We start from the raw sequence: 114932 nt of genomic DNA on the forward strand, positions 1-114932 counted from the left end.
CCTCTTCGGCGGTCGCGGTCGCGGGCAGAACGGTGACCTTGCAGCCGGCATCGGCGAGCAGGCGCAGGATGTTGCGCTTTACGCCGTAGTCGAGCGCGACCACATGATGCTGCGGCTCGGTCTGGCGGCCGTAGCCCTCGCCGAGTTCCCAGGGCGTCTCGTCCCAGGTGAAGCTCTGTCCGCTCGTCACCATCGGCACGAGATCCATGCCGACCAGGCCCGGCCAGGCCGCGGCCTCGCGCTTCAGCGCCTCGAGGTCGAAATTGCCGTCGGGCGCATGCGCGATCACCGCATTGGGCATGCCCTTCTCGCGGATCAGCGCGGTCAGCGCGCGCGTGTCGATGCCGGAAAGACCGATGATGCCGCGCGCCTTCAGCCACTGGTCGAGGTCGCGGGCGGCGCGCCAGTTCGACGGATCGGTGATCGAGGCCTTGAGCACGCAGCCGCGCACGCCCGACGCGGCGGCCATCGAGACGGTCTCGATGTCCTCGTCGTTGACGCCGACATTGCCGACATGCGGGAAGGTGAAGGTGATGATCTGGCCGGCGTAGGAGGGATCGGTCAGGATCTCCTGATAGCCGGTGATCGCGGTGTTGAAGCAGACCTCGCCGACAGCCTGGCCGGTTGCGCCGAGGCCGTGGCCGGGGATGACCGTGCCGTCGGCGAGCACGAGGAGGGCCGTGGGTTTCGGTTCGGCCCAGGCGTCGGCGTTCAGCGTCGTGTCGGTCATCGTCTCAATCCCTAAAGGCCGTTCCCGTTCCGGGCGCACAGGTGTACGCGAGCGCGGCGGCCAGCATCCGCATTCGGCTTCGCAGCCATCGGCCCGAGCGCGAGGAGGTCGCGCGGGTTCGAGGGGCTCTGGCGTGCGGAAGCGTGGCGGCGCGGCATCGTCCGGCGCGGCGCGGACCCTAGTCGCGGCGACTGTCCGCGTCAACCGCGGCCGGCGCGGGGAGGCGCGCATGCGCACGAGGCTCGCGGGCGTCGTCGGCGGTGGATGCTTTGCCTGACGGCGCTGGACCGGCGCGCGCCGATCGGCTACCGGCTCCGGTCACGGCTCCCCATATGGGGACGCGAGACAGCCGCCGGGGCGACCGGCGGCAGACCCGTCAGGAGGACGAGATGCGCGACCAATTGAGCGACGCCCTGAAGACCGCGATGAAATCCGGCGACAAGAAGCGCGTGTCGACGATCCGGATGATCACCTCGACCATCAAGGACAAGGACATCGCGGCGCGCGACACCGGCAAGCCGCTCGGCGATGCCGAGATCGTCGAGGTGCTCGCCAAGATGGTGAAGTCGCGCGAGGATGCCGCCAAGCAGTTCGAGGATGGCGGCCGGCCGGAACTCGCGGCCGGCGAGCGCGAGGAGATCGCGATCATCCGCGAATTCCTGCCGGCGCAGATGGACGAGGCGGACGCCGAGGCGGCGGTCAAGGCAGTGGTCGCCGAGATCGGCGCGACCTCGGTCAAGGACATGGGCCGCGTCATGGCCGCGCTCAAGGAGCGCTACGCCGGCCGCATGGATTTCGGCCGGATCAGCGGCGTGGTGAAGGCCGCGCTCGGCTGAGTCGGGTGGCCGAGAGACGAGGCGCCGCGGCAGAGGGTCGTTCCGCCGCGGTCTTCTTCTAAGGGGAGCGCGTGCGGCTCTCGGCGGATCCTTACTGGACCTTCGAGGGCTGCAGCTTGCCGCCCGCGATCTCCTCGAACCGGTAGCCCGCCACCGGCGACTGCCGCTGGAGGCCGTAAGGCATCCGGGTGCAGATCCCGCTGGCGACCTTGATATACTCGTCCGTCTCCGCCGCGCCGGAGTTGCGCTCATAGCGGATCCAGCGCTTCTCGGCGCCGTCGTAGAACTTGATCGATACTGCTTGATTATTGCCGGCCGCTTCGCAAGCGACGCCATCCTGACCCCAGCGCCGATCGTAGATCTTGGTGTAATTCTTGTCGCTCTGCCCCTGCCAGACGGCATAGACCTTGCCGAGCGACGGGCCGCCGGCCCAAGCCGCCGTCGGAAGGCTCGCCAGCGCGACGGCGGTGGCCACGAAAGACACGATCTTCAAATTCATGGTCTTCATCCTCTCATAGCAAATGTCGGCGGCGCCTCACTCCCGGCCATCGACGGCACAAAAGCCTGATGGGCCTATCTGACGGGGAGGTGACGCAGCGACACTTTTCTTCTACAAGACGTTTGCCTCGTCAACCGCCACAAATGTGAATTCCGGGCAGGCGCGGCGAGCCGCACCGTGCAAGACGCACCGAGTGTGCCTATACTCCCTCCCCATGAAATTCCCTCCCGCCATCCTCGACGAGATTCGTGCGCGCCTTCCGGTATCCGAGGTGGTCGGGCGGCGGGTGAAACTGCGTCGGCAGGGGCGGGAATTCGCCGGGCTGTCGCCGTTCAATCCGGAGAAGACGCCGTCCTTCTTCGTCAATGATCAGAAAGGCTTCTACCACTGCTTCTCGTCCGGCAAGCACGGCGACGTGTTCCGGTTCCTGATGGAGACCGAGGGCCTAAGCTTCCCCGAAGCGGTTGAGCGCCTCGCCTCGGAAGTGGGCGTCGCGCTGCCGAAGCCCGATGCGCGCGAGGAGCGGCGCGAGCGCGAGCGGGCGAGCCTCGCCGATGTCTGCGAAATGGCCGCGCGCTTCTATGAAGAGGCGCTGCGGCTCTCCGGCGGCGACGAGGCGCGGCGCTATGTGGTCAAGCGCGCGCTCCGGCCCGAGACGCTCAAGGAATTCCGCATGGGCTTCGCGCCGGCCGAGCGCGACGCGCTGAAGCGGCACCTGATCGGCAAGGGCGTCGATGAGGAGGCGATGATCGCGGCCGGGCTCCTGATCAAGCCCGACGACGGCCGGCCGACCTACGACCGATTCCGCAATCGCCTGATGATCCCGATCCAGGACGATCGCGGCCGGGTGGTCGCCTTCGGTGGTCGCGCGCTGTCGCCCGACGACAAGCCGAAGTATCTGAACTCGCCGGAAACCGAGCTTTTCCACAAGGGGCTCATGCTCTTCAACGGTCACCGCGCCCGCGCGGCGGCCTATGAAGAGGGCGCGGTCGTCGTGGTCGAGGGTTATCTCGACGCGATCGCGGTCTTTCAGGCCGGTGTCAGGGCGGTGGTCGCGACACTCGGTACCGCCTTCACCGAGGATCATATCCAGCGGCTCTGGAAGCTTGCGCCCGAGCCGGTCATCTGTTTCGACGGCGATCGCGCCGGCATCGGCGCCGCGCATCGGGCGATCGACCGCATCCTGCCGCAGCTGAAGAGCGGCTACTCGTTCAATTTCGCCTTCCTGCCGGACGGCAAGGATCCGGACGAGCTGGTCCAGTCCGGCGGCAAGGACGCGTTCCTCGCCGAGATCGGCAGGGCGCAGCCGCTCGCCGACGTGCTGTGGGACCGCGAGACGGTCGGCACCTCGATCGACACGCCGGAGCGCAAGGCGGCGCTCGAAAAGCGTTTTGAGGATCTGACCGGCGAGATCAAGGACGCGCGCGTCCAGAAGAGTTATCGGCTGCGCTACCGGCTGCGGCTGTCGAACCTTTTCTGGCAGTCCGAACGCGGCGAGCGCGGTGGCTGGCGCGGCGGCCGCGGCGCCGGCGACCAGCCGCGGCCGGTTCCCGGCTCGACCGACGTCAGCCTGCCTGAACGTCTGGGCGAACTCGTCGGCATCGAGCGCATCGTGCTCGGGCTCATGGTCGAGTTTCCGGAGCTGTTCGAAGCCGCGATCGAGCGCACCATCGGCATCGACATGGGGCTCGAGCCGCACGAGGCGTTCAAGCGCGAACTCTACCGGATCGCGACCGAGTTCGACGACCTCTCGGTCTCGACCTTCTATTCCGGCATCGACCAGCGGTTCTTCTTCCTGCTCAAGGAGATCCACGGCGACGAGCTCGCCGATGGCGACCGGCGCGTCGTGGTGCATCGCGGGCACCGGCTGCGCGAGCGGCTGCCGATCCTGCGCTTCCATCCGCCGGTCACCTATGTCGAGGCGCTGCTCTGGCACTTCCTCGACCGGATTGAGCTGCGCCACATGGAGAGCGATCTCGAACACGCATTCTCGCAGGTCGGCGCGGACTGCACGCTCGAGGACGAGGCGCGCATCCTCGGCCTGTCGCGTGAGATCGGGCGGCGGCGCGAGGAGTTCGCGCGCCGCGAGCAGGAACTGGCCGAAGAGGCCAAGCTGATCCGCGCCGCTTTCGGCTCCGGTACCGCGCCGGGCACGCCGCTCCTGACCCACCAGCGCTGAGGTCGGAGCCGGCCCCCGGAGCCACGCCGGTTCCGAGCCTGCGCCGCGTCCATGGGCGCGAACGGCTCTGCGCCAATTTACTTACAAATACTTCCGCAACGTCATTTTGCCGTTCGGCCGGGGTTTCCGCGCTCGGGCCCGGCCGTTGGTCGCGCCGTCGTGCGAAAAATCAGTGGATCACGACGAAATCATACCGAAACGCGCTTCGAATCCCGCGGGACAACCATCAAAAGTGTAACCGAATCGGTAGGTTAGCATATGAACATTTTTTGACCATTTTTCGTGGCCAGCGTCCCGGCACTTCAAGGAGAGCCGAATGCAGGCACCCATCCGGATGGCGAATGACAGGGAGGCGGTAGCGATGAATCGTAAGACGAGCGCGCGTAATGCATCCCAAGTTGTCGATAAGTCTTCCGGCGGCGTGTTTACTGGCTTCGGTTATGCTCTGATCTTCATGATCGTAGGTTTTGGCCTCGGGTCTACCGCCGCCGCGGCCGAGGCGCCGACTGCCGAGCCTGTGCTGACGGTGTCGGCGACCGGCGAGGTCGAGGTGGTTCCCGACCGTCTGATCGTCTCGCTCGGCGTGCAGACCGATGCGGCGTCCGCGGCCGAGGCGATGGGCGGCAACGCCCGCCAGACCGCCGCTCTGATCGAGACGCTGCGCGCCGCCGGCATCGAGCGCAAGGACATCGCCACCTCGCGGCTGTCGCTCTATCCGATCTCCAACACCCGCAAGGCCAACGAGCCACCGGCGATCGTCGGCTATTCGGCGACGAATGCGCTGACCGTCCGGCTGGCGTCGGTCGACATGGCCGGCCCGCTGCTCGACAAGCTGGTCCAGAAGGGCGCCAACACCATCCAGAACATCACCTTCGATATTTCCGACCGCGACCGCCGCCTCGACGAGGCGCGCAAGGGCGCGGTCGAAGCAGCCAAGCGGCGGGCCAAGGTGCTCGCCGATGCGGCCGGCGTCACGCTCGGGCCGATCCTGTCGATCACCGAAGGATCCGCGCCGACCTTCATGCCGCGCCCGATGCTGGGCGTCGCTAAGGCGATGCCGGCGCCCGTGCCGATCGAGGCCGGCGCCGAGCGGATCACGGCCGAGGTGACGATCACCTGGCGGATCGCGGCGGGCGCAACGCCGTAGACGACAACGACATAACCAGAGCTTCGGGTCGCGGCGCGTGATGCGCCGGGGCCGGAGAGCGGTCGCGTGCCCGCGAGAGGCCACGCGCCGTGCCGGGGAGCCGGCGACGAGGAAGCCGGCCGCGAAACGGATCGATCCGTTTCCAGGGAACCAAGGGCCGGGTTTCACACGAGAGGAGCGACGCCGAGAGCCTTCGCGAGAGGCTGCGTCTGGAATTGGACGGAGAGACGTTGAATGCAGCATACAATTGAAGCCGCGCGACAGACGCGGCTGCCGATGCCGGGGTTCCGGCACGTGCGTGCGACGGCCCTGGCCTTCGGCCTCGTCGCGACCGGCACGGGCCCGGCGCTTGCCGATGCCGCCAAGACGGCGACCGGCGGCGCGGTCGGGGTGGCATCCTTCTACGGCCGGGAGCACCATGGCGGCCCGACCGCTTCCGGCGAGCGCTTCGACATGCGCGCCATGACCGCCGCCCATCGCACGGCGCCGCTGGGCTCCAAGCTCAAGGTCACCAACCTCCGGAACGGCCGCACCGTGGTCGTCCGCGTCAACGATCGCGGGCCCTTCGTCCGCGGCCGGATCATCGATGTCTCGCGCGGCGCGGCAGAGGCCCTCGGCTTCGTCGGCGCCGGTCTCACCAAGGTGAGCATCCAGGTCGCCTCGCGCGACGAGTAAGCCTATTCCGGGCCGAAGCCGGCGCGACCGCGGGTCGGTCGCAAACGTCTCGATCCCAAGAAGAAGGGCCACCGGATCGTCCGGTGGCCCTCGTCGTTTGGGACAGGCTGTGGGGCGCGCGAGCCGTCAGGCGGCGCGGACCGTCGCGAGGAACCGCGCGACCTCCTGGCTCATCTGGTCGGAGAGCTTGGTCAGCTCCGAGGCTGCGCCGAGCACCTGCGTGGAGGCATGGCTCGCTTCGTAGGCCGCCGTCGTGACGCCGGTGATGTTCTGCGACACCTCCGCCGTGCCGAGCGAGGCCTGCTGGACGTTGGTGGCGATCTCCGAGGTGGCGGCGCCCTGGCCGTCGACCGCTTCGGCGATGCTCGCGGCGATCGAGTTCATCTGCTCGATCGTACGGGCGATGCCGGCGATGGCGCGAGCGGCATCCTGAGTGGCGCCTTGGATCGCGCCGACCTGGGTGCCGATCTCGGCGGTCGCCTTGGCGGTCTGGTCGGCGAGCTGCTTCACTTCCGCCGCGACGACCGCGAAGCCCTTGCCGGCTTCGCCGGCGCGCGCCGCCTCGATCGTGGCGTTGAGGGCGAGCAGGTTCGTCTTGCCGGCGATCTCGTTGATGAGCCCGACGATCGAACCGATCCGGTCGGCGGCGGTGGCGAGGCCGTTGACCCGCTCGGTCGTGCCGTTCGCCTCGTCGACCGCCTTGGCGGCGATCTGCGCCGACTGCTCGACCTGCCGGCCGATCTCACGGACCGACGACGACAGTTCCTCGGTCGCGGAGGCGACGGAGGCGACATTCGCCGAGGCTTCTTCCGACGCGGCGGCGACAGCGTTCGACTGCTGGGTCGTCTGCTCGGCACTGGCCGACAGCGTCTGGGCCGAACTCTGCAGCTGGGTGGCCGCGGCCGCGACCCGGCCGACCACGCCGCCGACGGCGCGATCGAAGGCATCGGCGAGTTCGTGCATCTCCCGGCGGCGCGTCTCGGCGGTCGCGCGGTCGATATCGGCCTGGCGTCGGCGCATGGCCTCGCCCTCGTTCATGTTGATCTTGAAGGTCTCCATGGCCCGGCCGAGCGCGCCGATTTCGTCGGCGCGCGTCGCATAGGGTACCTCGATGGCGAGATCGCCGTTGGCGAGTGCCATCATGCGATCGGTGATCACGGTCAGCGGCGAGGTCACGCGCCGATCCACGAACCAGATCGCAGCGACGCTGCCGAGCAGCGTGACGAGCAGGCCGACGGCGCCGGCGATCAGTTCGAGCGTCTTGGACCGTTCGACGCCATCGATGTGCTCGCGGGCGATTTCGAGCGCGGCTTCCGAAACCGCCACGAACAGCGACAGGCGCGGAACCGAGAAGTTGCTCCACTGCGCGGCGGTCATGTCCGGCTTCTGGCCGGCGGCCAGCGCCTGGAGCAGCTTGGTCTGGCGGCCGAGCGCGTCGTCGACGAGATAGTCGGTCTTCACGCGCTCGTATTTTTCCTTGAAGCGATCCGGCAGCGCGACGCCCTGCATCATGTCGGCCATCGCGTCCCAGGACTGCCGGATGCGTCCGACCGAGACGGCGTAGTTGAACGGTGTCTCCGGGGCGATCTGGCCGGCCTGCAGGCCGTTCGACAGGAACACCGAGGCGTCGCCGGCGGCGCTGCGGGCGTCCCAGGCGATCTCCTTCAGGTCGAACAGGCGGTCGACATAGGCGTCGTTGAGGCGGACCAACTGGTTGAAGCGGGTCGAGAGCTCGGCCAACTGCTCGATCAGCGCGTTGGTCTCCTTGAAGTAGGTCTCGGCAATCCCGGCCGGCCGCTCGGCCTTCGGCTTGAACATCGCGGCCTGCGTCTCCTCATGGAGCTTGGCGAGCCGGTTCACGGAGGCTTCGAAGCGGGTGACGACGGCCTCGCGATCGGCGAAATCGACAGCGGCGAGCGCCGTGACGGCGCGGCGCAGCGCCGGCATCTCGGCCTTGCGTGCCGCCTCGACCTGCTGGTTCATGGTCGTCGCGGCCTTGTCGGCGATCAGTTCACGGTTGGAGTTGGACCGATCGACCCGCAGATTGTGCATCGCGGTGAACATCGCACTCGAAACGTCGGCGACCGCAGCGGTCTGCCTGATCACCTGCAGGTGCGCCCACGTCTGCCAGACCCCGACCACCAGCAGTACCACGAGCGCAGTCGACAGAACCGAAATGACTGCCTTCAAAAGAAAGTTCACTGTGAACTTGTTCATCTTCGATGTTCCCCCATCCGGTGGGCCCATCAGACCCGAGGGCAATTTCAAATCGGTAAAAAAAGCCGGCGTGCCGCGGGTCTTCGATAAATACTTTTCAGAGTTTCGTCTGGGGTGGTAGGTCCGAGGATTGCCAGAAAATACATGACGTCGCGGAATGCCTGTCTTGTCGTCTGGAGTTGCTGTCGAGCGCGTAAGTCAAACTGGGTTGCTGCGCTTCTCGTCTGAAATTACAATGTGCAGCTCACGGCTGTGCGAGCGTGGTGGTGAAGCGCTGTTCGGATACCGTTCGCCCGCCGGCCTGGACTGTGAAGACGGCGGTGTAGCGTCCGGCCGCGAAACCGCCGGGCGGAGCCTGAAGGCCGGTCGCGATCATCGAGACCGCGCGTGGCTTGCCGAGCGGCTGCGTGGCTGCGCGCGCGACGGGCTTGCCGTCGGGGCCGAATATGACGAGCCCCAGGGCGTCGCCGGCGCGCAAGCCGATGACACGGACATAGGCCGCGAGGGCCGACGAGGCGGTGGTCGGCGCGGCGTTGTCATAGACGCCCTGCTCGATCTCGCGATCGACGATGCCGCGATCGGCGAAGCCGGCATTGAGCACGAAGCGATCGCGATAGGGCAGCACGGCGGCGACGGCCGGCGCCCAGAGCGGCGAGGCGCTGCCGCAGGTATCGAGCGGGCTGTCCGCCGCGAAAGGATCGACGACGCGGCCGTCATGGCGCACGGTCAGATGCAGGTGCGGGAAGGCGGTCTGGCCCGACAGGCCGACCCGGCCGAGCTGTTGCCCGACGACCACCTTGTCGCCGGGCTTCACCGCGATCGAGCCCAGCGCCATATGGCAGTACTGCGTCGACCAGCCGTCCGCGTGGGCGATGACGACGCCGTTGCCGCATTCCCGGCCCTTGATCGCGGCGCCGGCTTCGAGCCCGACATCCGGTACTTCGTCGCGTGTGCCGATCACCGTTCCCGGCAGGGCGGCGCGCACGGCCACGCCGCGGCGCATGGCGGCGAGCGAACGGATCCGGAAATCGATGCCGTCGTGGCCGTCGTAGGTCATCGCGCCGCACATGTGATCGCGCCAGCCGTGGCCGGGATCGTGATCGACATAGTTCTGCACGACGCAGTCGATGCCCGGCCGACAATCGAGCGGCAGGCCGAGCTTCGGCCGCTCCGCCGCCGCCGCGCCGCCAGCGATCAGGCCGCCGACGAATGCGACGAGCGCCCGCACGGCGCCGCGGCGCAGGCCGGCGGGCCCCATCAGCGGAAATCCTCGGGCGGCGGCGTCAGCGCGACCGTCATGGTGAAACGGCGGCTCTCGTCGGGGGCGAGCGTCACGGCGCCGGGCTTGTCGCCGAGTTCGCCGGTGAAGCCGACGCGGTCGGCGTGGCCGTGCCAGGGCTCGATGCAGAGATAGGGCGCGCCCGGCTTGGTCCAGACGCCGAGCTGCACCATGTCTGGAAAGCCGATGTCGAGCACCGGCGCGCCGGGGGCGCCATAGACAAGGCGGCGGCTGGCGAGATCGTCCCAGATCAGCGCGTCGGCGGTGAACAGGTCGTCGGCGAGCGCGAGGTCGCGGCCTGTGACCGGGGTGGCGCGCGGCGCATCGACGATGAGGCCGCCCGTGTCGAGCGCCAGCAGGTCGGCCGGCTCGGGCGCCGCGAAGCGGATCTTGTGATCGCCGCGCGCCTTGCCGAAGGGCAGCGGCCAGCGGAACGCCGGATGCCAGCCGAAACAGGCCGGCATCGGCGCTTTGCCGCGATTGCCGAGATCGGCGGTCATGGTCAGTTGTGCGCCGTCGAGCGCAAAGCCGACGTCGAGCCGGAAATCGAACGGATAGACCGCGCGCGTCGCGTCATCCGCCTCGAGCCGGAACACCGCGCGGCCCGCCTCGTGTTCGACGAGCGCAAACGTCTTGCGGCGCGCGAAACCGTGCTTCGGCAGCGTGTAGGTGCGGTCGCCGAGGCGATAGGTATCGCCCGCGACCGCGCCGACGATCGGAAACAGGATCGGCGCGCGGCCGGTCCAGAAGGCCGGATCGCCGTCCCAGAGCAGCCCCTCTCCCGCGGTGGTCTTGAGGCTCTGCAATTCGGCGCCGAGCGGCGCGATGGTCGCGACGAGCGCGTCGGAGCGGATCGTGACGGGCGTGTCGATGGAGGTGGGGGCGGACGTGGAGGTGGGGGCGCCGGCGGGCGTGCTCATGTGGTCACCTTGGGCGGGATCGGCCGGGGACGGCCGTCGTCGTCGATGGCGACGAAGGTGAAGGTCGCGACCGTGACCTTTTCGCGGTGATTGGTCATGAACCGGCGCGCCCAGGCCTCGATATGGATCTTCATCGAGGTGCGGCCGACATGTTCGACGCTGGTATAGACGCAGAGCACGTCGCCGACCTTGACCGGCCGGATGAAGGTCATGGCGTCGACCGCGATGGTGACGACGCGCCCCTGCGCGCGCTCGACCCCGGCGATGCCGCCGGCCTGGTCCATCTGGCTCAGCACCCAGCCGCCGAAGATATCGCCATTGGCATTGGTATCGCTCGGCATGGCGATGGTGCGCACGGTCAGATCGCCGCGCGGGGATTCGGTCTCGGGTTCGGTCAGACGGGGCATGGGGGTGAAACGCTCTCCGGGCACGAGTCGGACGGCACAGCTCGCGGCACTGTGCCCCGGATCGGGGGAGGCTGTCGACGGGGCTCACCAGCCGCCGAAGAGGATCTTCAGCAGTTGCCGCACCGGGTCGATGCTCGAGCCGATTTGCGCAACGTTGGCCGAGCGCTGCAGGAAGGCGTCCCAGAAGCCGGCCTCCTGCGCCAGGATCCGCTTCTCCAGCGTGGGCGGGGCGAGCCGGTCTTCGGGCGCGACGAAGATGTCCTTGTCGCTCGAAGCGCGGGTGGCGCCGATCGACTGGATCTGCTGGTCGCGTCGCTCGACGGCTTCGGCGAGGTCCTGGGTTACCGCGCCGTCTTTCGCCGCCTCCTGGATGGCGGCCGACGTGGCGCGGCTCGCTTTCAGGAAGGCCGGGTCGCGAATGAGATTCGGATCGATCGGCGCATCCCTGTAGAGGCGGTCACGCTCCGCATCGAGCGGGAAGTGCTGCCGCATCAGGGCGTGGTTTTCGCAGAGCCGATCGAGCGATTTGGCGAGGCCGCCGGTGCACCAGATCCCGTCGGTGTCGTCCTTCTGCTCGGCCTCGATGATTGCGATCTGGTCGTTGAGCAGGCCGAGCGACGGTGTGAGCCCGCGTTTCTCGATCTCTCCAGCATACTCGTCGAGCGCAGCGATCACCATCGGCGCGGCGTTCTTCTTCATCGCGAGCCCCACCCTCAAGGTGCGGATCAGCGCAAGCTGGCGACCGGGCAGTGCATAGAGGTCGTCCGAGGGGACTTCTGCGTCGAAGACCGGGTTGCGGTCGATGTCCATGCGCCCCTCGGCGTCGACCACCGGGCGCGGGCTGGCCGCCTCCGCCAGGGCACGGCGAGTGGCGGCATAATCGATCGGACCGGGGGGCGCGAGCGCGGCGCGGATGCGGGCTTCGGCGTCGGCGTCGGTCAGTCCGACCAGATTGACGTAGACGACCTGCTTCGACAGCGCGTTGAGGCCGGTCGGATGGATCAGGAGCGGGATGATCGCGCGGTTCGCGCCGCCGGGATCACGGGCGTAGAAATGCGCCCATTCGGCCTGGCAGTGATCCGAGGCCTCATAGTTCGGCGACAGCACCGCGATCATGCGGTCGCAGAGGCCGAGCCCGCGCTGCATCTCGCGGACGAAATTCGATCCCGGCGGCATGTCGTTGAACTGGGCGAACAGACTGTAGCCGGCGGCGCGGGCGACGGAGGCGATGCGTCTGGCGGTGGCTTCGTCCTTGGTGGAATAGCTAAGGAAAAAGTCGCGACGGTCGGCGGAGGGTGTCGGGCCGCGTTTCTCCGCCTCGATCAGTCGCTTCAACTCCGCGTTGACCGCCTTCGGGCCACGCTCCCAAAACTCCTCCGGCAACGTGACCCTGGCAAGGGAGATCGCTTCGCTCTCGGCGAGCCGGCCTTCGAGCAGGGCGTCGTACCACTCGGTCCAGACGTCCCAGTCTTCGTTCGCGGCGAGGAGGGTACGTTTCATATCTCGCCAGAAATTGAAAAATGGTGCGGAGGCGGCGATTGGCCATAATGGACTAGCGATTAGATCCTTGGCTGACATGCCATTTTGCAGAAGTCCTGAATCTCTATCGATATACATGAATTGATCTAAAATTAGATCGGATATGTATTTATCTTTATATTTAATTTCGTTTAAGATGTTGATGTGATCGATGATGGCATGGGCCATATTCGGAGATGTTATCAGTCGGGCCGCTGTACGTAATGCTACGGCAGAGACTGCCGCGAAGATGGCCGGGCCTGTGGCATCGACGGCGAGTTTGGCGGCCTCCGTGGCGTCATTCGCAGCTTCGGATGCCACTATGGCTTCTTCGACAGGATAGAGCGCAAGGTCTATGTGCCTGCCCCGGCTTGCGGGGGGTGTTTGACGGGCGCGTTTGTTTGCGGTCTCAGCGGCTCTCAATGCTGCAAGAGCGCGGTCCTTGGCTAACCGGGCCTCATTGGAGGCTGCAGAGGCGGCAGTCGCCGCCTCTGCCGCCGCTTTGTTGCTGGGGGCGACAGCGATAGTAACCGCGTTTGCACAAGAGGGATATTGGGCCGCTACCAGCACCGCAGCGGCGCCACGCAAGAGCGGCAGAACGACCTCGCGACGCCATTCATCATCGCCGGCCGACAGAAGCGGCGCTAACCGCAGACCTGAACGAATCGCAATTGCGAGAGCGTCTTCGCGAGGACGCTTAGCAAGCCAAATCGTGAGATCTTTGCCTTCTTGGAATTGCGGCATCGGTGACATTGCTCCGTCTAAGCGGAAGGTCGCTAATCGCTGGTTCTAATTCAATCAAAATTTGTAGCCACGCGAAGTGCGTTGTTCTGGAATTTAGCTCCGCGAGGCAGGTCAACACAAAAATACGCGTCAGAGCGCCGCACCGGCCAGCCGGCCCTGCCATTTAGCCATCACTCCCCCACCCCGACCCCCAAATCCCCCAACCGCACCCCGAACACCTCGCCGCCCTCGAACCCCGGCACGACCATCGCCTCCGGGCCGATCGCCGCGATCTCGCGATACCCCTCCGGCCCCGGCTCGCGGTGCACATGCGTCGTCAGCGTCACCGCGTCGACGACCCAGAGTTCGCGGATGCCGAAGCTCGCGTAGATCGGGGCTTTGCGGCCGAGGTCGAAGCCGAGGGAGGAATGGCCGATCTCGACCACCAGCAGCGCGGTGGTGCCGGTCAGGCCCGCGATGCCGGTCGAGCGGGCGAAGACGAGGAGGTCCGGCTCGAGATACGTGTCCGCGGACAGACGAAACGTCGGTTCGGACAGGATTTCCAGCGTGTCCGGGGCGACGCGGCTCCAGTGCCGGAAGAGGCGCGCTTCGATCAGCGTGTGGCGATTACCCTTCGGCGACATCTCGACCAGATCTCCCCCGATCAGCTCGATCCGATCGTCCTCGTGCAGAAGGCCGAGTTCCACCATGCGTTCGACCTCCGCGACCGTGAAGGCACGGCGCGGCAGGTCGTCGGCGGAGAGGAGCGCATGGGTGTTCATGGTCCAAAAGATAGCACGCGAGGCCCCGAATGCTACGGGTCGACGGGGGCCTCAAAGCCTCGGGGCCGGGCGCTTCGGCGGTTGCGCGGCGGCGCCGAACCCGTGCCGGAGCGATATCGCGATGGCTTCTGATCGGCGGTCGGTCCGGCGAGCGGTCCCGCGGCCCGGAGCGGGGGGTACGGTTTTGGGGTACGATTCCGGTGGCGCAGCTCTGGCGACGCGGTTCTGCGCCACTCCGAGGCGGGCCGCTTCCGGCGAGGGCGCGATCGGCGCGCCCGCGGCCGGAGCGGATCAGTCGAAGACCTTGCCGCGACGCTCGTCGATGATCTGGCGGCCCTTCTGAAAGATCATCTGCACGGCGGTCTCCTTGTCGGGGAAACGGTCGACGCGGATGAAACGATGCTCGCGCATTTCGCCGTTCTCCTCGCGCGAGATCACGCCGCAGACCTGCCACTCGCGGCCTTCCTTGATCGGCGTCGCGGTGACGAGGAACTCGCGATATTCCTCGGTCTCGAGCTTTTCCGGCGCCGCCGGCGCGGACGGGCCGAGGCCGAACAGCTTCTTCAGGAACGACATGGACGACGAACTCCGGGTCGGGTCAGGGGCGATCAGGTCTTGGGACGATCCCGTTTCGGGGCCGGGCGGGCCGCGACCGGCCGGCGCGCATGTCGGCGCCGCGGCGGGCCGATCCTCGGCGGCGGCCGCACGGGCGTCAAGCCGTCGAGGTGCCGGGGGCGGCTGGCGCGGCATTGCGGGCGCTGATCGATGGGACGGCGCCGGGCCGCGGCAAGGGCCTATGTCGGGGCTTTGCGAGCCTCCCGGCCGGCTCGTCCCGTGTCGATCCGCCATGCCGAGCGCGGCCTTGACGACCGGGACAGGGTCGGGCAGCGTTTCGGCGCGCCGTGACCGGCGCCCCAGCCTGCGATATCGGGAGCCTGCGATATCGGGAGCCTGCGATATCGGGAGCCTGCGATATCAGGTAACGCACGCCCATCGGTTCTCGCCGGTCCAATGCATCGAGGCGCCCGGTCTCGCGAGGCCGTTTCCGTCGAGGCGTTCTTCGAGGATTTGACCTCTCATGATGTCCCGGCCATCCAATTCCGTGCCGCGTGCTTGGCGTCGCAAGCTGCCGTATCGCTATGCCGCGATCGTCATGCCGTTCGTGCTGTCGATCATCATGACCTTCGTCGTGTCCGGCGTCTCGACATGGAAAAGCCTCGGCTTCTCGGCCGAGGCGCTCGCCGTCTGGCCGCAGGCCTGGGGCCTGTCCTGGCTCGTCGCCTTCCCGACGCTGATCGCCGTGCTCCCGGTGGTGCGCCGCGTTATCGGCCTGCTGGTCGAAGCGCCGGGGCGCTGAGGCCGGGCGAGGCGAAACGACGGGCGGCTTTCGCCGTCCGTCGCGGATCGCAGGGTGTGGCGGGATCGTGGGCAGGCCTTACGCCGCGCGGCGCCGGTGGCGGCCTTCGCGGACTTCCTCGATGATCTTGTTGCTGAAATCCTCGAGATCGCCCGGATTGCGCGAGGTGACGACGCCGTTGTCGGTGACGACCGAGGCGTCTTCCCAGCGCGCGCCGGCGTTGATCACGTCGGTCTTGATCGAGCTGTAGGAGGTCATGCGCCGGCCCTGGACCAGTCCGGCCTCGATCAGCAGCCACGGCGCATGGCACACGGCCGCGACGGTCTTGCCGGCCGCGTAGAAGGCCTTGATCAGCGCGATCGCTTGCGGGTTCACGCGCAGGAGGTCCGGATTGATCTGGCCGCCGGGCAGGACGATCGCGTCGTAGTCGCCCTCGCGCGCCTCGGCGAGCGGCTTGTCGACCGGCACCGGCCGGCCCCAGTCCTTGTGATCCCAACCCTTGATCTCGCCCGTTTTCGGCGAGGCGACGTCAACCGCGGCACCGGCGTCCCGCAGCCGGTCGCGCGGCACTTCGAGCTCGGATTGCTCGAAGCCGTTGGTGGCCAGAATGAGAATACGCTTGCCGTCGAGCTGTCCCGGCATATCGGTCTCCATCGGTTGGTTGGGGTCCTGGGAGAACGGGCGGGGCGGGGTGAGGTTCCGGAGTTCGCCGGGTCGTGACGACGGCCGATCAAAGCGAAACGGCGGGCCTTGCGGGCCCGCCGTTCGATGTCGGTCGGTTTCGGCGCGATCGGCTCAATTGTCGAGGAACGAGCGCAGCTTGCGCGACCGGCTCGGATGCTTGAGCTTGCGGAGCGCCTTCGCCTCGATCTGGCGGATGCGTTCGCGGGTGACCGAGAACTGCTGGCCGACCTCTTCGAGCGTGTGGTCGGTGTTCATGCCGATGCCGAAGCGCATGCGCAGCACGCGCTCTTCGCGCGGGGTCAGCGAGGCCAGTACGCGGGTGGTGGTCTCGCGGAGGTTCGACTGGATCGCGGCGTCGATCGGCAGGATCGCGTTCTTGTCCTCGATGAAGTCGCCGAGGTGCGAATCCTCCTCGTCGCCGATCGGGGTTTCGAGGCTGATCGGCTCCTTCGCGATCTTCAGGACCTTGCGGACCTTTTCGAGCGGCATGCCGAGCTTCTCGGCCAGCTCCTCCGGGGTCGGCTCGCGGCCGATCTCGTGCAGCATCTGGCGCGAGGTGCGGACGATCTTGTTGATCGTCTCGATCATGTGCACCGGAATGCGGATCGTGCGGGCCTGATCGGCGATCGAGCGGGTGATCGCCTGCCGGATCCACCAGGTCGCGTAGGTCGAGAACTTGTAGCCGCGGCGGTACTCGAACTTGTCGACCGCCTTCATCAGGCCGATGTTGCCTTCCTGGATCAGGTCCAGGAACTGCAGGCCGCGGTTGGTGTACTTCTTGGCGATCGAGATGACGAGACGCAGGTTCGCCTCGACCATTTCCTTCTTCGCCTGCCGCGCCTCGCGCTCGCCCTTCTGCACCATGTGGACGATGCGGCGGAACTCGGTGATCTCGAGACCGGTCTCGGACGCCAGCGTGTGAATCTGGTTCCGGATCTCCTTGATCATCTCGCCTTCGTTCTTGACGAAGTCGCGCCAGCCGCGCGTGCCGAGATTGGCGACGCGGCGCAGCCAGTGCGGGTCGAGCTCGGAGTTGTGGTAGTTCTTGAGGAAGTCCTCGCGGCCGACGCCATACGACTCCGCCAGACGCAGCAGCCGGCCTTCCGAGCCGATCAGGCGCTTGTTGATGTCGTAGAGCTGCTCGACCAGGGCGTCGATACGCGCCTGGTTGAGCGACAAGCTCTTCACCTCGGCGACGACGTCTTCCTTGAGCTTCTTGTGGCGACGCTCCTGCGACGGCGACAGGGTCTCGTTCTTCAGCCGGCCTTCGACGAGCTGCTCCTGCAGGCGGCGCAGCTTCTTGTACTCATCGGCGATGCGGTCGAAGGTCTCGACCACCTTCGGCTTCAGTTCGGCCTCCATGGCGGACAACGAGACGTTGCCCTCCATGTCGTCTTCCATGTCCTCGGCCTGCTCGCCCTCGGGCAGGTCACCCTCGGCGGCCTCGGACGGCTCGGCCTCGTCGACCGGCACCATCGGCGGGCCGCCGGCGTTCTTGCCGTCCGGGCCGGCGTAGGTCGCCTCGAGATCGATGATGTCGCGGAGGAGGATCTTCCCCTCATTGAGCTCGTCGCGCCAGATGATGATGGCCTGGAAGGTCAGCGGGCTCTCGCAGAGGCCCGCGATCATCGCCTCGCGGCCGGCCTCGATGCGCTTGGCGATCGCGATCTCGCCCTCGCGCGACAGGAGCTCGACCGAGCCCATCTCGCGCAGGTACATGCGCACCGGATCGTCGGTGCGGTCGGCCGGCTCGCGGGCGGCCTTGGTCAGCGCCGGCGCGGACGAGGTCGCCTCGACCAGATCGCCGCCTTCGACCTCTTCCTCGTCGCCGCCGCCGGCGCCGCTCTGGGCCTTGGCGCCGCCTTCTTCCTGATCCTCGGCCTCGTCGGTCTCGACGACGTTGATGCCCATCTCGTTGAGCATCGCCAGAATGTCTTCGATCTGCTCGGAGGTGACCTCTTCGGAAGGCAGCACCTCGTTCAGCTCGTCATAGGTGACGAAGCCGCGCTTCTTGGCGAGCTTGATCATCCGCTTGACGGCGGCATCGGACAGATCGAGCAGCGGACCGTCCTGGGTCTCGGGGGCCTGAGCTTCGGTTTCTTCCTGCTCGGCAGCCTTCGTCGCCATGGATCGTGTTCTCCTCGCCGGTGCGTCCCCCTGGCGGGACCGGCGTCACAAAGTCGAATGACCGGGCAGCGCGCCCTCCCGGTCGTCATGGATCATCGGATCGGGGGCGCCGGCGCTCGGGCACACCCAGTCGTGATCTCGCTTGATACCAGTCGTGCCTTAAGTCCCGCTTAACCCTGCGGCTCGAGCGACGATCATGCGATCGACGCCGTTCGCGGGCGGGCGAACGGCGCGTTGCATGATGGAAGCACTGGCGGGAACGTCGGGCGCATCGATTGTCGGGGCAGGCGGCAAAGGCTCTTTATCCCCAGGTGTCCCGTTCCGGCACGGTCTTCCAGAGGATGGTTATGTAGCGGGCGAATCGGATTCCGCAAGTGTGATTCGAGCGACGGTCCAAGCGCCAAGCCCGCGTTGTCCACAGCCGCGGGTGTGGGCGCACCCCAAAGGGCCGCCGGGCGGCGCGGCCGAGCGGGGTTCCGCCGTCGATCCGTGCCCGGCATGCGTGTGGCGCGCGCGCACTCGCTTGTCGCCTTACGCGACGCGTGTTACGCACCCGACCGTCGGCCCGGCGTCATCGGTGGGCCGGTCCCTCGGCCGCAGCCGTCGGTCGGGCCCGTAGCTCAACGGTTAGAGCTGGCCGCTCATAACGGTCTGGTTGCTGGTTCGAATCCGGCCGGGCCCACCATCGACCATCCTTCATCGAGATCACCGCGCATCTCCGGCAAGAAACGCTGCGGAAACGCCATGCTTTCACGAATGGCCGCCGTGACTCTCGGTCCGACGCTGCGTAAATAGGCGTGCCCGACTTTTCACGTTCGGGTGAATGCGTCGTTTCTTGAAACTCATTCGCGAAAGAGGTCTTCGATGTCCAGTTCCGACGGTCAGGACAACACGCCCGGGTTCGGCGGGTCGTTCGACGCCTATGGCTCGTCCGGCGCGACCGGCGGCGATACGTTCACCGAGACGACGTCGACGTCGTGGTTCGAGCGGATCGGCAATTCGCTGAAGGCGCTGCTGATCGCGCCGATCGTGATCCTGATCGGCATCGTGCTGCTCGGCTGGAACGAGGGCCGGGCGGTCGGCACCGCCCGGTCGCTGACCGAAGGCGCCGGCGTGGTCGTATCGATCGCCGCTGCGCCGGTCGATCCGGTCAACGAGGGCAAGCTCGTCCATGTGATGGGGCCGCTCGCCGTCACCGGCAAGCTTCGGGACGCCAATTTCGGCGTCGCGGCGGACGGTTTGCGGCTCGTGCGCAAGGTCGAAGCCTTCCAGTGGAAGGAGAGCTCGCATTCCGAGACGCGCAAGAAGCTCGGCGGCGGCGAGGAGACCATCACCACCTATTCCTACGCGACCGACTGGACCGATACGCCGGTCGACGGCGCCTCGTTCAAGCAGCCGAACGGCCATCGCAACCCGCCGGTACCGGTCGCCTCGCAGACCTTCCAGGCCCAGAAGGTGCAACTCGGCGATTTCACGCTGACGCCCGCGCAGGCGGGCAGCTTCGGCAAGCCGGTCGCGCGGCCGGTCCAGCCGGGTGAGCTCGCGGCGGTCAAGGCGGCGGCCGGCGGCGGCGCCGCGCAGGCGCAGATCCTCGACGGCCGGGTCTATTTCGGCGCCGATCCGGCGCGGCCGAAGGTCGGCGACTTCCGGATCTCCTACGAGCTGGTGCCGGCGGGCGATGCGACCGTGGTCGCGCGCCAGACGGGCAAGGGCTTCACCGGCTATGCGACCAGCAACGGCCGCACGATCGAGATCCTGCACGACGGCCAGGTGCCGGCGGCGCAGGTCTTCAAGGAGGCGCAGCAGGAGAATTCGATCCTGACCTGGATCCTGCGGCTCGTCGGTATGGTCGTGCTGTTCGTGGGCTTCTCGATGCTGGTCGGCCCGTTGTCGGTAATCGCCGACATCGTGCCGTTCATCGGCAGCATCGTCGGCGGCATCGGCGGCTTCTTCGCCTTTGGTGCCGCGCTGTTCGTCGGCTCGATCACGATCGCGATCGCCTGGTTCGCGGTCCGGCCGCTCATGTCGATCGGCCTGATCGTCGCCGGCGTCGCCGCGGTGGTGCTGTTCCGCAAGCTCGCCGGCTCTCGCCGTCCGGCTGCCGGACCGGCGTCGGTGAAGGCCTGAGCTTTGTAAAGGGCCGAGCCCCGACTTGCCCCGTCGGCGGCCGCGTCGCCGCCGGCAGTCTCTCCACTGTCATTTCGAGGTTTTCGATTGATGCGTTCAGCTCGTCTCGCCGCGGCGGCGCTCGCCGTCGCGATGCTCGGTCTCTCCGCCGCTCACGCCCAGCAGGGGGCCGAGGCGGTGCCGCCGAAATATTCCGTGGTCGTCACGCTGTCGGCGAAGGCCGCGGCCAAGATGACCGCGACCAAGGAACAGACGGTCGTCGACGTGACCTATTCGGGCGACCCCAACGCGGCAGGCAAGAAGAAGGTCACCGAGTTCGGCATCCTGCTCGGCGAGGAGCAGGTGAAGCTCGGTCCGACCGGCGGCACGGTCGCCTTCGTCGGCAAGGGCTTCAAGCCGGCCGAGGTGAAGTTCATCAAGCCGGGTTCCGCCAAGGTGCTGGTCAACGTCTTTTCGGCGCGGCTCGGCAACGAGGACAACCTGCTCGACTGCGGCCTGTTCGAGGGCAGCTTCGCGGAGGCGGCGGCCAAGCCGGTCGCGATCGCCTGCAAGCTGATCGGCGAGCCGTGACCGCCGTCTCGGCGGTCTGACCAAAGCCCGCAAACGCAAAGGGCCGGCCCCTCGGGGCCGGCCCTTGTTGTTCGATGTCATTCGATCTCGTCCGATCGGACGATGATCACTTCTTCTTCGCCTTGACCGGGGCGACCACGGCGGCGCCGCACTTCGAGGCCGGGGCCTTCGAGTGGTTGATGATGATGCCGATCACCGGCAGCAGGCCGGCGGTCCAGGCCTCTTCACGGGTCAGCTCGCGGCACTGGGTGGCCGAGGTGATGATCGCGTCCAGGATGACGCTGCCGGCGATCGCGCCGACGCCGATCACGCCCGCCTTGACGCCGATCGGGGCGTTCTGGCCAACCGGCACGGCGGGGGCCGCGACCGCGGCGGTCTGCAGGGCGCCGAAGGCCATGGCGACGGAAAGGGCGGACACGGTGGCGAACTTCGAAATACGCATGAATGTCTCCTGATGTCGCTTGAGGCGACCGGGGGTGGGGTAACGAATTTTTAAGGTCATGAGAAGTGCTTATTTCGATTAGATTTCTTGAAACGTTAATGACAGGTCGGCGTTGCTCGCCGACCCGGCGGGGCTGATGGCTGAACGCCGGCCGGTTGCCGCGTCACGTGGTCGCCGATCACTTCCGCGCGATCCGGATCGACTCAAGTGACCTTAGGGTGTGTGGGCGTGTGGGCCCCGGAGAAGGGGCGGGCTGCTTTCGGAACCGGTCGCCTCGCCCGCGTTCGCGTTCCATGCCAATGAAAAAGGCCGGCCTTGTCGGCCGGCCTTTCGAAGCTTGCGGATCGTGACTTCGCCCCGGAGGGCGAGCGCTCAGGCGACGGGCCGCGTTGCCTCGAGGATCTTGCGGGCGAGGATCCAGGCGAGCGGGATTGCGAGCAGGTAACCGCCGACGCCGGCGATCGGAATGTACTTCATGCCGGCATCATAGAGCGACGGGACCGTCACCACGACGGTAACGAGGCAACCGGCAAGCACGGTGCCGGCAAGAATCCACATCAGTATCGTCAGTCTCAGCATGGTCGTCATCCCTATGTATCGGGAAATTGGCGAAGCGATCATGCTCTGGTGTTTCAGTCGTCGATTTGCTTTGGATCAAGGTCGAATGCATTTTTATTATCCTCGGACCTTTATCCCATAAGTAATCATCACGACTGTGGAGCTGATTTGGCCTTGGCGAACGCGTCGAAGGCGGCGAGTGCGTGGCTGGCGTACATGACCGAGGGACCTGCGCCCATGTAGACCGTCATCGCCAGCGTCTCCGCGATCTCCTCGCGGGTGGCGCCCTGCTCGAGTGCGGCCTTGGCGTGAAAGGCGACGCAGTCGTCGCAGCGGACCGCCACGCCGATCGCCAATGCGATCAACTCCTTGGTCTTGGTGTCGAGCGCCTTGGGGGCGAGGGCGGCCTGCGCCATGCCCGAGAAGGCGCGCATCACGTCGGGGGATCCGGCCCGCAATTCCTTGATCCAGCCATTCAGCGTCTTGGTCAGTTCGGGCCATTCGGTGGTCATCGTCGGGTCTCCGTTGCGTGTCGGATCGGAAGGCGAGAGGTCGGGGGAGAGGAACGCCGGCACCACGTCGATGTCGGGGCGTTCGATATCGATATCGACCTCGCACCTCTCGCCCGAGGGAGCAGGCTTGCCTATATATAAGTAAGTGCTTAAATACGCAAATACGTGATATCAACGGCCACGAAGGAAAAGCGATGTTCGGACTGTTCAGGTCGGCCGGACCGGTCACCCTTTCGCCCGCGGAGGCCCATGCGCGGGCAGGGCGCGGCGAGGTCTTGCTCGTCGATGTGCGCGAGGCGAACGAATGGGCGCAGTCGCGCGTGCCCGGCGCGGTGCATGCGCCGCTCTCGACGCTCGCCGCCACCGTCGCGAGCCTGCCGGCCGACAAGCCGATCGTGTTCTATTGCCTGTCGGGCGGACGCTCGGGGCGCGCGGTCGATCTCTGCCGCAAGCTCGGTCTGCCGCACGAGACTCATGTCGGCGGCGGCATTTCGGCCTGGAAGGCGGAGGGACTGCCGGTCGAGCGCTGAGGGGCGCGGTCGGGGCGGGCGCGACGATCCGCGCCGGTCGCGGCCGGGCTGCGATGCAGTTTTTTTGACTTTTCGCATTGCGGCGCGGGCTTGGAACGGCATGCTCCGCAGTGCACGGAACGGGCGCCCCGCGCAGGCTCCTCATCCTTTCGAATGAAAAATCATCCTCGCGCCGCGCCGGGCAAGGCGGATTTCAGCCGTTTTGCGACCTCGGAGACGCGAGACTTTCACGCCGCGCCCTGATACAGGGGCGCCCGGAGAAGACAAGCGGTTCAGGAGTCCGTTCGCATGAATGCCGAGGTTCCGGTCAAGCAGCGCGCCTCCGTCTTCAATGTGGAGACGGTCACGGAAGTCCATCACTGGACCGACCGGCTGTTCAATTTCCGCTGCACGCGCGACCCGTCGTTCCGGTTCCAGAACGGCCAGTTCGCGATGATCGGCCTGGAGATCGACGGCAAGCCGCTCTTGCGCGCCTATTCGATGGCGAGCGCCAACCACGAGGAATTCCTCGAGTTCTTCTCGATCAAGGTGCCCGATGGCCCGCTGACATCGCGCCTGCAGCTGATCCAGCCCGGCGACAAGGTGCTGATCGGCAAGAAGCCGACCGGCACGCTGGTGCTCGACAACCTGCGGCCGGGCAAGCGGCTGTTCCTCCTGTCGACCGGCACGGGGATCGCGCCCTTCGTCAGCCTGATCAAGGATCCGGAGGCCTACGACCGGTTCGAGAAGGTCATTCTCGTCCACGGCTGCCGCGAGGTGGCCGAGCTCGCCTACGGCGAGCACATCGTCAAGAGCGTCCGCGAGGACGAGTTGCTCGGCGAACTCGTCGTCGACAAGCTCGTCCACTACACGACGGTCACCCGCGAGGCGCATGCCCACCGCGGCCGCATCCCCGAGCTGATCGCCAATCACCACCTGACCGACGATCTCGGCCTGCCGCCGATCGACAAGGCCGAGGACCGCATCATGCTGTGCGGCAGCCCGGGCCTCCTCGACGACATGCGCCACATGCTGGTCGGGCTCGGCTGGGACGAAGGCAACAGCGGCGAGCCGGGCGACTTCGTGATCGAACGCGCATTCGTGGAGCGCTGAGGTCGATCGGCGCCGCGCGTCCGAATACCCGGAATGGGGCCCGCCCGGTCAGGTGACCGCGGCGGGCCTCTGCGTTTTGCGGCGGAGGCGTCAGATCCGCGGCGGTGCGCCGAGGCGCGTGGCGGCGGCACGCAACTGCGCGACGAAGCGGTGGGCCTCGGCCGACAGCGGCTTTTCGCGCAGGTAGGCCGCCCGGCCGTGATAGTCGAGCCGCGGCACGAGTGGCACCGTGGCGAAGTCCGGATCGTCAGGGGCGATGATCGGGAACGGGTTCAGGATCGTCAGGCCGATGCCGTGCCGGACGAACTCGATCGCGGCGAAGGAGGTCGAGGCATCGGCCACGATGTCGCGCTCGTTGCCGGCGAAGAACTGATCGATGCGCTTGCGGTTGGAATGGCCACGGGCGAGCGCCACGAAGGGCTCGCCGGCGAGATCTTCAATCGCGAGCTGCGGGCGTCCGGCCAGCCGGTGCCCGGCAGGGAGCAGACAGACCGCGCTCGAACTGGTGAATACCTCCGATGCGATCGTGTCGCTGTCGAAATCGGCATCGGTGAGGGCGAGGTCGGCATCGCCATCGGCCAGCGCGGCCGGCATGTCGCGCGACGACATCACCTCGACCTCGATGCAGAGGTCCGGCTCGGTCGCCCTTAGTGCAGCGAACTGTGCCTGCAGGAAGCCGCCGGCATAGAGCGGCGAGGAGATCACCCGGATCGGCGCGACGCTGCGGGCGACGAAGGCGCTCTCGTTGACCTTGTTCAGCGCCGTGAACAGGGCATCGAGCGCGGCGTTCAGCGTCAGGGCCTCGGGTGTCGGCACGACCTGGCGGCCGCGACGCTCGAACAGCGTCTTGCCGAGCTTGGCCTCCAGCGTCGACAAGGAGCGACTGACCGCCGGCTGCGAGACCCCGAGCGCCCGGGCCGCCCGCGTGATGGTGACGTGCTGGACGGTGGCCCGCAAAGCGCGCAATTCGCGCAAGCTCAGCATGTCGTCGGCCATGGATCACGTCCGTCGCAGGAGTTCATAACCTCAGGATATAGATAACTCCCGTTTCGCAGCGATTGCACGTCCTGCGTTTGACTTATGCGCGCGGTTTCGCGGTCCAGTGGCGGAAATAATCTGAGAGATTTTCGCTCTGTCGCAGCGGAATATCCCTTCACCCGGCACCGGCGCCGACCGCGATCGCGATCAGGGCCGCCGCCGCGACGAGCGCGAGCCCGACGTTGACCGCGATGAGCGCCACGCGGGACAGGCGTGGCGTGTCCGGCTTCGGCGGCGGCGCACCTTGGTGGAACTCGCGCCACACCGCCGCCCAGAAGCAGAACAGGCTGAACAGGACCAGCGGCGCGCGAATGCCGACGATCAGCCAGAGCGGCAGAGAGCCCGACAGCAGCTTTCCGGCGCCGACGCCGCTTGCGAGCGCGGTCAGGCCGGTGCGCACCCAAGCTGTATAGGTCCGCTCTGCCGCGAACAGGGTGCGGTCGGCGGCGAGTTCGGCCCGCGGATCCTCAGGCGCGGCGTGATCGGGTCCGGACGCGGTATCGTTCATGCCTTGCTCCCTCGGCGGACCGGCCGTCGCATCGCGCCCGAATCGCGCCGGGTCGATCGTTCCGGCGCGCACGTCAGGCCGCGGGCCAGAGCGCGAACAGTTCCTCCGCCGTCACGTCGATGATCTGGTGTTTCAATCGCGAGCCGTAGAGGGTCAGCACCGCGTCGTGGGCCCGATCGGACGACGAGCAGACCGCGTCGGTCACGACGAAGACGCGGAAGCCGAGGTCGACGGCGGCGAGCACGCTGGCCAGCACGCAGACGTCGGTTTCCGCTCCGGTCACGACCACGGTGTCGATGCCGGCGGCGATCAGGCGGGCGCCGAGGTCGGTGCCGGTGAAGGCCGAATAGCTACGCTTGTCGACGATCCGCGCCGGCGGCACCAGCCGGGCGAGTTCGGGAACCAGTTCGAGCTGGTCCGGCTCGATCGCGGCGAGCGTCACCTCCGGCCAGTGCCGGTAGAAGTCGCCCCATGCCCCGCCTGCTGCCCCCGGCTCGGCGGCGGGTACGAAGCGGGTGAACAGCGTGCGCGCGGCATAGCGTTCGGCAATGGCGGCGATGACAGGCAACACACGCGGCATCCAGGGCGTCGGCCATGGACCGCCCGGCGCGAACAGGTTCTGCACGTCGAGGCAGAGATGCACCGCGGCCGGACCGGGGCGCGGCAGGCCGTCCCGCGGCGGGCGCGTCGATCGTTCGGTCGCGTCGGGGCGGATGAGCGTCATGGCGCGGCTCGTGGTATGGCGGCGCCGCCAATCGTGTCGGCAGGATCAGCGCCGGGCTCGGGGGCCGGTCAAGGGCTTTGGGCAACGCATGCGAGCCGTTTCGGTTCGCGTGCCCGCGAAGCTCGCTTCGGACTTGCCCGGACCGGGTCCAGACGGCAGGTTTGCCGTCACAAGCCGATCAATGAGAACAACGAAGGGGGACGCCGCCGTGATCATCGACACGCACCTGCATCTGATCGATCTGGAGCGGCACAGCTACCCGTGGCTCGCCGACGTCCCGGCACTCAATCGCGACTATTCCTATGAGCTCTACGAGCGCGAGGCGCGGCGGGTCGGCATCGGGGCGGCGCTGCACATGGAGGTCGACGTCGCCGAGGCCGAGATCGAAGCCGAGACCGAGACCGTGCGGCGGATCTCGCGCTTCCCGCAGTCGCTGGTCCTCGGCGCGATCAGCGCCTGCCGGCCGGAGAGCGAGGCATTTCCGGCCTTCCTCGATCGGCAGCGCGCCAATCCTGTGGTGAAGGGGTTCCGGCGCGTGCTGCACGTGATGCCGGACGACCTCTCGGAGAGCGCGAGGTTCCGCGACAACATCCGTCGGCTCGGCGGCACCGGCCTGCCGTTCGATCTCTGCGTGCTGCCGCACCAGATCCCGAGGGCGATCGCGCTCTGCGACCTCGCGCCGGATGTCCAGTTCGTGCTCGACCATTGCGGCGTGCCGGCGGTCAAGGACCGCGAGACGCACCCCTGGGCCGCGCACGTCACGGAAATCGCCAAGCGTCCCAATGTGGTGGTGAAGATCTCCGGCGTGGTCGCCTATGCCGAGCCGGCGACCTGGACCGTCGCGGACCTGCGTCCCTATGTCGAACACGCGATCGGCGCCTTCGGCTGGGACCGGGTCGTCTGGGGCAGCGACTGGCCGGTGGTGACCCTCGGCGGAACGCTGTCGACCTGGGTCGCGGCCACGCATGCGTTGGTCGCCGGGTGCTCGGTCGAGGAAAAGGACAAGCTCCTCGCCGGCAATGCCCGGCGCGTCTGGCGCCTCCCAGCTATGTCCTAGGCATAGAACACGGACGCGTAACTTTTCCGGCGCTGGGGCGTTCATCGGGCACCCCAATCCCGAAACGCGAGATATCCCCATGCGTTACTTGTCAGGTTCGCGTGTGGTCCTCTGGATCACCGCGATCGTCGTCGCCGTCATCGGCGCCGGCCTCGCTTTCTTCGGAGGGCGGCTCGTCGCCCTCGGCGGCTCCTGGTACTACCTCGCGGCCGGCATCGGCTTCCTCGTCACGGCGGCGCTGCTGATGCTGCGGCGGCGAGAGGCGCTGTGGGTCTATGCGCTGGTCGTGCTCGGCACGCTGGCCTGGGCCTATGCCGAGATCGGCCTCGCCTGGTGGCCGCTCGCGGCGCGCGGCGACGTCGTGTTCCTGGTCGGGCTCTGGCTCCTGGTGCCGTGGGTGCGCAATGCGCTGGTGCATTCGCCCGATGCGCCGCGGCCGCGCGCTCTCGGGATGGCCGGCCTGCCGCTCGCGGTGGCGCTGGTCGCGGCCGGGGCGGTCGGTATCGTCGCCATGTCGCGCGACCTGACCGACCGGTTCGGCACGCTCGCCTCGGCCGCCAACGCGGCCGCGCCGCCGGCGAACCACGGCGGCGTGCCGGATGGCGAATGGCACGCCTACGGTCGCTCGGATTATGGCGACCGCTATTCGCCGCTCGCGGAGATCACGCCGCAGAACGTCGCCAATCTGAAGGTCGCCTGGACCTACAACACCGGCGACCTGCCGCGCTCCGGCGATCCGAAGGAGACCACCTTCGAGCTGACCCCGCTTGCGGTCGGGAACAAGGTGTTCATCTGCACGCCGCATTCGATCGCGGTTGCGCTCGACGCCGAGACCGGCAAGGAGGTCTGGCGCTACGATCCGAAGATCCAGGTCTCGCCCGATCTCCAGCACATGACCTGCCGTGGCGTATCTTACCATGCCGCGCCGGCCGATGCGCCGCCGCCGAACGGCGAGTGCCCCAGCCGCATCCTGCTGCCGACGGCCGATGCGCGGCTGATCGCGCTCGACGCCGAGACCGGCAAGCCCTGCGCAGGCTTCGGCGACAACGGCACGGTCAACCTGTGGACCGGCATGCCGCAGTACCAGCCGGGCTTCTATTATTCGACGTCGCCGCCGGTGACGACGCGCAATCTCGTCATCATCGCCGGCAACGTCTCCGACAACGTGTCGACCCATGAGCCGTCCGGCGTGATCCGCGGCTACGACATCAACACCGGCCGGCTGGTCTGGAATTTCGATCCCGCCAACCCGGACGATACGACGCCGATCGGAGAGGGCAAGACCTACGCCCACAACTCGCCGAACAGCTGGAGCATCTCGGCCGCCGACGAGCAGCTCGGGCTGATCTACCTGCCGATGGGCAATGCGACGCCCGACCAGTGGGGCGCCGACCGGCGGCCGACCGACGAGCGGTTCTCGAGCGCCATCCTGGCACTGGAGATCGCCACCGGTCGGCTGCGCTGGGTCTACCAGACCGTCCATCACGATCTCTGGGACATGGATATCGGCGCGCAGCCGAGCCTGGTCGATCTCAGTGTCCAAGGCCGGCCGGTGCCGGCGTTGATCGCGCCGACCAAGCGCGGCGACCTGTTCGTGCTCGACCGGCGGACCGGCGAGCCGATCGTGCCGGCACCGGAAAAGCCGGTGCCGCAAGGGGCGGTGACCGGCGACCGCACGGCGCCGACGCAGCCGTTCTCGGCGTTGACGCTGGCGCCGGAAGGGCGGCTCACCGGGGCGGACATGTGGGGCGCCACCATGTTCGACCAGCTCGCCTGCCGGCTGGAGTTCCGGTCGCTGCGCTATGACGGCATCTTCACGCCGCCTTCGCTGCAGGGCTCGCTGATCTATCCCGGCAATTTCGGCGTCATCGACTGGGGCGGCATCGCGGTCGATCCGGTGCGCAAGATCGCCTTCGCCAATCCGAGCTACTTCGCCTTCTATTCGCGGCTGATCCCGCGCGGGCCGGGCGGCAATGCCGAGGGGCAGCCGGAGAGCCATCAGAGCCCGTCCGGCGGCTCGGACATGAAGAAGGCCGACGAGAGCGGTGCCAACCCCAATCACGGCGCGCCCTATGCCGTCGACATGGGGCCGCTCGTCTCGCCGCTCGGTCTGCCGTGCCAGGCGCCGCCGTGGGGCTACATCGCCGGCATCGATCTCCAGACGATGAAGGTCGTCTACAAGATCAAGAACGGCACCGTCCGCGACGTCGCGCCCGTGCCGCTGCCGTTCAGGATGGGCGTGCCGAGCCTCGGCGGTCCGATCGTGACCGCGGGCGGCGTGGCGTTCCTGACCTCGACGCTCGACTACTATGTCCGCGCTTATGACGTCGCGAACGGCAAGGTGCTGTGGCAGGACCGCCTGCCGGCCGGCGGACAGGCGACGCCGATGAGCTATCGCTCGCCGTCGGGCAAGCAGACGCTCTTGGTCATGGCGGGCGGCCACGGCTCGCTCGGCACCAAGCAGGGCGACGCGATCATCGCCTATCGGCTGCCGTGAGGCGACAAAGCCGACGCGCAGGGAGGCCGGGCATCGTGCTCGGCCTTTTTGCGTCGGTCGGCTTCAGCCGCGGGCGGCGAGCGCGGCGGCGAGGCGGTCCCACACGACGGCATCGCCTGGCAGGCCGAAGCGCAGCCAGTCCGGCCGGGCCGGGAACGGGCGCACCAGGATGCCGCGATGCGCCAGACGCTCGAAGAGCGAGGTCGCGTCCGCCGTGCGGGCGAGCACGAACAGCGGCGTGCCGCCGACGATCGCGAGCCCAGCGCCGGTGAGCAGAGCCTCGAGCCGGGCCCGGTCGGCCTCGAGCCGGCGTGTGGCGGCGTCGAGCCAGACCCGATCGGCGAGCGCACGGCCGCCGAGGGTGATCGCCGGCCCGGAGACCGCCCAGGGCCCGAACAGCGCACGGGTCCGCGCCGCGCGCACAGGGTCCGCGACCAGGAAGCCGAGGCGCAGGCCGGCGAGACCGTAGGCCTTGCCGAAGGAGCGCAGCACCAGCGTGCCGGCGGCGACGGCCGGATCGGCCATGAACGGCTCGATGCCGGCGTCCGGCGGCAGCACGTCGGCGAAGGCCTGATCGACGATCAGGCTGCCGCCGCGCGCGCCCATTTCGACCGCCAGCATCGCCAGCCGCTCGGGCGCGACGTGTCGACCGTCGGGATTGTTCGGGTTCACCACGATGGCAATATCGGCCGCGCTCAACGCCTCCAGCGTTTCGACCACGTCGACCTGCGCGCCGGCGCGGCGCCAGACATGGGCGTGTTCCTGATAGGTGAAGCCGAGAATGTGAACGCGCGGTGCCGGGGAGGACGTCGGCACGAGGCGCGGCAGGTGCTCGATCAGCGCCTGTGTGCCGGGCGTGGCGGCGACCATGGCGGCATCGTCGACGCCATAGGCGCCGGCGGCGATGTGCTCGAGCGCGGCGACGGCGGCGGCTTCGGGCAACCGCGTCCAGGCGTCGGACGGGATGTCGTCGACCGGGTAGGGCACCGGGTTGATGCCGGTCGAGAGGTCGATCCACGGTTCGGGCGCGCCGGGGAACCTGTCGCGCGCGACGGCGAGGCCGCCGCCGTGATACACCGGCGCGCCGTCCGTCGTCACCGAATGAGCCGCTGCGCCGTCCATGCCCGCCGATCCGTCACTGCTTCTGGTTCCCGCCGCACTCGCCGTCGAGGCGGCGGTCGGCTATCCGGCGCCTCTCTACCGCGTCATCGGCCATCCCGTCACCTGGATCGGCGCCCTGATCGCGCGTCTCGACCGTCGCCTCAACCGCGAGACCGACGGTTTCTTCCGCCGCCGCGCCCTCGGCGTGGTGGCGCTCGCGGTCGTGCTCGCGGTGACGGGGCTCGTCGCCTGGGCGCTCGAAGCTCTGATCGGCGCCTTCGTCGGCGGCTGGGCCGGGCTCGGCATTCTCGCCGTGCTGGCGGCCAGCCTGCCGGCGCAACGCAGCCTGCACGACCATGTCCGCGCCGTCGCCGACGGGCTCGACCAAGGGCTCGTTGAGGGCCGTCTCGCGGTGTCGATGATCGTCGGTCGCAATCCCGATTCGCTCGACGAAGCCGGCGTGGCGCGTGCCGCGATCGAGAGCCTGGCGGAGAATTTCTCCGACGGCGTGGTCGCGCCGGTGTTCTGGATGATGGTCGGCGGCCTGCCGGGCGCGGCGCTCTACAAGGCGGCCAATACGGCCGACAGCATGATCGGCCATCGCACGCCGCGCCACGAGGCGTTCGGATGGGCGTCGGCACGGTTCGACGATCTCGTCAACCTGCCGGCCTCGCGGTTGTCGGCGCTGCTGCTCGTCGCCGCCGCCAAGACGCTGGAGCCGGGCGCGCGGCCGGGCGAGGCATGGGCCGCGGTCTGGCGCGACGCCGGCAAGCATCGCTCGCCCAATGCCGGCTGGCCCGAGGCGGCCATGGCAGGGGCGCTCGGGTTGAGGCTCGCCGGACCGCGCGTCTACGGCACGACGCGGGTCGACGACGCCTATATGGGCGACGGCCGCGCGGAGGCGACGGCGAAGGATGTTCGCCGTGCGCTCGAGCTTTATCGTGCCGCGCTGGCCTTGCAGTTCTGCATCGCGCTCGGCATTGCGCTCGTCGCCGGCGTGATCGCGGCGAGCTGATCGCGTCCAGTAATTCGCCTGCCGGGAACCTCCGTCCGGGGACCGCGTTGTCTCGCTGAAGCAACGCAAGGTATGGAGGCTGACATGGGCCGTTCTATTCTGCTCTGGCTGATCGGTGTTCCGATCCCGGTCATCATTCTGCTTTGGCTGTTCTGGCATTGATCCCGAGCACAACGCGACGACGATTTGAACAGGGCGGCCGGACCATCGGCCGCCCTTTTTCGTGCGGCCCGCTTGCTGAAGGGAACCCGCGCGCGTCGATGCCGTTCGAATGAACGGCCGGCCGCGGACCAGACCGGCAGGAGAGTGACCCATGGCCGAGAAGTTCCGCACGTTCTGGAAGGGGTTCCTGCGCTTGTCGCTGGTGACGATCCCGGTCCGGCTCGTCACCGCGACGCGGTCCGATACCGCGATCCATTTCCACCAGATCGACAAGCAGAGCCGCCAGCGCATCCGCTACAAGAAGGTCGCCGAGGGCGGCGACAAGGCGGTCGACAAGGACGACATCGTCTATGGCTACGAGGTCGAGCCGGGCAATTACGTCCTGCTCGAGCCGGACGAGCTCGATGCGGTGAAGATCGAGACGCGGCACACGATCGAGCTGACGCAGTTCGTCGAGGCCTGCGAGATCGACCCACTCTATTTCGAGAAGCCCTACTATCTGCTGCCGGACGGCGAGGTCGCGGAGGAGGGCTACCGGGTCATCCATGACGCGCTGAAGAGCGCGCGCAAGGTCGGCATCGGCCAGCTGACCTTGCGCGGCAAGGAGAACCTCGTCGCGCTCAACCCGGCCGGCGCCGGGCTGCTGCTCGAGACGCTGCGCTACGAGGAGGAGATCAAGGCCGCCGACGAGGTGTTCGCCGACATCGGCCATGGCAACCTGCGCTCCGACCTCGTCGAGATGGCGACCGACCTGATCGCGCGCAAATCGGCGCCCTTCGATCCCGACCGGTTCCAGAACCATTATGCTGCCGCGCTGCGCCAGCTCGTCGACGACAAGATCAAGACCGGCCACGCGGTCGCGGTCGGCGAGAATGAGACCGAGCGGCCGGGCACCGTGGTCGACTTCATGGAAGCCTTGAAGCGCTCCGTGGCGCAGGCGGGCGGCGATCCGGCCGCGGCGGCATCGAAGGCCGAGGGCGGGACGAAGGCGAAGAAGGCCGCCGGTACGAGTGGCCGCAAGCGCACGTCGCCCAAGCGCGCCGAGCCCGTGAAAGTGCCCGAGCCGGCCGCGCGCAAGCCTCGGAAGGCCGGCTGATGGCCCGCGCGGCAATCAAAGCGCCCGCCGCTCCGGCCGAGAAGTTGGCGCGCTATCGCGACAAGCGGGATTTTTCGAAGACCGCGGAGCCCGCGGCCGCCGCGCCGGCGGGGCGGCGGGCGGCGCCCCGAGCTTCGTCGTGCAGCATCATTGGGCGCGGCGGGATCATTTCGATTTCCGGCTCGAACTCGACGGCGTGCTCGTCTCCTTCGCCGTTACCAAGGGGCCGAGCCTCGATCCACGCGTGCGCCGGCTGGCGGTGCGGACCGAGGATCACCCGCTCGCCTATGCCGACTTCGAGGGCACGATCCCGAAGGGCGAGTATGGCGGCGGTACGGTGATGCTGTGGGACCGCGGCACCTGGGCGGCGCTCGATGCAGATCCGGCGGCGGCGCTGGCAGCGGGTGAATTGAAGTTCGAGCTGTTCGGCGAACGCATGCAGGGGCGTTGGGTGCTCGTGCGCATGAACGTCGAGAAGGGCCGCGAGAACTGGTTGCTGATCAAGGAGAAGGACGCGTTCGCCGATCCGGCGCGCGACCTCGTGACCGCGTTCGAGACCTCGGTCGCGAGCGGCCGCGGTCGCGCCGAGATCGAAGCGGGCGGCGCGGTCTGGCACTCCGACCGCAGCCTCGCGAAGGGCGAGCAGCCGCTCGAAGGGCGCTTGCCGACGCATGCGGCCTCGGCGCGGCTGCCGGACTTCGTGGCCCCGATGCTGTGCGACACGCGCAAGACGGCGCCGGAGGGGGATAGCTGGATCCACGAGATCAAGTACGACGGCTACCGGATCCAGGCGACGGTCGACGGCGCGGCCGTCCGGCTCTTCTCGCGCGAAGGGCTCGACTGGACCGCGCGCTTCGCGAGCGTCGTCGAGGCGCTGTCCCGGCTCGGCCTCGAATGCACGCTGATCGACGGCGAGGCGGTGGTGTTCGACGCCAAGGGCCTGTCGGATTTCCCGGCGCTGGTCGACGCGCTCGATCGGGTCGGTGCCACGATCGCCTATGTCGCCTTCGATCTGCTGGTCGACCGCGGCGAGAGCATCGCCGCGCTGCCGCTCGTCGAGCGCAAGGCGCGGCTGGTCGAGCGGCTCGCATCGGCCGCCGGCGCGGTGATCCGCGTCGCGGCCCATGTGGTCGGCAACGGGCCGGCGGTGTTCGATCAGGCGATCGCCGGCGGCGCCGAGGGCATCGTCTCCAAGAAGGCCGATGCGCCGTATCGCTCGGGTCGCGGCACGGCCTGGGCCAAGATCAAGACCGCGCGGCGCGAGGATGTCGTGGTCGTCGGCTGGCAGCCGTCGACGAAGCGCGAATTTCGGTCGTTGCTGGCGGCGGTCGAGGAGGCGGATGGCGGGCTGCGGTATGTCGGCCGCGTCGGTTCCGGCTTCGATGCGGGCGAGCTGAAGCGCACGCGCGAGCGGCTGGAGCCGATCCGCCGCGAGCGTCCGCCGGCGATGGCGGCGTCCGAGCTGCTGCCGAAGGGCGCGATCTACGTCGATCCGGTCTATCGTGCCGAGATCGAAGCGGCCGGCTGGACCGGCGATCACCAGATCCGCCAGGGCCGCTTTCTCGGTTGGCGCGAGGATCGGTCGCCGCGACCGGTCGCGAGCGCGAAGGAGGGCCGGTCCATGGCCGAAGACGGCGAGCGCGCGGGCAGCCGAGACGAGGACAAGCCGGCGCCGAAGAAGCGGGCACAGCCGAAGCGGGCCGGAGGCGCCGCATCGGCGTCTCGTTTGGCCGGCGCGGCCCCGATGCGAAAGAGCGGCGGCGCGCCGGACGCGGCCGCTCTGCTCGCCAGGATCACCCATGGCGATCGCGTCGTGTTTCCCGAGGTCGGCGTCACCAAGCGCCAGGTGGCGGAGCATTATCTGGCGGTCGCCGACCGGATCCTGCCGCATCTCGACGGTCGGCCGGTCAGTTTCGTGCGCGCGCCGGAAGGCCTCGGCGCCGAGACCTTCTTCCAGCGCCATCTGCTGCCCGGCATGAAGAAGGGTTTTGGCCGCATTCCCGATCCCGAGGGCCGCCACGGCGACTATCTGACGGTGCTGGGGCCTGAAGGGCTGGTTACGGCGGCGCAGTTCGGCGTCATCGAATTTCACGGCTGGGGCGCGCGGCAGGCCGACCTCGATCGGCCGGACCGTATGGTGTTCGACTTCGATCCGGACGAGGGTCTCGGCTTCGATGCCGTGCGGGCTGCGGCGCGCGAGCTCCGCGCCGCGCTGGAGGCGGTCGGTCTCGTCGGCTTCGCCATGGTCAGCGGCGGCAAGGGCCTGCATGTCGTGGTGCCGCTCGACGGGACGCAGACCTGGGACGACGTCGGCGACTTCTCGGCCGGGCTCGCCCGCGGCCTCGCCCGCGCCGACCCCGGCCGCTACGTGGCGGTCGCCAGCAAGGCCAAACGCAAGGGCCGGATCTATGTCGACTGGCTGCGCAACCGGAAGAGCGCGACCGCGATCGTGCCCTGGTCGCTGCGCGCGCGGTCGCGGGCCTCGGTCGCGGTGCCGATCACCTGGGACGAGGTCGACACCGTGCCGGCCGCGGACGCGTTCGACATTCGGGCCGTGATCGATCGGGCAGATCCTTGGGAGGGGTTCTTTTCGCTCCGGCAACGGATCGATTCCGCCGCGCTCGACTTTCTGAAGCGGTCCTACCGGCGCTGATCGATATCCCGTTGTTGCGCCCGTCCGTCCCGAGGAGATCTCCAGCATGACGAAGCCGCTCGACGATGTTCGCTCGCTCGCCCCGGCCGCGCTGCGCCGGGCGCGCGCCGCCGGGGTCGCCGGTTACGACACCGCCACGACGCTCGGGCTGCGCCTGCCGATCCTGTTCGGCGTGCCGACCGCCGCGAGCCTGCTCGAATGGCAGGTCGCGGCTTTCGAGAAGACCGTCGCCGTCATGTCCGGCCTCACCGCCGCGAACTTGCGGCTGCAGCGGCTCGGTCTCAAGGCGGCGTCCGGATCGCTCGACGGCCTGAAGCTCGCCGAAGAATGGCTGGCGGTGGTCGACGCGGCGACCGAGCCGGCGTTCCGGCGCGTCGGCGCCAACGCGCGGCGTCTGAAGCGCGGCAGGTAGAGCGCGGCGCGGAGACCGATGTCGCTGTCGATGCGGCGCTTGTCGGACGGGAGCGTCGGGTCCACCATCGATCGGGTTCCAGAACGCCGACGAGACCCCGCGCGCTCCATGCCGACCAGCCGTTTCGATCTCCAGCGTTTTGCTCCGTTCCGCCTCGGCCGTCTGGCCGCGCGCGCGGCCACGGCCTTCGCCGCCCAGGGCGTCGGCGAGGCGGAGTGGTTCGTCCTCATCGCGCTCAGCCGCGACGGGCCGGGCACGGCGCAGGCGATCGTTCGCGCCACGGGGGCGCACAAGACGCGCATCAGCCGGGCGGTCGCCGATCTCGTGGAACGTGGTCTCGTTTCCCGTGAGGACGGTGCGGCCGACCGGCGCGAATATCTGCTGCGGCTGACGCCGGCGGGGCGTGCCTTGGTCGACGAACTGGTGCTCGCGGCACTCGAGATCGAGCAGCGGCTCATGGCGCCGCTCACGCCCGAAGAGCGGCGTCTCCTTGATCGTCTGCTGAACAAACTCGAGGCGGCTGTGGACGACGCGACTGCGCCGGACCGGCGGCCCTAGGTGCAGATGTGTCGGAATTCTCCGAGTTTTCATTCACTTGCCGCATTGCGGCAATCGATCGGATTTCGTGCAAGTCCTGCCGCGCCCATGGGCTGGTCAATCCCGGCGTTAACTGCTCTACTGACCTTCGCGAGGGGGGCGCGTGGGGAACCGTAACATGGGCGTGGAAAGAAGCCGGGCAGGGCGGCTTTGCGAATACCGGGCGGTCTTGTCGGCTATATCTGCCGCGGGAGTGATGTTCGCTTCTGCGACACCGCTTCTGGCCGAGCAGCGCGTGGTCATGGTCGGCGGCGACGGCCGCATGGATCAGGCGATCGCGGCCGAGCGGCTCGGCCTGTCGACGCGGGCGCTCGAGGTCATGACCTCGGGGACCGGAACGGTCGAATGCGGCGGCATCCGCGCGACCGCGCAGCTCACCGGCAAGGCGGATACCATCACCTCCGCAGCCCACACCTTTTATGACGAGAGCGGCCGATCGCGCGCCGAGGGCGGGCGCTGCGTGTTTCGCATCGCCGGCCAGACCTACAACATCACGCTGAAGCCCTATTGCGGTTCGACCACGCCCTACGCGGTGGCCGGGCATCGCGATTGGGCGGTGGCCAAGCTCGATAGGCCGGTCGGCAATGCCCGGGTCTATCCGGTGTCGGGCGCACCGGCGCGCGGCATGCAGGTGATGGTGGTCACGGGCGAGGGGCGCAGCCGGACCTACGATTTCTGCCGCATCCGCGAGGTCATCGGCGACGCGCCGCGCGAGATCCGGACCGACTGCACCGGCGTCGACGGCATGTCGGGCGCCGCCTATCTCTCGGTCGGCCGCAATCCGGCGATCGTCGGGATCCATGTCGGCTTCCGCTCGGCGGCGCCGGGAACGACCGCCGGCTATTCGGCGCAGCACTACACGTTCGGGACCACGGTCGAGGCCGGCTTCCGCAAGGCAGTGACGGCGTCGCTCGACGCGCGGTTCTGAGGACCGAGCGTTGTTTTCCAGAACGCAGGATGGCCGCGCTCGGGGGAGCGCGGCCATCGCATTTTGATGCCAGCGTTCAGGCGAAGCGCGTGAACTCGTCGTCGGCGAGGCGCGGATTGCGCGGATAGAGCTTGGCGCGGTCGCCGTAGCCGATGTTCATCACCAGGTAGGAACGCCAGGTCGAGCCGGCGAAGAAGGCCGCATCGACGCCGTTGGCATCGAAACCGCCCATCGGGCCGACGTCGAGGCCGAGGGCGCGCAGCGCCATGATCAGATAGCCGGTCTGCAGCGCCGAAGAGCGCTCGGCGACCCAGCGCTTGCCGGCCTCGTCGCGGCCGACATACCACGAGCGCGCATCGACCTGCGGGAAGGTCTTCGGCAGCTTCTCGTAGAACTCGATGTCGTAGGCGGCGACCACGACAGCCGGCGCGGCCTCGGTCTTGGCGCGGTTGCCCTCGGCGAGCAGCGGCACGAGCTTGGCCTTGGCTTCGGGCGAGGTCACGAACAGGAAGCGGCCGGGCAGGCTGTTGGCTTCGGTCGGTCCGAACTGGGCGAGGCGGGCGGCCTCCAACAGCGTCTCGCGGGCGACGGCACGGTCCTGGAAGGCGTTGAAGGTGCGGCCTTCGCGGAAGAGGGCATCGAGGCCGGCGGCATCGAGACCGGTCGGCTGGTAGGTGGCTTTCGCGTCCATGGTCGGCTCCCGAATATCGGCGTGGGCAAGCCCGCCGCGGTCGAGGTGGCGGACATTCGAACACCGACATAGAGACTTCGGCGGGGCCGTAACAGCCGGAGCCGGGCGGACGGATTGTTCGGCGATCGTGAACGATGTTGCCGGACTCGACCGGAGCGAGGCGCTCCGGCCGTGTCCGTGGCGTGGTCACGCGCTGCGGCGGCCGGGCAGCATGCGGATGAGCGTGCGGTCCTTCCAGACGACATGGTGCACGACGGCGGCCGCCGCGTGCAGCGCGGCGAGGGCGACCAGGGCGTGGGCGGCGAGTTCGTGCACTTCCCGGATCTGCCGGCCGAGCGCGCGGTCGTCGACCCAGGGGCTCGGGATCTGGAACAGGCCGAACACCTGCAGCGGCCGGCCGCGCGCAAAGACATAGGCGATGCCGAGCAGCGGTACGGCCAGCAGCAGGACATAGAGTGCCAGATGGCCGAGCGCGGCGAACCGGTGCGCCCAGGGATCGAAAGGTGTCGGCTCCGGCAGGGGCGCGGCATGACCGGCGCGCCAGCCGAGGCGCAGCACCAGCGCGATGATGACGAGCAGGCCGAGCGAGATGTGGGTGAACACGATGGTCGGCTCGAACGCTTTCGGGAAGGCATCGACGGTCAGGCCGAGCACCCAGGCGAGCAGGACGAAGACGACGGTCGACCAATGCATGAGTTTCGCGAAGGGGCGATAGGCTGTGTCGGACATGAGATGGCTCCTGAGGGGCGTGCGGACGCCGGGCGACTCGCGGGTTCGACGGACTCAATCGCGCCGAGCCGACATTTTCCTGACGCTGGCCGCACGCTGACGCGATGCGGGTGGACCGGGAGCCCTCGCCGAATCACAAGCCTTTGAGGAATCAAGGTTTCGCATCTTCGGTCTGGGGACTGTGTAGAATCGCGGATCGGGCGTCCGCGTGCCCCTCCGGTGGGGGCAGCGCGCGCCAAATTGCATAGGGACTGCATGCGTCTGTAGTTGTATCTATTTCTCTGATATTTCTTTCTGATTGAATGTATTCGAAGGGGCGTACCCTGTCGGCCCTATGAGCAGTTGCATTCCAAAAATGGAATTTATTGCGATCGGCGACAAGATGTCGAATCCGAAATTCAGCTAAAATTCGTATGATTTTCGGGTATATCAGGGTATCGTGCCCATTTAACGTAGTTCATTTGGCCAATTTGGTGTTATTATTTAAATAAACCTCGAATAATTTAAGGATATACGGTCCAATTTTATTGGCGTACTGGTGGGTTCAAAATCGGACTTGGGTTGATTAATTTCTTGTTAACCATGTTGATCTCCATTCGTTACCAGCGCTCTCGGGCTCGGGTTGTTTCTCTGGCCGGAGAACCTTTGGCATGGTGCGATGGGGGATATGATGAGCTTCAAGAATTTGCCCTTGGTCTGGAAGGTGATCGGCCTGCTGGTGCTGCTCGCCGCAACCGGGCTCGCGGGCGGCGGCTATGCGACCGGACGGCTTTCGGCATCCGACGCGGCCTACACGGAGCTCACCGATGGACCGGGCAAGGCGATGCCGCGCATCGCGCGCGCGGGGCGGCACCTGATCGAAGTCCTCGCCGAGATTTATCATGCGGCCGCCTCAACCGGCGAGGCGGAGGTCCGGGCGGCGAAGAGCGCGCGGGCGGATGCGCTCGCGAGCTACCATGCCGAGATGACCGAAGCCGGCAGGCTCTCGCCGCAATTCGCGGATCGGATCGCCCGCGCCGATCTCAACCTCGACCGCGCGCTCGACGGGCGATGTGCCGAGACGCTGCGCTACGCGGATTCCACCGATCCGGCCGACACGTCCAAGGCGATCGCGGCCATGGCGTCGACCTGTCTGCCGGCCCTCAATGCGGTCAAGGCGGAACTGGTGGCACTGACCAAGGAGATGGTCGCCGACTTCGACCAGAAGGGCGATGCCCTCAGCGCCGCCGCGGTCGAGACGACGCGCGTGACCATGCTCGGCATCGTCGGCGCGATCGTGGTCGTGATCGCCCTCGCCGTCGTCGTGGTGCGCCGGTCGGTGGTGGCGCCGATCCACGGCAGTGTGCTGGCGGTAGAGGCGCTCGGCGCCGGCAAGCTCGACGCGGCCATTACCGGTATCGACCGTGGTGACGAGGTCGGATCGATCGCCAAGGCGCTCGACGGCCTGCGCAACCAGCTCAAGGCGGCGGAGACCATGCGGGCCGAGACCGCGGCGCGTGAGGAGGAGGAGCGCAAGCGCCTCGCCCAGCGCGAGACGCTGGCCAAGAAGTTCGTCGCCGACATGCAGAGCCTCGCGAACGGCTTCGCGCAGTCCTCGGGCGATGTTGCCGACGCTGCGAAGAACCTCTCGGCGACCGCGGAGGAGACGTCCCGGCAGGCGCAGGCGGTCGCGGTCGCGGCCGAGCAGGCGGCCTCGAACGTGCAGACCGTCGCCGCCTCGTCCGAAGAAATGGCCGCGTCGATCCGCGAGATCAGCGGGCAGGTCGGCCATTCCTCGCGCGTCGCCGACGAGGCCTTCACCGAGGCTGAGACGTCGAACGGCCGCATCGCTGGTCTCGCGTCCGCGGCGGCGTCGATCGGCGATGTGATCAACCTGATCAAGGGCATCGCCGACCAGACCAATCTGCTCGCGCTCAATGCCACGATCGAGGCGGCGCGCGCCGGCGAAGCCGGCAAGGGCTTCGCAGTGGTGGCGGCGGAAGTGAAGCAGCTCGCCTCGCAGACGGGCCGCGCCACCGAGGAGATCGGCGGCAAGGTCGGCGAGATCCAGCAGGCGACCGACGGCACCGTGAAGTCGATGTCGGAGATCATCCGCGTCATCGGCCGGATCAAGGAGATCTCGGCCTCGATCTCGGCGGCGGTCGAGGAACAGTCGGCGGCGACCGGCGAGATCGCCCGCAACTGCCAGCAGGCGGCCACCGGCGCCAATCAGGTGACGCAGAACATCTCCGGCGTCGGCCAGGCGGCCGAAATGACCGGTGCGGCCTCGACCCAGCTCATGACGCTGTCCTCGGGCCTGTCGCGTCAGGCGACCGATCTGCGCGCCGTCGTCGAAGGCTTTGTCCGCGACCTCGCGGCCGCCTGAGCCCACGTCCGTCTCCTTCGATCCTCGGCCGGCCTTGTGCCGGCCGATGTGTTTTCGGGGCGCGCGTCGTCCGAGCCTCCATTTGCGCGCACGTCCCGGCTGGTGCGGGCCCTTCCCGACTTGTCCGTGACGCTGCAACGCCCTTCCATGCGCCGGCATGATCGCGCCGGGGCGGGGCAGGCGGTCGAGGAGGGACGGACATGGGCGTGGCGTTCTGGCAGGAGCCGGTCGAGGCGGCCTTGCGCCGGGTCGGCAGCAGCGGCGCAGGGCTCGGCGCGGCGGAAGCCGCAGCGCGGCTCGCGGCCGAGGGGCCGAACACCATTGCGACGACCGCCAAGCGCAGTCTGGTGCGACGCATCCTGCGCAAGCTCGCCGAGCCGCTGGTCGCGATCCTGATCATCGCCGCCGCGGTCTCCGGCGCCTCCGGCGACTGGACCAGCTTCGCGATCATCATCGTCGTGGTGTTCCTGTCGATCGCGCTCGACGTGTTCCAGGAGACGCGCGCCGAGGCGGCCGCCGAGGCGCTGAAGCGGTCCGTCGCCGTGCGCGCCGAGGTGCTGCGCGACGGCGCGGCGCACGAGGTTCCGGTCGAGGCGCTGGTCGTCGGCGACGTGGTGCGGCTCGCGGCCGGCGATCTCGTGCCGGCGGACGGCATCGTGCTCTCGGCGCGCGGGCTGCATGTCAACGAGGCGTTGCTGACCGGCGAGCCCTATCCGGTCGAGAAGGTCGCGACGACCAGCACGGCCGATACGCCGGCGGAGGCGGCGAACGCGCTGTTCGCCGGCACCTCGGTCGTCAGCGGCGAGGGGACGATGCTGATTCTGGCGACCGGCCGGGCGACCGAGTTCGGCGCGATCGCGGCGGATCTGTCGGCCAACGAGCCGCCGACCGCCTTCGAGCGCGGGCTGCATCAGCTCGGCATGCTGATCCTGAGGCTCACGATCTTCCTCGTGCTGTTCGTGCTGCTCGCGCATCTGGTGTTCGCACGGCCGCCGCTCGAATCCTTCCTGTTCGCGGTGGCGCTCGCGGTCGGGCTGACGCCGGAACTGCTGCCGATGGTCGTCACGGTGACGCTGTCGCGCGGCGCGTTGCGCATGGCCAAGAAGCGGGTGATCGTGAAGCGGCTCGCCGCGATCCACGATCTCGGCGCCATGACCGTGCTCTGTACCGACAAGACCGGTACGCTGACCGATGCGAAGATTGCGCTGGTCGGCCATCCGGGTGCGGATGGCGTCGACAGCGCGCGGGTGGTCGCTCTGGCGGCGGTCAACAGCCGGTTCGAGACCGGCATCCGTTCGGCCCTCGACGAGGCGATCCTCGCGCACGCCGCGGACCACGATCTCGCGGAATGGACCAAGATCGACGACGTGCCTTTCGATTTCGATCGCCGGCGCGTCAGCGTGCTCGCGGCGCGCGGGGCCGAGCGACTGGTCGTGGTCAAGGGCGCGCCGGAGGAGATGCTCGCGCGTGCCGTCTCGGTCGAGGAAGCGGACGGGCGGGTCGTGCCGATCGACGGCGCGCGTCGCGCGGCGCTGACGGCGATCCACGACGAGCGCTGCGCAGCCGGATTCCGCCTGCTCGGCGTCGCCTATCGGATCGTCGAGCCGGATCGCGTGACGATCGCGGCGGCGGACGAGACCGATCTCGTCTTCGCCGGCTGGTGCGTGTTCGTCGACCCGCCCAAGGCCTCGGCCGGGCCGGCGGTGGCGCGGCTCGAGGCGCAAGGCGTCACGGTCAAGGTCATCTCCGGCGATGCGGCCGCGGTGGTGAAGCATCTGGTCGGCACGCTCGGACTGCCGGCGCGAGGCCTGATGACCGGCGAGGAGATCGCCGGCCTCGACGATCTGCAGCTCGCCGCGCGGGTGACGGAGGTCGATCTGTTCGCTCGCGTATCGCCGGACCAGAAGATGCGCATCATCCGGGCGCTTCGGGCGCGCGGCGAGACGGTCGGCTTCCTCGGCGACGGCGTCAACGACGCGCCGGCGATCCGGGCGGCGGATGTCGGGCTGTCGGTCGACGGCGCGACCGATGTCGCGCGCGAGGCCGCCGACATGATCCTGCTCGCGCCGGATCTCTCGGTGCTCGCCGACGGCGTCGCGGAGGGACGGCGCACCTTCGCGAACATCCTCAAATATGTCCGCATGGGTACGAGCTCGAACTTCGGCAACATGCTGTCGATGGCGCTCGCCTCGCTGGTGATCCCGTTCCTGCCGCTCACCCCGATCCAGATCCTGATCAACAACCTGATCTACGATCTCTCCGAGATCGGCATCCCGTTCGACGACGTCTCCGAGGCGGAGACCGCGCGGCCGCAGGCCTGGGATATGCGCGGGCTGCTCGTGTTCACGGTCATGATGGGGACGCTGTCGTCGGTCTTCGACATCGCGACCTTCGCGATCCTGCGGCTCGTCTATGCCGCGCCGGCGGCGGAGTTCCAGACCGCGTGGTTCGTCGAATCCATGGCGACGCAGATCCTGGTCATCTTCGTGATCCGCACCGCGGCGCCGTTCTGGCGCGACCGTCCGCATCCAATCCTGACCGTGACCTCGCTCGGCGCGCTCGCGGCGGCGATCTGGCTCGCGCTCGGCGCGTTCGGCCCGACCTTCGGCTTCGTCATGCTGCCGACGTCGCTGCTCGCGACCATCGGCGCGCTGGTCGTCGCCTATTTCGGGCTGGCTGAGGCGCTGAAGCGTCGGGCTTTGGCCCCGACGCGGAGATGACGCGCGTCGACCGAGAGACAATGGGCTACGCCGTCAGGCGTAGCTCTTTTCCTCGCGCAGCGCCGAGCCGGAGAGATCGTTGATGCGCTGCTTCAGCCGGGCGCGGTGGTCGTTCTGGACGTAGACCGAGCGCGCCGTCTCGATGAAGGCCTGGTCGAAGCGCTTCTCGGCCTCGTAGTGGCGGATGCGCTCCTCGATGTCCCAGAGCGCCTCGTTGACAGCGCGCAGTTCGCCGACGAGCGCGTCGATGCGGGTGTCGTCCGGCACGACCGCGCTCTTGGTCTCCTCGAGCAGGTTCAGCTCGCGGGCGACGTTCTTCAGCTTCTCGGCATCGGAGAGGCGCTCGGCCTTGATGGCGAGGATCGTCATCTTGTCGAGCAGCTCGCCGATCGACACCGGCACGGCGGGCGTGCCGGCATTGGTCGCCGGATGGGCGAGCGAGCGGGCGATCTCGGCGGCGATCGTCGCGGTCAGCGCCTTCCAGTCGCCCTGGCGCGGCTGGCGGTGCACGGTCGTCGCCGGATACCAGACATTGTCGCGCTCGCGGGCGAGCCAGCGCCAGTCGGCGCGGTTGGCGGAGAGCAGGAGCCGGGTCGGGCGGCCGAGCGCGCCGGCGACATGGCCGACGCTGGTGTCGACCGTCACGATCAGGTCGAGGTTTTCCATCACCGCGGCCGTATCGACGAAGGCGTCGTCGCCGGCGTCGAAATCCGCGCCGAGGTCGACGACCCTGTCGGCGAAGCCGCAGGCCGCGATCTCGGCGGCGACGCCGTCGCCCTTCTGCAGCGACACGAGCTTGGCGCCGGGGATCGCCGCCAGCGGCGCGAAGTCGGCGAGGGTTGCCGAACGGAACCGGTCGGCCGAGTTCGCGGCGTTGCCGCGCCAACAGATGCCGATCCTGAGCGCGGCCGAGGGCAGGCGCGCGGCCCAGTCGGCGACCCGGTCGGCCTCGGCCTTCAGGTAGACGGCCGGGGTCGCATAGTCCTCCGGCGCGATGCCGAGCCGCCAGGGCAGATCCTGGATTGCGATCCAGTCGATCGAACTGTCGAGCTTCAGCGTGTCCTCGGTCGCGGCGAGGCCGATCGGCAGGTCCATGGTCGCGACGAGCCGCTTCAGCTTGCCCGGCACGACCAGCGTCGCCGGGATGCCCCGGGCGACGACATGGTGCAGGTAGCGGGCGAACTGGATCGTGTCGCCGAGCCCCTGCTCGGCGATCACGCAGAGATGCTTCGGCGTCCGCGTGCCGTCCCAGGCGGGGAAGGGCACCTTGGTGCCGTCGGCCCGCGTGCGCTCGAGCTTCGGGGCGTGCTGCATCAGGCTGAATCGGACGCCGAAGGCGGTCCAGGCGCGCGGCCAGTCCTCCTTGGCGAACAGCGCGCGGGCATGGCCGGCGCGGGCGAGCGAGATGTCGTGACCTTCCGCCGCCAGCCGCTCGAAGATGGCGATCGCCTCGTCGAACTGGCCGAGGTCGATCATGAACTGGCCGATGTTGGCACGCGCGAGCGGATGATCGGGCTCGAAGACCATGAGCGCGCGCAGCGCCTCGACCGCGGCGGCGACCTCGCCCTTGTCGCCGAGGGCGCGGGCATGGGCGATCACGCGGGCGGCGCTTTCGGTGAGGGCGGTCGCGGCGGGCGCCGATTGGACGGGCGTCGAGATCGGCGCGGGCGAGGCGGGAGAGGTCATGCGCAGCGGTCCGCCGGGAATCGAAAAGGGTCGCCGGCACGCGCCGGCGACCCCATCGGAAACCAACATGGTTAACGGATTGTTAAATCCGCTTGTCCCGGTGTTTTCCCGGCTGTTTCGGCTTTCGGGTCAGACCTGCGGCACCTTCATGCCGCGCTCGACGGCCGGGCGGGCACCGACCGTGGCGATCCAGCGATCGACGTTGGCGAGCGGGGCGGCCTCGGTGCGCAGCTCGTCGCCGAGCGCGCCGAGCATGGCGGCGACCCAGGGGTAGGTCGCCATGTCGGCGATCGAGTAGTCGCCGGCCATGAACTCGGTCGTGGCGAGCCGCTTGTCGAGCACGCCGAGCAGGCGCTGGCTCTCCTTGGTGTAGCGGTCGATCGCGTAGGGCACCTTCTCCGGCGCATAGCGGACGAAGTGGAACATCTGGCCGAACATCGGGCCGGCGCCGCCCATCTGCCACATCAGCCATTGCAGCGCCGTCGCGCGGCCCTTGGCGTCGGTCGGCAGGAACTTGCCGGTCTTCTCGGCGAGATGGATCAGGATCGCGCCGGATTCGAAGATCGAGATCGGCTCCGGACCGTCGGCATCGACGATCGCCGGGATGCGATTGTTCGGCGCGATGGCGAGGAAGGCCGGGTCGAACTGCTCGTTCTTGCCGATGTTGACGGTCTTCACCTCATAGGCGAGACCCATCTCCTCGAGCGCGATCGACACCTTGCGGCCGTTCGGCGTGGTCCAGGTATAGAGGGTGATCATGGGGGATCCTCGAAGCATGGGATCGATCCGGACCGGAGACCGGCTGTCGCTTGCCAGCGCATCGGCCGCCCAACGCCCGGTCGATTGACGAAACGGAACGGTGCGAAGCTATTTGTTCGATAGTTTTGAACAAGTGAAATTTTCGTGAGGTGCGGCGCTGGCCTGCGCCGGCTCATGTTGCACCGCACCGCCTTTGGGAGAATAGAATACCCTCGGACGAATGGTCGAGGGTTTGGCGTGGGACGGCGGACGGGTTTCGATCGCGGGCGGCTGGCCGCGCATATGGCAGTGCGGTCACGGCTGGCGGTGAAGCGGTGGTCGCGCCGCGGGTTGTTCCTCGTCGGCGGAGTGATCGTCGGCGTCGCGGCCGTGCTGATGGCCTGGCTCGCCGACCATGCACAGGCGCTGTTCGCGCGACTGCTCGGCGCCCATCCCTGGGTCGCTTTCGCGGTGACGCCGCTCGGTTTTGCCGCCGCGGTGTTCGTGGCGCGGCGCTTCTTTCCGAATTCGCAGGGCAGCGGCATCCCGCAGGCGATCGCGGCCCTGCAGATCGACGATCAGGCGCGGCGCGGACCGCTCGTGTCGCTGAGGGTGGCGTTCGGCAAGATCGTGGTGATGACCTTCGGCCTCCTGTGCGGCGCCTCCGCCGGGCGCGAGGGGCCGACGGTGCAGGTCGGCGCGGCGATCATGTATGCGATCGGCGGCTATGCGCCCTACCGGCGCGCCGGCTTCCTGCTCGCGGGCGCGGCGGCCGGGGTGGCGGCGGCGTTCAACACGCCGCTCGCCGGCATCGTGTTCGGCATCGAGGAAATGAGCCGGTCGTTCGAGGCGCGGACGAGCGGGCTCATCGTCGGCGCGGTCATTGCCGCCGGCCTGACCGCGATCGCGTTGGTCGGCGACTATGCCTATTTCGGCGCGACCAATGCGGGCCTGCCGTTCGGCCGGGCCTGGATCGCGGTGGTGCTCTGCGCCGTGCTCGGCGGGTTCGCGGGCGGAGTGTTCATCCGCATCTCGGCCGCCATCGCTGCCGGATTGCCGGGCGGCCTCGGGCGGGCGATCAAGCGCCGGCCGGTGCTGTTCGCCGCGGCCTGCGGCCTCGTGGTCGCCGTCTGCGGTCTCGTCTCGGGCAACGCCTCGATCTACGGCACCGGCTACGAATACGCGCGCGCGCTCGTTCACGGCGCCGCCGCGCCGGACCCGTGGTTTGCGCCGCTGAAGTTCCTCGCGACCATCGCCTCGGCCGTGAGCGGCATTCCGGGCGGCGTGTTCTCGCCGTCGCTGTCGGTCGGCGCCGGCCTCGCGGGCGCGCTCGCCCCGGCTTTCCCGGACCTGCCGGTCGGCGCCTTCGTGCTGATCGGGATGGTGTCCTATCTCGCCGGCGTGGTGCAGGCGCCGATCACGTCCTTCGTGATCGTCTCGGAGATGACCGGCGACCACGCGATGGTCATCCCGCTGATGGCCGCCGCGCTGATCGCCGATCAGGTCTCGAAGATGCTGAGCCGCCACGGGCTATATCACACGCTGGCGGAACAGTTTCTGGTGCCGCGGCCGAAGGATGCGGCCCCATCCGCGCCCTGAGCCCGTGTGCCCGGTCCGTGCCGAACGCAGCGGAATCACCGCCGCCGTGCGGGCAATCGTCGAGCGATTGCCCGCAGTCGAAGGAGCGGCACAGGTTAAAGGAGCGGCACAGGTTACAAGGGATCGCCGACTGATCGCCCACGACAGCGGTCCGCCGGGTGGGTGATCCGGCTCCCTGGCTGCGCAAGGCCCGCAGATTCCGCGCCGGTCAGAGCGCGCCGAACACGACGGCGCTGACAAAAGCGAACGCCGCACAGATCATCATGACTTCCAGACCGCGTGTCATGGTCATGACAGGCCTCCCGGTTCTGCTCGTCACTTGAGAAAGTGTAAACGCGAAATCCCGGGATGCGAAATAGATTCTGTGTTGCATTGCGGCATCGCCATGGTCATGGCGATGTTATCCACATGGCTGCCGTCGCGGCGGCAAGGCGGCGCACGCGACGCATCGCAGCGACGATTTTCGCTGCTCCGCGCCGCGCGGCGACCGGCGCGACCTCGACCATTCGCCTCACCAGGCGAGTTCGGAGCCGTCATAATTGTAGAAGCGGGGCGAGTCCGCGACACGCATCCGGTCGATGATGCGGGTCAGGCCGGCGGCGCTGCGGTCGGCCGGCATGTCGGCGCCCTGGCCGCCCATGCCGGTCTTGACCCAGCCCGGATGGCAGACCGACACGGCGATGCCTTCGCCCTTGAGGTCGGTCGCGAGGCCCTGCATGACCTTGTTCACCGCCGCCTTCGAGGAGCGGTAGGCGATCTTGTCGGAGAGCGCGTAGGAGAGCGAGCCCATGCGGCTCGACACGGTCAGGATGCGGCCGTGCTCGGCGAGGCGCAGGTTCGACAGGAACACTTGCGCGACCTTGAGCGGCGCCAGCGTGTTGACCTCGAAACACGCCCGCCAGCCGTCGAAGTCCATGTCGAGCGTCGACTGCCGCTCCGGGCCGATGACGCCGGCATTGTTGACGACCACGTCGATGGCGATGTCGCCGATCTCCTCGCGCGCAGCCTCGATCGAGGCGAAATCGGTGACGTCCATCCGCACGATGTCGATGTCGATGTCGTCGCGGGCCGCGAGCGCCTGCAGCTCGGTCGCGCTGTCCGGATCGCGGCAGGTGGCGATGACAACATCGCCGCGGTTGGCGAGCGATTCGGTCAGCGCGAGGCCGATGCCGCGGCTGGCGCCGGTCACGAGAACGGTGAGCATGGTGTCCTCCGTGGTCTGATTCCGTCCGTTATAGAGCAGATGAGCCGCACACCCCACCGGCACGGCCCGGATCGACAGCGGCACATGGTCATGGGGGCGGGTCAGGCTTCGCCCCAGGTTGACGTCAGGCGGACCGGCGCAAAAGGTGCGGTCCGCATCGTCGATCCGCGAGGCGAGGAACATCCGTCATGACATCCCTGGCGACGGTCGGACAGGTCATCGCGGGCGCAGGCACGATCGGCCTCGCGCTGGTTCACCAATGGGTCGGCGGGCCGGAGATTGCCGAGCCGATCGCCGCGGCGCCGCTCGCTCCCGAGGTCTGCGCGGTCGCGGCCGTGGTGTGGCAGGCGGTGACGGCGCTTCTGCTGCTCGATGGGGTCGCGATCCTCTCGGGGCTGTGGTGGCCGTCGCGGGCCGTGCTGGCGCTGGCGACGGCGCAGAACGCGGCCTTCGCCGCGCTCTTCCTCGTCCGGGATCTCACCGTGTTCGGCGATATCCTCACGCTGCCGCAATGGATCGGCTTTGCGATCGTGATCGCGGCCGCCGTGCCCGCGCTCCGGCGCCCGATGCCGCGTGCGAGCGATTGAACGCGCGGCCGGTCAGGCGCCAAGCGCCTTTTCGAGAAAGCGGGCCGCCTCCAGCGCGCGCAGGTCGCGGCCGAACGGGGCGACGATTTGCAGGCCGAGCGGCAGGCCGCCGCCGCCGGTCAGGCCGGGGACGTTGACGCAGGGCGTGCCCATCAGCGTCCAGAGCTTGTTGAAGATCGGTGCGCCCGTGGAGGCGAGACCTTCCGGCGCCGCGCCGGGCGTGCTCGGCGTCAGGATTACGTCGACTTCGGCGAACAGGTCCTTGAGCGCGAGCCGCGCCTGGCGGGACGTCCGGCGCGCGAGGTCGTAGGCTTCGGGCGTGATCGAGGCGCCGTGGTCGAGCGCCTCGCGCAGGATCTCGCTCAGACGGCCGCGATGGTGGTCGACCTCGAAGGCGAAGGCCTGTGCGGCCTGGAAATCCTGCAAGACCCGATGGGCCGCGAAAGCCTCGGCGAAGACCGCCGGCATTTCGAGGTCGACGACCGTGGCACCGGCCTGCGCCGCCTTGCGGGCGCCGGTCTCCAGCGCCGCCCGCATGTCGTGGCTCGCCTCGTCCCAGAGGTGGGTGCGCGCGACGCCGATGCGCGGCGCGCCCGGATCGCGTCCGTCGACCCGCAGCGGACGGCCGATCAGCGCCGTCGCGCAGAACCCGATGTCCTCGATGCCCGCGGCGAACAGGCCGATCGTGTCGAGCGACCAGGAGAAGCACTTCATGCCCACGGTCGGGATCAGTCGGAACGACGGCTTGAACCCGGCGATGCCGCAGAAGGCGGCCGGGCGGATCACCGATCCGCCGGTCTGGGTGCCGAGCGCAAACGGGATCAGGCCGGCGCCGACAGCCGCGGCCGAGCCCGAGGACGAGCCGCCCGGCGTGTGGTCCGGCTTGACCGGATTGCGGGTCACGGTCGGCTGCAGATAGGCGAATTCGGTGGTCGCGGTCTTGCCGATCACGGTCGAGCCGGCGCGGCGGGCGAGCGCCACGACCGGCGCATCGGCGGCCGGGCGGTGGCCGGCGTAGATCTCCGAGCCGTAGGCGGTCGGCAGGTCGTGGGTGTCGATGATGTCCTTGACGCCGAGCGCGATGCCGGCCAGCGGACCCGTCGCTGTCGCCGCGGCGGCGCGGGCGGCGTCGAAGTCGGTCGCGACGAAGGCGCCGAGCAGCGCGTCATGGGCTTCAATGGCCGCGATCGACCGCTCGATCGCGGTGGCCGGGGTCAGATTGCCGGCATCGATCGCGCGGGCGAGGGCGAGGGCAGAAACGGGGGCGGGGAAGCGGCGAGTGCTTGTCATGGGTCGCGAGCTTAGCCGAGGGCGCCGGCCGATCAACGGCCGGCGGTGCGGGGCGGCTCTGCGTGATGCGAGCGGCGGGCGGGACCCGCACGCGGGCCGGCGCGTTCGGGCGCCGGTCACGCACCGGTTCCAGGCGGCATGCTCGTCGGCGCGAAGGCGGTGGGCGCGGCCGGGGCGCGCAGCACCTTGCGCATGAAGAGCTCGGTCGAGCCGACGACCGCGAGATCCGGCAGCGGGCCGACCTCGACGAAGCCGACCGCGCGGTAGAAGCCGACGGCCGGCGCGTTCCAGTCCGACACGCAGAGCCACAGATTGGCCTCGCGGGGCACGGCCGCGACCTCGCCGGCCATCCAGTCGATGATCGCCCGGCCGATGCCGCGGCCGTGGGTGGTCTCGGCGAGTGCCAGCAGTTCGAGGTAGGGCCCGCGCATGAAGGGCGAGCGGACGATGACGGCGCCGACGGGCCGCTCTTCCAAGCGAACCGCAAAAGTGCGCGCGCCCGGCTCCTGCGCGACGAGCCGGGCCGCGATCGCCTCCGCCGGCCAGCCGCTGGTGCGCCAGGGATCGACGCTCGCGACCAGGGCGCCGAGCGCGGCGGCATCATCGCCGACGGGTGTCAGCGCCAACGGCTCGCCACGGCCGGTCACGAGATCAAAACGCGGCGCGGCGAAGGGCGTGTTGCCGGTGGCTTCTGTGCGATCGGCGATCGTCGGGAGGGTTTCGGAGGGCGGCATCATGGGGCGGGGCTCAATGTTTCGTTGCCGGGGGCCCTTCGGTCGAGATCGGCCGCCGCGCGATGACCGAACCGGTCGTTTCCGGCGCGGCTGTGGGCATCGGGCTCGACGTCGGCCAGGACGAAACGCTCCGGGCGGGCTTTCGGCCCCATGTGTCGTATCGATCGGTGTCGCCCGGTCGCGCGTCGTAGCAGGTCTCGGTCACGACCGGCGTGCCGGCGGCGAGCAGTTCGGAGACCGTGACGAGGCGATAGCCTTTCGCCCGTAGTGCATCGATGACGCGGGGCAGAGCGCTCCCCGTGTGATAGCCGCGGCCGTTGGCGTGCATCAGCACGATCGAGCCCGGCCGCACGCCGGCGAGCGTCGCCTGCACGATCGCGTCGGCCGACATCAGCGGCGAGGGATCGCCGGAGGAGACGTCCCACTGGATCGCCATCATGCCGGCGCCGTTGACGGCCGCCATCGCGTTTGCGTTGCAAGCGCCGAAGGGGAAGCGGAACAGCGTCGAGCGGGCGGGGGCTGAACGGATGTCGGTCGAACGGGGCGAGGCGGCATCCGCGCGACGGCACTGCGCGGCGGCGGCACGGGCCGGCGCCAGCGCGGCCTCCGGCGCCAGCACCTCGCGGGCGAGCTTGGCCGGGTCGGCCAGACGCAGATTGGCGTGGCTCCAGGTGTGATTGCCGAGCTCGAACAGCGGATCGCGGGCGATCTCGCCGATGCGCCCGGCATGGGTGGTGGCCCAGTGACCGCCGGCGAAGATCGTCGCCGGCACCTGTTTCGCCCGCAGCGTGTCGAACACCGCGCCGTCGTAGCCGGCGACCTCGCCGGACGTCTCGCAGAGATCGAAGGTCAGCGCGACGAGCTTCTCGGCCCCATGGAGATCGACGCGGCGGATCGCGCCGGCGATCGGCGCGGCCGCGCGCGCTTGCGCAAAGGCGCCGTAGTCCGGCACCGCGACACGGGCCGCGCCTTTACGGATTGCGGCTTCGCCGGCGCTGGAGGGTGCGGGGCGGCACAAAGAGGTGCGGTCTCGCCGGCCACAGCTGCCATCGGCACGGCGGCGGCGATCAGCGCGGCGGTCGCCGCCCGGAGGGCGAGCGCGTGGGCTCCACGGCGCAGCGAGAACAAGCGCGAGCGTGACGTCATGACTCCAGCGGTGACGCGAGTGCCCGTTCAAGGCAAGGGCCTCGAGCCGGTATCCTGGATGGTCCTGAAATCGGGGCGGTTTTCTGCGGAGCTCGGACGCTGCGGCAGTCCCGATTCGGGTCGTCTTACGCGCGCGGGCGTCAACGATTCCTTTCCAGGTTCGGTCGCATTGTCCAATTCCATGAAGCGTGTCCTTTCCATCACGGCCCTCGTCGGCATGGCCGGTCTCCTGACCGGTTGCAGCATGTTCGGCGGCTGGTTCGCCGAGCGCGATCCGTGGCGCCGCGAGGCGGAGGCGCGGTGCATCGCCTCGGGCGTGGTGCGCCCGTCGGCCTATATCCAGCCGGTGCGCGAGATCGATGGCGCGGGCGCCTGCGGCGCCGACCATCCGTTCAAGGTCACGGCCGTCACCGAAGGCCGCGTGGCCATGTCGGAGCAGGTTCTGATGAACTGCCCGATGGTGACGAGCCTCGAATCCTGGGTCGCGACCGTCGTGCAGCCGATCGCCATGGCGACGTTCGGTCAGCCGGTCGCGGTGGTCGAGACCTTCGGCACCTATTCATGCCGGCGCGTGAACCATCGCCTGCGCGGCTCGATGTCCGAACACGCCTACATGAACGCGATCGACGTCTCCGGCTTTAAACTGGCCGACGGTCATCGCATCACGATCAAGGGCGCCTGGTATTCGGGCCAGCCGCAGGAACAGGCGTTCCTGCACACGGTCGGGGCGGAGAGCTGCAAGGTGTTCAACACCGTGCTCGGCCCCTCGGGCGATGCCTCGCACCAGGACCACTTTCATCTCGATCTCGCCAACCGCTCGCGCTCCGGCCGACGGGTCTGCCGCGGCTCGGGTCCGATGGTGGCACAGGGCGGCATGTCCTATGGCGCCGGCGGGGCGTACGATCCGGCGATCACCGGCTCGGTCGCGCCGAAGATCGACACCGGTCCCGAAGACAGCGGGGTGATCGACGCGGTGCAGCTCGATCCGGAGATCGCCGCCTCGATCGCCAAGCGGCCCGAACAGAACTGGCCGCGCACGCTGCCGAAGGTCGAGCAGGCGATCCCGAACGAGGACTGACCGGCCGGGGTGCCGACGCGACGGCGCGGGGCCGCGGATCGCGGCTTCGTCACGAGATCTTCGTGTGAAATCGGTATAGGAACAGATCGACCGTCGCGGTCGCTCGGGCCCGGTGTTTCCTGACACGCCGTCCCGATCGGGCGCGAAGCCGCCGCATCGGAGCGATCGTTTGTCCACGCATTTTCACCGTTCGGCCGCCGCCGAAACCCCGGTCCGCTTTTCCTACGCCACGCCCGACCAGCCGGCTCTGACCCGGGCGGTGATCCGGACGATCGAGTTCGTCGGTGGGCAGCGCAAGCTCAAGCGCCGTTATCTCGACGGCCGCAGCGCGGTCGCGGCGGGCGAAGACTTCTTCGACATGGCGATCCGGATGCTCGCGCTGAAGGTCGAGTACGACGAGGCGGCGCTGGCGCGGATCCCGAAGGACGGCCCGGTGCTGTTCGTCGGCAATCATCCCTACGGCGTGCTCGACGGCATCACCTTCACGTGGCTGGCGCGCAAGGCGCGGCCGGACGTCAAGGTGCTCGCTCACGGCGTGCTGTGCCGGCTGCCCGAGACGCGCGAGCAGCTGCTGCCGATCGACTTCGCCGAGACCCGTGAGGCGCAGGCGACCACGCTCAACTCGCGCGTCACCGCGCAGCGCTGGCTGCAGCAGGGCCACGCGATCGGCATCTTCCCGGCCGGCGGCATCTCGACCTCCGAGAAGCCGCTGCGCGGCGCGGCGCTCGATCTGCCCTGGGCGCCGTTCACCGGCAAGCTCGCGATGATGTCGAAGGCGACCGTCGTGCCGGTCTATTTCGAGGGTCAGAACAGCCGGCTGTTCCAGATGGCCTCGCATCTGTCGGTGACGCTGCGGCTGTCGCTCCTGTTCCGCGAGACGGTCAAGCGCATGGGCACGCGGCTCAGGGTCCATATCGGGGCGCCGATCCCTTACGAGGAATGGGCGCATATCCACGAGCGCGACCGGCTCGTCGCCGAGTTCCGGCGCCGCACCTTCTCGCTGGCGCCGGCGATCGAAGGCGTCGACCTCACCCGCGAGGGGCGGCTCAAGATCTTCGAGAAGCCGGCGCGCCCGGCCGCGGAAGTCGCCGCGGCGCAGGTCAAGGCGCGGTCGGCCTGACCTGCCGTCCTGGGCTTGAAGGCTGGCTCGCAGGCTGGGCTTGCAGGTTCCAAATCCGAATGAAGCGGCGCCACCCGATCGGGTGGCGTCTGCGTTTCCGGATGCTCCGCGCGAACTTCAACGGCGGGGCGAAGCGCGAGTCAGTTCAATGACTTCGTGGGGTCGGCTGCAACCGTGATTCCGCTCGAAGTCGTTGACCTCGGATGCCACGCGAAGGCGCGGATCAGACGCGGGGTAGGTGAGCTTCCCGCGCGCGCAGCACGACGTAGAGCGTTGCGAAGACGAGCGTCAGGCCGACGAAGACGACGCCCACGACATTGACGACCGGGGTCAGGCCGAAGCGCAGCCTCGAGCCGACCTCGGTTACCAGCGTCCAGCTGCCGCCGATCGAGAAGACGGTCGTGTTGTAGTTCTCGAACGACTGCAGGAAGGCGATGGCCGCGGCGGTCAGCGCGGTCGGCTTCAGGAACGGCAGGGTGATCCGCCGCAGCACCAGGGCCTTGGACGCGCCGAGGTCGAGCGCGGCTTCCTCGAGTGTCAGGTCGAGCCGTTCGAGACGGGCGAGAAACATCAGCATCGCGTAGGAGGCGATGAAGCTCGACTGTGCCAGCACGGCGAGATGCAGGCCGCCGGAGACGCCGAAGTCGCGCCAGAAGATCAGCGTCGCAAGCCCGACGATGATGCCGGGGATCAGGATCGGCGAGACCATCAGCGTGTAGAGGACGCCGGCGGCGCGCGATTGCAACCGGTGCAGGATCAGCGCACCGGCGAGACCGCAGGGCAGCGAGATCGCGATCACGCCGACCGCGACGACGAGCGAGTTGACGAGCCCCTGCATCAGGCGCGCGTCATTGAACAGCGCCGGGAACCACTGCAGCGTGAAACCCTTCCATTGGGTGACGGAGGGATAGGGGTAGGCGTTGAACGCCGCGACGGTCATCACCGCGAGCGGCGTGAACAGGTAGACGAAGAAGAGGCCGATATAGAGGTTCAGCACCAGGCCGCTCGCCCGGCCCGCCGGCAGCAGGATCTGGTCGCGGCTCATCGGGTGATGTCCTTCAGCCGGACCCGGAACAGCGCCATCATCAGGAAGACGAAGGCCATGCAGGCGATCAGCAGCGTGAAGGCATAGGCCGCGCCGATGTTCCAGTTGTTGGCCTCGAAGAACTGCCGGTAGACGAGCTGGCTGAACCAGTCGCCGCCCTGGCCGCGCGTCATGATCTGCGGCACCGAGTAGGAGCCGGCCGAGAGCATGAAGGTCATGATGCAGCCGACCGCGATGCCGGGCTTGGCGTGCGGGATGACCAGACGCCAATGGATGCGCGCCACCGAGGCGCCGAGGTCGCGCGCGGCCTCGATCTGGTTGCGATCGAAGGTCTCCAGCGTGTTGTAGACGGGGAAGACCATGAACAGGACGTAGGTATAGACCATCGCCAGGAAGACCGCGGTAGGGCCTTCCAGGAAGGGAATCCAGCGCCGGTTGGCGATGTCGACCACGCCGAACCAGTCGAGCACGCCGTTGATGACGCCCTGGTAGTCGAGGATCATCAGCCAGGCGTAGATCCGCAGCAATTCGTTGAGCGCGTAAGGAACGATCAACCCGACCAGCAGCAGCATCGCGCGCAGCCCCGTGGTCGCCACCGCGGCCAGATAGGCGACCGGATAGCAGACGACGAGCGCGAGCAGCGTCACGGCCAGCGCGTAGGCGAGCGTCTTCAGGAAGATCTGGGCATGGACGCCGCTCATGCGCGTATAGTTCTGCAGGCCGTAGACGCGCGTCGGCTGTTTCTCGCGCGCTTCGAGATCCTGGATGGTCCGGCCGAGCGCCTGGATCCGGACATCGAGCGTGAGGCGCTGGTCGGGGTCCTTTGTGCGGCTGAAATCGTATTTCGCCTGCGAGAGCTCGTTATAGGCCTGATCGAGCCGGACCGAGATGTCGCCGGTGTCGGACTCCAGCGACCATAGCGACTGCTCGATCATCACCGCCTGCGGCGCGGCGACGAGGCCGATCGTCCAGAGCGCGACGAGCAGCCAGAGCACGGCCGTGAGGCCCGGACCGTAGGCGCGCAGAACCTCACGCATCGGCCGCCTCCGCCTCGCGCTCGGTGCCTTTGGCCGGCAGGTCGGGTGAGACGTGCGGGAAGACATGCGCGTCGTCGGCGTGGAAGCCGACGGCGTGGGTGCTGGCGAGCAGGGCGCCGCGCAGGCCGAGGTTCGGCACATGCATGGTGATCCGGGCGCCGCCGGCGAGCGCGAAGGTGTAGACCACCGTCGGGCCTTCGAGCACGCGGCCGTCGAGATTGCCCTCGACGCGATTGACCGGATCCATCTCGGCGGCGAAGCCGATCCGCTCCGGGCGCACCATGACGACGGCGCGCTCGCCGACCTTGAGAGCGCCGCGCACGGTGCCCTCGACCGTGCCGACGGCGGTCGCGACCAGACAGCGCTCGCCCTCGATCGAGACGATCTTGCCGGGCAGCTCGTTCTGCTCGCCGACGAAACGGGCGACGAAGGCGGTCGCCGGCGAGGCATAGAGACGGTCGGGCGTGTCGACCTGCTCGATGCGGCCCTCGTTCATGACCGCGATCCGGTCCGACATGGCCAGCGCCTCGGACTGGTCGTGGGTGATGTAGACGAAGGTGACGCCGGTGCGGCGCTGGATCGCCTTCAGTTCGGCGCGCATGTGCGAGCGCAGCTTCAGATCGAGCGAGGACAGCGGCTCGTCGAGCAGCAGCACGGCGGGCTCGACCGCCAGCGCGCGGGCGACCGCGACGCGCTGGCGCTGGCCGCCGGAGATCTGATGCGGCTTGCGGCCGCCGAGCCCGTCGAGCGCAACGAGCGACAGCAGCTCCTCCGCGCGGCGCAGTCGCTCGGCACGGGGGACGCCGCGCGCCTCCAGGCCGAAGGCGACGTTCTCGATCACGCTCATCAGCGGGAACAGCGCCAGATTCTGGTGGATCAGCGCGGTCGGACGCTGGTTCGGCCCGAGGTTGGTCGTGTCGCTGCCGCCGATCAGCACGCGGCCGGTGGTCGGCTGTTGAAAACCGGCGGTGACACGCAGAAGCGTGGTCTTGCCGCAGCCTGACGGACCGAGAATCGAGAAGAACTCACCGGCCTCGATCTCGAGATCGAGCGGATGCACCGCGCGGAACGCACCGAAGTCGACCGAGATGGCCCGTAGTCTCACGTCCTTGCCGTGCGTGACCAAACCGGCGCTCCCCCGTTCTTGCAGCTCTCCGCCCTTCGACGGACGGGCCGGCGAACGGGACTTCTCAGATCGGAATCGCAGCCGCCCGCCGATGCGTGATTGCAGATCGTACTGCGGAAAGCGATCCCGTCCGCCCCTATTTCCGGGGGCGATCCGACGCAGGACGCTTTGCCGGGGCGAGTGTGGCGGGGAATGCACGCGCGCACCAGTGGTGACGCAACGACATCCGGTGGCCTGCGTTAACGGGCGTCGTCGCGGCCGACGCGCCGGGCTCCGATCAGGCGTTGGTGAGCTTCTCGACGTATTCGCCGCGCAGGCGCGAGAAGAACGGCGTCTGGATCGGCCACCACCACAGCCCGTCGATCGTGCCCGGCGCATAGGACATCTCGAAGGCGGTGCGCGCCTCGTCGTTGAGATGCTTCTCGGCACCGACGGCGCAGGTGTTGTAGCCGGTCGAGTTCGTGAAGGCGGCGCCGGCCTCGGGCGAATAGAGGAAGTTCGCCAGCGCATAGGCCTGATCGAGGTTCTGCGCACCGGCCGGGATGCCGAACGTGTCGGTCCAGGCGAGGCCGCCCTCCTTCGGCATGCCGAACTTCCATTTCCGGTCGGTCTTGCGGTTGAGCAGGATGCCGGTCGTGTCCCAGGTCTGGCCGATGACGCAGCCGGCGTCGGTGAAGGCTGCGGTCGCCTCGTTGGCGTTGTTCCAGTAGGCGCCGAAGTTCTTCTTCTTCGAAGCGGCGAAGGCGAGGCAGGCCTCGAACACGCGGCGGGCCTCGTCCTCGGACTTGTACATGTCGAGCGCGCGGTTGGTCTTCACCCGGCCGGTGGCATCGAGCCAGATCGCGATCGAGGTGAAGATCGACTTCTGCCGGAGCGCCACCTTCTTGTCGAGGCCGTCGGCCCAGAGGTCGCCGTAGGAGAGTTCGCCCGACTTCTTGTCGAATTTCGAGCCGTCGTAGGTGATCGCCTCGGTGCCCCAGTCGAAGGGCATCAGGTAGCGCTTGCCGCGATAGGTGGCGCCGAGCGTGATCGAGTTGCGGTAGATCGACGGCAGCACGCGATTGGCATCGAAGCGGCGCTCGTCGATCTCCTGCAGGAGGCCGTCCTTGTAGTAGTTCGGACCGGTGTCGACGGAGGGAAACAGCACGTCGAAGCCCTTGCCGCCGGCGGCGCGCAGCTTGTTCTCCGCTTCCTCGTTGGAGCCGTAGGTCGACAGGTTGACCCGGATGCCGGTCTTGGCCTGGAAATCGGGGAGCAGGGTATTCTTGTCGAAGTATTCGCCCCAGACGAAGACGTTGACCTCGCCGGAGGAGGCGAGGGCATCGTGCGCCCTGAGCACGGCCGGCATGGCCAGCGCCGCGGCCGCACCGCGCATCAGGGCCCGTCTCGTCAGCATTGGCGACGTCCTTCTTTCTTGTCTCGAATCGAAATCCGTCCCGACGGGCGCCTCGGGTCGGAACCACGGCGGGGGTCGTGGTCGATCGGGCGATATCGGTCGTTCCAGGAGGGGCTGACGGACCGATCGGGCGGAGTCCTGATGTTGTGCCTAGCAGCGGCCCATGACGCTCGGGTGACACTCCGGAGACGCGCGGGGGGTGCGTTCCGGGGCGCCGGCGGCCAGCGCGGTCGCGGCCTTGCGCAATCATGATAAACCACAAGGATCAAACAGGGAATCAGGGTCGCCGTTCATGACTAACGTGCTTTTCGTCACCGCCGACCAGTGGCGCGCCGACGCGCTCGGGCTCGTTGCACGTGCCGGCTCCGGTGTCGGACCGAAGACGCCCCACATCGATCGGCTCGCGGGCGAGGCGGTGCGGTTCGCCCGTCATTTCGGCGGCGCGGTGCCCTGTTCGCCGGCGCGCGCCTGTCTCTATACCGGCCTCTACCAGATGACCAATCGCGTCGTGCGCAACGGCACGCCGCTCGATCGCCGCCACCAGACGCTCGCCGAGGCGGTGCGCGCGCTCGGCTTCGACCCGACGCTGTTCGGCTACACCGACACCGGCACCGATCCGCGAACGACATCGCCGGGCGATCCGTGGCTGACCACGTTCGAAGGCATCCTGCCGGGCATGAGCGTGCGGGTCGCCGTACCGGAGTATCCGGCCGCGTGGCTGTCGTGGCTCGCCAGCCGCGGCCACGCGATCGGTTCGCGCTGGCAGGAGATCTATCTGCCGAAGTCCGGCGCGCCGGCGCTCTGGGGCACGGGACCGAAGTTCTCCGCCGACGAGACGCAGGCCGCCTTCTTGGTCGGCGAGTTCGAGCGCTGGGTCTCCGAGCAGCGCGGACCGTGGTTCGCGCACCTGTCGTTCCTGGCGCCGCATCCGCCCTTCGTGACGCCGGAGCCTTTCGCGACGCTGCATCATCCGGATGAGGTTTCGGCGCCGAACCGCGTCGGCTCCGCGGCCGACGAGGCGGCGAAACATCCGTACCTGAAGCTCGCGATCGAGACGCAGGGCAAGGCCCGCAAGGTCTACGGCCCGCCGGGACCCGAGACCGACGGCAGCGAGGCCGAGGCACGGCAGGTGAAGGCGACCTATTTCGGCATGGTCGCCGAGATCGATCACCAGATCAGCCGGCTGCGCGCGATCCTCGAGGCGGCCGGGCAGTGGGACGACACGCTCATCGTGCTGACGTCCGACCACGCCGAGCAGATGGGCGACCATCACCTCTGGGGCAAGCTCGGCTTCTACGACGAGAGCTATCGCATCCCGCTGATCATCCGGCCGCCGGGCCTCGCGCCGGCGCGGCAGGGCGCCGTGGTCGAGGCCTTCACCGAGGCGGTCGACGTGATGCCGACCATCCTCGACCTGCTCGGTGCGCCGGTGCCCGGCCATCTCGACGGCCATTCGCTGCGGCCGTTCCTTGATGGCGATTCGGTGCCGGCCGGTTGGCGAGCGGCGGCGCATTTCGAGTTCGACTTCCGCGAACTGCGTTCCGGCGTGCCGCAACGCGTGCTCGGTCTCGGGCTCGACGCCTGTTCGCTGGTCGCGCATCGGACCGAGCGGTTCAAATACGTCCATTTCGCCGGGCTGCCGCCGCTGCTGTTCGACCTCGCGAACGATCCCGGCGAGCAGGTCAATGTCGCGGATGATCCGGACTATCGTCTGGCCCGGATCGAATGCGCCGAGGCGCTGCTCGCCTGGCGCGCGCGCCATCTCGACCGCCGGCTCACCGGCCTCGACCTCGGCGAAGGTGGCGTATTCGACGCCCGAATCCGGCCGTGAGCCAGGCGCAGCGGCGCGCGACCGGCTTTGAGATCGCGCGCGACTCGGACTAACGAAAGGCGAGCGACGGCGAGGTCGGAGGCGTTGAGCATGTGGGAGCGGTTTCGCGACATCGTCGGGGTGATCGGCGCCATGACCGGCATCGGGCCGATCGCCGAGAAGCTCGGGCAGGCGCTCGCGCGGCTCGGGGCCGACCGCAAGCCGGTCGCCTTCACGGTCGCGCTGATCGCGCTCTCGGCCAAGATGGCGGTGGCAGATGGTGTCGTCTCGGCCGACGAGGTGCAGACGTTCCGTCGCGTGGTCGACGTGCCGCCCGAGGAGGAGCGCAATGTCGAACGGCTGTTCGACATTGCCAAGGCTGACGTCGCCGGCTTCGAGACCTATGCGAAGCGAATCGCGGAGATCGCCGAGGGCGATGCCGTGTTCCTCGCCGACGTGCTCGAGGGCCTGTTCCACATCGCGGCGGCGGACGCCTATGTCCACGAGCGCGAACTCGTGTTCCTGGAGCGGGTCGCCGAGATCTTCGGCCTCGACGAGGCCGCCTTCAATCGCATCGCGGCCGGATTCATCCGGCGCAAGGGCCCCGACCCCTATGTGGTGATCGGCATCGACCGCGAGGCGACCGACGCCGAGGTCAAGAAGGCCTATCGGGCGCGGGTCGCGGAGTGCCATCCCGACCGGCATTTCGCCAGTGGCCTGCCCAAGGAAGCGCTCGGCATGCTGTCGGATCGGCTCGCCGCCCTGAACGCCGCTTGGGAAAGCGTGCGGCTCGAGAGGGGGATTTCCTGAATTCGTGAATTTCTGGTAATGAATGCGGCATGACGGATGCGGTCGCCGAGATCACTCGGCCCGACAGCCCGCTGGTGGATCGGCTGAGACCCTCGCCGAACCATGGCGCGCGGCGTGCGGGTTACGAGACGGCCAAGCCGGACATGCTCGTGCTTCACTACACGGGCATGCCGGCGGGTCGTGGCCGTTCCGCTTGCGAAAGGGCGGTCAGTTGGCTGACTGACACGCGCTCGCAGGTCTCCGCTCACTACGTGATCGACGAGGACGGCACGATCCTGCAACTGGTGCCGGAGAGTCGGCGCGCGTGGCACGCGGGCGTCTCGTCCTGGGCCGGGGAGACCGACTTGAACTCGGCCTCGATCGGCATCGAGATCGTCAATCCGGGCTATTGGTGGGACATGGCGGCGGCGCCGGATCGGGCGGCCGGCGAGCCGGTCGAAACTCATCCCGGCTACACGGATTTCCCGGCCGCGCAGGTCGATGCTGTGATCGCGCTCTGTCGCGATATCCTCGCGCGCAACCCGGTTCCGGCCGATCGCGTGCTCGCCCATTCGGACATCGCGCCGGCGCGCAAGCAGGATCCGGGCGAGAAATTCCCCTGGGAGCGGCTCGCCGCGGCGGGCGTCGGCCTATGGACCGCGCCGGAGCCGGTCGGCGGGGGACGCTTCTTTACCAAGGGCGACGAAGGCCAGCCGATCCAGGCGCTGCAGGCCATGTTCGGTGTTTACGGTTATGGACTTTCCGTGACGGGTGTTTATGACGACGCCACGGAGCAGGTGGTCAAGGCCTTCCAGCGCCACTGGCGACAAACCAGGGTGGACGGGGTGGCCGATGTTTCGACGATCACGACGCTGCGGCGCCTGATGGCGCTTCGGCCGGTATCGTCGGACGCACGAGCGGAGGCGCGCGCATGAGGCGGACCCTGTCGATCGGATGCGTGCTCGGCACGCTCGCGGGTGGTGGCGTCGGCGCGGAGACCATGAGCTCCGAGGCCCGCGCCGAAGAGACCCCGTCGAAGATCGTCAGGACGTCGGAAGCCCCCGGCGATGCGCAGCGTCGCACCACGCGGGCGCCGCCCACCCGCAATTGCCGACCCGCGCGCTCGCGTTCCAACCGAAGATCCGTTCGTCGGTGATGCCGTCGGACCCGGCGCCGATCGATACGGGCGGCCCGATCGACGCGCCGGCCGCGCTCGGCAACCGGTTCGACGACGCCTTCGGCATGTTCGGCGGCCCGGCGCCGGTGCAGGAGCCGAAGGTCGAACTCGCTTCCTATGAAGCGCCGGTCGCCGGTGATGCGCTCGGCTATGCGGCCGAGCCGGCGCCCTCGCATGCCGGCGCGATCCTGGCGCCGCCGAAGACCGCGCCGCTCGCCCAGCCGATCGCGGCGGCCGAGCGCGTGCTGCCGATGCCGCAGGCGAAACCGCGCGTGCCGAAGGCGCCGATCCAGCTCGCCTCGCTGGAGCCGTCGGCCGCCACCGCGGTATCGCCGCCGGCCGCGGCGCCGGCGCAACCCTCGCCCGCGCTCGCGGTCGCGCCGGTGCTCGGCGACGAGCCGCGCAAGATGCCGAAGGCGGCGCTGCCCTACATCGACATCATCCGCCGCGAGGCGCGCAAGAACGCCGTGCCGGTGTGGCTCGCCGTCGGCGTCGCCTGGGTCGAGAGCAAGTTCGACCCGAAGCTGCGCGGCAGCCATGGCGTGGTCGGGCTCATGCAGGTCATGCCCTCGACCGCGCGCTACCAGGGCTACCGCGGCGAGACCGCCAAGCTGTTCGACGCCGAGACGAACATCATCTGGGGCACCAAGGAACTCGGCTGGGACTACGCCAAGGCGAACGGCGACATCTGCCTCACCATCGCCAAGTACAAGGGCGGCATTGCGACCCGCCACGTGAATGCCGGCGCGCAGCGCTACTGCGATCAGGTCTACATGATCACCGGCATGGGCAACGCCCCGAACTACCTGAACCGCGTCGCTGCCGAAAAGCCGAAGTCCGGGCCGTCGAAGGCCGCCGCCGCGAAGGCGCGCAAGAAGACCGCGGAAGCCGAGGCGCAGCTGCCGCCCGGCGTGCAGGTGCGCTGAGACCGGTCGCGCCGAGCGCCGGTTGCTTGCTCTGTCCTCCCGATCCGACACGGCCGCTCCGACCGCGCACGAACTCGTGTGTCAACGTGAGCGTGGCCGCCGCCCTCTCGCCATGAACCGGGGGCGATCGCCCCATTTCGTCGCAATCCATCCTTCTTCGTGAACGATTCGGCATGTTGGGTGACCGCTCGGATCAACCGCGTCAAGGACCCCTCATCATGCCGATCCCGCTCAAGGCCGGGCTGATCGCCACGGCCGCGCTCGCCGCCCTGGTGCCCGCCGGCCTGATCGTGAAGGCGACGATACCGAAGCCCGCCGAACCGGTCGACGTTCTCGCCAGCACCTCCGATGCTCCGCCTGCCGCCAGCGCGACGATCGCGCCGAAGGGCGCGGAAGCCCAGGCAAAGGACGGCACCGCCACCGAGGCGTCCGCTGGCCAGCCAGCGCCCGGCCCGACCGCGCCTCACGTGTCGCAGGCGACGGCCGACCTGCCCAAGGCGGTCCGCACCGAGCCTTTCACGCTGGCCGCGGCCGCCAGCGCGGGGCATGCCTACGCCGGCGTGCCGCAGACGTTCGAACCGGTCGCCGCGACGGATGCCATGGCAGCCGCGCAGCGGCTGCGCGAGACCTTCGCGATGATGGACGGGGTCAAGGGCGCCGCGGGCGGGGCCGCCGGGACTGGAGGCGCGGCCGATCGGCCGTTCCTGCCCAGCGCGGGGGCGACCGGGCCGCAGATCCTGCCGCCGGCGCCCTCGGCCGATGGCCGTGACCGGCCGGCGGTCGCGCTCGCGCCGCCGGCGCTCGGAGGTGCGACCCAGGACGGTGCCACGCCCGGCGCGGACGCCGCTTCCGCCGGCTCGGACACCAAGGTCGCCGCGATCGATCCGGCCGCCTCGCACGAGGCCGCCGATCCGCTGCACAAGCTGGTCGCCGATGCGGCGGCCGAGAACGGCGTGCCGGTCGCGCTCGCCACCGCCATCGTCGACATGGAGAGCGGCTTCGATCCGACCAAGACCTCCGACGAGGGCAAGATCGGCCTGATGCAGATCCGCTACGAGACCGCGCGCAATCTCGGCTTCCGCGGTCGGTCGGCCGAGCTGAAGAGCCCCGAGGTCAACGTGAAATACGGCATGAAATACCTCGCCGCCGCCTACAAGCGCGCCGACAAGGACACGTGCAAGACGGCGATGAAGTTCACGAGCGGCGTCTACACCGAACGTCTGCGCCCGCAGCACATCGAATATTGCAACAAGCTCAAGGAAAAGCTGCCCGCGACCACGGGGTGAGCGACGAAGACCGGCGACGCGTGGCCGTCGGCGAGACCGACGCGTTCGGTGGAGGCCCTCGCGCCCCCGCGCGTCATGCCCCGGGGGCTGCGGGCTTTCTCTTCTTTTTCTTCTCAGGTGGCTGGGCGTGCCGCCACGCGATCTCCAGCGCGGCGGCGGCATCGGCCTCGTCGAGCGCTGCCAGCGTCGCGCAGGTCCAGCCTTGGCGGCCCCAGGCGTTGGAGATCGCGGTGAAGCCCTCGGGCATCACCGCGCATTTCAGCGCCTGATCCTCCGGCGTGAAGCGCAGATTGGCGGTCAGCCCGTCGGGCGCGAGGCTCGCAAAGATGCGGGCGGCCTTGAAGGCGGTGCGATCGAAATGCGGCGCGGCGGTCGTGCCGGGCAGGGCGAGCGCGAGACGCTGAAAATCGGCAGCACGGATCATGTCGCCTCCTCCTTCTCCGACGGGCTGTCGGCCGAGCGGGCGAAGGCGGTCGATCAGGCCTTCTTCAGAAACTCGGTCCTGAGGACCAGGCCCTTCACCTTCTCGACGCGGCACTCGACCAGATCCGGATCGTCGGTCAGGTGAATATTGCGCACCACCGTGCCGCGCTTCAACGTGGTCGAGGTGCCCTTCACCTTGAGATCCTTGATCAGGGTGACGGTGTCGCCCTCGGCGAGCAGGTTGCCGTTGGCGTCGCGGACGTCCATGTCGAGTTCCTCGGGTTGTCGCGATCCGGTCGTTCCGTCGCGTCGGGCGGCGTTAGCATGCCGGGGCGGCCGGCACAACGTTGCTTGACCTTGCCCGCCGCATCGCCCATGTGTCGCGCGCCAGTCGGCCGGGCGGCCGCTCGGGGGAAACCCCGGGAGGAAAGTCCGGGCTCCATGGAGACACGGTGCCGGGTAACGCCCGGCGGGGGTGACCCCAGGGAAAGTGCCACAGAAAACGAACCGCCCCGGATGCGTCCGGGGTAAGGGTGAAAAGGTGGGGTAAGAGCCCACCGCGGGCCCGGCAACGGGAACGGCATGGCAAACCCCACCGGGAGCAAAACCGAATAGGGGCGGCGGGATGCGCGCAAGCGCATCGGATCGGTTTCCGGATCGGCCGCCCGGGTTGGTTGCGCGAGGCGTCCAGCAATGGGCGTCCCAGATGAATGGCCGCCGCGCGGGGAAACCCGCCTTACAGAACCCGGCTTACAGGCCGACTGGCGAATACCCTCGGCGTCCTTGCTCCGGCCCGCGCGCATCTCGCGCCGCCGGTGGGGCGCCGGATGGAACCGACCGAGGTCGTCATGCCCATGCCGATGGAGCTCCAGCACGCCTCCGAGGACTTCGAGCGCTTCCTCGCCGATGCGCGCGACCGGGCGGATCTGGCGACCCGCAACCAGACCTACACGATGGTCGAGGCTGTGTTTCGCGTGTTCCGCCGACGGCTGGACCTCGCGGAGGCGATCCGCTTCGCGGGCGCGCTGCCGCCGATCCTCAGGGCGATCTTCGTCGCCGACTGGAACCCGGACGAGCCGCGCCGGCCGTTCGCCGATCGCGCGGCGCTGACGGCGGAGGTTCAGGCCGTGCGGGAGCACCACAATTTCGCGCCCGATACCGCGATCGCGGTCACGGCCCAGGCGCTTCGGGCTCATGCGGACGCCGCCGCTCTCGATCGCGTGCTCGCGACATTGCCGGCGGAGGCGGCCGCCTTCTGGGCGGTTTGAGCGGGTTCTGGCTCCGGCCCGGCCGCATCGCCAGCCGGCGAAACCGAATCTTCTCCTCGAATCAACGCGGTCTTAACCCTAACCGGCCTTAACTGGTCGGAAGGCCGGGAAACCCCTGTCCGTATTACCGATTCGTTGACGCCCAGCTTAGCCCATGGTATCCCAAATCATCCCATTCAGAGCGGGTGGCGAGCCGGGTCCGATCGCCGGCGACGGCGCGGTTCCGGTGTCGGGACTGCGGGTGCGCGACGCGTCGTTCGGTGCGGATGTCGCGGTTTTCGCCGGCGTTTCGGTGGGTGCGTGCGTTTCGATGCGTAAGGGGCTCAGCCGTTCGTCCGTGGGGGGCGAACGGCGGGCCACGTGGGGGCGAAGCGGGCTGCGCCGGACGGGCGCGGCGCCGTCGGCGAGGGATGATGGACCGGTTCCTGGGGCGGCATCAGAAGCGGATCGACGCGAAGGGACGCGTCTCGATCCCTGCGCCGTTCCGCTCGGTGATCGCCCGCGACGGTTTCGACGGGCTCTTCTGCGTGCGTTCGCTGTTCCATCCGGCCGTCGAGGCGGGCGGCGCGGCGCTGATCGGCGAGATCGACAAGGCGCTCGCCCGGCACGACACGTTTTCTCCGGAACACCTCGCCCTCTCGACTGCGCTGATGGGGCAGGGCGATACGCTCGCCTTCGACGGCGAGGGGCGCATCGTCGTGCCGGACTGGCTGCGCGAGGCGACCGGGGCGACCGACGAGATCGTCTTCGTCGGGCAGGGCATCAAGTTCCAGATCTGGGCACCGGACCGGTTCGCGGACTTCGAGCGCGAAGCGCGCGAGACGGCGGCGCGGCTGTTGTCGTCGCGCGCGGCGGCGGGAGGTGCGGCATGACGGCCGAGACCGCATCCGCGCCGCACATTCCGGTCCTGCTGCGCGAGGTCGTCGCCGCGCTCGCACCGAAATCCGGCGAGACCATCGTCGACGGCACCTTCGGCGCCGGCGGCTACACGCGCGCCATGCTCGATCAGGGCGCTTTCGTCGTGGCGATCGACCGCGATCCGACCGCGATCGAAGCGGGGCAGGCGCTGGTCGACGCTTCGGGCGGGCGCCTGAGGCTCGTGCATGGCCGGTTCGGCGCGCTCGCCGAGCATCTCGACGATCTCGGCATCGCGGTGGTCGACGGCGTCGTGCTCGATATCGGCGTCTCCTCGATGCAGCTCGACCGCGCCGAGCGCGGCTTCTCGTTCCGCAACGACGGCCCGCTCGACATGCGCATGTCGGCCGACGGGCCGAGCGCGGCCGACATCGTCAACACGGCGTCGGAGAACGAACTCGCGCGCATCCTGTGGGTCTATGGCGAGGAGCGCCATTCCGGCCGGATCGCGCGCGCCATCGTCGACGATCGCAAGCTTCAACCCTTCACAAGCACGCGTCAGCTCGCGGGGCTGCTCGAACGGCTGTCCGGCCGCGGCCGCGACGACATCCATCCGGCGACGCGGACGTTCCAGGCGCTGCGCATCGCGGTCAACGGCGAGCTCGACGAACTGGTCGAGGCGCTCGGCGCGGCCGAGCGCGTGTTGCGGCCCGGCGGCCGGCTGGTGGTGGTGACCTTCCATTCGCTCGAGGACCGGATCGTCAAGCGCTTCTTCGCCGAGCGGTCGAGCCGCGGCGGTGGTGGTTCGCGCCATGCGCCGATCGAGCGCGCCGAGGCGCCGACCTTTACGCTCGTCGCCAAGGGCGCGGTCGAGGCGGCCGAGGACGAGATCGCGGCCAACCCGCGTTCGCGCTCGGCGAAGCTGCGCGCCGGCATCCGCACCGAGGCTCCGGCGCGCGCGCTCGACGCGGCCGCGCTCGGACTGCCGGATCCGAAGCCGCGCAAGGCGGGGAGGCGCTGACATGCTGCGCACCCTCAATATCGCGCTCATCGCCCTGATGCTCGGCGGCGCCGGCGTCGTCTACCAGCTCAAGTACGAGGCGGAGCGGGCGGCCAACAAGGTCTCCAAGGTCAGCCGCAAGATCGAGCAGGAGCGCGACGCGATCGCGACGCTGAAGGCCGAATGGAGCTTGCTCAACCAGCCGAAGCGCCTGCAGGAGCTGGTCGAACGCTATCGCTCCTACCTGGAGCTCGATCCGCTCGATCCGATGCAGATCGGCGCGATCGACGAGATTCCGTTCCGGCCGCAGCCCGCGGCGGACAGGGGTCTCGCGCCGACCGGTCCGCAGCCGGTCACGCCGCTGCCGAACGGGCCGCGGAACGCGCAGGCGTCGATGAAGCTCAATGCCGGTGCTGCCAAGAGTATCGAACATACCGGCTCGATCCCGCCGAAGAGCGGGCCGAAGGCGACCGACCGGGCGCCGACCGCGCCGAAGGTCGGCGATCCGACCAAGGCTCAGGGCGTCGACCCGCGGCCGAACGACCCGCTCCTGAAGATCCTCCATTGAAGAGAAGCCGAGCGATGCTGGCGGACCGCATGCCCAACGACCGAACCGAGAGCGCCCGCCAGCCGGCGCGCCGCGGCGCCTTGGGACGCAACCGCATCCTGATCGCCGCCGCCGGCTTCGGCGTGCTCTATGCGGCGATCGCGTTCAAGCTCGCCTATCTCGGCCTCGCCAGCGACGACCATTCCGCGGCGCTGGAATCGGCCAAGTCGCAGGTCTCGACCGCGCGGCCGGACCTCGTCGACCGCAACGGCGAGGTGCTGGCGACCGACATCCGCTCGTCTTCGGTCTTCGCCGAGCCGCGCAACGTACTCGATGCCGACGAGGCCTTCGACGCGCTGACCTCGGTGCTGCCGGAGCTGCGCAACGACACGACCATCCGCAAGAAGCTCGCCAGCAAGTCGGGCTTCATGTGGGTGAAGCGCGACATCACCCCGCAGCAGCGGACCAAGATCTTCCGGCTCGGCATTCCGGGCATCGGCTTCATCGACGAGAACCGCCGCTTCTATCCGGGCGGCGGCATGGCCGGGCATGTGCTCGGCTCGGTCAATGTCGACAACCAGGGCATCTCGGGGATCGAGAAATACATCGACCAGGACATGGGGCTTGGCGAGCTGCAGAAGCTCGGCCTCGCCACCAACCGCAGCCTGGAGCCGCGACACCTGTCGCTCGACCTGCGCGTCCAGCACGTGGTGCGCGACGAGATCACCGACGCCAAGGAGAAGTACCGCGCGGTCGCGGCGGTCGGCATCGTGCTCAACGCGCGCACCGGCGAAGTGGTCGCCATGTCGTCGGTACCGGAGGTCGATCCGAACAAGCCGGAACAGGCGCTGCAGAAGGACCGCATGAACCGCGCGACCGCCGGCGTCTACGAGATGGGCTCGGTGTTCAAGACCTTCAATTCGGCGATGGCGCTCGATTCCGGCAAGGTGCGGCTCGGCGAGATCTTCGATATCACACCGCTGCATTTCGGCTCGCGCAAGATCGGCGAATTCCACTCGAAGGGCCGGCCGCTCAACGTCACCGAAATCTTCCAGTATTCGTCGAACAACGGTTCGGCGCGCATGGCGCTCAAGGCCGGGCCGGAGGCGCAATACGCGTTCTTCGATCGGGTGAACTTCCACAAGAAGCTGGAGACCGAACTGCCCGAGGTCGCGCTGCCGCTCTGGCCGAAGCGCATCTCGGAAGTGTCGACCGCGACCATGTCGTTCGGCCACGGCATCTCGGTGTCGCCGATGCACACGGCGATCGCGGCCTGCGCGATGGTCAACGGCGGCTACTTCGTCAATCCGACCTTCTTCCCGCGCACGGAGGAAGAAGCCCGCCGCCTCGGCCGGCGTGTGATCAGCCAGGATACCAGCGACAAGATGCGCTATCTCCTGCGCGCCAACGCCGATCCGAACGGTCCCGGCTCCGGCAAGCGCGCCGACGTGCCGGGCTACCGCGTCGGCGGCAAGACCGGCACGGCCGAGAAAATCGAGAACGGCCACTACAACTCCGGCAAGCGCTTCAACTCCTTCCTTGCCGCCTTCCCGATCGACGCGCCGCAATATGTCGTGCTGGTCGTGCTCGACGAGCCGAAGGCCGAGAAGGAAGTCGGTGCCGCGACTGCCGGTCTCAACGCCGCGCCGGCCGCCGGCAACATCATCCGCCGCATTGCGCCGATGCTCGGCGTGATGCCGAAATACGACGTCGCCGCGCCGACGATGGCGTCGAACTGAGCGGGCTTCCCGCCGGCTCGGTTCGTCTCGCCGTGGCATTCACGCCCAGAAGGGGGCCGGACCGCGCGTCCGGTCTGAGATCGAGAACAGGACGTTCATGAGGCTCTCCGCCCTCGCACGATCGATCGACGCCGTGCCGCCCTCGGCCGATCCGGAGGTGACCGCCGTCACCGCGGACAGCCGTAAGGTCGCCGCCGGCGCGGTCTTCGTCGCGCTCGCCGGCACCAAGGCCGACGGGGCGCGTTTCGTCGCCGATGCGGTGGCGAAGGGGCGGTCGCGGTGGTGGCCGGCGAGGCCGCGGCGATTGGCGAAGTGTCGGTCCCGGTCGTCCGGGTCGCCGAGCCGCGCCGGGCGCTGGCGCTGCTCGCGGCCGCGCTGTTTCCCGCCCAGCCGGCGACGATCGCCGCCGTCACCGGCACAAGCGGCAAGACCTCGGTCGCCGCCTTCACGCGCCAGATCTTCGCCTTCGCGGGTTTTCGCGCCGCCTCGATCGGCACGGTCGGCATCGTCAGCCCGAAGGGCGAGACCTATGGCAGCCTGACCACGCCCGATCCGGTCGATCTGCATCGGTGGCTGTCGGATCTGGCGACCGAGGAACAGGTGAGCCATGTCGCGCTGGAAGCGTCGTCGCACGGGCTCGACCAGCACCGGCTCGACGGTGTCCGCCTGTCGGCGGCGGCGTTCACCAACCTGTCGCGCGATCACCTCGATTATCATCCGACCGTCGAGGATTACTTCAGCGCCAAGATGCGGCTGTTCACCGATCTTCTGCCCAAGGGCCGCGCGGCGGTGATCGACGCCGACACGCCGTGGGGCGAGCGCGCGATCGCGGTCGCGCGCGGTGCCGGGCACCCGGTCCTCGCCGTCGGCCGCGCCGGCGATGCGGTGCGGCTGGTCTCGGTCGAGCCGGAGGCGACCGCGCAGCGTCTGGTGATCGCGACGACAGTGGGCGAGATCGCCGTTCGGCTGCCGCTGCTCGGCACGTTCCAGGTCTCCAATGCGCTGGTCGCGGCGGGGCTTGCAATCGGCTGCGGCGTCGATCCGAAGGCCGCGCTCGCCGCGCTCGAGACGCTCGAAGGCGCGCCGGGGCGGCTCGATCTGGTCGGTACCACGGCCGAGGGAGCGCCGGCCTTCGTCGACTACGCGCACAAGCCCGACGCGCTCGAAAAGGCGATCGAGGCCTTGCGACCCTATACGCGTGGCCGGCTCGTCGTCGTGTTCGGCTGCGGCGGCGATCGCGATCCCGGCAAGCGGCCCATCATGGGCGAGATCGCGACGCGGCTCGCCGATATCGCGATCGTGACCGACGACAACCCGCGCAGCGAGGATGCCGCCGCGATCCGCCGCCAGATCATGGCCGCGGCGCCCGGCGCGATCGAGATCGGCGACCGCGCGGCGGCGATCCGCGCGGGCGTCGACCGACTCGGGCCCGGCGATGTCCTGCTCGTCGCCGGCAAGGGTCATGAAACCGGCCAGATCGTCGGCCAGACCGTGCTTCCCTTTTCCGATCACGAGGCCGTGAGAGCCGCGCTCGCCGCGCGCGCCGGCACCACGGAGACCCACCCATGACTGGCCTGCCGCTCTGGACCCTCACCGATTTCGTCGCCGCCTGCGAGGGCTGGACCGTCGGCGCGGTGCCGGACCGTATCGACGGCATCTCGATCGACAGCCGCAGCCTCGGTGCGGGCGACGCGTTCTTCGCCATCCAGGGCGAGGCCCGCGACGGACACGAGTTCGTCGCCGCCGCGCTCGGCAACGGCGCCGCGCTGGCGGTCGTGTCGGAGGAGAAGTTCCCCGGCTGTCCCGTCGACGGCCGCTATGTCGTGGTCGACGACGTGTTCGATGCGTTGCGCCGGCTCGCCCGTGCGGCCCGGGCGCGCAGCCGGGCGCGGATCGTTGCGGTGACCGGGTCGGTCGGCAAGACCTCGACCAAGGAGGCCTTGCGGGTCGCGCTGTCGACCTCCGGCAAGGTGCATGCCTCGGTCGCCTCCTACAACAATCACTGGGGCGTGCCGCTGACGCTGGCGCGCATGCCGGCCGATGCCGACTTCGGCGTGTTCGAGATCGGCATGAACCACGCCGGCGAGATCCGGCCGCTGACCAAGATGGTCAGGCCGCATGTGGCGATCGTCACCAAGGTCGCTCCGGTGCATCTGGAGCATTTCGACAGTGTCGAGTCGATCGCGCGCGCCAAGGCCGAAATCTTCGAAGGGCTGGAGCCCGGCGGCGCGGCGATCATCAACGGCGACATCCCCTACACGCCGATCCTGACCGCGGCCGCCTACCGGACCGGCGCCGGACGGATCATCCGCTTCGGCGAAGGCGCGGACAACGAGGTTCGGCTCCAGGCGGTGTCGCTGCATCCGGACTGCTCGACCGCGCGGGCAACCGTGCTCGGCCATCCGGTGACGTTCAAGGTCGGCGCGCCCGGCCGGCATGTCGTGCTCAACTCGCTTGCGGTGCTGGCCGCCGTCGACCTGCTCGGCGGCGATCTCGCTCGCGCGGCGATGGCGCTCGGCGAGGTCGCGGCACCGAAGGGACGCGGCGCCCGCCATACGCTGCACCTGCCGCACGGCGAGGCGACGCTGATCGACGAGAGCTACAACGCCAACCCGGCCTCGATGCGCGCGGCGATCGCGGTGCTCGGCCAGTCGGCGGTCGGGTTCCGCGGCCGGCGCATCGCCGTGCTCGGCGACATGCTCGAACTCGGCGACAAGGGCGAGGAACTGCACGCCGACCTCGCCGGCCCGCTGACCGCGGCCGGCATCGACCGGATCTATCTCGCCGGTCCGCTCATGCACGCGCTGTGGGTCGAGCTGCCCTGCGACCGGCAGGGCGCCTGGGCGCCGACGGCCAAGGATCTGGAGGCGACGCTGATCGCCTCGATCCAGCCGGGCGACGCGGTGATGGTCAAGGGCTCGAACGGCAGCCGCATGGGCTCGCTGGTCGAGGCGCTGAAAGCACGGTTCGCCTCGACGGTGGCCGTCACGGAAGATCTTTGAGGATCACGGTCGCTTCCGGCGGGCGAATGCCGCAGCGGAGGCTTCAACCGGTCCTTGCTTTGGAGTAGAGCGTCGCGCCGGCGCGCAAGCGCAGGTGAGGCGGGTTCAGTCGAAAACGCGGGCAGAACGTGCCGGGTCTCGTGGTGGGCCCGTCCGTTCCGGGGATCTCAGATGCTCTATCTCTTGGGCGAACTGGCCGACAAGGTCGTGACCCTGAACTTCTTCCGGATCTTCCGGTACATCACGTTCCGCACCGGCGGCGCGGTGCTGACGGCGCTCGCCTTCGTGTTCCTGTTCGGTCCGGCGATCATCAACACGCTGAGGGTCAAGCAGGGCAAAGGCCAGCCGATCCGCGAGGACGGCCCGGCGACGCACCTTCTGACCAAGAAGGGCACGCCGACCATGGGCGGACTGATGATCCTGTCCGGGCTCATCGTCTCGACACTGCTGTGGGCGAACCTGACCAACCCCTACGTCTGGACCGTGCTCTTGGTCACGCTCGGCTTCGGCGCGATCGGCTTCTACGACGACTATTTGAAGGTCACCAAGCAGTCGCATCGCGGCTTCTCGGGCAAGCAGCGGCTGGCGCTCGAGTTCCTGGTCGCCGGCGTCGCGGTCTGGGCCATGGTTCATGTCGGCCGCGCGCCGTTCTCGACCTCGGTGGCGTTTCCGTTCTTCAAGGACCTGCTGCTCAATCTCGGCTGGTTCTTCATCATCTTCGGCGCCGTCGTCGTGGTCGGTGCCGGCAATGCGGTCAACCTGACTGACGGGCTCGATGGGCTGGCGATCGTGCCGGTGATGATCGCGTCGGGCACCTTCGGCCTGATCGCCTATCTCTCCGGCAACGCGGTCTTCGCCGAATATCTGATCATCAACCACGTGCCGGGCACCGGCGAACTCGCGGTCATCCTTGGCGCGGTGATCGGTGCGGGGCTCGGCTTCCTGTGGTTCAACGCGCCGCCGGCGGCGATCTTCATGGGCGATACCGGGTCGCTCGCGCTCGGCGGCCTGCTCGGCACGGTCGCGGTCGCGACCAAGCACGAAATGGTGCTAGCCATCGTCGGCGGCCTGTTCGTGCTCGAGGCCGCCTCGGTGATCATCCAGGTCGCGAGCTTCAAGCTGACCGGCAAGCGCGTGTTCAAGATGGCGCCGATCCATCACCATTTCGAACAGCTCGGCTGGAAGGAGCCGCAGGTGGTGATCCGGTTCTGGATCATCTCCGTCGTGCTCGCCCTCCTCGGCCTCGCCACGCTGAAGCTGAGGTGAGCCGATGATCCCGGTCGAGAGTTTTCGCGGCAGGCGCGTGGCGGTGTTCGGGCTCGGCGGCTCGGGCCTTGCGACGGCCGAGGCGCTGATCGCCGGCGGCGCGGACGTCGTCGCCTGGGACGACGGCGAGGCCGCGCGCGCGGTGGCGGCCAAGCGCGGCATCCCGGTCGAGCATCTGGAGGGCATCGGCTGGGCGTCGCTCGCCGCGCTCGTGCTGGCGCCGGGCGTGCCTCTCACCCATCCGAAGCCGCACTGGACGGTCGCGCTCGCGGCCGAACACGGCGTCAAGGTGATCGGCGACATCGAACTGTTCGCGATCGAGCGCCGGGCGGTCTGCCCGTCGGCGCCGTTCGTCGCCATCACCGGCACCAACGGCAAGTCGACCACCACGGCGCTGATCGTGCATCTGTTGCGCCACGCGGGCCGCGACGTCGAGATCGGCGGCAACATCGGCCCGGCCGTGCTCGGCCTGAAGCCGCTGCAGCCGGGCCGGCATTACGTGATCGAGTGCTCATCGTTCCAGATCGATCTCGCTCCGAGCCTCGATCCGACCGTCGGCATCCATCTGAACCTGTCGGAAGATCATCTCGACAGGCACGGCACGATGGCCAATTACGCCGCGATCAAGGAGCGGCTGGTCGCGGCGGCCGAGACGGCGGTGGTCGGCGTCGACGACAGCCTGTCGGCCGCGATCGCCGACCGGATCGAGCAGCGCGGGGGCAGGGTCGTCCGGGTTTCGAACCGGCGGCCACTTGCGGCGGGCGTCTATTTCGATCACGGCCATCTGGTCGAGGCCTCGACCGGGTCGGCGACGGTGGTCGGCGATCTCGGCGGCATCGGCTCGCTGCGCGGTGCACACAACGGCCAGAACGCCGCCGCAGCGGTCGCTGCCGTGCGCGCGCTCGGCGTCGACGTGCGCACGATCATGGCCGGGTTGAGGACCTTTCCCGGCCTTGCGCATCGCATGGAGCAGGTCGGCCGGCTGAACCACGTGCTGTTCGTGAACGATTCGAAGGCGACCAACGCGGATTCGACCGCGCAGGCGTTGGCGAGCTTCGAGCGGATCTACTGGATCGCCGGCGGCAAGCCGAAGTCCGGCGGCATCACCACGCTCGAGCGGTTCTTCCCGAAGGTCGCCAAGGCCTATCTCGTCGGCGCCGCGACGGAGGAATTCGCCGCGACACTCGAGGGGGAGGTGCCCTTCGAGCGCTCCGGCACGATCGCGACGGCGCTCGAGGACGCGACGCGCGATGCGCAGGCGGATGATGCGGCCGAGCCGGTGGTGCTCCTGTCGCCGGCCTGCGCCTCCTACGACCAGTTCAAGAACTTCGAAGTCCGCGGCGACCATTTCCGCGACCTCGTCCGGGCGATCCCGGGCGTGGCGCCGGTCGGGCCGGGGGCGTGAGGCGGAGAGGGGACCAGCGGCCATGATCACGCGCACGGATCGCTCGAACTTCGCGGAATGGTGGTGGACGGTCGACCGCAGCCTGATCGCCGCAGGCATCGTGCTGCTGATCGGCGGTCTGGTCCTGTCCTTCGCGGCGAGCCCGCCGGTCGCCGAGCGCATCGGCGTCGCCGACAGCTTCTATTTCGTCAAACGCCACATGTTCTTCTTCGCGCTGGCGCTGCCGGTCATGATCGGCGTGACCTTCCTGTCGCCGCGCGCGATCCGGCGCACGGCGCTGGTCATGTTCGGCATCGGCGTCTTGATGTTGGTCGCGACGCTGTTCATCGGTCAGGAGGTCAAGGGCGCGCGGCGCTGGATCACGCTCGCCGGCATGTCGGTGCAGCCGTCCGAGTTCGTGAAGCCGGCCTTCATCATCGTGGTGGCGTGGCTGTTCGCCGATCGTCAGCGCCGGCCGGAGATTCCCGGCCATATCTTCGCGACGCTGCTGCTCGCGGTCGTGCTGGCGCTCCTGATCGCGCAGCCGGACATCGGCCAGACGCTGCTCACGGCGAGCGCCTGGGCGGCGGTGTTCTTCGTGGCGGGCATGCCGCTGTTCTGGGTGATGGTCGGCCTCGGCGTCGCCGGCGGCGGTCTCTATGCGGCCTATATGTTCGTGCCGCACGTGACGAGCCGCGTGAACCACTTCCTCGAGAAGATCCGCGGCGAAGGCAAGGCCATTCCCGGCCAGCCGAAGAGCGCCGGCGACTTCCAGGCCCAGCAGGCGCACGACAGTTTCCTGAGCGGTGGCTGGTTCGGCCGGGGTCCGGGCGAGGGCACGGTCAAGCGCATGCTGCCGGATAGCCATACCGACTACATCTTCGCCGTGGTCGGCGAGGAATACGGCATCATCACCTGCGCGGTGCTCGCGGCCGTGTTCGCCTTCATCGTGTTCCGTGGCCTCTGGCATGCGAACCGCGAGGAGGATCCGTTCATCCGCTACGCGATCGTCGGCCTCGTGGTGCTGATCGGCGTGCAGTCGGGCATCAACATGGCGGTGAACCTGCAGCTCATGCCGGCCAAGGGCATGACGCTGCCGTTCATCTCCTATGGCGGCTCGTCGCTTCTCGCGATCGCCTTCGAGATGGGCGCGCTGATCGCCCTGACCCGCCGGCGCGCGCAGGCGACCCGTATCGCGCCGCCGATCCATGCCCGCCCCTATGTCGAAGCGCAGGCGGCCTGAGAGGATTCAAGCAAGGCATGGCCGACACGATCCTGCTCGCCGCCGGGGGCACCGGCGGCCACCTGTTTCCGGCTGAATCCCTAGCGGTCGAACTCGGCCGGCGCGGCTTCACCGTGCATCTCGCCACCGACCATCGCGCCGACAAATACGGCCGCGCCTTTCCGGCCGCCGAGATCCATATCGTGTCGTCGGAGACGGTGCGGGGTCGCGATCCGGTCTCGCTGATGCGCTTCGCCGTCCGGCTCGGCCGCGGGTTTCTTCAGGCGCTCGGGCTGATGCGCCGCTTGAAGCCGAAGGCGGTCGTCGGCTTCGGCGGCTATCCGACGTTTCCGCCGCTCGTGGCAGCGCGTGTCTGCGGCGTGCCGACCGTGCTCCATGAGCAGAACGCCGTCATGGGCCGCGCCAATCGCGCGCTCGCCGGCGGGGTGTCGAAGATCGCGCTGTCGTTCGAGGCGACCGATCTCATCGGCGACCGCGCGGCCAAGGCGGTGCTGACCGGCAACCCGGTCCGCCCGATGGTGATCGAGGCGGCCGCCATCCCCTATGAGGCGCCGGTGCCGGGCGGGGTGTTGAAGCTTCTCGTCTTCGGCGGCAGCCAGGGTGCGCGGTTCTTCTCCGAACTGGTGCCGCCGGCGATTGCGCTCCTGACGCCCGAGATCCGGGCTCGGCTTGCGATCGTGCAGCAGGCGCGCGCGGAGGATCTGGCCGGCGTCGAGACGGCCTACGCGCAAGCCGGCGTCACGGCCGAGGTGGCGCCGTTCTTCGTCGATCTGCCGCGCCGCATCGCCGACAGCCATCTGGTGCTGTGCCGCTCCGGGGCCTCGTCAGTGACGGAACTGGCGGTCATCGGCCGGCCGGCACTGATGGTGCCGCTGCCGGGCCTGCTCGACCAGGACCAGGCGGCCAATGCCCGCGTGTTGGAGGCCGCCGGCGGCGGCTGGACCATGCCGCAGGCGACGCTGACGCCCGCGGTGCTGGCGCAGGCGATCGAGCGCTTCATGGCCGCGCCGGACGAGCTCGTCCGCGCCGCCGCCGCAGCCCGCGCGCAAGGGCGCCCGGATGCGGTCGTGCGGCTCGCGGATGTGGTCGAGGCGGCTGCGCGGGGGCGTTGAGGCCCGGCGCTTTACAGGGTCGCGGCTCTGTGCCTAGCTCAATGCATGACCAAGGTTTCGATCGACGAAGCGGAGAAGCACCTCGGGGAACTCGCCGAACGCGTGGCCGGCGGCGAGACGATCGTGTTGACGCGCGACGGCAAGCCGGTGGCGGATCTCGTGCCGCATCGGGGTGCAGGCGGCTTGAGCCGCGCGGCGGTGGAAGCGGCCAAGCGCCGCCGGGGCATCGAGGGCAGCGTATTCTCGTGGGATCCCGAGACGTTCGACGATCCTATCTCGGAGGAGGAGTTCCTGACGCTCCTCGATCCGGGGAAATGAAACTCCTGCTCGACACGCACATCTTGTTGGCGTTCGTCGATGATCGACTTCCGTCACTCGGACCTGCTGTGGAGCGTATTGTCGGCGACAGCCGGGTCGAGCCCTATGCCAGCGTAGCCAGCATCTGGGAAATCGCTATCAAGTGGCGTGCGGGCAAGCTGAACATGCGGCTCCGGCCAGACGATCTGGCCGAGTTCTTTGTCGAAATCGGCATCTCCATCCTGCCGATCGAAGCGCGCCATGTCGTGGCGCCCTTCGATCCCGAACCGCCGACGCGCGATCCGTTCGATCGTCTGCTCCTGTCGATCTGCCATGCTGACGGCCTGAAATTGGTGACGATCGACCGGGCGCTGAGGTCCCATCCACTCAGTTTCGGCGTATCCCTGTCCTGACGCGCTCGATATTGCTACGAAGCGCGCAGATACGAATCATAGAACCAAGGATGTCCCGCCCATGAAAATGCCTTCCACCATCGGTCCGGTGCACTTCGTCGGGATCGGCGGGATCGGGATGAGCGGGATCGCCGAGGTGCTGCACACGCTCGGCTTCAAGGTGCAGGGCTCCGACGTCGCGGACAATTACAATGTCCAGCGGCTGCGCGAGAAGGGCATCCCGGTCGCGATCGGGCATGACGGGGCCAATCTCGGCGAGGCGCGCGTCGTTGTCGTCTCCTCGGCGATCCGACGCGACAATCCGGAACTGGTCGCGGCGCGCGCGCGCCTGCTGCCGGTCGTGCGGCGCGCGGAGATGCTCGCCGAGCTGATGCGCTTCAAGCAGGCGGTCGCCGTCGGCGGCACGCATGGCAAGACCACGACGACCTCGATGGTCGCGGCGTTGCTCGATGCCGGCGGGCTCGACCCGACCGTGATCAACGGCGGCATCATCAACGCCTACGGCACCAACGCCCGGCTCGGCGGCGGCCAGTGGATGGTGGTCGAGTCCGACGAGTCCGACGGCTCCTTCGTCAAGCTGCCGGCGGATGTCGCGGTCGTGACCAACATCGACCCCGAGCATCTCGATCACTACGGCACGTTCGACAAGGCGAAGGAGGCGTTCAAGCAGTTCGTCGAGAACGTGCCCTTCTACGGCTTCGCGGTCATGTGCCTCGACCACCCGGAGGTGCAGGCGCTGGTCGGCAAGATCGAGGACCGGCGGATCGTGACCTACGGCACCAATCCGCAGGCCGACATCCGCTATATGGACGTGGTGCCGGAAGGCCGCGCCTCGCGCTTCTCGGTGCACATCCGCGACCGCGTCACCGGCACCGAGAAGGACATTCGCGACCTCGTCGTCAACATGCCGGGCATCCACAACATCGCCAACGCCACCGCCGCGATCGCGGTCGCCGATCAGCTCGGCATCGCGCCGGAGGCGATCCGCAAGGGGCTCGCCGCCTTCACCGGCGTGAAGCGGCGCTTCACGCTGACCGGCGAGTGGAACGGCGTGCAGGTGTTCGACGACTACGGCCACCATCCGGTCGAGATCATGGCCGTGCTCAAGGCGGCGCGCTCGGCCGTCACCGGCGAGGGCAAGGGCGGCCGCGTCGTCGCGGTCATGCAGCCGCATCGCTATTCGCGGTTGGCGAGCCTGTTCGAGGAGTTCTGCCAGGCGTTCAACGACGCCGACATGGTCGTCGTGTCGGACGTCTACGCCGCCGGCGAGGCGCCGATCCCCGGCGCGAGCCGCGATGCGCTGGTCGGCGGTCTGCGCGCGCGGCCACCGCAACGTGATCCCGCTCGAGAGCCCGGACCAGATCGCCGGGCTCGTGAAGGATTTTGCCAAGCCGGGCGACTATGTCGTGTTCCTCGGCGCCGGCAACATCACGCAGTGGGCTTACGCGTTGCCGAAGCAGCTCGCCGCGTTCTCCGATCAGGGAACGCGGGCGTGAGCGCGAGCGTCACGACGTTCGATCCGTCGGCGATCCCCGGCGTGCGCGGGGCGATCACGGGCGATTTCGCGCTCGGCGAGGTGACCTGGTTCCGCGTCGGCGGCGCGGTCGAGACGCTGTTCCAGCCGGCCGACGAGGACGATCTCGCGACGTTCCTGAGGGCGCTGCCCGAGGACGTGCCGGTCATGACGATCGGCCTCGGCTCGAACTCGCTGATCCGCGAGGGCGGCGTACCGGGCGTGGCGATCCGGCTGCCGATGCGCGGCTTCGGTGCGATCGAGCGGGTCGGCGAGACGCGCATCCGGGTCGGCGCCGCGGCGCCCGACAAGCAGGTGGCGAAGGCTGCGCTCGACTTCGGTCTCGGCGGCTTCGCGTTCTATTTCGGCATTCCCGGCGGCATCGGCGGCGCGCTCCGGATGAATGCCGGGGCCAATGGCGGGGACACCAGCCAGCGGGTGGTCGAGGTCCGCGCCATCGACCGGCGCGGCGAGGTCCATGTCTTCGCCAATGCGGATATGGGCTATGCCTATCGGCATTGTTCCGCACCGGGCGACCTGATCTTCACCTCGGCCGTGTTCGAGGGCGTCGCGGCCGACAAGGCCGAGATCGAGACGCAGATGGCGGCCGTCACCGAGCATCGCGAGACCGCGCAGCCGATCCGGTCGAAGACCGGCGGCTCGACCTTCAAGAACCCGCCCGGACAGTCGGCCTGGAAGCTCGTCGACGCGGCCGGCATGCGCGGTTTCCGCGTTGGCGGCGCGCAGGTCTCGGAGATGCACTGCAACTTCCTGATCAACACCGGCGATGCCACCGCCTACGACATCGAACTGCTCGGCGAGACGGTGCGCGCGCGGGTGCTCGAGACGTCCGGCGTGCAGCTCGAGTGGGAGATCAAGCGCTTCGGCCGGTTCGCCGCCGGGCGCGCCGTGGAGCCGTTCCTCGGGGCGTGAGGCAGGACGGGCGCGACCGATCCGGCAAGGCGCGCCCGTGGGCCCGCTTTTGGCAGTGACGCCGCCACAATCTTCCGTAACGGTTGGTCTACGGGGTGATTCGCGGGGCGCGCGGGTCGGCTCCCGGCCGGCTGTTCGGTCTCGGACCTCAAATGTCGTGATGCCGGAGTGGGCTGTCGGCCGGCCGCATGGGTGAGCCGGGTTCCACCCCCCTTCGGGCATCGGTCGAACGGTCGTTCGGGCAATGCGGGCGCATCGGAATTCGTGAAGCGTAATGCGGGAAGGCCGGCGTCGGGGACGTCGGCCTTTGTCGAATCCGGGCCACCGTCGCGTGGAGCCGGACAAGAAGATCGGGGACAAACGAAATGACGAAGCACGTCGCGGTTCTGATGGGCGGATGGGATCCGGAGCGGCCGGTGAGCCTCAGGTCGGGCGAGGCCTGCGCCGGCGCGCTCGAGCGGGCGGGCTTCCAGGTCACCCGGCTCGACGTCGACCGCGACGTGATGAACACGCTCGCCGCGCTGAAGCCGGATGTCGCCTTCAATGCGCTGCATGGCCCCTGGGGCGAAGGCGGCGCCATGCAGGGCATGCTGGAGACGCTGCGCATCCCCTACACCCACTCCGGCATCCTCGCCTCGGGCCTGGCGATGAACAAGGAAAAGGCCAAGCTCGTCTTCAAGGCCGAGGGCATCCCGGTCGCCGAAGCCGTGGTCACCAGCCGTTTCGAGGCCGCCAAGGAGCACGTGCTGCCGCCGCCCTATGTGGTGAAGCCGGTGGCGCAGGGGTCGTCCTTCGGCGTGATCATCGTCTCGGCCGATCGCAGCCATCCCCCGCAGGAGCTCCTGCGCGACGACTGGCCCTACGGCGACATCGTGATGGTCGAGACCTACATCCCCGGGCGCGAGCTCACCGTCGGCGTGATGGGCGGCAAGGCGCTCGATATCATCGAAGTGGTTCCGCAGGGGCAGGCCTTCTACGACTTCGATTCGAAATACGCGCCGGGGGGCTCGCGGCACGTCCTTCCGGCGGCGCTTAAACCAAATATTTACCAAACCGTCCAAATGCTGGCGGAGAAGGCCTATGCGGCGATCGGTTGCCGCGGCGTTTCCCGGGCCGACTTTCGATTCGATGATTCGGGCGACGGCGATGGTGCGCTGTACTGCCTCGAAATGAACACGCAGCCGGGCATGACGGCGACGTCGCTGGTGCCGGAAATGGCCGCTCATGCGGGCATTTCTTTCGAGGCTCTGGTGACCTGGATGGTGGAGGACGCGAGTTGCGATCGTTAGTGGGGCACAGGCGACGGCGCGGGGCGTCGTTCCAGGAGGGAGGTCCCGATCGGGGCTTCCGCCCGGGACGTCTCATCCGCACGTTCCGTCGCTGGCTCCACGCGGTCGACGACTACGCCCGCCATGTCCGTCCGATGTCCGGCACCTATGCCGCGCTCGGCTTCCTCGGCGCCTGGGTCGGCTACGGCATGGCGCTCTCCGGCGACTGGCGGCCGACCGCCGAGGCGCTGACCGCGGCGGCCGGCTTCCGGGTCCAGTCGATCGAGATCCAGGGGCTCGCCGAGTCCGACTCGACCGAGATCGTCGACCGCATCGACGTCACCGCGCAGTCCTCGCTGATGATGCTCGACGTCGAGCGCGCCCGGCAGCGCGTGGCGGAGATCCCGTGGGTCTCCGACGTCTCGGTCAAGAAGCTCTATCCCCACCGCATCGTGGTCAGCCTCAACGAGCGGCTGCCCTTCGCGCTGTGGCAGGACGACGGCCGGCTCAAGGTCGTCGACCGCACCGGCGCGGTGATGTCGGAGACGATCCTCGCCCGCCATACCGCGCTGCCGCTGGTGGTCGGCACGGGCGCCAATGCGCGCGCCGAAGAGGCCGTCGATCTGATGGCCTCCGCTCCGTCGATCCGGTCGCGGGTGCGTGCCGCGGTGCTGGTGGCCGAACGGCGCTGGAACCTGGTCACGGTCGAGGGCGTCGAGATCCGCCTGCCCGAGGAGGATCCCAAGGCCGCGCTGGCGCGGGTCGCGCAATTGCAGGCGACCAAGCGCCTGCTCGATCGCGACATCGTCGCGGTCGATGTGCGCGCGGCCGACAAGCTGTTCGTGCGCCTCTCCGATGCCGCTGCCGAGCAGCGCAAGGAGATGAACAAGGCACGCATGCCGAAGAAGAGGGGGACCGACACATGAGACGGCCTCCCTCCGATCCGAATATCGTTCCGCGCATGCGGCCGCTGTCACACCGGCGGCCGACGGTCGTTTCCGTCCTCGACGTCGGCTCGTCGAAGGTGACCTGCCTGATCGCCCGGCTGAGCCCGCGCGCGCCGGACAAGGTGCTGCCGGGCCGCACGCATGATCTCGCCGTGCTCGGCTACGGCATGCAGCGCGCCCGCGGCATGAAGTCGGGCACGGTCATCGACCTCGACGAGGCCGAGCAGTCGATCCGGCTGGCCGTCGATGCGGCCGAACGCATGGCGGGTCTGACCATCGAATCGCTTATCCTCAACATCACGGCCGGCCGGCCGCGCTCGGAGGTGTTCCGGGCCAGCGTCGACGTGGCCGGTCTCGAGGTGGACGAGGCGGATATCCAGCGCGTGCTCTCGGCGGGCGGCTCGCATTCGGTGACCGACGATCGGTCGCTCGTGCACTCGCTGCCGATCGGATACGCGCTCGACGGTTCGCGGGGCATCAGGGATCCGCGCGGTATGCTCGGCAAGAAGCTCGCGGTCGACATGCATGTGGTGACGGCGGACACGGCTCCGATCCGCAACCTCGAACTCGCCGTCAACCGCTGCCATCTCGAAGTCGAGACCATCGTCGCGACGCCCTATGCGTCGGGCCTGTCGACGCTGGTCGATGACGAGGCGGATCTCGGCGTCGCGCTCGTCGACATGGGTGGCGGCACGACCTCGATGGCGGTGTTCGCCGATGGCGCCTTCTGCCATGTGGACGCGGTCGCGATCGGCGGCCACCACGTGACGATGGACATCGCGCGCGGCCTGTCGACCCGGCTTGCCGACGCCGAACGGATCAAGACGCTGCACGGCACGGCGCTCGCCGCCTCCTCTGACGATCACGAGATCATCGGCGTGCCGGCGGTCGGCGAGGACACCCACGACATTGTCAACGTGCCGCGCGGCGCGCTGACCCGCATCATCCGCCCGCGCATCGAGGAGACCCTCGAACTGGTGCGCGACCGGCTCGCGGCCTCCGGCTTCGCCGGCCGGGTCGGGCGCCGCGTCGTGCTGACCGGCGGCGCCAGCCAGCTGACGGGCCTCGTCGAGGTCGCCCGGCGCATCCTCGGCCGCAATGTCCGGCTCGGCCGGCCGCTCGGCATCGCCGGGCTGCCGCAGGCGGCCAAGGGGCCGGCCTATGCGGCGGCGGTGGGGCTTCTGATCTACCCGCAGGTGGCGCAGATCGAGCAGTTCGATCAGCGCCGCAGCCGCCGGCTGATGACCGGCACCGGCGGGCGGATCGCCAAGATCGGCCAATGGCTGAGGGACAGTTGGTGATCCCCCGGCCGAGGGCGACAGCGTAACGGGCGCAAGCCCCGAGTTTCGAGTTTCGAGTTCCGGCGGACCCGCGGTCCGCAAAAGAGCAGGTCGGGGTCCTTCGGGGCCTCGGTCGACAACAACGAAGACCGGAAGACCCCGCCGACGACCGCGGGCCGACAACGTGAGGCAGCCATGACTTTGAATCTGAAGATGCCCGACATTCGGGAGCTCAAGCCGCGGATCACCGTGTTCGGCACCGGCGGCGCCGGCGGCAACGCGGTCAACAACATGATCCAGGCCGGTCTCAAGGGTGTCGACTTCGTCGTGGCGAACACCGATGCCCAGGCCCTGTCGCTGTCGAAGGCCGAGCGCATCATCCAGATGGGCGTGGCGGTCACCGAGGGCCTCGGCGCCGGCTCGATGCCGGAAGTCGGCCGCGCGGCCGCGGAGGAGGTGATCGACGAGATCAACGACCACCTCTCGGGCGCCCACATGGTCTTCATCACGGCCGGCATGGGTGGCGGCACCGGCACGGGTGCCGCTCCGGTCGTCGCGCGGGCGGCGCGTGAAATGGGAATCCTCACGGTCGGCGTCGTCACCAAGCCCTTCCAGTTCGAGGGCGCCCGTCGCATGCGCACGGCGGAAGCGGGCATCACCGAGCTGCAGCAGTGTGTCGACACGCTGATCGTGATCCCGAACCAGAACCTGTTCCGGATCGCCAACGAGCGCACCACCTTCGCCGACGCCTTCGCGCTCGCCGACCAGGTGCTCTACTCGGGCGTCGCCTGCATCACCGACCTCATGGTCAAGGAAGGCCTGATCAACCTCGACTTCGCCGACGTCCGCTCGATCATGCGCGGCATGGGCAAGGCGATGATGGGCACGGGCGAGTCGTCCGGCGAGAAGCGCGCCCTGCAGGCGGCCGAGGCGGCGATCGCCAATCCGCTGCTCGACGAGACCTCGATGAAGGGCGCGCGCGGCGTGCTGATCTCGATCTCGGGCGGCAAGGACCTGACCCTGTTCGAGGTCGACGAGGCCGCGACCCGCATCCGCGAGGAAGTCGATCCGGACGCCAACATCATCCTCGGCGCCACTTTCGATGACGCGCTCGAAGGCGTCGTGCGCGTGTCGGTCGTCGCGACCGGCATCGATCAGGAGATGCAGGAGCATGTCTCGTCGCCGGCGGAAGCCCGCATGGCCGAGCTGACCCAGCGCCTGCGCACCGTCGCCAAGCCGGAGCCGGCGCGCGTCGAGATCCGCACCGCGGCACCCTCGACCGCCTCGCTGACCCAGGCCCGCGCCGAGGAACTCGCCGCGATCCGTCGCGCCGAGGCGGCCGCGGCCGCGGCCAAGCAGGCCGAAGAGGCCCGCATCGAGCGCGAGATCGCGATCCCGGAGCCGATGCCGGCGCCGCAGGATCCGGCCGTCATGATCGAGAGCTACATGCCGGCCCCGGCCGACTACCACCATGCCGACCCGATCCAGGAGATCGAGCAGCATGCGCCGGTCGAGGAGCCGATGGTCGAGCGTCGTCCCTACATCCCGCCGGCGGCCGAGCGTCCGGTCGACCCGCGCATGCCGCAGGCGCGCGTGCCGCAGATCGACGAGTTCCCGCCGATCGCGCAGCGCCAGATGGCGCCGGCCAATCCGGCCGAGGCGGCCCATGAGGACGAGCGTCGCCCGATGAGCCTCCTGAAGCGGCTCGCCGTCGGCTTCGGCCGCAAGGAGGAAGAGGAGGCCCCGGTGCAGCGGGAGCCCGGCTTTCATCAGTCGCGCGATACGAGCTTTCAGCAGGCCGGGCACCAGGAATTCGCCAAGCGACCGGTAGCCCAGCCGCAGCGCCAGCCGACGCAGGACTATCGTCCGGCCGCCGGCCAGCTCGACCCGCACGGCCGTCCGGCGCCGCAGGCGCGCGCCGCGGCCGAGGACGATCAGCTCGAGATCCCGGCGTTCCTGCGCCGGCAGGCGAACTGAGAATCGACTCGATTCCCTAGCGGAATTGCTCTGTGACAGATCTCGGCCCGGGTGTTTCGATACCCGGGCCGAATTGTTTCGCGTTCCTCTGAAATTCCGTGGTTAATCAATTGTTTACCTGTGACCGCAGGATGTAACAAACCGTAAGACAGTGTGATTTTGTGCTGGCGGTGTGGCGGACTACCTTCCACTCGTCGGAACCCAGCGGGCAGGTCCGGCCGCCACCTCTGGCCTTCTCGGCCGAGGAGACGCGAAACGACCCGACGATCGCCTCCCGATACCTCCGCCGGAACGAACGCCGGCGTGGGATGTTCGCAGAGGCCACGCAGGTGACGATAATGGTAAGAGCCGGGGCCAGCTTCCAGACCACGATCGGCGATGTCGTCCGGCTCGTGGGCATCGGTGTCCACAGCGGGAAGCGCGTCTCCGTCACTCTGTCTCCGGCCGATCCCGATACCGGTATCGTTTTCATCCGCACCGAACTGCCGACCGGGCGCGACGTCGAGATCAAGGCGACCTGGAAGTCGGTCGGTGCCACCGAACTCTGCACGGTCATCGGCGACCCCGCCAAGGCGACCATCGCGACGATCGAACACCTGATGGCCGCGCTGCGCGGCCTCGGCATCGACAATGTCACGGTCGAGATCGACGGCGACGAGGTGCCGGTCATGGACGGCTCGTCGATCGCCTTCGTCGAGGCGATCGAGCAGGTCGGCACCATCACGCAGGCCGCACGCCGCCGCTATGTAAAGGTGCTGAAGCCGATCCGCGTCGAGCAGGGCGCCGGCTGGGCCGAGCTCAGGCCGCACAACGGCTCGCGCTATGAAGTCACCATCGATTTCCCGACCGCGCTGATCGGCCGCCAGACCTGCGCGATCGACCTGACGCCGGAGACCTTCGCGCGCGATATCGCCCGCGCCCGCACCTTCGGCTTCGTCAAGGATCTCGAGAAGCTGCTGCCGCTCGGCCTCTGCCGCGGCTCCAGCCTGGAGAATTCGGTCGCCATCAAGGACGATCGGGTGTTGAACCCCGAGGGTCTGCGCTGGGCCGACGAGTTCGCCCGCCACAAGACGCTCGACGCGATCGGCGACATCGCGCTGTCCGGCGCGCCGATCATGGGCCTGTTCCGCTCGTATCGCGGCGGCCATCGGCTCAACTTCCTGGCGCTGCAGGCGCTGTTCTCCGACGAGACCGCCTGGGCGCTGGTCGACGCGGTGCCGGGCCGCCGCGAGGCGCCGGTGACCAAGGCCGCGGTCGGTCGCACGGTTTCGGCCTGATCGGCCCGACGGCATCTCGCTCGTTCGAAAGCCCCGCTTCGGCGGGGCTTTTCCGTCGGTGCGGCGTTGCGCCGGTCAGGGAGGCGGTGGCGACCGGCGTCGGCCGTGGGCGGCACAGATGTCACGGCGGGACGCGGGTGTGGCCGCGGACGCATCGCCGCCACAAATTCGGACCAAAGCGTCGCCACCAAGAGGGCGACGGTGGCGAAATTCGTGTCGCGCGCCGGCCGAGGTCGTGTCGGATGCGGCGCGGCCGACCGGGTGGCCGGATCTCTCCGGGCGTGGTTCGCGGCTTTGATGGTTCCATCGAGCCCGATCATGCTCTAGAACATGGCCGGTTTCTCGCGGGCGACCGGTCCGGTTTCTGCGGCTTCGATGTTCCGACTTCGATCGAGCGGGTGGTGAGTTTGACGACTTTCGATTTTGCCAAGGGCCGCATCGGCTCGGTCTCGCGCGCCGGTCTCGGTTTCGTCGCCGCCATGGCTCGCTTCATGCGTCGCGGCGCCATGGCCGGGGCCTTCGTGACGGCGGGGCTCGTCGCCGGCTGCGCCTCCAACGACACCGACGATCTGAAGATCGACAACACGCCGGCCGAGCAGATGTACAATCAGGCTCTGGCGGCGCAGGCGGCGGGCAAGCGCGCCGACGCGGTCAAGAAGTTCGAGGACGTCGACCGCGCGCATCCCTATTCGGAATGGGCGAAGAAGGCCGTGCTGATGCAGGCCTATACCAACTTCGAGCGTGGCGCCTATACCGACACGATCACGGCCGGCCGCCGGTTCCTGACGCTCTATCCGGGCAGCCCGGATGCGGCTTACGCGCAGTATCTGATCGCCGAAGCCTACTTCCGCCAGATCCCGGACGTGAGCCGCGATCAGGACATGACCGCCAAGGCCTCGCAGGCCTACAACGAGCTGGTCCAGAAGTACCCGACCTCGCCTTATGCGCAGGATGCGCGCCGCAAGCTGGAGATCACGCGTGACCAGCTCGCCGGCAAGGAGATGGAGGTCGGCCGCTACTATCTGACGAAGAAGCAGTATCTGGCCGCGATCAACCGCTTCAAGACGGTCGTGTCGGAGTACCAGACAACCCGCCACGTCGAGGAGGCGCTGTCGCGTCTGGTCGAGTGCTACTACGCGCTCGGCGTGACCAACGAGGCGCAGACCGCCGCGGCCGTGCTCGGGCACAACTACCCGGACAGCCAGTGGTACAAGGACAGCTACGCGCTCCTGAAGCAGGGTGGCTACGAGCCGAGCGAGAACACCTCGAGCTGGATCTCGCAGACCTTCAAGGGCTTCAAGGTCCTCTGAGACAGGCGGATCGTCGAGGCCGCGGCGCCCGTTCGGGCGCCGCAGTCGTCTCGGGCAGGCTCGGGCGACGACAGTGCGACGCGGTCGCAAGTTCCTGTTCCGTTCTGTCGTGTCTTCGTGCTAGAAGACGCATGTCCATCCTCTGGAGAATCGCTCGGACGCCATGCTCGTCGCCCTTTCGATCCGTGACATCGTTCTGATCGAACGGCTCGAGATCGACTTTGCGCGCGGCCTGACCGTCCTCACGGGCGAGACCGGCGCGGGCAAGTCGATCCTGCTCGATTCCCTGTCGCTGGCGCTCGGCGGGCGTGGCGACGCAGGGCTCGTGCGCCATGGGGCGGGGCAGGGGCAGGTCGTCGCGGTGTTCGACGTCGCCGGCGATCACCCCGCGCGCCGGTTCCTGGCCGAGAACGAGATCGACGCCGAGGGTGACCTGATCCTGCGCCGCGTGCAGACCGGCGACGGCCGCACGCGCGCCTTCCTGAACGACCAGCCGGTCAGCGCCACGCTGCTGCGCGATCTCGGCGCGCGGCTGGTCGAGATCCACGGCCAGCACGACGACCGCGCGCTCGTGGACGAGCGCGAGCATCGGCGGCTGCTCGATGCCTTCGGTGGGCTCGAGCCCGAGCGGGCGGCGGTGGCGGCCGCCTGGGGCGTCTGGCGCAAGGCGCTCAAGGAGCGCGACGGCCTGGCCGCGCGCATCGAGGCGGCGCGCCGGGAGGCGGACTATCTGCGCGCCTCGCTCGACGAGCTCGACAAGCTGAAGCCAGCCGAGGGCGAGGAGACCGAGCTCGCGACCCTGCGCCACCAGATGCAGCAGGCCGAGAAGGTCGCTGGCGACATTTCCGAGGCGGTCGATGCCCTCTCCGGAGGGGCCTCGCCGATCACGGCCGCGGCGGGGCTGCTGCGCCGTCTGGAGCGCAAGGCGGCGGCGGCGCCGGAGCTGCTCGACGGCGCGGTGAAGCCGCTCGCACTGGCGGTCGATGCGCTCGAGGAGGCGCGCTCGGCGCTGGAGGTGGCGCTGCGCTCGACGGCCTACGATCCGCGCGTGCTGGAGAAGACCGAGGAGCGCCTGTTCGCGCTCCGGGCGGCGGCGCGCAAGCACAACGTTCCGGTCGACGGTCTCGTCCACCTGCGTGAAAAGCTCGGCGCGAGCCTCGCCGATCTCGATCAGGGCGAGGACAAGCTGGTCAAGCTCGACAAGGCGCTGGCCGAGGCCGAGGCCGCCTATACGCGCGCGGCCGGCGTCCTGACCAGACGCCGCGGCGAGGTCGCCGAGGCGCTGGAGACGGCGGTCCATGCCGAACTGCCGGCGCTGAAGCTGGAGCGCGCGCGCTTCATCGTCGAGCGCCGCGCCGATGCACGGGACGCCGGTCCGGAGGGCGTCGACACGGTCGAGTTCTGGGTGCAGACCAATCCCGGCACACGACCGGGACCGATGATGAAGGTCGCCTCGGGCGGCGAACTCTCACGCTTCCTGCTGGCGCTCAAGGTCTCGCTCGCCGATCGCGGTTCGGCGCCGACGCTGGTGTTCGACGAGATCGACACCGGCGTTGGCGGCGCGGTGGCGCAGGCGATCGGCCAGCGGCTGGCGCGCCTCGCCGAACGCGTTCAGGTCATTTCGGTCACCCATGCGCCGCAGGTCGCCGCGCGCGCGGCCTCGCATCTGCTCATCTCGAAAGAAGCCGTGCCGGACGGCGCGGAGGAGCGCGTCCGCACGCATGTCGCGCCGCTGGAGACCCCGGCCCGTCGCGAGGAGATCGCGCGCATGCTGTCGGGCGCGGTGATCACCGACGAGGCGCGCGGCGGCGGAACGGCTGATCGCCGGGGGCTGAGCAGAACCGACGCTCGACGGTGGCGGGGCGCCGGAGCCTCGGCAGGCCCCGGTCTCGATCTCACGGCTTCTGCACGATGACGCCGTGCCAGCCGAGGCCGCGATAGGTCTCGTAGCCGGGCGTGTGGTGGAAGGCGATCAGGTCGCCTTGCGGGGTCGGGTAGAAGCCGAAGGCCTTGCCGCCGGTGTCGAGGCGCAGCGTCTCGCGCAGGATGCCCTGGCCGTCCGACGCGGCGATGATGCGGCCGCTGCGATCGGTCAGCAGCACGCGGGTCTTCTTCTTCTCGTCGTCGCTGAGCCGAACGCCTTCGACGATGGTGCGCGCCTGCGGTTCCCAATCGAAATGGACGGCGAGGATGCCGAGCAGCTTGCCGTCGGCTTGGCCACCGGCGCGCACGCCGGTGGCATAGGTCGCGACCTGGGCGCCCGCGAGGCTGCTCTCGGTCGCGATATCGGCGACGGTGTATTCGTTGCCGTCGCGCAGGCGCTGCGCGGCCGCGAACCACGGCCGGTCGGCGACCGAGCGTCCCGCGACCGAATACCGGCCCGGGCGACCGTTGGCGACCACGCGACCGTTGAGATCGCAGAGCCAGATGTCGAGATAGACCGTGTAGGCGTCGAGGATGACGCCGAGCCGGCTGGAAGCGAAGGCCTCCGCCGCCTCGGACGGCGCCGACAGGCAGTCGACGACGGCCGAGTCGGTCGCCCACCAGCGGACGTCGCAGGTCCGCTCGTAGAGGTTTCGATCGATCAGTTCGATGGCATTGAGCGCGAGGTCGAGCAGGCGGGAGCCGCGCGCCTCGGTCGCCATCCGGCGCGTCATGGTTTCGAGCAGTGCGATCTCGCCGACCAGTTCCTTGGCGAGGTCGCCGGACAGCGCCTCGACCTCGGTCGAGATGCCGCGCACCTCGTTGGCGACGACGGCGAAGCCGCGGCCGTTGGAGCCGGCCTGGGTCGCCTCGATCATGGCGTTGAGGGCCAGCATGCGCAGCCGGCCCGTCACGGCACGAATTCTGGCGATCTTGGCGTCCGTCACCGAGCGGGTTTGGACGGTGTGCGACAGGATATCGTCGATCGAGACGACATCCGCCTTGATTGCTGTCTCGACCGACATTTGCAAATTCCCCAACGGATCGGTGGGCATCGTTGTGCCCGAGGCAGTAATGGCGTGCGCCCGGTCTTCGCGTGCGTCACTTTTACGCTCATTGACATAAAGATCGCGGTGAATGCGTTTTCACATGCTTAACACTGGCTAAAATGCCATGTGTAAAACTGCGCAATTGTTAGGCATTTGCCGTATTGTGGCGATTGGACTCTCCGTCAGGCGGTCGCAACGCCGAGGTTGCCGATCGCGCGGCCGCTTTCTATCGTGCCGACCCCGAACACCCGGCGAGTGTCCATGTCAGACCCGAATGTTTCCGCCGTCCCCGTCGAGCAGCTCAGCGCGGAGGAAGCCGCCGCCGAACTGGCGCGCCTCGCGGCCGAGATCGCCGAGCATGACCGGCGCTATTTCCAGGACGATGCGCCTTCGATCTCGGATGCGGCCTATGACGCGCTGCGTCGGCGCAATCTGGCGATCGAGGCGCGGTTTCCGGAGCTGAAGCGCGCGGATTCGCCTTCCGAGCGCGTCGGTGCCGGCGTCGCGGCGGCCTTCGCCAAGGTCCGGCACGTCGTGCCGATGCTGTCGCTCGACAATGCCTTCTCGGATGCGGACGTCGTCGATTTCGTCGAGCGGATCCATCGCTTCCTGCGCACCCACGGCGAGCGCGTCGCGATCACGGCGGAGCCGAAGATCGACGGGCTGTCCTGCTCGCTGCGCTACGAGGCCGGCCGGCTCGTCACCGCGGCGACGCGCGGCGACGGCGCGGAGGGCGAGAACGTCACCGCCAACGTGAAGACGATCGCCGACGTGCCGCAGGTGCTGCCCGAAGGCGTGCCGGACGTCGTCGAGGTGCGCGGCGAGGTCTACATGAGCCACGCCGATTTCCAGCGCCTCAACGAGCGGCAGGCGGCGGCGGGCGAGAAGGTGTTCGCCAATCCGCGCAACGCCGCCGCCGGCTCGCTGCGCCAGCTCGATGCCGGTGTCACGCGCAATCGACCCTTGCGGTTCTTCGCCTATGCCTGGGGCGACATGAGCGCGCTGCCGGGCGCGACGCAGATGGAGATCGTCGAGGCGTTCCGGGCCTGGGGCTTTCCGGTCAACGAGACGGTGCTCTGCACCTCGGCCGAGGATCTGCTCGCCTACTATCGCGGCATCGAGGCGAAGCGCGCCGGGCTCGGCTTCGACATCGACGGCGTCGTCTACAAGGTCGATCGGCTCGACCTGCGCGACCGGCTCGGCTTCGTGTCGCGCAGCCCGCGCTGGGCGATCGCGCACAAGTTCCCGGCCGAGAAGGCGACGACGCTGCTCGAGGCGATCGACATCCAGGTCGGCCGCACCGGCGCACACACGCCGGTGGCGCGATTGACGCCGGTGACGGTCGGCGGCGTGGTCGTCACCAATGCGACCCTGCACAATGCCGACGAAATCGCGCGGCTCGATGTCCGGATCGGCGACCACGTCACGGTGCAGCGCGCCGGCGACGTCATTCCGCAGATCCTGGGCTTCGTGCCGGATGCGCTGCACGACACGCGCGCGCCTTACGTCTTCCCCGAGACCTGCCAGTGTTCGCTGAAGACGCCGCTGCAGCGCGAGGAGACCGCGGCGGGCGAGATCGGCGCGATCCGCCGCTGTTCGGGCGAATTCGCCTGTCCGTTCCAGCGTCAGGAGCACCTGCGCCACTTCGTGTCGCGCCGCGCCTTCGACATCGAAGGTCTGGGTGAGAAGCAGATAGCGCTGTTCTTCGCCGACGAGGACCTGCCGGTCCGGGCGCCGGCCGACATCTTCACGCTGGCGCGCCGCGACGCGCAGAACCTGAAGAAGCTCAAGGACAAGGAGGGCTTCGGCACCACTTCGGTGAAGAAGCTCTACGAGGCGATCGACGAGCGGCGCCGCATCTCGCTCGAGCGCTTCGTCTATGCGCTCGGCATCCGCAATGTCGGCGAGACGACCGCGCGGGTTCTGGCGCGCGCCTATGGCTCCTGGGCGGCCTTCCATGCCGCGGCGCTGGCGGTGGCGGCGGGCGATGCCAAGACCATCGAGGAGATGGATTCGCTCGACCAGATCGGCGAGACGGTGATCCAGTCGATCGCGCGCTACTTCTCCGAGCCGCACAATCTGGCGATCGTCGAGGATCTCGTGCGCGAAATGACCGGTGGCATCGAGGACGCCGAGCGGCCGAAGACCGATACGGTGGTCGCCGGCAAGACGGTCGTGTTCACCGGCACGCTGGAAAAGATGACCCGCGACGAGGCCAAGGCGCAGGCCGAACGGCTCGGCGCCAAGGTCGCCGGCTCGGTCTCGGCCAAGACCGATCTGGTGGTCGCCGGGCCGGGCGCCGGCTCGAAACTCGCCAAGGCGCAGGCGCTCGGCATCGAGGTGATCGACGAGGACGCCTGGATCGCGATGGTCGGGGGCGGGTGAGGCGCCAGGCCGATACCCGCCGCGACCGGGTGGCCGCGGCGGGGTGAGGGCGTTGCCGGTCAGAATGGCGCGTCGATGTCGACGACGTCGATCAGCTTGTGATTGACGAATTCCTTGATGCCGAGGCCGATCAGCTCGCGGCCGTAGCCCGAGCGGCGGATGCCGCCGAAGGGCAGGTCGGCCTTGACCATGGTCGGGTGGTTCACGAACACCATGCCGGTCGAGATCTTGGCCGCGACTTCCGCGCCGTGCTTCGTGTTGCTGGTGAACACCGAGCCGCCGAGGCCGAAGGGCGAATCGTTGGCGATTCTGACGGCGTCCGCCTCGTCCTTGGCGCGGAACAGCATCGAGACTGGGCCGAAGAACTCCCAGTAGCGCGCCGGATTGTCCTCGGCGATCTCGGTCAGGATGGTCGGCTGCACGAAGGCGCCGCGGTTCGGCACCGGCGGGCCGACTTCCTCGGCCTTGGCGCCGTAGGCGACCGCCTCGCGGATCTTCTCCTTGATCTCGTCGGCCGCCCCTTGCGAGGAGAGCGGCGCCAGCGTCGTCGCCGGATCGTAGGGGTCGCCGGCGACGAGGCCCGCGACGCCCGTCTTGTAGCGCTCCAGGAAGGCGTCGTAGAGCGGGTCGACGATGATCATGCGCTTCGACGACACGCAGACCTGTCCGGCGTTCCAGTGCCGGCCGAACACCGCCCACTTCACGGTCTTTTCGGGGTCGGCATCGGCGAGCACGACGAAGGCGTCGGAGCCGCCGAGTTCCATGGTCGACTTCTTGAGCGCCTTGCCGGCCTGCGAGGCGACGAGGGCGCCGGCGCCTTCCGAGCCGGTCAGTGCGACGCCATGGACGCGCGGGTCGTTGAGGATCATCTCGACCTGGTGGCGCGTCGCATAGAGATTGTGGAAGGCGCCCGCCGGCAGGCCGGCCCGGCGCATCAGATCGTCGAAGGCGGCCGCCGATTGCGGCACGTTGGAGGCGTGCTTCAGGAGCACCGTGTTACCGGCCGAGAGCTGCGGCGCGATGATGCGGGCGATCTGGTAGTAGGGGAAGTTCCAGGGCTCGATCGCCAGGATCACGCCGAGCGGCTCGTGGACAAGGATCGCCTCGCCCTCGTCGCGGTGCGCGACCGGCAGTTTCTCCGGCGCCAGCAGGCGTTCGGCGTTCACGGCATAGTAGTCGAGGATGTCGGCCGACAGCGCGACCTCGAGCTTCGCCTCGGTGAACAGCTTGCCCATCTCCAGCGTCAGGAGCTTGGCGAAGGCGTCGGTCTCGGCGCGCAGGATTTCGGCGGCGGCGTGCATCACGCGGGCGCGCTCGGCGAAGCCGGTCTCGCGCCAGGCGAGGAAGGCGGTGTGCGCCGCCGTGATCGCCTGCGCGACCTCGGCGTCGGTGGCGTCGGCGAAGGTCTTCAGGACCTCGCCGGTGTACGGATAGGTCGTTGCATAAGCCATGGTCGCTCCCGATCGGAGAAAATGACGTTCGCGTTCCTGCGACCGCATCCGGTCGACCGCGGAACGACGCGAAGAGATCCGCCGGCTCGCGTCTTGCCGGCTCCCACCCGGGGCGGACAATAGGGCGCCGGCTCCGCTAGGGTCTTGATTTTCCTCAAAAGACGGGGAGGGTCGCGCGGTCGTGATCATGGCCGGGCGCGATCGCGCGGACGGCTTCGGCACGGCGTGCCTTGTCAAAACGTTATGGGCCGCAGTTGATCTTGGATTGCGGCTGGGCAGGGCCGAAGCGCTCCGAGGGGCCGTTCTTGTGGCGGGTCGGCTCTCGCCAGCATGCGATCTGGACGGCGTGAGGAATAGTGTGGGTTCGGTTGACGTTTGTGACAGCCAGTGGTCTGCAAACGCACAGAATGACGCTCAACGGGGCTTCGTCTCAGGGGGACGTCATGGGCAATCAAATTCAGGGTTCGAACGGTGCTTCGATCCAGCGGATCCAGGCTTTCAATACCGACAACCAGCCCACGACGAAAAATGTCGGGTCGGACAAGAACGCTGTACTCGAGAATGCGCCGTCGCATCTCGGTGAGTCGACGGACAGTCGCGTCAGTCTCGGCAGCTTCATGAACGAGATGGCCGAGATCAACAATCGCCTCGACAGCCTTCTCTCCGACAAGGTCGTTCCGAACGGCACCGGAACCGAGGGCGGGATCAGCACCCGGCAGGAGCGCGGCTCGACGATCGGCGGCGACAGTCTCGGCAATGACATCGATCAATTGATCCATGAACTCGAAGGTTCGAAGAGCGAACCTTCCAAGGCCGAGACGAAGTCTCGCGGCTTCTTTCAGAAGGCCTGGGACAATTTCAAGAGCTTCGTTGCCGACGTCAAGCAAGGCTGGGCTGAATTCAAGGCCAACGTGAAGGAGAAACTGCCGTCCTTCAGCTTCAAGGGGGTCGTCAAGGAGACCGTCGATCAGGTCGAGACTCACCAGAAGCAAAACGGCGAGGTCAATCAGGCAAAGGTCCGAGAACGGAAGCAGCCGGTCTTCGAGACCAAGAACGATACGCTCGAATTGATCATGCGCGGAAAACCCATTCCGAAAACAACAAAATTTGACCAGATTACTTTTGAGTCCTTTAAGGAAAACGTCCAAGGTCTTATGAAAGACATCAATAGCCAATATGCGCAGGCTAGCAAAACGGACCGGTCGCTGACCAAGGAACAGTTTTTCGATGCCGCAGCCACGAGCATCATCCAGAAGTCCGTGGCCAAAGCGCATGCCGAGTTCAACGACGAGCAGCTCGGGCAATTCGCAGGCAAGCTCAGCGAAAAGTCGTCGGAGGGTAAGTTCGCACGTATCCTTCACGAAAAGATGGTGCACAGCAGAACCGGCGACGGGGCGAAGGAGCTCTTCGAGTCGAAGGCGATCGAGGGCGTTTCCGATCCCAACACCGATTCGGGAACGTTCATCCGACAGACGTCGCAGGAGCCGGTTGCCGCGATCAAGAAATTGATGGCCGGTTTCGGGGGTGCGAAGTTCCAAGAAGACGTTCAGAAGGTTTTCGTCAATTTTTCTAAAAATCCAGAGCTCGGTAATATCTACAATGAACTTTACCAGCTCGGAGTCGAGGATCAGCTTAAGAAAAATTCCGATAAGCCGCCGACGATTACGCTCAGCTCTCCGTTTATCACGCCTGAGATCGCCAAGAGAATTGCTGACCTTACGGTCGATCTCGCGAAGGAGATCGCGAAGGTCAAAATTCCAGATGAAATGAAGGAAAAACTGGGCGAACTGGCAACCAAGATCAACGAGAGAACGGATCCCAACGTGACTGGGGAAAAGCCGCAATTCGTGCACAAGCTCTATTCGGACCAGATCGTTCTCAAGTTTGCCGGAGACGGGTATACGCAGTCGGGAGCCGGCGACAACAAGGTCATGGCGATGATCTATCAGTCGTTCAACAAAGTTGCCAATCAGATCGATAAAGTCTCGGCCAATAATCAAGTCGTCAACTCGGCATTCGCGGAGCAGATGCCGGTCATCCACAAGCAGATCGAAGATATTCTGGTCAGCGCCGGTATGCCTGAAGGCTCGCGTGCGCAGTGGGGCGGCTAATTCACTGGATGCGATCGAAGGGAAATGAGCATGCACGACGTCGAACATGCTCTCGAGGTGATCAAAGAGGCCGCCGGTCTTGCTCAGCTCGAGTTGAACGCCAACAAGCAGGCCGAAATCAAATTTGCCGATGGGTTCGTTGCGCACATCACCCAGATCGACAAAACGAATCTGGAACTGAGCTTCCGTCTTCCGGATCTCGCCTTCGCGAGCACGGGGATGCTGCGTGCGATGATGATGGCCAACTTCCTGGGGGCGGGGACCGGCGCCGGCAGGCTCGCGCTCGACCCCGGCAAGGAGGAGATCCTCTACTGCGAGCGTTGGGACGTGACGGACATCGACGCCCGGAATGTCGCCCGCAAGTTCTCGGAATTCGTCCTCGCGGGCGGCTATTGGCTGACGGAGGGTGGCAATCGGGTGATCGCCGCCGGCGAGGCGTTCGATCGTCCGGTCGTCACGCGCGATCCGGACACCGAGGCGGACAATTTCGATGACGACGGCGCAGAAGGCGAAGACGGTGAAGAGAGGGAGGTTCTCGCGCCGATCTTGATCCGTCTCTGATTCCGGACCGCGACGGGACGGCGGATGGGCGATCGTCGCCGGTCGATATTGTCGCCGGTCCGTGCGGCTGCGCCCCATGCTATACCGGCCGCGAAGCACGGCCGGTTCCGGCCCCGTGCAAGGACGCCCGAGGCCCGATGTTCGTCTCCTACGCCCAGAACGCCGAAGACGTGATCCTGAACCGCATCTTCGCGGGCAAGGCGCGCGGGACCTATGTCGATGTCGGCGCGTCGCATCCGACGCTCGATTCGGTCACGCAGGCCTTCTACGATCGCGGCTGGAACGGCATCAACGTCGAGCCGCTGCCGGACCGGATTGCCGAACTCGCCTATGCCCGGCCGCGCGATCTCAATCTGCGGCTCGCACTCGCCGATCGGCCGGGCACGGCGGTGTTCCACGTGTTTCCGACGCTGCACGGTTTGTCGACGCTGTCGGCCGAGGTCGCGGAGCGTTCGGCGGCGCTCGGCGACGAGCCGTTCCGGGTCGAAGTCGAAGTATCGACGCTCGCGATCGTGCTCGAGGCCGCCAAGGTCGAGACGCTCGATTTCCTGAAGATCGACGTCGAAGGTGCGGAGGCCGCCGTGCTCGCCGGCATGGATTTTTCGCGCTGGCGGCCGACGGTCGTCGTGGTCGAGGCGACCGCGCCGGGAACCCCGCAGCCGAGCCACGAGACCTGGGAGCCGCTGCTCATCGCCGCGCGCTACCGGCCGGTGCTGTTCGACGGGCTCAATCGCTTCTATCTCGCCGAGGAGGCCGCCGCGCTCGCCGAACGCTTCACGACGCCGCCGAATGTGTTCGACGGCCATGTGGTCGCGAAGAGTTTTGGCGATCCGCTCGAGAACCGCGGCCATCCCGACCACGACTTCGCGGTCCATCTGGCCTCGACCTGGCTCAACGCGCTGGCGCTCGCCAGCGACACTGAACTGACCAGGCTCGTCTGCCACGGCCTGCCGGCGCATATTCTCGACGGGCCGGTCAGTGCGGCCGGCGTCGTGGAGGCCTACCGGCGGGTGTTCGGCAAGCGCGTCGGCGAGGGGATCGTCGAGCGCATCGTCGCTTTCGATCCGCGCCCGTCGCTGCGCGAGGTCATCGCCGGCTTTGTCGGCTCCGACCTGTTCCGTGCCGCCCGGGCGCGGGTTGCGGTGCCGAAGCTCAGGTGAGCGGCATGCCTTATCCAGTTCGCGCCGCTCAAGGGAGCGGCGTGCCTTTTCCAGTTTGCGCCGCTCAAGTGAGCGGCGCAGTGGCCGCTTCGAGCCAGGCGGCGGTCTCGGCGTCGAGATAGGGCGTCAGTTCGGCGCGGACGCGGGCGTGATAAGCGTCGATCCAGGTGAGCTCGGCCCGGGTCAACAGTCGCACGTCGATCAGGCGGCGGTCGTAGGGCGCGAGCGTGATGGTCTCGAACCGCATCATGTCGCGCTCGCCGCCCTCGATCGGCGCCGGCGCGGTGACGATGACGAGGTTCTCGATCCGGATGCCATAGGCGTCGGTCTTGTAGTAGCCGGGCTCGTTGGAGACGATCATGCCCGGTTCCAGCGCGACATGGCCGGCCTTGGAGATGCGCTGCGGGCCCTCGTGGACCGACAGATAGGCGCCGACGCCGTGGCCGGTGCCGTGATCGAAGTCGAGGCCGGCCTGCCAGAGCGGCAGGCGGGCGAAGGCGTCGAGATGGGCGCCGGTCGTGCCCTTCGGGAACACCGCCATCGAGATCGCGACGTGGCCCTTGAGCACCCGTGTGTAGCGATCACGCATTTCGGCGCTCGGCGTGCCGATCGCCAGGGTGCGGGTGATATCGGTGGTGCCGTCGCGATACTGCGCGCCGCTGTCGATCAGGAACAGGCTGTCCCGGTCGACCGGCCGGTTGGTTGCGCGGCTGACGCGGTAGTGGACGATGGCGCCGTTCGGGCCGCTGCCCGAGATCGAATCGAAGGAGGTGTCCTTCATCTCGCCGGTCGCACGCCGGAAGCCCTCGAGCGCCTCGACGACGCCGATCTCATCGAGGCCGCCCTTCGGCGCCGTGGCGTCGAACCACGCGAGGAAGCGCGCGAAGGCGACGCCGTCGCGCAGATGCGCGGCGCGCGTGCCGGCGAGCTCGGCCTCGTTCTTCGGCGCCTTCAGCGCGGTCACCGGGTCGGTGCCCTCGACGAGCGCGCCGCCGGCGGCGGTGACGCGATCGGCGAGCTTCGCCGGCACCCATTCCGGATCGATCAGCACCTTCGCGCCGCTTTGGCCGAGCGCGTCGAGCGCGGCGACGAAGGCAGCCGGCGGTGCCACGTCGGCATGCGACTCGAGATGATCACGCTCGACATTGCCGAGCTTATCGGCATCGATGAACAGGCTCGGCCGGCCGTCGCGCGGCAGGATCGCGAAGGCGAGCGGCACCGGATTGTGGGCGATGTCGGCGCCGCGAATGTTGAAGATCCAGGCGATCGAGTCCGGCTGCGTCACGATCAGCGCACCCGCGCCCTTCGCGGCGATCGCCTTGCCGGCGTCGGCGAGCTTTTCGGCGACGTCGCGGCCGGCGAGCTCGATCGGATGCAGCGCGACCTTGCCCTTGGGCGGTGCCGGACGGTCGGTCCAGACGGCATCGAGCGGGTTCGTATCGAGCGCGACCAGTTCGGCCCCGGTGGCGGCCGCTGTCTTGGCGAGGCGGCGCACGCCCGCGACGGTGTGCAGCCACGGGTCATAGCCAATGCGGTCGCCGGCCTTCAGCCGCGTCTCCAGCCAGGCGTGCGGCGGCGTCGCGATCAGGTCGACGATCTCGAACAGGCCCGTGTCAGTCTGGTGGCCGGCCTGCAGCGTGTAGCGGCCGTCGACGAACAGCGCGGCGGTGTCGGCGAGCACGACCGCGACGCCGGCCGAGCCGGTGAAGCCGGAGACCCAGGCGAGCCGCTCGGCCGAGGGCGGCACATATTCGCCCTGGTGCTCGTCGGCGCGGGGGATGAGGAGCCCGGTCAGGCCGCGGGCCTTCAGCTCGGCCCTGAGCTTCGCCACGCGCGGGGCGACGACGGTCGGATCGGCGATGTTGTCGAAGGTCTGGAACATGGCGCGCGCGGCTCCGGAAGGCGGTCGGACGAGAAGGCCGGGGCGCGAGGCGCGCCCGGCGGCGAGGGTCAGCGGGCGAAGATCAACGCCATCCAGTCGTCCTTGGTGACGCTGTCGGCGAGATAGAGACCCTGCATGCGATAGGCCGAGAGCACCATCGATGCGTCCGAGGTGCGCAGGCCGGACAGCACGACCGTCGCGCTCGGCGCGAGCGCGCGGGCAATCGGCGCGGCGAGGCGGGTCAGCGGCCGGGCCAGGATATTGGCGACCACCAGATCATAGGGTGCGGCTTCCGCGAGGCGGCGCGCCTTCATGCCATCGGCGACGATGCACTCGACGAGGCCGAGGCCACCGTTGAGAGCGACGTTCTGCGCGGCGATCTGCACGGCGACCGGATCGATGTCGGTCGCGATCACCGGCACGTGCAGCACGCGCGCGATGGCGAGCGCCAGCACGCCGGTGCCGGTGCCGAGGTCGAGCGGTCGTTCGTAGCGGCGCTGCTTCAGGAGCCGGTCGAGCGCGACCAGGCAGGCCCAGGTGGTGGCGTGGTGGCCGGTGCCGAAGGCGAACTCGGCGTCGATCTCGAGATTGATCGTGTTCGGCGGGCGGCGATCGCGGTCGTGACGGCCATGGACGAAGAAACGGCCGGCCTCGACCGGCTTGCGGATCTCCTCGCTCATGGCGATCCAGTTGGTGTCCATGTCGAGCACGCTCGCCTCGATCGGCGCGCCGAAGCCGTCGGAGCCGAGCACGTCGCGCACGCGCGCGATCGCCTCGTCCGGCTCGACGTCGAACATGATCGTGTCGATCGTCCAGTTCTCGGAATAGGCCGGCGTCTCTTCCTGCGTGACCGGGAAGCCGTCGTCCTCGAAGGCTTCCTCGAGCAGGCGGAAGATGCGGTTGGCCTCTTCGGTGGCGGCGGTCAGGCGGACCTGGACGGTGGGCATGGAGGTCTCCGGAGTGGGTCAGCGCCGCGGGCGTCGCGCGGAGGCGAGGGGCTTTTCGAAGGCGAGGCTCGCCCATTCCTTGATCGCGGTCGAGGCGACGGGAACGAGGCCGCGCGCCCGATAGGCGGCGATCAGGCGGGAGCGCTCGCCGATCCTGAGGCCCGCCACCACCAGCATTGCGCCCGGCGCCATCAGCGGCACGAGCGGACCGGCGAGCCGGCAGAGCGGGTCGGGCAGGATGTTGGCGAGCACGAGGTCGAAGGGGCGGCGGCGCGGATCACCGGGTCGGCGAGGCCGTCGGCGAGCCGGGCCGTGAAGCGCGCGCCGACCGCATTGAGCCGCCGGTTGCGCTCGGCGGTTCTGACCGCGACCGGCTCGATGTCCGAGGCGACCACGCGCGCATCCGGCACGGCCTTCAGCGCGGCGAGGCCGAGAATGCCGGTGCCGGTGCCGAGATCGAGGATGTTGCGTGGCCGCCGGCGCTTCAGCACGCGATCGAGCGCGGCGAGCGACAGAAGCGTCGAGGCGTGGTCGCCGGTGCCGAAAGCTGTTGAAGCCTCGATGACGAGATCGTGGCGGCCGAAGCTCGCCTCCTCCTGCGGGCGATTGTGCTCGCCCCAGATCCGGAACCGGCCGGCGCGGAGCGCCGCGAGCGTGTCGAGCCCGTAGGACGACCAGTCGTCGGCATCGAGCGGGCGCACGGCGGCGCGGCCGAGCAGGGCGCGGGCCGCATCGAGCGCCAGGCCGCCGGCGTCCGCCGCCATGGGCGCGAAGGCGTCGGCGAACAGGTCGAGATCGGGCCGTTCGGGGCAATAGGCCTCGAGGCGCCAGGTGCCGTCGCCGAGGTCGAAGGCGCCGGCCGCATCGGCGAGCATCACGTCGTCGCCGAGCGCATCGGCGAGCGCGGTCGCCACCGCGGCGGTGGCATCGAGGGTCAGGAGAAAGGTCGGCATGGATCCGGAGCTCAGACGGGCTCTCTCCATGCCCCCGGAGGCCACCGTTTGGCAAGCGCCCGCCCGTATGCCGCGGGCATTATGCGCGCAAGGTGGAATCCGTCCAGACCGGATCGGGGCCGCCGTCTCGCCATAGGCTTCGCGCGCTTTCGCCGATCGGCGCGGCGCGCGCCGGTCGGTCCGTGCTCTAGCCTTCGGCCGAGGGCTTGGCGGCGCGGCGGCGCACGAGCGACTCGAGCTCGCCCAGCGCGCTGTCGAGGTCGGGCAGCTGGCGGGCCGCGTCGGAGACGAAGCCGTGGGCGTCCTCGGCCTCGTCGGAGGAGAGATGGCCGTCGGCCATGGCGATGAAGGTCGAGATCTTCTGCGACAGCGCCTTCAGATCCTCGATCTGGTCGAGCACCTTGCGCCAGTCGGCCGTGTCGGGTCCGAGCGGCAGGGACGTCAGGTCCCTGAGCGCCCGGCGCGTCAGCGTCGCCTTCGGCAGCGTCAGCTTGTCGAGGGCGGCGCGCAGGCGGTCCGGGCCCAGATCGGCTTTCGACAGCACGGCGAGCTCGCGGCCCGGCGGGCCGACCTGGACGAGTTCGTCCTCGGAGAGGTTCGACAGCACCAGCACCGGCTTGCGGTCGTCGGTCGAGCCGAGGTGCTCGATCAGGCCGAGACTGGTCTCGGCGCCGAGCCAGAAATCGAGCACGTAGAGATCGAAGTCCTCGGCGGCGATGCGCTCGGCCGCCTCGACCACGCTGTGGGCGACGGTGATCTGGCCGAGTTCGATGCCGACCCGCTGGGCGACCCAGAGGAACAGCCGCTCGTCGACCGCGTCGTCCTCGACGAGCAGAATGCGCATCTCGCGGCCGCCGACCATGGCTGCGACGTTGCCGTCGCTGCGCCTGCGGGCGGATCTGAATGGCAGGACCTTAGACGACGTCATGATGCAACTCCGGACGTTCCCCTGCGTGCCCAGGGCCCGCCGCTGTGTCGATGTTCGAAGGCGGGATGATCAGGCAGAAGGTCGAACCTTCGCCGATCCGGCCGTCCGCCGTCAGTTCAAATCCTTGCGCGCGCGCCGCCGCTGCGGCGATCGTCAGCCCCATGCCGGTCCCGTCGCGGGCCGGCCCGCCGCGCAGGCGGAGGAAGGGCTCGAAGATCGCCCGCGCATGCACCTTGTCGAAGCCGACGCCGTTGTCGGAGACGGTCACGGCAAAGGCGCCGTCTAATCCGACCGGCTTCGCCACGACGGCGATGCGCGCGGGGCGCTCGGGCGAGCGGTACTTCACTGCATTGGAGATCAGATTCAGGAAAATCTGCCGGCAGTGCAGCAGATCTCCCCGGACGATCAGATCTTGATCGATCGTCAGAGATACGTCGGCGCCCGCGTCCCGGATCTGTCGTCCGAGCTGGCGGATCACGCCGTCGACGAAGGGCGCGAGCCGGAAGGTCGACCAGGTCGGCGCCTGCTCGGACATCCGGGCGAAACGGGACATGTCGCGGACCAGAAGCCCGGCGCGGCCGGCGCTGTCCTGGATCACGCCGAGCGCGAACTCGATCTCCTCGGCATCGCCCGTCGTCACCGCCTGCCGAAGAACTTCCGAATAACCGTTCAACTTGCTCAGCGGTTCCTGCAGATCGTGGCAGACGATCCGGTTGAACTGCTTCAAACCTTCGTTGGTTGCGCTGATCTGCTGGTTCAGCCGCTCCAGTTCACGGTTCTGCCGCTCCACCTTGCCGAGCAGGCTGCGCAGTTCCGTGACATCGCGGCCGACGGACTGGATCTCCTCGACCTCGCCGGTCGCGCCATAGAAGATGCGAGAGGTCCAGAATACCGTGGCGATCCGGCCGTCCAGGCGCCGGAAATCCATTTCGGTCGAGATGTACTCTTCGCCGTCCTTGCCGAAGGACTGAAAGATCGCTTCCAGTGCCGCCGGGTCGACCGGTCGCGCGATGTCGGCGACACGGCAGCCGATCAACTGTTCCGGATCGACGCCGTGCGCCTCGGCATAGGCGCGATTGGCGAAGATGATCGTCGTATCGGCGAGACACCGGACGATCATGTCCGGCGTGTCGTCGAGGATGCGCTGTACGAAGGCTCTGTCGATCGCCGCCCGATTTTCGTCGGCGGCGTCGCGCAGGCGCAGGGTGCGCAGCCCGAGAACGTTCGAGCCACCGCTGGCCGCATCCAGCAGGGCCGGCGGCAGGCGGTAGTCGTCCCCGATCTCGATGCTGCTTTCGAGCATGCTCGTTCACTTCCTCACGTCGGCGTGATCACCAACTCTCGGACCATACCAGAGGCAAAACACGCCGCTCGTCAAGTGTAACGCCACGATATCCGTGCTTTGACGTCATAGGCATATGGTCGATTTACGTTACGGCTCGCGCATACGGCGAATTGGCGCGAGAAGATTGACCAGCATATTTGCGCCAGAGATGAAAAAATCCGTAACGCTTCGATAAAGGGGTATCCATAGGGTTGAGATAACATTCCGATTTCGCGATGGGTGCGCGAGGGGTGATCGGTTTTTCTATGCTTGGGCGTTATGAATCGTCTCGATGGACGAATAAATCAGATTCGTGCGGCTTTTCAGGCCGTTGCGGGCAACAGGTGAATACCGTGATGTCGCGTAGATGCCTGTGCCGGTTGCATACAAAGGGCCGGTCGACGGCAGCGTAGAACAGGCCAGGATCAGGGACGAGTAACGAAACTGTCCAGTACACGTTTGCGACCGGCGCGATCGAAATCGATGGTGAGCTTGTTGCCTTCGACTTCGATGACCGAGCCGATGCCGAACTTCTGATGAAAAACCCGTTCGCCGACAGCATAAGTCGCGGCACCGGTCGAAACGCTCTTGGCGACCAGGCTGCCCTCGATCACGCCGCCGAGCTTCTTTTCCCGCAGCGGATTGCCCCATCGGTCGCGTGCCGGGGTCCGGTAGCTGTCGTGATCGAAGCCGCGGCCGGCTTCGCCGAACCCGCCGCGACCGCCGCCACGGCCACCGGCAGCGTCGCCGAAGCGGCCGCGCTGGGCCTCGCCGGGCGCGCGATCGTATTCGTCCTGGGCATAATCGTCGGACGACGAGCCGTAACCCCCGGCTGTGCGGCCGCCGGCCTTGAGCTTCTGGGCGCGCTGCCAGCCGGGCGTCGCGTAGGTCGAGCCGAACGGCTCCATCTGGTCGAATCGGCTGCGGCCGTAGCCGCCGTAGTTCGACTTTGATTCGATCACCTCGACGTGCGGTTCGGGCAGTTCGTCGAGGAAGCGGCTCGGGATCGAGGTCTGCCAGGAGCCGTGGATGCGGCGGTTGGAGGCGAACCAGATCTGCGCGCGCTTCTTGGCGCGGGTGATGCCGACATAGGCGAGGCGGCGCTCCTCCTCGAGCCCGGCGCGGCCGCCCTCGTCGAGCGCGCGCTGGTGCGGGAACAGGCCTTCCTCCCAGCCGGGCAGGAACACGGTATCGAATTCGAGGCCCTTGGCCGAATGCAGCGTCATGACGTTGACGGCGTCGAGCGAGGGATCGTTCTCGGTGTCCATGACCAGGCTGACGTGCTCGAGGAAGGCCGGCAGCGACTCGTAGTCCTCCATGGAGCGCAGCAGCTCCTTGAGGTTTTCGAGCCGCCCCGGCGCTTCGGCCGAGCGGTCGTTCTGCCACATCTCGGTGTAGCCGGACTCGTCCAGGATGATGCCGGCGAGATCGGTGTGCGGCATGTGTTCGAGCTGGGCGCGCCAGCGCGTGAAGCTGTCGACGAGGCCCTTCAGCGATGACCGCGCCTTCGGCTTCAGTTCCTCGGTCTCGACGATCAGGCCGGCGGCGGCGAGCAGCGGTACGCCGCGGGCGCGGGCGAGGCCGTGCACCTGCTGCAGCGAGGCATCGCCGAGGCCACGCTTCGGCACGTTGACGATGCGCTCGAACGCGAGATCGTCGGCCGGCTGGCACGTCGTGCGGAAATAGGCGAGCGCATCACGGATTTCGGCGCGCTCATAGAACCGCGGGCCGCCGACCACGCGATAGGGCAGGCCGAGTGTCACGAAGCGATCTTCGAACTCGCGCATCTGGAACGAGGCGCGGACCAGGATCGCGATCTCGTTCAGCTTGTGGCCGTCGCGCTGGAGCCGTTCGATCTCGTCGGAGATCGAACGCGCCTCTTCCTCCGAGTCCCAGGACGAGGCGACCGCGACCTTCTCCGCGTCGTCGTGGTTCTTCTCGGTGAACAGCGTCTTGCCGAGCCGGCTCTCGTTATGGGCGATCAGATGCGAGGCGGCGGCGAGGATGTGGGTGGTCGAGCGATAGTTGCGCTCGAGCCGGATCACCTTGGCGCCGGGAAAATCGTGCTCGAAGCGCAGGATGTTGTCGACCTCGGCGCCGCGCCAGCCGTAGATCGACTGGTCGTCGTCGCCGACGCAGCAGACGTTCTTGGTCTGCATCGCCAAAAGGCGCAGCCACAGATACTGCGCGACGTTGGTGTCCTGGTACTCGTCGACCAGGATGTAGCGGAACCGGCGCTGGTAGTCGGCGAGCACGTCGGGATGGCGCTGCCAGATCTTGATCACGTGCAGCAGCAAGTCGCCGAAGTCGGTCGCGTTCAGCGTCTTCAGCCGCGCCTGATAGGCGCGGTAGAGGTCGCCGCCCTTGCCGTTGCCGAAGGCCTTGGCCTCGAGCGGCGGGATGTTGTCCGGGTCGAGGCCGCGGTTCTTCCAGGTGTCGATGAAGCTCGCGAGCTGGCGCGCCGGCCAGCGCTTTTCGTCGATGCCCTCGGCCTGGATGATCTGCTTCATCAGGCGAAGCTGATCGTCGGTATCGAGGATGGTGAAGTCCGAGCGCAGGCCGACCAGTTCGGCGTGGCGGCGCAGCACCTTGGTGCCGATGGCGTGGAAGGTGCCGAGCCAGGGCATGCCCTCGACGCGCTCGCCGATCAGATGCGCGATGCGCTCCTTCATCTCGCGCGCCGCTTTGTTGGTGAAGGTGACGGCGAGGATCTCCGAAGGCCGCGCGTGGCCGGTCGCGAGAATATGGGCGATGCGCGTGGTCAGCACGCGCGTCTTGCCGGTGCCGGCGCCGGCGAGCACCAGTACCGGGCCGTCGATGGTGACGATCGCTTCGCGCTGCTCGGGATTGAGGTTGTCGAGATAGGTCGGCGCCGGCATCGCGCGGGCGGCCGCGGCGCGCGCGGCGATGCCGCCGGGGCGCGGCGGGGGCGCGGGCTCGAAGCCGGGGCGCGGCTGGGAACCCGCCAGGCGCGACGGTGCCTCGTGACCCGACGCGCGCGGGGGCGAGTTCACGCCGGGCTGGCGTGGTGCGGCGCCCGGGGCGTCTCCGAAGGGAACATCCTCGAACGGCACGTCTTCGAAGGGCGCGTCCGGCCCGCGGCCGTAGGACGCCTCGTCGGGCGGCGGCGCATCGTCTCCGGGGAAGCGGTCGCCCGGAAAGCCGGCTTCTTCTGGAAAATCCGCGTCGCCCGGAAACCCCTCGTCCCCCGGAAAACCATCCGATCCGGACGGACGCGCCGGTTCCTCCGATCCGAAAGGATCGTCGTAGGCGTCTGCGTGCGGGCGACCGGGGCGGGCTGAGGACATCGATGTTTCCGACTCGTTCTCTTCGCCTACTATAGCAAGATGGCGGCGTCGATGGGGCGGGGGGCGCGGAGCGCACGAAACTGGGGATCATATGGGGGCGGTGGCGCGCCGCCGCATCGGCGGCCGTGCTGCCAGGGCGGCGGACGACGAAGCACGGGCACCCCGGCGCGTTACGACCGGCCTCCCATGCGTGCGTCAGGCTTCATGCGGCTTTCGCGCTTTGCTAGCGTGCCGCTTCGGCGCAGAGCGCCGGGCCAACCAACAAGACGTGTCGGGCAAGACCCGCTGGAGTGAGACGATGACAATGACGGCGCCGCCGATGTTGCGCAACGACGCAGGGATCGCCACCGCGGTCGCGGTCCTGAAGCAGCGCTTCGGCGAGCAGATCTCGACCGGCGAGGCGATCCGCACCCAGCACGGGCACACGCTGACCTGGATTCCGAACCAGATCCCCGACGCGGTCGTGTTCGCCCGCTCCGAGGCGGAGGTGCAGGACGCGGTGAAGATCGCCGCCGCGCACCGCTGCCCGGTCATCCCGTTCGGCACCGGCACATCGCTCGAGGGGCATCTCAACGCGCCGGCCGGCGGCGTCTCGATCGACGTGTCGCAGATGAACCGCGTGCTGCGGGTCAATGCCGAGGATCTCGACTGCGTGATCGAGCCCGGCGTCACCCGCAAGGCGCTCAACGAGACGCTGCGCGACACCGGCCTGTTCTTCCCGATCGATCCGGGCGCCGATGCCTCGCTCGGCGGCATGGCGGCGACGCGCGCCTCCGGCACCAACGCAGTGCGCTACGGCACCATGCGCGAGGCCGTGATGGCGCTGCGCGCGGTCACCGCCGACGGCTCGGTGGTGACGACCTCGCGGCGCGCCAAGAAGTCGGCCGCCGGCTACGACCTGACACGCCTGTTCGTCGGCTCGGAAGGCACGCTCGGCATCTTCACCGAGCTGACCTTGCGGCTCTTCGGCATTCCGGAGGTGATCGGCGCCGGCGTCTGCACGTTCCCGACCGTGAAGGCGGCGGCCGATGCGGTGATCCTGACCATCCAGTCGGGCATTCCGGTGGCGCGGATCGAGCTGCTCGACACGCTGCAGGTCAAGATGGTCAACGCCTATTCGAAGCTGACCCTGCCGGAATCGCCGCTGCTCTTGGTCGAGTTCCACGGCACGGCGGCGGGGGTCGCCGAACAGTCGACGCTGTTCGGCGAGATCGCGGCCGACTGCGGCGGCGGGCCCTATCAGGCGACCACCGAGCCCGAGCAGCGCTCGAAGCTCTGGCAGGCGCGCCACGACGTCTACTGGTCGGTGGTCAACGCCGCACCCGGCAAGCGCGCGGTCGCGACCGACGTGTGCGTGCCGATCTCGCGGCTCGCCGAATGCATCGACGCGACCGCCGCCGACGTCGCCGAGACCGGCATTCTCGCCCCGATCGTCGGCCATGTCGGCGACGGCAACTTCCATGTCCAGCCCCTGGTCGATCCCAATGATCCGGCCGAGATCGCCAAGGTCGAGGCCTTCATCGAGCGGCTGGTCTACCGGGCGCTGGCGATGGAGGGTACCTGCACCGGCGAGCACGGCGTCGGCCAGGGCAAGATGGCCTATCTCGAAGCCGAGCACGGCCCGGAGGCACTCGAGCTGATGCGGCGGATCAAGAAGGCGTTCGACCCGGACGACATTCTCAATCCGGGCAAGATCGTCATCTGACGCGGACCGGGGCGCGATCAGAGCCCCCTCGAAACGCAATCGGCCCGCGGAAGGGCGGGCCGAAGCTCAGGGGCGGCGGATGATCCGTCGCGCCGTCTCAGTGCATGTCGAGCACGATGCGGCCGTCGATCTTGCCCTTTTCCATCTCGGCGAAGATCGCGTTGATGTTGTCGAGCTTGTCCCAGGAGAAATGCGCCTTGACCTTGCCCTCGCCGGCGAAGGCGAGCGCTTCCATGAGGTCGGCGCGGGTGCCGACGATCGAGCCGCGCACGGTGATGCGCTTCAGCACCGTGTCGAAGATCGGCATGGCGAACATGCCCGGCGGCAGGCCGACCAGCGCCATGGTGCCCTTCGGCCTCAGCATGTCGAAGGCCTGTTCGAACGCCTTCGGCGACACGGCCGTGACCAGCACGCCGTGGGCGCCGCCGACGGTCTTCTGCAGGACCTCGCCGGGGTTCTCGTTGCGGGCGTTGACGGTCAGATCCGCGCCGAGCGACTTCGCCAGCGCCAGCTTCTCGTCGGCGACATCGACCGCCGCGCAATGGAAGCCCATGGCCTTGGCATATTGCACGGCCATGTGGCCGAGGCCGCCGACGCCGGTGATCACCACCCAGTCGCCGGGCTTGGCATCGGTCTCCTTCAGCCCCTTGTAGACCGTGACGCCGGCGCAGAGCACCGGCGCGGCCGGGCCGAATTCGAGGCCGTCGGGCAGATGGCCGACGTAGTTCGGGTCGGCGAGGACATAGTCGGCGAAGGTGCCGTCGAGCGAATAGCCGGTGTTCTGCTGGCTGCCGCAGAGCGTTTCCCAGCCGGTGAAGCAATAGGGGCAGTGGCCGCAGGCGGTGTGCAGCCACGGCACGCCGACACGGTCGCCTTCCTTGACGCCGGTGACGCCGGCACCCACCGCCGCGACGTAGCCGGCGCCTTCATGGCCGGGCACGAAGGGCGGCTTCGGCTTGACCGGCCAGTCGCCCTGGGCGGCATGCAGATCGGTGTGGCAGACGCCGGTCGCCTCGACCTTGACCAGGATCGAGCCGGGCCGCACCTCGGGGATCGGGCGTTCCTCGATCACCAGCGGCTGGCCGAAAGCCCGCACCACGGCGGCGCGCATGAGCTTGCTCATTGTCGTCTCCTCGGAAATTGTCGTCCCGTCGCGGCGCATCAAACACGCCGGGCGGCCCGCCCGCCTTGCGCTAGCGCAAACACAGACCGCGAGCGTCGCCGCAAATATTTGTGAGCGTTCGGCTTTCGGATCGCGCGTCTTCCCTTGCGGGAGGAGCTGCTGCGCGCCGACATCTCGTCGCGGGGCGCTGACGGCGACATATTAAGCGCCTAGAGTGCGGCGGGGTGGACCGATCGCGGCGGCAAGCCGGGCTGCGACGGCGGGACGGAGAGCGGGACTTGAATTCGGTCTACATCGGAGCCGGGCTCACCATCATCCTGGCGCTGCTGGCAGCGCTGGTCGGGCCGCTGTTCGTGGACTGGACGGCCTATCGCGCCGTGTTCGAGCGTGAGGGCACGGCGCTGATCGGCCGGCCGGTCACGGTGCTCGGCAGCGCCGATGCACGCCTGCTGCCGGCGCCGTGGATCGCCTTCGACGACGTGGTGATCGGCGATCTAGCGCATCCGCTCGCCAAGATCGGCCGCTTCGAGATGCGGCTCGAACTGACGCCGCTGCTCAAGGGCGAACTGCGCGTCGCCGAGATGCATCTCGACCGCCCGGTCGTGCAGGTCGCGCTCGGCGCGGACGGCAAGGTCGACCTCGGGCCGACGGCGGCGGCCGGCGGGCGCAGCATGGCGGAGGTCGCGCTCGAACAGGCCGAGATCACCGACGGCAAGCTGGTGCTGGAGGACCGTCGTGGCGGCGGCACGGTCGCGATCGGCGCGATCAACGCCAATGCCTCGGCGGCGGCGCTGGTCGGTCCGTGGAAGTTCGAGGGCGGCGGCGCTTGGGCCGGCGGCGCCTGGGGCGAGCGGCCGGTGACGTTCCGGCTGGCGAGCGGCCGGCAGGGCGCGGACGGCGCCTGGCCGCTCAAGCTGCAGGCCGGCTTCGCCGACGATCCCGCGCAGGCGACCTTCGATGCGACCGTGTCGGTCGCCGACGGCCGGCCCAACGCCGCCGGCACGCTGGTCGTCACCCGCGCGCTGCCGCCGAATGTCGAGCCCGCGCCGGAGGACCTGCCGCCGCTCCGGGTCGAGGCCAAGATCAAGGC

At 68.5% G+C, this 114932-nt stretch carries 96 protein-coding genes, 1 tRNA gene, 1 other RNA gene and 3 pseudogenes (2 of these 101 running past the window's edge); 59 read left to right on the forward strand and 42 right to left on the reverse strand.

Annotation, left to right across the window (positions count from 1 at the left end):
* Positions 1-730, reverse strand: the 5' portion of a protein-coding gene (gene carA / locus ABS361_02430; GenBank protein ID XBY45170.1) for a glutamine-hydrolyzing carbamoyl-phosphate synthase small subunit. 485 nt of this gene lie to the left of the window's left edge; only the first 730 of its 1215 coding nucleotides appear in the window; it begins with the start codon at positions 728-730; its stop codon lies beyond the left edge, outside the window.
* 389 nt (positions 731-1119) lie between these two features.
* On the opposite strand from carA, the gene ABS361_02435 reads away from it, so the two are divergent.
* Complete coding sequence (locus ABS361_02435; GenBank protein XBY45171.1) at positions 1120-1566, forward strand: GatB/YqeY domain-containing protein; 447 nt, start codon at positions 1120-1122, stop codon at positions 1564-1566.
* 91 nt (positions 1567-1657) lie between these two features.
* Here ABS361_02435 and ABS361_02440 read toward each other — a convergent pair whose 3' ends face one another.
* Positions 1658-2065: a hypothetical protein gene (locus tag ABS361_02440; protein ID XBY45172.1), complete on the reverse strand. Its 408-nt coding sequence runs from the start codon at positions 2063-2065 to the stop codon at positions 1658-1660.
* 214 nt (positions 2066-2279) lie between these two features.
* Here ABS361_02440 and dnaG point away from each other — a divergent pair, with 214 nt between their 5' ends.
* The 3 genes from dnaG (at position 2280) to ABS361_02455 (ending at position 6066) form a co-directional block, all read left to right on the forward strand.
* Positions 2280-4244, forward strand: coding sequence for a DNA primase (gene dnaG, locus ABS361_02445; GenBank protein ID XBY45173.1), 1965 nt, complete (start codon positions 2280-2282; stop codon positions 4242-4244).
* Positions 4245-4560: 316 nt separating this feature from the next.
* Positions 4561-5391, forward strand: coding sequence for an SIMPL domain-containing protein (locus ABS361_02450; GenBank protein ID XBY45174.1), 831 nt, complete (start codon positions 4561-4563; stop codon positions 5389-5391).
* A gap of 234 nt (positions 5392-5625) precedes the next feature.
* Positions 5626-6066, forward strand: coding sequence for a septal ring lytic transglycosylase RlpA family protein (locus ABS361_02455; protein XBY45175.1), 441 nt, complete (start codon positions 5626-5628; stop codon positions 6064-6066).
* Between the two features lie 126 nt (positions 6067-6192).
* Here the strand turns inward: ABS361_02455 and ABS361_02460 are convergent, their stop codons facing one another.
* The 7 genes from ABS361_02460 to ABS361_02490 form a co-directional block, all read right to left on the reverse strand.
* Positions 6193-8283 carry a methyl-accepting chemotaxis protein gene (locus tag ABS361_02460; GenBank protein XBY45176.1) on the reverse strand — a complete coding sequence of 697 codons (2091 nt, stop codon included), beginning with the start codon at positions 8281-8283 and terminating at the stop codon, positions 6193-6195.
* 244 nt (positions 8284-8527) lie between these two features.
* Positions 8528-9541, reverse strand: coding sequence for a M23 family metallopeptidase (locus ABS361_02465; protein ID XBY45177.1), 1014 nt, complete (start codon positions 9539-9541; stop codon positions 8528-8530).
* Positions 9541-10482 (reverse strand): aldose 1-epimerase family protein, encoded by a 942-nt coding sequence (locus tag ABS361_02470; GenBank protein XBY45178.1) that lies wholly within the window; start codon positions 10480-10482, stop codon positions 9541-9543. The genes ABS361_02465 and ABS361_02470 overlap by 1 nt, the downstream gene beginning before the upstream one ends.
* Positions 10479-10889: an acyl-CoA thioesterase gene (locus tag ABS361_02475; protein XBY45179.1), complete on the reverse strand. Its 411-nt coding sequence runs from the start codon at positions 10887-10889 to the stop codon at positions 10479-10481. Before ABS361_02475 ends, ABS361_02470 begins: the two co-directional genes overlap by 4 nt.
* An 84-nt stretch (positions 10890-10973) precedes the next feature.
* Positions 10974-13151, reverse strand: a complete 2178-nt coding sequence (locus tag ABS361_02480; GenBank protein ID XBY45180.1) for a toll/interleukin-1 receptor domain-containing protein — start codon at positions 13149-13151, stop codon at positions 10974-10976.
* Between the two features lie 170 nt (positions 13152-13321).
* Positions 13322-13840 carry a Uma2 family endonuclease gene (locus tag ABS361_02485; protein ID XBY45181.1) on the reverse strand — a complete coding sequence of 173 codons (519 nt, stop codon included), beginning with the start codon at positions 13838-13840 and terminating at the stop codon, positions 13322-13324.
* Between the two features lie 363 nt (positions 13841-14203).
* Entirely contained in the window at positions 14204-14488 is a 285-nt protein-coding gene (locus ABS361_02490) for an HlyU family transcriptional regulator (protein ID XBY45182.1), read from the reverse strand.
* 505 nt (positions 14489-14993) lie between these two features.
* Between ABS361_02490 and ABS361_02495 the strand changes: the two genes are divergently transcribed.
* Entirely contained in the window at positions 14994-15269 is a 276-nt protein-coding gene (locus tag ABS361_02495; GenBank protein ID XBY45183.1) for a DUF2798 domain-containing protein, read from the forward strand.
* Between the two features lie 78 nt (positions 15270-15347).
* Here the strand turns inward: ABS361_02495 and ABS361_02500 are convergent, their stop codons facing one another.
* A complete protein-coding gene (locus ABS361_02500) occupies positions 15348-15911 on the reverse strand; it encodes a type 1 glutamine amidotransferase domain-containing protein (GenBank protein XBY45184.1) in 564 nt (187 codons plus the stop codon).
* Positions 15912-16064: 153 nt separating this feature from the next.
* Positions 16065-18080 carry an RNA polymerase sigma factor RpoD gene (rpoD, locus tag ABS361_02505; protein ID XBY45185.1) on the reverse strand — a complete coding sequence of 672 codons (2016 nt, stop codon included), beginning with the start codon at positions 18078-18080 and terminating at the stop codon, positions 16065-16067.
* A 609-nt stretch (positions 18081-18689) separates the two neighbouring features.
* Here rpoD and ABS361_02510 point away from each other — a divergent pair.
* The 3 genes from ABS361_02510 to ABS361_02520 all read left to right on the forward strand — a co-directional run bounded on the left by ABS361_02510 (position 18690) and on the right by ABS361_02520 (position 20777).
* A tRNA-Ile gene (locus ABS361_02510) sits at positions 18690-18765 on the forward strand.
* 179 nt (positions 18766-18944) lie between these two features.
* Positions 18945-20207, forward strand: a complete 1263-nt coding sequence (locus ABS361_02515) for a TMEM43 family protein (protein ID XBY45186.1) — start codon at positions 18945-18947, stop codon at positions 20205-20207.
* Between the two features lie 90 nt (positions 20208-20297).
* Positions 20298-20777 (forward strand): hypothetical protein, encoded by a 480-nt coding sequence (locus ABS361_02520; protein ID XBY45187.1) that lies wholly within the window; start codon positions 20298-20300, stop codon positions 20775-20777.
* A 106-nt stretch (positions 20778-20883) separates the two neighbouring features.
* Here the strand turns inward: ABS361_02520 and ABS361_02525 are convergent, their stop codons facing one another.
* The 3 genes from ABS361_02525 to ABS361_02535 all read right to left on the reverse strand — a co-directional run bounded on the left by ABS361_02525 (position 20884) and on the right by ABS361_02535 (position 22289).
* Positions 20884-21219, reverse strand: coding sequence for a hypothetical protein (locus tag ABS361_02525; protein ID XBY45188.1), 336 nt, complete (start codon positions 21217-21219; stop codon positions 20884-20886).
* A 372-nt stretch (positions 21220-21591) separates the two neighbouring features.
* Entirely contained in the window at positions 21592-21798 is a 207-nt protein-coding gene (locus ABS361_02530) for a hypothetical protein (protein ID XBY45189.1), read from the reverse strand.
* A gap of 128 nt (positions 21799-21926) precedes the next feature.
* Positions 21927-22289: a carboxymuconolactone decarboxylase family protein gene (locus tag ABS361_02535; protein XBY45190.1), complete on the reverse strand. Its 363-nt coding sequence runs from the start codon at positions 22287-22289 to the stop codon at positions 21927-21929.
* A gap of 194 nt (positions 22290-22483) precedes the next feature.
* Between ABS361_02535 and ABS361_02540 the strand changes: the two genes are divergently transcribed.
* Positions 22484-22819 (forward strand): rhodanese-like domain-containing protein, encoded by a 336-nt coding sequence (locus ABS361_02540; protein ID XBY45191.1) that lies wholly within the window; start codon positions 22484-22486, stop codon positions 22817-22819.
* Positions 22820-23107: 288 nt separating this feature from the next.
* Positions 23108-23911: a ferredoxin--NADP reductase gene (locus ABS361_02545; protein XBY45192.1), complete on the forward strand. Its 804-nt coding sequence runs from the start codon at positions 23108-23110 to the stop codon at positions 23909-23911.
* Positions 23912-24001: 90 nt separating this feature from the next.
* On the opposite strand, the gene ABS361_02550 is transcribed toward ABS361_02545, so the two are convergent.
* The 3 genes from ABS361_02550 to ABS361_02560 all read right to left on the reverse strand — a co-directional run bounded on the left by ABS361_02550 (position 24002) and on the right by ABS361_02560 (position 26181).
* Positions 24002-24907, reverse strand: coding sequence for a LysR family transcriptional regulator (locus tag ABS361_02550; GenBank protein XBY45193.1), 906 nt, complete (start codon positions 24905-24907; stop codon positions 24002-24004).
* Positions 24908-25064: 157 nt separating this feature from the next.
* Positions 25065-25457, reverse strand: a complete 393-nt coding sequence (locus ABS361_02555; protein XBY45194.1) for a DUF202 domain-containing protein — start codon at positions 25455-25457, stop codon at positions 25065-25067.
* Positions 25458-25530: 73 nt separating this feature from the next.
* Positions 25531-26181, reverse strand: coding sequence for an isochorismatase family cysteine hydrolase (locus ABS361_02560; GenBank protein ID XBY45195.1), 651 nt, complete (start codon positions 26179-26181; stop codon positions 25531-25533).
* 208 nt (positions 26182-26389) lie between these two features.
* On the opposite strand from ABS361_02560, the gene ABS361_02565 reads away from it, so the two are divergent.
* Both ABS361_02565 and ABS361_02570 read left to right on the forward strand, forming a co-directional pair.
* Positions 26390-27238 (forward strand): amidohydrolase, encoded by an 849-nt coding sequence (locus tag ABS361_02565; GenBank protein ID XBY45196.1) that lies wholly within the window; start codon positions 26390-26392, stop codon positions 27236-27238.
* A 79-nt stretch (positions 27239-27317) separates the two neighbouring features.
* Positions 27318-29735: a glucose/quinate/shikimate family membrane-bound PQQ-dependent dehydrogenase gene (locus ABS361_02570; GenBank protein XBY45197.1), complete on the forward strand. Its 2418-nt coding sequence runs from the start codon at positions 27318-27320 to the stop codon at positions 29733-29735.
* 63 nt (positions 29736-29798) lie between these two features.
* On the opposite strand, the gene cobD is transcribed toward ABS361_02570, so the two are convergent.
* Positions 29799-30857: a threonine-phosphate decarboxylase CobD gene (gene cobD, locus ABS361_02575; GenBank protein XBY45198.1), complete on the reverse strand. Its 1059-nt coding sequence runs from the start codon at positions 30855-30857 to the stop codon at positions 29799-29801.
* On the opposite strand from cobD, the gene cbiB reads away from it, so the two are divergent.
* The 7 genes and pseudogenes from cbiB to ABS361_02610 all read left to right on the forward strand — a co-directional run bounded on the left by cbiB (position 30856) and on the right by ABS361_02610 (position 37699).
* Entirely contained in the window at positions 30856-31851 is a 996-nt protein-coding gene (cbiB, locus tag ABS361_02580) for an adenosylcobinamide-phosphate synthase CbiB (GenBank protein ID XBY45199.1), read from the forward strand. The genes cobD and cbiB overlap by 2 nt on opposite strands.
* A gap of 313 nt (positions 31852-32164) precedes the next feature.
* Complete coding sequence (locus tag ABS361_02585; GenBank protein ID XBY45200.1) at positions 32165-33109, forward strand: Ku protein; 945 nt, start codon at positions 32165-32167, stop codon at positions 33107-33109.
* 136 nt (positions 33110-33245) lie between these two features.
* Positions 33246-33614 (forward strand): annotated as a pseudogene (locus tag ABS361_02590) (DNA polymerase ligase N-terminal domain-containing protein).
* A 204-nt stretch (positions 33615-33818) separates the two neighbouring features.
* Entirely contained in the window at positions 33819-35762 is a 1944-nt protein-coding gene (gene ligD / locus ABS361_02595; GenBank protein ID XBY46786.1) for a DNA ligase D, read from the forward strand.
* A 46-nt stretch (positions 35763-35808) separates the two neighbouring features.
* Complete coding sequence (locus ABS361_02600; GenBank protein XBY45201.1) at positions 35809-36174, forward strand: hypothetical protein; 366 nt, start codon at positions 35809-35811, stop codon at positions 36172-36174.
* 18 nt (positions 36175-36192) lie between these two features.
* On the forward strand, positions 36193-36732 hold the full coding sequence (locus ABS361_02605) for a MarR family transcriptional regulator (GenBank protein XBY45202.1): 540 nt from the start codon (positions 36193-36195) through the stop codon (positions 36730-36732).
* 235 nt (positions 36733-36967) lie between these two features.
* Positions 36968-37699, forward strand: coding sequence for a hypothetical protein (locus ABS361_02610; GenBank protein XBY45203.1), 732 nt, complete (start codon positions 36968-36970; stop codon positions 37697-37699).
* Between the two features lie 76 nt (positions 37700-37775).
* Here the strand turns inward: ABS361_02610 and ABS361_02615 are convergent, their stop codons facing one another.
* Both ABS361_02615 and ABS361_02620 read right to left on the reverse strand, forming a co-directional pair.
* Positions 37776-38390, reverse strand: a complete 615-nt coding sequence (locus ABS361_02615) for a malonic semialdehyde reductase (GenBank protein ID XBY45204.1) — start codon at positions 38388-38390, stop codon at positions 37776-37778.
* A gap of 186 nt (positions 38391-38576) precedes the next feature.
* Positions 38577-39119 (reverse strand): cytochrome b/b6 domain-containing protein, encoded by a 543-nt coding sequence (locus ABS361_02620; GenBank protein ID XBY45205.1) that lies wholly within the window; start codon positions 39117-39119, stop codon positions 38577-38579.
* Positions 39120-39789: 670 nt separating this feature from the next.
* Here ABS361_02620 and ABS361_02625 point away from each other — a divergent pair.
* Positions 39790-41484, forward strand: a complete 1695-nt coding sequence (locus ABS361_02625; GenBank protein ID XBY45206.1) for a methyl-accepting chemotaxis protein — start codon at positions 39790-39792, stop codon at positions 41482-41484.
* Positions 41485-41684: 200 nt separating this feature from the next.
* Complete coding sequence (gene mgtA, locus ABS361_02630) at positions 41685-44204, forward strand: magnesium-translocating P-type ATPase (GenBank protein ID XBY45207.1); 2520 nt, start codon at positions 41685-41687, stop codon at positions 44202-44204.
* A 33-nt stretch (positions 44205-44237) separates the two neighbouring features.
* On the opposite strand, the gene ABS361_02635 is transcribed toward mgtA, so the two are convergent.
* Positions 44238-45890 (reverse strand): DUF6165 family protein, encoded by a 1653-nt coding sequence (locus ABS361_02635; GenBank protein ID XBY45208.1) that lies wholly within the window; start codon positions 45888-45890, stop codon positions 44238-44240.
* 129 nt (positions 45891-46019) lie between these two features.
* Complete coding sequence (locus ABS361_02640) at positions 46020-46649, reverse strand: glutathione S-transferase N-terminal domain-containing protein (GenBank protein ID XBY45209.1); 630 nt, start codon at positions 46647-46649, stop codon at positions 46020-46022.
* A gap of 282 nt (positions 46650-46931) precedes the next feature.
* Between ABS361_02640 and ABS361_02645 the strand changes: the two genes are divergently transcribed.
* Entirely contained in the window at positions 46932-48227 is a 1296-nt protein-coding gene (locus ABS361_02645) for a chloride channel protein (GenBank protein XBY46787.1), read from the forward strand.
* A 511-nt stretch (positions 48228-48738) separates the two neighbouring features.
* Here ABS361_02645 and ABS361_02650 read toward each other — a convergent pair.
* A complete protein-coding gene (locus ABS361_02650; protein XBY45210.1) occupies positions 48739-49431 on the reverse strand; it encodes an SDR family oxidoreductase in 693 nt (230 codons plus the stop codon).
* A gap of 188 nt (positions 49432-49619) precedes the next feature.
* On the opposite strand from ABS361_02650, the gene ABS361_02655 reads away from it, so the two are divergent.
* On the forward strand, positions 49620-50018 hold the full coding sequence (locus ABS361_02655; protein XBY45211.1) for a hypothetical protein: 399 nt from the start codon (positions 49620-49622) through the stop codon (positions 50016-50018).
* Between the two features lie 12 nt (positions 50019-50030).
* On the opposite strand, the gene ABS361_02660 is transcribed toward ABS361_02655, so the two are convergent.
* From ABS361_02660 to ABS361_02670, 3 genes are all read right to left on the reverse strand, one after another.
* On the reverse strand, positions 50031-51308 hold the full coding sequence (locus ABS361_02660) for an amidase (GenBank protein ID XBY45212.1): 1278 nt from the start codon (positions 51306-51308) through the stop codon (positions 50031-50033).
* Between the two features lie 116 nt (positions 51309-51424).
* On the reverse strand, positions 51425-52045 hold the full coding sequence (locus tag ABS361_02665) for a GNAT family N-acetyltransferase (protein XBY45213.1): 621 nt from the start codon (positions 52043-52045) through the stop codon (positions 51425-51427).
* A 10-nt stretch (positions 52046-52055) separates the two neighbouring features.
* The gene (locus ABS361_02670) at positions 52056-52994 is read right to left on the reverse strand and encodes a polysaccharide deacetylase family protein (protein XBY45214.1); all 939 of its coding nucleotides are present in this window, start codon (positions 52992-52994) and stop codon (positions 52056-52058) included.
* 375 nt (positions 52995-53369) lie between these two features.
* Here ABS361_02670 and ABS361_02675 point away from each other — a divergent pair, with 375 nt between their 5' ends.
* Both ABS361_02675 and ABS361_02680 read left to right on the forward strand, forming a co-directional pair.
* Positions 53370-54266 carry an extensin family protein gene (locus tag ABS361_02675; GenBank protein ID XBY45215.1) on the forward strand — a complete coding sequence of 299 codons (897 nt, stop codon included), beginning with the start codon at positions 53370-53372 and terminating at the stop codon, positions 54264-54266.
* Positions 54267-54435: 169 nt separating this feature from the next.
* Positions 54436-55386 carry a lysophospholipid acyltransferase family protein gene (locus ABS361_02680; protein XBY45216.1) on the forward strand — a complete coding sequence of 317 codons (951 nt, stop codon included), beginning with the start codon at positions 54436-54438 and terminating at the stop codon, positions 55384-55386.
* 223 nt (positions 55387-55609) lie between these two features.
* Here ABS361_02680 and ABS361_02685 read toward each other — a convergent pair whose 3' ends face one another.
* The 4 genes from ABS361_02685 to ABS361_02700 all read right to left on the reverse strand — a co-directional run bounded on the left by ABS361_02685 (position 55610) and on the right by ABS361_02700 (position 59990).
* Positions 55610-56431: an ABC transporter permease gene (locus ABS361_02685; GenBank protein XBY45217.1), complete on the reverse strand. Its 822-nt coding sequence runs from the start codon at positions 56429-56431 to the stop codon at positions 55610-55612.
* Positions 56428-57468 (reverse strand): ABC transporter permease, encoded by a 1041-nt coding sequence (locus ABS361_02690; protein XBY45218.1) that lies wholly within the window; start codon positions 57466-57468, stop codon positions 56428-56430. Before ABS361_02690 ends, ABS361_02685 begins: the two co-directional genes overlap by 4 nt.
* Positions 57461-58594: an ABC transporter ATP-binding protein gene (locus tag ABS361_02695; GenBank protein ID XBY45219.1), complete on the reverse strand. Its 1134-nt coding sequence runs from the start codon at positions 58592-58594 to the stop codon at positions 57461-57463. Before ABS361_02695 ends, ABS361_02690 begins: the two co-directional genes overlap by 8 nt.
* Before the next feature lie 277 nt (positions 58595-58871).
* Complete coding sequence (locus ABS361_02700) at positions 58872-59990, reverse strand: extracellular solute-binding protein (GenBank protein XBY45220.1); 1119 nt, start codon at positions 59988-59990, stop codon at positions 58872-58874.
* A gap of 292 nt (positions 59991-60282) precedes the next feature.
* Here ABS361_02700 and ABS361_02705 point away from each other — a divergent pair, with 292 nt between their 5' ends.
* From ABS361_02705 to ABS361_02725, 5 genes are all read left to right on the forward strand, one after another.
* Complete coding sequence (locus tag ABS361_02705) at positions 60283-61821, forward strand: alkaline phosphatase family protein (protein XBY45221.1); 1539 nt, start codon at positions 60283-60285, stop codon at positions 61819-61821.
* Between the two features lie 90 nt (positions 61822-61911).
* A complete protein-coding gene (locus ABS361_02710) occupies positions 61912-62610 on the forward strand; it encodes a DnaJ family molecular chaperone (protein ID XBY45222.1) in 699 nt (232 codons plus the stop codon).
* Between the two features lie 29 nt (positions 62611-62639).
* Positions 62640-63524, forward strand: a complete 885-nt coding sequence (locus tag ABS361_02715) for an N-acetylmuramoyl-L-alanine amidase (GenBank protein XBY45223.1) — start codon at positions 62640-62642, stop codon at positions 63522-63524.
* A 220-nt stretch (positions 63525-63744) separates the two neighbouring features.
* Positions 63745-64692 (forward strand): transglycosylase SLT domain-containing protein, encoded by a 948-nt coding sequence (locus tag ABS361_02720; GenBank protein XBY45224.1) that lies wholly within the window; start codon positions 63745-63747, stop codon positions 64690-64692.
* Positions 64693-64910: 218 nt separating this feature from the next.
* Complete coding sequence (locus ABS361_02725; GenBank protein XBY45225.1) at positions 64911-65978, forward strand: transglycosylase SLT domain-containing protein; 1068 nt, start codon at positions 64911-64913, stop codon at positions 65976-65978.
* A gap of 73 nt (positions 65979-66051) precedes the next feature.
* Here the strand turns inward: ABS361_02725 and ABS361_02730 are convergent, their stop codons facing one another.
* Positions 66052-66402 (reverse strand): MmcQ/YjbR family DNA-binding protein, encoded by a 351-nt coding sequence (locus ABS361_02730; protein XBY45226.1) that lies wholly within the window; start codon positions 66400-66402, stop codon positions 66052-66054.
* A gap of 53 nt (positions 66403-66455) precedes the next feature.
* Positions 66456-66668: an alkylphosphonate utilization protein gene (locus ABS361_02735; GenBank protein ID XBY45227.1), complete on the reverse strand. Its 213-nt coding sequence runs from the start codon at positions 66666-66668 to the stop codon at positions 66456-66458.
* Positions 66669-66788: 120 nt separating this feature from the next.
* Between ABS361_02735 and rnpB the strand changes: the two genes are divergently transcribed.
* The 23 genes and pseudogenes from rnpB (at position 66789) to recN (ending at position 92947) form a co-directional block, all read left to right on the forward strand.
* An RNA gene (gene rnpB / locus ABS361_02740) (RNase P RNA component class A) lies at positions 66789-67170 on the forward strand.
* A gap of 79 nt (positions 67171-67249) precedes the next feature.
* The gene (locus ABS361_02745; protein ID XBY45228.1) at positions 67250-67669 is read left to right on the forward strand and encodes a DUF2267 domain-containing protein; all 420 of its coding nucleotides are present in this window, start codon (positions 67250-67252) and stop codon (positions 67667-67669) included.
* Positions 67670-68082: 413 nt separating this feature from the next.
* Positions 68083-68541, forward strand: coding sequence for a division/cell wall cluster transcriptional repressor MraZ (locus ABS361_02750; protein ID XBY45229.1), 459 nt, complete (start codon positions 68083-68085; stop codon positions 68539-68541).
* A complete protein-coding gene (gene rsmH / locus ABS361_02755) occupies positions 68538-69545 on the forward strand; it encodes a 16S rRNA (cytosine(1402)-N(4))-methyltransferase RsmH (protein ID XBY45230.1) in 1008 nt (335 codons plus the stop codon). The genes ABS361_02750 and rsmH overlap by 4 nt, the downstream gene beginning before the upstream one ends.
* 1 nt (position 69546) lies before the next feature.
* The gene (locus tag ABS361_02760; protein ID XBY45231.1) at positions 69547-70092 is read left to right on the forward strand and encodes a hypothetical protein; all 546 of its coding nucleotides are present in this window, start codon (positions 69547-69549) and stop codon (positions 70090-70092) included.
* Positions 70093-70121: 29 nt separating this feature from the next.
* A complete protein-coding gene (locus tag ABS361_02765; protein ID XBY45232.1) occupies positions 70122-71810 on the forward strand; it encodes a penicillin-binding protein 2 in 1689 nt (562 codons plus the stop codon).
* 97 nt (positions 71811-71907) lie between these two features.
* Positions 71908-73379 (forward strand): annotated as a pseudogene (locus ABS361_02770) (UDP-N-acetylmuramoyl-L-alanyl-D-glutamate--2,6-diaminopimelate ligase).
* Entirely contained in the window at positions 73376-74812 is a 1437-nt protein-coding gene (locus ABS361_02775) for a UDP-N-acetylmuramoylalanyl-D-glutamyl-2,6-diaminopimelate--D-alanyl-D-alanine ligase (protein ID XBY45233.1), read from the forward strand. The pseudogene ABS361_02770 and the gene ABS361_02775 overlap by 4 nt, the downstream one beginning before the upstream one ends.
* Before the next feature lie 171 nt (positions 74813-74983).
* Complete coding sequence (gene mraY / locus ABS361_02780; protein XBY45234.1) at positions 74984-76078, forward strand: phospho-N-acetylmuramoyl-pentapeptide-transferase; 1095 nt, start codon at positions 74984-74986, stop codon at positions 76076-76078.
* A 4-nt stretch (positions 76079-76082) separates the two neighbouring features.
* Positions 76083-77483: a UDP-N-acetylmuramoyl-L-alanine--D-glutamate ligase gene (murD, locus tag ABS361_02785; GenBank protein ID XBY45235.1), complete on the forward strand. Its 1401-nt coding sequence runs from the start codon at positions 76083-76085 to the stop codon at positions 77481-77483.
* Positions 77484-77505: 22 nt separating this feature from the next.
* Positions 77506-78705: a putative lipid II flippase FtsW gene (gene ftsW, locus ABS361_02790; protein ID XBY45236.1), complete on the forward strand. Its 1200-nt coding sequence runs from the start codon at positions 77506-77508 to the stop codon at positions 78703-78705.
* 17 nt (positions 78706-78722) lie between these two features.
* A complete protein-coding gene (locus tag ABS361_02795) occupies positions 78723-79817 on the forward strand; it encodes a UDP-N-acetylglucosamine--N-acetylmuramyl-(pentapeptide) pyrophosphoryl-undecaprenol N-acetylglucosamine transferase (protein ID XBY45237.1) in 1095 nt (364 codons plus the stop codon).
* 45 nt (positions 79818-79862) lie between these two features.
* Positions 79863-80135, forward strand: a complete 273-nt coding sequence (locus ABS361_02800) for a type II toxin-antitoxin system prevent-host-death family antitoxin (GenBank protein XBY45238.1) — start codon at positions 79863-79865, stop codon at positions 80133-80135.
* Positions 80132-80527: a type II toxin-antitoxin system VapC family toxin gene (locus tag ABS361_02805; GenBank protein XBY45239.1), complete on the forward strand. Its 396-nt coding sequence runs from the start codon at positions 80132-80134 to the stop codon at positions 80525-80527. The genes ABS361_02800 and ABS361_02805 overlap by 4 nt, the downstream gene beginning before the upstream one ends.
* A 61-nt stretch (positions 80528-80588) precedes the next feature.
* Positions 80589-82023: pseudogene (gene murC, locus ABS361_02810) on the forward strand (UDP-N-acetylmuramate--L-alanine ligase).
* 41 nt (positions 82024-82064) lie between these two features.
* Positions 82065-82973: a UDP-N-acetylmuramate dehydrogenase gene (gene murB, locus ABS361_02815; GenBank protein ID XBY46788.1), complete on the forward strand. Its 909-nt coding sequence runs from the start codon at positions 82065-82067 to the stop codon at positions 82971-82973.
* Between the two features lie 365 nt (positions 82974-83338).
* Entirely contained in the window at positions 83339-84262 is a 924-nt protein-coding gene (locus ABS361_02820) for a D-alanine--D-alanine ligase (protein XBY45240.1), read from the forward strand.
* Positions 84263-84396: 134 nt separating this feature from the next.
* Positions 84397-85167, forward strand: a complete 771-nt coding sequence (locus tag ABS361_02825; protein ID XBY45241.1) for a cell division protein FtsQ/DivIB — start codon at positions 84397-84399, stop codon at positions 85165-85167.
* 35 nt (positions 85168-85202) lie between these two features.
* On the forward strand, positions 85203-86489 hold the full coding sequence (gene ftsA, locus ABS361_02830; GenBank protein ID XBY45242.1) for a cell division protein FtsA: 1287 nt from the start codon (positions 85203-85205) through the stop codon (positions 86487-86489).
* Positions 86490-86663: 174 nt separating this feature from the next.
* Positions 86664-88445: a cell division protein FtsZ gene (gene ftsZ / locus ABS361_02835; GenBank protein XBY45243.1), complete on the forward strand. Its 1782-nt coding sequence runs from the start codon at positions 86664-86666 to the stop codon at positions 88443-88445.
* Between the two features lie 338 nt (positions 88446-88783).
* Positions 88784-89722 (forward strand): UDP-3-O-acyl-N-acetylglucosamine deacetylase, encoded by a 939-nt coding sequence (gene lpxC, locus ABS361_02840; protein ID XBY45244.1) that lies wholly within the window; start codon positions 88784-88786, stop codon positions 89720-89722.
* A gap of 506 nt (positions 89723-90228) precedes the next feature.
* Complete coding sequence (locus ABS361_02845; protein ID XBY46789.1) at positions 90229-91032, forward strand: outer membrane protein assembly factor BamD; 804 nt, start codon at positions 90229-90231, stop codon at positions 91030-91032.
* A 163-nt stretch (positions 91033-91195) separates the two neighbouring features.
* Complete coding sequence (gene recN / locus ABS361_02850) at positions 91196-92947, forward strand: DNA repair protein RecN (protein ID XBY45245.1); 1752 nt, start codon at positions 91196-91198, stop codon at positions 92945-92947.
* Here the strand turns inward: recN and ABS361_02855 are convergent.
* Complete coding sequence (locus ABS361_02855; GenBank protein ID XBY45246.1) at positions 92928-93980, reverse strand: methyl-accepting chemotaxis protein; 1053 nt, start codon at positions 93978-93980, stop codon at positions 92928-92930. The two genes, recN and ABS361_02855, sit on opposite strands and share 20 nt — an antisense overlap.
* A gap of 285 nt (positions 93981-94265) precedes the next feature.
* On the opposite strand from ABS361_02855, the gene ligA reads away from it, so the two are divergent.
* Positions 94266-96389: an NAD-dependent DNA ligase LigA gene (gene ligA, locus ABS361_02860; GenBank protein ID XBY45247.1), complete on the forward strand. Its 2124-nt coding sequence runs from the start codon at positions 94266-94268 to the stop codon at positions 96387-96389.
* 59 nt (positions 96390-96448) lie between these two features.
* Here the strand turns inward: ligA and ABS361_02865 are convergent, their stop codons facing one another.
* The gene (locus tag ABS361_02865) at positions 96449-97840 is read right to left on the reverse strand and encodes an NAD-dependent succinate-semialdehyde dehydrogenase (protein XBY45248.1); all 1392 of its coding nucleotides are present in this window, start codon (positions 97838-97840) and stop codon (positions 96449-96451) included.
* 443 nt (positions 97841-98283) lie between these two features.
* Between ABS361_02865 and ABS361_02870 the strand changes: the two genes are divergently transcribed.
* The 3 genes from ABS361_02870 to ABS361_02880 all read left to right on the forward strand — a co-directional run bounded on the left by ABS361_02870 (position 98284) and on the right by ABS361_02880 (position 101672).
* Positions 98284-99951, forward strand: coding sequence for a hypothetical protein (locus ABS361_02870; protein ID XBY45249.1), 1668 nt, complete (start codon positions 98284-98286; stop codon positions 99949-99951).
* A 30-nt stretch (positions 99952-99981) separates the two neighbouring features.
* Entirely contained in the window at positions 99982-100512 is a 531-nt protein-coding gene (locus tag ABS361_02875) for a type III secretion system chaperone (protein XBY45250.1), read from the forward strand.
* Positions 100513-100649: 137 nt separating this feature from the next.
* Complete coding sequence (locus ABS361_02880; GenBank protein ID XBY45251.1) at positions 100650-101672, forward strand: FkbM family methyltransferase; 1023 nt, start codon at positions 100650-100652, stop codon at positions 101670-101672.
* A gap of 64 nt (positions 101673-101736) precedes the next feature.
* On the opposite strand, the gene ABS361_02885 is transcribed toward ABS361_02880, so the two are convergent.
* From ABS361_02885 to ABS361_02915, 7 genes are all read right to left on the reverse strand, one after another.
* A complete protein-coding gene (locus ABS361_02885; GenBank protein ID XBY45252.1) occupies positions 101737-103554 on the reverse strand; it encodes an aminopeptidase P family protein in 1818 nt (605 codons plus the stop codon).
* 68 nt (positions 103555-103622) lie between these two features.
* Entirely contained in the window at positions 103623-104501 is an 879-nt protein-coding gene (locus ABS361_02890) for a 50S ribosomal protein L11 methyltransferase (GenBank protein ID XBY45253.1), read from the reverse strand.
* Positions 104502-104519: 18 nt separating this feature from the next.
* Positions 104520-104753 carry a 50S ribosomal protein L11 methyltransferase gene (locus ABS361_02895; GenBank protein ID XBY45254.1) on the reverse strand — a complete coding sequence of 78 codons (234 nt, stop codon included), beginning with the start codon at positions 104751-104753 and terminating at the stop codon, positions 104520-104522.
* Positions 104693-105454, reverse strand: coding sequence for a 50S ribosomal protein L11 methyltransferase (locus tag ABS361_02900; protein ID XBY45255.1), 762 nt, complete (start codon positions 105452-105454; stop codon positions 104693-104695). The genes ABS361_02895 and ABS361_02900 overlap by 61 nt, the downstream gene beginning before the upstream one ends.
* 187 nt (positions 105455-105641) lie before the next feature.
* Entirely contained in the window at positions 105642-106382 is a 741-nt protein-coding gene (locus ABS361_02905; GenBank protein XBY45256.1) for a hypothetical protein, read from the reverse strand.
* A complete protein-coding gene (locus tag ABS361_02910) occupies positions 106369-107685 on the reverse strand; it encodes an ATP-binding protein (GenBank protein ID XBY45257.1) in 1317 nt (438 codons plus the stop codon). The genes ABS361_02905 and ABS361_02910 overlap by 14 nt, the downstream gene beginning before the upstream one ends.
* 446 nt (positions 107686-108131) lie before the next feature.
* Positions 108132-110675 carry a UvrD-helicase domain-containing protein gene (locus ABS361_02915; protein XBY46790.1) on the reverse strand — a complete coding sequence of 848 codons (2544 nt, stop codon included), beginning with the start codon at positions 110673-110675 and terminating at the stop codon, positions 108132-108134.
* A gap of 637 nt (positions 110676-111312) precedes the next feature.
* On the opposite strand from ABS361_02915, the gene ABS361_02920 reads away from it, so the two are divergent.
* Positions 111313-112719, forward strand: a complete 1407-nt coding sequence (locus ABS361_02920; GenBank protein XBY45258.1) for an FAD-linked oxidase C-terminal domain-containing protein — start codon at positions 111313-111315, stop codon at positions 112717-112719.
* 97 nt (positions 112720-112816) lie between these two features.
* Here ABS361_02920 and adhP read toward each other — a convergent pair whose 3' ends face one another.
* Positions 112817-113842 carry an alcohol dehydrogenase AdhP gene (gene adhP, locus ABS361_02925; protein XBY45259.1) on the reverse strand — a complete coding sequence of 342 codons (1026 nt, stop codon included), beginning with the start codon at positions 113840-113842 and terminating at the stop codon, positions 112817-112819.
* A gap of 278 nt (positions 113843-114120) precedes the next feature.
* On the opposite strand from adhP, the gene ABS361_02930 reads away from it, so the two are divergent.
* Positions 114121-114932, forward strand: partial view of an AsmA family protein gene (locus tag ABS361_02930; GenBank protein XBY45260.1) — the beginning only. 1408 nt of this gene lie beyond the right edge of the window; the window shows 812 of its 2220 coding nt (coding positions 1-812); it begins with the start codon at positions 114121-114123; its stop codon lies beyond the right edge, outside the window.

This window comes from Ancalomicrobiaceae bacterium S20 (assembly GCA_040269895.1).
Taxonomy (GTDB): Bacteria; Pseudomonadota; Alphaproteobacteria; order Rhizobiales; family Ancalomicrobiaceae; genus Methyloraptor; species Methyloraptor flagellatus.

Coding starts and splice junctions, on each gene's coding strand:
- ABS361_02520 (XBY45187.1), top strand. CDS start 20,298: ATGCGTTCAGCTCGTCTCGCCGCGGCGGCGCTCGCCGTCGCGATGCTC.
- ftsA (XBY45242.1), top strand. CDS start 85,203: ATGCGGCCGCTGTCACACCGGCGGCCGACGGTCGTTTCCGTCCTCGAC.
- ABS361_02650 (XBY45210.1), bottom strand. CDS start 49,431: ATGCTCACCGTTCTCGTGACCGGCGCCAGCCGCGGCATCGGCCTCGCG.
- ABS361_02640 (XBY45209.1), bottom strand. CDS start 46,649: ATGATCACCCTCTATACCTGGACCACGCCGAACGGCCGCAAGGTGTCG.
- ABS361_02855 (XBY45246.1), bottom strand. CDS start 93,980: ATGTCGGTCGAGACAGCAATCAAGGCGGATGTCGTCTCGATCGACGAT.
- ABS361_02470 (XBY45178.1), bottom strand. CDS start 10,482: ATGAGCACGCCCGCCGGCGCCCCCACCTCCACGTCCGCCCCCACCTCC.
- ABS361_02845 (XBY46789.1), top strand. CDS start 90,229: ATGGCCGGGGCCTTCGTGACGGCGGGGCTCGTCGCCGGCTGCGCCTCC.
- ABS361_02715 (XBY45223.1), top strand. CDS start 62,640: ATGACGGATGCGGTCGCCGAGATCACTCGGCCCGACAGCCCGCTGGTG.
- ABS361_02485 (XBY45181.1), bottom strand. CDS start 13,840: ATGGTGGAACTCGGCCTTCTGCACGAGGACGATCGGATCGAGCTGATC.
- ABS361_02525 (XBY45188.1), bottom strand. CDS start 21,219: ATGCGTATTTCGAAGTTCGCCACCGTGTCCGCCCTTTCCGTCGCCATG.
- recN (XBY45245.1), top strand. CDS start 91,196: ATGCTCGTCGCCCTTTCGATCCGTGACATCGTTCTGATCGAACGGCTC.
- ABS361_02665 (XBY45213.1), bottom strand. CDS start 52,045: ATGATGCCGCCCTCCGAAACCCTCCCGACGATCGCCGATCGCACAGAA.
- ABS361_02620 (XBY45205.1), bottom strand. CDS start 39,119: ATGTCCGACACAGCCTATCGCCCCTTCGCGAAACTCATGCATTGGTCG.
- murD (XBY45235.1), top strand. CDS start 76,083: ATGATCCCGGTCGAGAGTTTTCGCGGCAGGCGCGTGGCGGTGTTCGGG.
- ABS361_02720 (XBY45224.1), top strand. CDS start 63,745: ATGCCGTCGGACCCGGCGCCGATCGATACGGGCGGCCCGATCGACGCG.
- ABS361_02635 (XBY45208.1), bottom strand. CDS start 45,890: ATGACCTCTCCCGCCTCGCCCGCGCCGATCTCGACGCCCGTCCAATCG.
- ftsZ (XBY45243.1), top strand. CDS start 86,664: ATGACTTTGAATCTGAAGATGCCCGACATTCGGGAGCTCAAGCCGCGG.
- ABS361_02660 (XBY45212.1), bottom strand. CDS start 51,308: ATGACAAGCACTCGCCGCTTCCCCGCCCCCGTTTCTGCCCTCGCCCTC.
- rsmH (XBY45230.1), top strand. CDS start 68,538: ATGACGGCCGAGACCGCATCCGCGCCGCACATTCCGGTCCTGCTGCGC.
- ABS361_02550 (XBY45193.1), bottom strand. CDS start 24,907: ATGGCCGACGACATGCTGAGCTTGCGCGAATTGCGCGCTTTGCGGGCC.
- ABS361_02625 (XBY45206.1), top strand. CDS start 39,790: ATGAGCTTCAAGAATTTGCCCTTGGTCTGGAAGGTGATCGGCCTGCTG.
- ABS361_02890 (XBY45253.1), bottom strand. CDS start 104,501: ATGCCCACCGTCCAGGTCCGCCTGACCGCCGCCACCGAAGAGGCCAAC.
- ABS361_02885 (XBY45252.1), bottom strand. CDS start 103,554: ATGTTCCAGACCTTCGACAACATCGCCGATCCGACCGTCGTCGCCCCG.
- ABS361_02480 (XBY45180.1), bottom strand. CDS start 13,151: ATGCCGCAATTCCAAGAAGGCAAAGATCTCACGATTTGGCTTGCTAAG.
- ABS361_02685 (XBY45217.1), bottom strand. CDS start 56,431: ATGAGCCGCGACCAGATCCTGCTGCCGGCGGGCCGGGCGAGCGGCCTG.
- ABS361_02490 (XBY45182.1), bottom strand. CDS start 14,488: ATGTCGTTCCTGAAGAAGCTGTTCGGCCTCGGCCCGTCCGCGCCGGCG.
- ABS361_02570 (XBY45197.1), top strand. CDS start 27,318: ATGCGTTACTTGTCAGGTTCGCGTGTGGTCCTCTGGATCACCGCGATC.
- ligA (XBY45247.1), top strand. CDS start 94,266: ATGTCAGACCCGAATGTTTCCGCCGTCCCCGTCGAGCAGCTCAGCGCG.
- cbiB (XBY45199.1), top strand. CDS start 30,856: ATGCCCGCCGATCCGTCACTGCTTCTGGTTCCCGCCGCACTCGCCGTC.
- ABS361_02900 (XBY45255.1), bottom strand. CDS start 105,454: ATGCCGACCTTTCTCCTGACCCTCGATGCCACCGCCGCGGTGGCGACC.
- ABS361_02775 (XBY45233.1), top strand. CDS start 73,376: ATGACTGGCCTGCCGCTCTGGACCCTCACCGATTTCGTCGCCGCCTGC.
- ftsW (XBY45236.1), top strand. CDS start 77,506: ATGATCACGCGCACGGATCGCTCGAACTTCGCGGAATGGTGGTGGACG.
- ABS361_02875 (XBY45250.1), top strand. CDS start 99,982: ATGCACGACGTCGAACATGCTCTCGAGGTGATCAAAGAGGCCGCCGGT.
- ABS361_02700 (XBY45220.1), bottom strand. CDS start 59,990: ATGCTGACGAGACGGGCCCTGATGCGCGGTGCGGCCGCGGCGCTGGCC.
- ABS361_02825 (XBY45241.1), top strand. CDS start 84,397: ATGTCCGGCACCTATGCCGCGCTCGGCTTCCTCGGCGCCTGGGTCGGC.
- ABS361_02820 (XBY45240.1), top strand. CDS start 83,339: ATGACGAAGCACGTCGCGGTTCTGATGGGCGGATGGGATCCGGAGCGG.
- ABS361_02730 (XBY45226.1), bottom strand. CDS start 66,402: ATGATCCGTGCTGCCGATTTTCAGCGTCTCGCGCTCGCCCTGCCCGGC.
- ABS361_02750 (XBY45229.1), top strand. CDS start 68,083: ATGGACCGGTTCCTGGGGCGGCATCAGAAGCGGATCGACGCGAAGGGA.
- adhP (XBY45259.1), bottom strand. CDS start 113,842: ATGAGCAAGCTCATGCGCGCCGCCGTGGTGCGGGCTTTCGGCCAGCCG.
- mraY (XBY45234.1), top strand. CDS start 74,984: ATGCTCTATCTCTTGGGCGAACTGGCCGACAAGGTCGTGACCCTGAAC.
- ABS361_02795 (XBY45237.1), top strand. CDS start 78,723: ATGGCCGACACGATCCTGCTCGCCGCCGGGGGCACCGGCGGCCACCTG.
- ABS361_02710 (XBY45222.1), top strand. CDS start 61,912: ATGTGGGAGCGGTTTCGCGACATCGTCGGGGTGATCGGCGCCATGACC.
- ABS361_02655 (XBY45211.1), top strand. CDS start 49,620: ATGACATCCCTGGCGACGGTCGGACAGGTCATCGCGGGCGCAGGCACG.
- ABS361_02705 (XBY45221.1), top strand. CDS start 60,283: ATGACTAACGTGCTTTTCGTCACCGCCGACCAGTGGCGCGCCGACGCG.
- ABS361_02920 (XBY45258.1), top strand. CDS start 111,313: ATGACAATGACGGCGCCGCCGATGTTGCGCAACGACGCAGGGATCGCC.
- ABS361_02765 (XBY45232.1), top strand. CDS start 70,122: ATGCCCAACGACCGAACCGAGAGCGCCCGCCAGCCGGCGCGCCGCGGC.
- ABS361_02450 (XBY45174.1), top strand. CDS start 4,561: ATGCAGGCACCCATCCGGATGGCGAATGACAGGGAGGCGGTAGCGATG.
- ABS361_02440 (XBY45172.1), bottom strand. CDS start 2,065: ATGAATTTGAAGATCGTGTCTTTCGTGGCCACCGCCGTCGCGCTGGCG.
- ABS361_02800 (XBY45238.1), top strand. CDS start 79,863: ATGACCAAGGTTTCGATCGACGAAGCGGAGAAGCACCTCGGGGAACTC.
- ABS361_02865 (XBY45248.1), bottom strand. CDS start 97,840: ATGGCTTATGCAACGACCTATCCGTACACCGGCGAGGTCCTGAAGACC.
- ABS361_02870 (XBY45249.1), top strand. CDS start 98,284: ATGGGCAATCAAATTCAGGGTTCGAACGGTGCTTCGATCCAGCGGATC.
- ABS361_02530 (XBY45189.1), bottom strand. CDS start 21,798: ATGCTGAGACTGACGATACTGATGTGGATTCTTGCCGGCACCGTGCTT.
- ABS361_02460 (XBY45176.1), bottom strand. CDS start 8,283: ATGAACAAGTTCACAGTGAACTTTCTTTTGAAGGCAGTCATTTCGGTT.
- ABS361_02805 (XBY45239.1), top strand. CDS start 80,132: ATGAAACTCCTGCTCGACACGCACATCTTGTTGGCGTTCGTCGATGAT.
- ABS361_02515 (XBY45186.1), top strand. CDS start 18,945: ATGTCCAGTTCCGACGGTCAGGACAACACGCCCGGGTTCGGCGGGTCG.
- ABS361_02645 (XBY46787.1), top strand. CDS start 46,932: ATGGCAGTGCGGTCACGGCTGGCGGTGAAGCGGTGGTCGCGCCGCGGG.
- ABS361_02600 (XBY45201.1), top strand. CDS start 35,809: ATGACGAAGCCGCTCGACGATGTTCGCTCGCTCGCCCCGGCCGCGCTG.
- ABS361_02535 (XBY45190.1), bottom strand. CDS start 22,289: ATGACCACCGAATGGCCCGAACTGACCAAGACGCTGAATGGCTGGATC.
- ABS361_02610 (XBY45203.1), top strand. CDS start 36,968: ATGTTCGCTTCTGCGACACCGCTTCTGGCCGAGCAGCGCGTGGTCATG.
- ABS361_02475 (XBY45179.1), bottom strand. CDS start 10,889: ATGCCCCGTCTGACCGAACCCGAGACCGAATCCCCGCGCGGCGATCTG.
- ABS361_02735 (XBY45227.1), bottom strand. CDS start 66,668: ATGGACGTCCGCGACGCCAACGGCAACCTGCTCGCCGAGGGCGACACC.
- ABS361_02605 (XBY45202.1), top strand. CDS start 36,193: ATGTCGCTGTCGATGCGGCGCTTGTCGGACGGGAGCGTCGGGTCCACC.
- ABS361_02455 (XBY45175.1), top strand. CDS start 5,626: ATGCAGCATACAATTGAAGCCGCGCGACAGACGCGGCTGCCGATGCCG.
- ABS361_02560 (XBY45195.1), bottom strand. CDS start 26,181: ATGACGCTCATCCGCCCCGACGCGACCGAACGATCGACGCGCCCGCCG.
- mgtA (XBY45207.1), top strand. CDS start 41,685: ATGGGCGTGGCGTTCTGGCAGGAGCCGGTCGAGGCGGCCTTGCGCCGG.
- dnaG (XBY45173.1), top strand. CDS start 2,280: ATGAAATTCCCTCCCGCCATCCTCGACGAGATTCGTGCGCGCCTTCCG.
- ABS361_02465 (XBY45177.1), bottom strand. CDS start 9,541: ATGGGGCCCGCCGGCCTGCGCCGCGGCGCCGTGCGGGCGCTCGTCGCA.
- ABS361_02675 (XBY45215.1), top strand. CDS start 53,370: ATGAAGCGTGTCCTTTCCATCACGGCCCTCGTCGGCATGGCCGGTCTC.
- ABS361_02540 (XBY45191.1), top strand. CDS start 22,484: ATGTTCGGACTGTTCAGGTCGGCCGGACCGGTCACCCTTTCGCCCGCG.
- ABS361_02760 (XBY45231.1), top strand. CDS start 69,547: ATGCTGCGCACCCTCAATATCGCGCTCATCGCCCTGATGCTCGGCGGC.
- ABS361_02690 (XBY45218.1), bottom strand. CDS start 57,468: ATGCGTGAGGTTCTGCGCGCCTACGGTCCGGGCCTCACGGCCGTGCTC.
- rpoD (XBY45185.1), bottom strand. CDS start 18,080: ATGGCGACGAAGGCTGCCGAGCAGGAAGAAACCGAAGCTCAGGCCCCC.
- ABS361_02585 (XBY45200.1), top strand. CDS start 32,165: ATGGCCGAGAAGTTCCGCACGTTCTGGAAGGGGTTCCTGCGCTTGTCG.
- ABS361_02880 (XBY45251.1), top strand. CDS start 100,650: ATGTTCGTCTCCTACGCCCAGAACGCCGAAGACGTGATCCTGAACCGC.
- ligD (XBY46786.1), top strand. CDS start 33,819: ATGCTGTGCGACACGCGCAAGACGGCGCCGGAGGGGGATAGCTGGATC.
- ABS361_02500 (XBY45184.1), bottom strand. CDS start 15,911: ATGCCGGGACAGCTCGACGGCAAGCGTATTCTCATTCTGGCCACCAAC.
- ABS361_02545 (XBY45192.1), top strand. CDS start 23,108: ATGAATGCCGAGGTTCCGGTCAAGCAGCGCGCCTCCGTCTTCAATGTG.
- ABS361_02745 (XBY45228.1), top strand. CDS start 67,250: ATGCCCATGCCGATGGAGCTCCAGCACGCCTCCGAGGACTTCGAGCGC.
- cobD (XBY45198.1), bottom strand. CDS start 30,857: ATGGACGGCGCAGCGGCTCATTCGGTGACGACGGACGGCGCGCCGGTG.
- ABS361_02435 (XBY45171.1), top strand. CDS start 1,120: ATGCGCGACCAATTGAGCGACGCCCTGAAGACCGCGATGAAATCCGGC.
- lpxC (XBY45244.1), top strand. CDS start 88,784: ATGGTAAGAGCCGGGGCCAGCTTCCAGACCACGATCGGCGATGTCGTC.
- ABS361_02910 (XBY45257.1), bottom strand. CDS start 107,685: ATGCTCGAAAGCAGCATCGAGATCGGGGACGACTACCGCCTGCCGCCG.
- ABS361_02615 (XBY45204.1), bottom strand. CDS start 38,390: ATGGACGCGAAAGCCACCTACCAGCCGACCGGTCTCGATGCCGCCGGC.
- ABS361_02905 (XBY45256.1), bottom strand. CDS start 106,382: ATGACGTCGTCTAAGGTCCTGCCATTCAGATCCGCCCGCAGGCGCAGC.
- ABS361_02495 (XBY45183.1), top strand. CDS start 14,994: ATGTCCCGGCCATCCAATTCCGTGCCGCGTGCTTGGCGTCGCAAGCTG.
- ABS361_02555 (XBY45194.1), bottom strand. CDS start 25,457: ATGAACGATACCGCGTCCGGACCCGATCACGCCGCGCCTGAGGATCCG.
- ABS361_02725 (XBY45225.1), top strand. CDS start 64,911: ATGCCGATCCCGCTCAAGGCCGGGCTGATCGCCACGGCCGCGCTCGCC.